The sequence below is a fragment of the Streptomyces sp. NPDC091376 genome (assembly GCF_044757085.1).
Classification (GTDB): domain Bacteria; phylum Actinomycetota; class Actinomycetes; order Streptomycetales; family Streptomycetaceae; genus Streptomyces; species Streptomyces pratisoli.
The window spans coordinates 285,850-401,192 of sequence record NZ_JBIVUF010000005.1; the positions used below are offsets into that span (position 1 = coordinate 285,850).

Annotated in this window: 94 protein-coding genes and 3 pseudogenes (2 of these 97 only partly in view); 28 read left to right on the plus strand and 69 right to left on the minus strand. The window is 71.3% G+C overall.

What is annotated here, in order from left to right; genetic code table 11:
- Positions 1–246, plus strand: partial view of a polysaccharide lyase family 8 super-sandwich domain-containing protein gene (locus ACIQMR_RS13520; protein WP_401385557.1) — the final stretch only. The gene continues 2,298 nt to the left of window position 1, outside the view; only the last 246 of its 2,544 coding nucleotides appear in the window; its start codon lies off the left edge, out of view; it ends in the stop codon at positions 244–246.
- A 91-nt stretch (positions 247–337) separates the two neighbouring features.
- On the opposite strand, the gene ACIQMR_RS13525 is transcribed toward ACIQMR_RS13520, so the two are convergent.
- A complete protein-coding gene (locus ACIQMR_RS13525; protein WP_401385558.1) occupies positions 338–1,078 on the minus strand; it encodes a class I SAM-dependent DNA methyltransferase in 741 nt (246 codons plus the stop codon).
- A 211-nt stretch (positions 1,079–1,289) separates the two neighbouring features.
- Between ACIQMR_RS13525 and ACIQMR_RS13530 the strand changes: the two genes are divergently transcribed.
- Positions 1,290–2,165, plus strand: a complete 876-nt coding sequence (locus tag ACIQMR_RS13530) for an endonuclease/exonuclease/phosphatase family protein (RefSeq protein WP_401385559.1) — start codon at positions 1,290–1,292, stop codon at positions 2,163–2,165.
- A gap of 213 nt (positions 2,166–2,378) precedes the next feature.
- Here the strand turns inward: ACIQMR_RS13530 and ACIQMR_RS13535 are convergent, their stop codons facing one another.
- The 3 genes from ACIQMR_RS13535 to ACIQMR_RS13545 all read right to left on the minus strand — a co-directional run bounded on the left by ACIQMR_RS13535 (position 2,379) and on the right by ACIQMR_RS13545 (position 5,722).
- Positions 2,379–3,968, minus strand: a complete 1,590-nt coding sequence (locus ACIQMR_RS13535; RefSeq protein ID WP_401385560.1) for a hypothetical protein — start codon at positions 3,966–3,968, stop codon at positions 2,379–2,381.
- Positions 3,969–4,182: 214 nt separating this feature from the next.
- Positions 4,183–4,998, minus strand: a complete 816-nt coding sequence (locus tag ACIQMR_RS13540; protein WP_401385561.1) for an alpha/beta fold hydrolase — start codon at positions 4,996–4,998, stop codon at positions 4,183–4,185.
- A 58-nt stretch (positions 4,999–5,056) separates the two neighbouring features.
- Entirely contained in the window at positions 5,057–5,722 is a 666-nt protein-coding gene (locus tag ACIQMR_RS13545; RefSeq protein WP_401385562.1) for a DUF4097 family beta strand repeat-containing protein, read from the minus strand.
- Between the two features lie 231 nt (positions 5,723–5,953).
- Here ACIQMR_RS13545 and ACIQMR_RS13550 point away from each other — a divergent pair, with 231 nt between their 5' ends.
- Entirely contained in the window at positions 5,954–6,709 is a 756-nt protein-coding gene (locus ACIQMR_RS13550) for a helix-turn-helix domain-containing protein (protein WP_401385563.1), read from the plus strand.
- A 99-nt stretch (positions 6,710–6,808) separates the two neighbouring features.
- Here the strand turns inward: ACIQMR_RS13550 and ACIQMR_RS13555 are convergent, their stop codons facing one another.
- The 8 genes from ACIQMR_RS13555 to ACIQMR_RS13590 form a co-directional block, all read right to left on the minus strand.
- Positions 6,809–9,370 (minus strand): alkaline phosphatase D family protein, encoded by a 2,562-nt coding sequence (locus tag ACIQMR_RS13555; RefSeq protein ID WP_401385564.1) that lies wholly within the window; start codon positions 9,368–9,370, stop codon positions 6,809–6,811.
- A 289-nt stretch (positions 9,371–9,659) separates the two neighbouring features.
- On the minus strand, positions 9,660–10,607 hold the full coding sequence (locus ACIQMR_RS13560) for a hypothetical protein (RefSeq protein ID WP_401385565.1): 948 nt from the start codon (positions 10,605–10,607) through the stop codon (positions 9,660–9,662).
- 91 nt (positions 10,608–10,698) lie between these two features.
- Complete coding sequence (locus ACIQMR_RS13565; protein ID WP_401385566.1) at positions 10,699–12,198, minus strand: APC family permease; 1,500 nt, start codon at positions 12,196–12,198, stop codon at positions 10,699–10,701.
- A 921-nt stretch (positions 12,199–13,119) separates the two neighbouring features.
- Positions 13,120–13,377, minus strand: coding sequence for an EF-hand domain-containing protein (locus ACIQMR_RS13570; RefSeq protein ID WP_401385567.1), 258 nt, complete (start codon positions 13,375–13,377; stop codon positions 13,120–13,122).
- A 468-nt stretch (positions 13,378–13,845) separates the two neighbouring features.
- Positions 13,846–14,340, minus strand: coding sequence for a GNAT family N-acetyltransferase (locus ACIQMR_RS13575; RefSeq protein ID WP_401385568.1), 495 nt, complete (start codon positions 14,338–14,340; stop codon positions 13,846–13,848).
- A 110-nt stretch (positions 14,341–14,450) separates the two neighbouring features.
- Positions 14,451–15,434 (minus strand): BtrH N-terminal domain-containing protein, encoded by a 984-nt coding sequence (locus ACIQMR_RS13580; protein WP_401385569.1) that lies wholly within the window; start codon positions 15,432–15,434, stop codon positions 14,451–14,453.
- 194 nt (positions 15,435–15,628) lie between these two features.
- Positions 15,629–16,159, minus strand: coding sequence for an SMI1/KNR4 family protein (locus tag ACIQMR_RS13585; protein ID WP_401385570.1), 531 nt, complete (start codon positions 16,157–16,159; stop codon positions 15,629–15,631).
- A gap of 202 nt (positions 16,160–16,361) precedes the next feature.
- A complete protein-coding gene (locus ACIQMR_RS13590) occupies positions 16,362–16,565 on the minus strand; it encodes a cold-shock protein (RefSeq protein WP_266384762.1) in 204 nt (67 codons plus the stop codon).
- A 597-nt stretch (positions 16,566–17,162) separates the two neighbouring features.
- Between ACIQMR_RS13590 and ACIQMR_RS13595 the strand changes: the two genes are divergently transcribed.
- From ACIQMR_RS13595 to ACIQMR_RS13605, 3 genes and pseudogenes are all read left to right on the plus strand, one after another.
- Positions 17,163–17,366, plus strand: coding sequence for a cold-shock protein (locus ACIQMR_RS13595; RefSeq protein WP_242331983.1), 204 nt, complete (start codon positions 17,163–17,165; stop codon positions 17,364–17,366).
- A gap of 355 nt (positions 17,367–17,721) precedes the next feature.
- Positions 17,722–17,978 (plus strand): annotated as a pseudogene (locus tag ACIQMR_RS13600) (hypothetical protein); the annotation flags it as partial.
- 467 nt (positions 17,979–18,445) lie between these two features.
- Complete coding sequence (locus tag ACIQMR_RS13605) at positions 18,446–19,216, plus strand: NPP1 family protein (protein WP_401385571.1); 771 nt, start codon at positions 18,446–18,448, stop codon at positions 19,214–19,216.
- A 220-nt stretch (positions 19,217–19,436) separates the two neighbouring features.
- On the opposite strand, the gene ACIQMR_RS13610 is transcribed toward ACIQMR_RS13605, so the two are convergent.
- Positions 19,437–19,970 (minus strand): hypothetical protein, encoded by a 534-nt coding sequence (locus tag ACIQMR_RS13610; protein ID WP_401385572.1) that lies wholly within the window; start codon positions 19,968–19,970, stop codon positions 19,437–19,439.
- A gap of 355 nt (positions 19,971–20,325) precedes the next feature.
- On the opposite strand from ACIQMR_RS13610, the gene ACIQMR_RS13615 reads away from it, so the two are divergent.
- Positions 20,326–22,110, plus strand: coding sequence for a SpoIIE family protein phosphatase (locus ACIQMR_RS13615; protein WP_401385573.1), 1,785 nt, complete (start codon positions 20,326–20,328; stop codon positions 22,108–22,110).
- 271 nt (positions 22,111–22,381) lie between these two features.
- Here the strand turns inward: ACIQMR_RS13615 and ACIQMR_RS13620 are convergent, their stop codons facing one another.
- A complete protein-coding gene (locus ACIQMR_RS13620; protein ID WP_401385574.1) occupies positions 22,382–22,816 on the minus strand; it encodes a VOC family protein in 435 nt (144 codons plus the stop codon).
- Between the two features lie 130 nt (positions 22,817–22,946).
- On the opposite strand from ACIQMR_RS13620, the gene ACIQMR_RS13625 reads away from it, so the two are divergent.
- The 4 genes from ACIQMR_RS13625 (at position 22,947) to ACIQMR_RS13640 (ending at position 29,161) form a co-directional block, all read left to right on the plus strand.
- Positions 22,947–23,294, plus strand: coding sequence for a hypothetical protein (locus tag ACIQMR_RS13625; protein WP_266384745.1), 348 nt, complete (start codon positions 22,947–22,949; stop codon positions 23,292–23,294).
- A 4-nt stretch (positions 23,295–23,298) separates the two neighbouring features.
- On the plus strand, positions 23,299–24,198 hold the full coding sequence (locus tag ACIQMR_RS13630) for a hypothetical protein (protein ID WP_401385575.1): 900 nt from the start codon (positions 23,299–23,301) through the stop codon (positions 24,196–24,198).
- Positions 24,198–28,211 (plus strand): CHAT domain-containing protein, encoded by a 4,014-nt coding sequence (locus ACIQMR_RS13635; RefSeq protein ID WP_401385576.1) that lies wholly within the window; start codon positions 24,198–24,200, stop codon positions 28,209–28,211. Before ACIQMR_RS13630 ends, ACIQMR_RS13635 begins: the two co-directional genes overlap by 1 nt.
- 224 nt (positions 28,212–28,435) lie before the next feature.
- Entirely contained in the window at positions 28,436–29,161 is a 726-nt protein-coding gene (locus tag ACIQMR_RS13640; RefSeq protein WP_401385577.1) for a class I SAM-dependent methyltransferase, read from the plus strand.
- Positions 29,162–29,344: 183 nt separating this feature from the next.
- Here ACIQMR_RS13640 and ACIQMR_RS13645 read toward each other — a convergent pair whose 3' ends face one another.
- The 11 genes from ACIQMR_RS13645 to ACIQMR_RS13695 form a co-directional block, all read right to left on the minus strand.
- The gene (locus ACIQMR_RS13645) at positions 29,345–30,649 is read right to left on the minus strand and encodes a cation:proton antiporter (protein ID WP_401385578.1); all 1,305 of its coding nucleotides are present in this window, start codon (positions 30,647–30,649) and stop codon (positions 29,345–29,347) included.
- A gap of 168 nt (positions 30,650–30,817) precedes the next feature.
- The gene (locus ACIQMR_RS13650; protein ID WP_401385579.1) at positions 30,818–31,129 is read right to left on the minus strand and encodes a DUF3040 domain-containing protein; all 312 of its coding nucleotides are present in this window, start codon (positions 31,127–31,129) and stop codon (positions 30,818–30,820) included.
- Between the two features lie 229 nt (positions 31,130–31,358).
- On the minus strand, positions 31,359–44,054 hold the full coding sequence (locus ACIQMR_RS13655; protein ID WP_401385580.1) for an amino acid adenylation domain-containing protein: 12,696 nt from the start codon (positions 44,052–44,054) through the stop codon (positions 31,359–31,361).
- A 385-nt stretch (positions 44,055–44,439) separates the two neighbouring features.
- Positions 44,440–44,763: a DUF427 domain-containing protein gene (locus tag ACIQMR_RS13660; protein ID WP_401385581.1), complete on the minus strand. Its 324-nt coding sequence runs from the start codon at positions 44,761–44,763 to the stop codon at positions 44,440–44,442.
- A 41-nt stretch (positions 44,764–44,804) separates the two neighbouring features.
- Positions 44,805–45,608 carry a thioesterase II family protein gene (locus tag ACIQMR_RS13665; RefSeq protein ID WP_401385582.1) on the minus strand — a complete coding sequence of 268 codons (804 nt, stop codon included), beginning with the start codon at positions 45,606–45,608 and terminating at the stop codon, positions 44,805–44,807.
- Positions 45,609–45,613: 5 nt separating this feature from the next.
- On the minus strand, positions 45,614–46,378 hold the full coding sequence (locus ACIQMR_RS13670) for a thioesterase II family protein (protein ID WP_401385583.1): 765 nt from the start codon (positions 46,376–46,378) through the stop codon (positions 45,614–45,616).
- A complete protein-coding gene (locus ACIQMR_RS13675; RefSeq protein ID WP_401385584.1) occupies positions 46,375–46,974 on the minus strand; it encodes a 4'-phosphopantetheinyl transferase family protein in 600 nt (199 codons plus the stop codon). Before ACIQMR_RS13675 ends, ACIQMR_RS13670 begins: the two co-directional genes overlap by 4 nt.
- Positions 46,975–47,027: 53 nt before the next feature.
- Positions 47,028–48,608 carry an amino acid adenylation domain-containing protein gene (locus ACIQMR_RS13680; RefSeq protein ID WP_401385585.1) on the minus strand — a complete coding sequence of 527 codons (1,581 nt, stop codon included), beginning with the start codon at positions 48,606–48,608 and terminating at the stop codon, positions 47,028–47,030.
- Positions 48,605–51,757 carry an amino acid adenylation domain-containing protein gene (locus ACIQMR_RS13685; protein ID WP_401385586.1) on the minus strand — a complete coding sequence of 1,051 codons (3,153 nt, stop codon included), beginning with the start codon at positions 51,755–51,757 and terminating at the stop codon, positions 48,605–48,607. The genes ACIQMR_RS13680 and ACIQMR_RS13685 overlap by 4 nt, the downstream gene beginning before the upstream one ends.
- Positions 51,758–51,769: 12 nt before the next feature.
- Positions 51,770–52,048 (minus strand): phosphopantetheine-binding protein, encoded by a 279-nt coding sequence (locus ACIQMR_RS13690; RefSeq protein ID WP_401385587.1) that lies wholly within the window; start codon positions 52,046–52,048, stop codon positions 51,770–51,772.
- 132 nt (positions 52,049–52,180) lie between these two features.
- Complete coding sequence (locus ACIQMR_RS13695; protein WP_401385588.1) at positions 52,181–53,098, minus strand: LysR family transcriptional regulator; 918 nt, start codon at positions 53,096–53,098, stop codon at positions 52,181–52,183.
- A 212-nt stretch (positions 53,099–53,310) separates the two neighbouring features.
- Between ACIQMR_RS13695 and ACIQMR_RS13700 the strand changes: the two genes are divergently transcribed.
- The gene (locus ACIQMR_RS13700) at positions 53,311–53,586 is read left to right on the plus strand and encodes a hypothetical protein (protein ID WP_401385589.1); all 276 of its coding nucleotides are present in this window, start codon (positions 53,311–53,313) and stop codon (positions 53,584–53,586) included.
- Here the strand turns inward: ACIQMR_RS13700 and ACIQMR_RS13705 are convergent.
- The 16 genes from ACIQMR_RS13705 to ACIQMR_RS13780 all read right to left on the minus strand — a co-directional run bounded on the left by ACIQMR_RS13705 (position 53,580) and on the right by ACIQMR_RS13780 (position 71,144).
- Positions 53,580–56,426, minus strand: a complete 2,847-nt coding sequence (locus tag ACIQMR_RS13705; protein ID WP_401385590.1) for an AfsR/SARP family transcriptional regulator — start codon at positions 56,424–56,426, stop codon at positions 53,580–53,582. The genes ACIQMR_RS13700 and ACIQMR_RS13705 overlap by 7 nt on opposite strands.
- Before the next feature lie 197 nt (positions 56,427–56,623).
- Positions 56,624–57,022: a nuclear transport factor 2 family protein gene (locus ACIQMR_RS13710; RefSeq protein WP_401385591.1), complete on the minus strand. Its 399-nt coding sequence runs from the start codon at positions 57,020–57,022 to the stop codon at positions 56,624–56,626.
- Between the two features lie 19 nt (positions 57,023–57,041).
- The gene (locus ACIQMR_RS13715) at positions 57,042–58,646 is read right to left on the minus strand and encodes an AMP-binding protein (protein WP_401385592.1); all 1,605 of its coding nucleotides are present in this window, start codon (positions 58,644–58,646) and stop codon (positions 57,042–57,044) included.
- A gap of 168 nt (positions 58,647–58,814) precedes the next feature.
- Positions 58,815–59,336 carry a flavin reductase family protein gene (locus tag ACIQMR_RS13720; RefSeq protein WP_401385593.1) on the minus strand — a complete coding sequence of 174 codons (522 nt, stop codon included), beginning with the start codon at positions 59,334–59,336 and terminating at the stop codon, positions 58,815–58,817.
- A 12-nt stretch (positions 59,337–59,348) separates the two neighbouring features.
- A complete protein-coding gene (locus tag ACIQMR_RS13725) occupies positions 59,349–60,920 on the minus strand; it encodes an amino acid adenylation domain-containing protein (protein ID WP_401385594.1) in 1,572 nt (523 codons plus the stop codon).
- On the minus strand, positions 60,920–61,963 hold the full coding sequence (locus ACIQMR_RS13730) for a hypothetical protein (protein ID WP_401385595.1): 1,044 nt from the start codon (positions 61,961–61,963) through the stop codon (positions 60,920–60,922). The genes ACIQMR_RS13725 and ACIQMR_RS13730 overlap by 1 nt, the downstream gene beginning before the upstream one ends.
- A complete protein-coding gene (locus tag ACIQMR_RS13735) occupies positions 61,960–62,562 on the minus strand; it encodes a 4'-phosphopantetheinyl transferase family protein (RefSeq protein WP_401385596.1) in 603 nt (200 codons plus the stop codon). Before ACIQMR_RS13735 ends, ACIQMR_RS13730 begins: the two co-directional genes overlap by 4 nt.
- Positions 62,559–63,725 carry an acyl-CoA dehydrogenase family protein gene (locus ACIQMR_RS13740; protein WP_401385597.1) on the minus strand — a complete coding sequence of 389 codons (1,167 nt, stop codon included), beginning with the start codon at positions 63,723–63,725 and terminating at the stop codon, positions 62,559–62,561. The genes ACIQMR_RS13735 and ACIQMR_RS13740 overlap by 4 nt, the downstream gene beginning before the upstream one ends.
- Positions 63,718–64,923 (minus strand): acyl-CoA dehydrogenase family protein, encoded by a 1,206-nt coding sequence (locus ACIQMR_RS13745; protein ID WP_401385598.1) that lies wholly within the window; start codon positions 64,921–64,923, stop codon positions 63,718–63,720. Before ACIQMR_RS13745 ends, ACIQMR_RS13740 begins: the two co-directional genes overlap by 8 nt.
- Positions 64,920–65,177 carry a phosphopantetheine-binding protein gene (locus ACIQMR_RS13750; RefSeq protein ID WP_401385599.1) on the minus strand — a complete coding sequence of 86 codons (258 nt, stop codon included), beginning with the start codon at positions 65,175–65,177 and terminating at the stop codon, positions 64,920–64,922. Before ACIQMR_RS13750 ends, ACIQMR_RS13745 begins: the two co-directional genes overlap by 4 nt.
- 74 nt (positions 65,178–65,251) lie before the next feature.
- Positions 65,252–66,367, minus strand: a complete 1,116-nt coding sequence (locus tag ACIQMR_RS13755; RefSeq protein WP_401385600.1) for an acyl carrier protein — start codon at positions 66,365–66,367, stop codon at positions 65,252–65,254.
- Complete coding sequence (locus tag ACIQMR_RS13760; protein WP_401385601.1) at positions 66,364–67,755, minus strand: TrpB-like pyridoxal phosphate-dependent enzyme; 1,392 nt, start codon at positions 67,753–67,755, stop codon at positions 66,364–66,366. The genes ACIQMR_RS13755 and ACIQMR_RS13760 overlap by 4 nt, the downstream gene beginning before the upstream one ends.
- Positions 67,752–68,036, minus strand: coding sequence for an acyl carrier protein (locus ACIQMR_RS13765; RefSeq protein WP_401385602.1), 285 nt, complete (start codon positions 68,034–68,036; stop codon positions 67,752–67,754). The genes ACIQMR_RS13760 and ACIQMR_RS13765 overlap by 4 nt, the downstream gene beginning before the upstream one ends.
- Positions 68,037–68,265: 229 nt before the next feature.
- Positions 68,266–69,570, minus strand: coding sequence for a glutamate-5-semialdehyde dehydrogenase (locus ACIQMR_RS13770; RefSeq protein WP_401385603.1), 1,305 nt, complete (start codon positions 69,568–69,570; stop codon positions 68,266–68,268).
- Positions 69,567–70,307 carry an SDR family NAD(P)-dependent oxidoreductase gene (locus tag ACIQMR_RS13775; RefSeq protein ID WP_401385604.1) on the minus strand — a complete coding sequence of 247 codons (741 nt, stop codon included), beginning with the start codon at positions 70,305–70,307 and terminating at the stop codon, positions 69,567–69,569. The genes ACIQMR_RS13770 and ACIQMR_RS13775 overlap by 4 nt, the downstream gene beginning before the upstream one ends.
- A 291-nt stretch (positions 70,308–70,598) precedes the next feature.
- On the minus strand, positions 70,599–71,144 hold the full coding sequence (locus tag ACIQMR_RS13780; RefSeq protein ID WP_401385605.1) for a CGNR zinc finger domain-containing protein: 546 nt from the start codon (positions 71,142–71,144) through the stop codon (positions 70,599–70,601).
- Positions 71,145–71,276: 132 nt separating this feature from the next.
- Between ACIQMR_RS13780 and ACIQMR_RS13785 the strand changes: the two genes are divergently transcribed.
- The 4 genes from ACIQMR_RS13785 to ACIQMR_RS13800 all read left to right on the plus strand — a co-directional run bounded on the left by ACIQMR_RS13785 (position 71,277) and on the right by ACIQMR_RS13800 (position 76,580).
- Positions 71,277–72,581 carry an MFS transporter gene (locus tag ACIQMR_RS13785; protein ID WP_401385606.1) on the plus strand — a complete coding sequence of 435 codons (1,305 nt, stop codon included), beginning with the start codon at positions 71,277–71,279 and terminating at the stop codon, positions 72,579–72,581.
- Positions 72,582–72,743: 162 nt separating this feature from the next.
- Positions 72,744–74,126, plus strand: coding sequence for a KamA family radical SAM protein (locus ACIQMR_RS13790; protein ID WP_401385607.1), 1,383 nt, complete (start codon positions 72,744–72,746; stop codon positions 74,124–74,126).
- Positions 74,119–75,384, plus strand: coding sequence for a pyridoxal phosphate-dependent aminotransferase (locus tag ACIQMR_RS13795; RefSeq protein ID WP_401385608.1), 1,266 nt, complete (start codon positions 74,119–74,121; stop codon positions 75,382–75,384). Before ACIQMR_RS13790 ends, ACIQMR_RS13795 begins: the two co-directional genes overlap by 8 nt.
- A 77-nt stretch (positions 75,385–75,461) precedes the next feature.
- Positions 75,462–76,580 carry a DUF1015 family protein gene (locus tag ACIQMR_RS13800; RefSeq protein WP_401385609.1) on the plus strand — a complete coding sequence of 373 codons (1,119 nt, stop codon included), beginning with the start codon at positions 75,462–75,464 and terminating at the stop codon, positions 76,578–76,580.
- Positions 76,581–76,687: 107 nt separating this feature from the next.
- Here the strand turns inward: ACIQMR_RS13800 and ACIQMR_RS13805 are convergent, their stop codons facing one another.
- The 6 genes from ACIQMR_RS13805 to ACIQMR_RS13830 form a co-directional block, all read right to left on the minus strand.
- On the minus strand, positions 76,688–78,634 hold the full coding sequence (locus ACIQMR_RS13805; protein ID WP_401385610.1) for an ABC transporter permease: 1,947 nt from the start codon (positions 78,632–78,634) through the stop codon (positions 76,688–76,690).
- An 89-nt stretch (positions 78,635–78,723) separates the two neighbouring features.
- A complete protein-coding gene (gene modA, locus ACIQMR_RS13810; RefSeq protein ID WP_401385611.1) occupies positions 78,724–79,524 on the minus strand; it encodes a molybdate ABC transporter substrate-binding protein in 801 nt (266 codons plus the stop codon).
- Between the two features lie 100 nt (positions 79,525–79,624).
- Entirely contained in the window at positions 79,625–80,020 is a 396-nt protein-coding gene (locus ACIQMR_RS13815; RefSeq protein WP_401385612.1) for a molybdopterin-binding protein, read from the minus strand.
- Between the two features lie 388 nt (positions 80,021–80,408).
- Positions 80,409–81,380 (minus strand): SDR family NAD(P)-dependent oxidoreductase, encoded by a 972-nt coding sequence (locus tag ACIQMR_RS13820; RefSeq protein WP_401385613.1) that lies wholly within the window; start codon positions 81,378–81,380, stop codon positions 80,409–80,411.
- A gap of 289 nt (positions 81,381–81,669) precedes the next feature.
- Positions 81,670–83,337 carry an amidohydrolase gene (locus ACIQMR_RS13825; protein ID WP_401385614.1) on the minus strand — a complete coding sequence of 556 codons (1,668 nt, stop codon included), beginning with the start codon at positions 83,335–83,337 and terminating at the stop codon, positions 81,670–81,672.
- On the minus strand, positions 83,334–84,842 hold the full coding sequence (locus ACIQMR_RS13830) for an APC family permease (RefSeq protein WP_401385615.1): 1,509 nt from the start codon (positions 84,840–84,842) through the stop codon (positions 83,334–83,336). Before ACIQMR_RS13830 ends, ACIQMR_RS13825 begins: the two co-directional genes overlap by 4 nt.
- A gap of 136 nt (positions 84,843–84,978) precedes the next feature.
- On the opposite strand from ACIQMR_RS13830, the gene ACIQMR_RS13835 reads away from it, so the two are divergent.
- Positions 84,979–85,683, plus strand: coding sequence for a TetR/AcrR family transcriptional regulator C-terminal domain-containing protein (locus tag ACIQMR_RS13835; RefSeq protein WP_401385616.1), 705 nt, complete (start codon positions 84,979–84,981; stop codon positions 85,681–85,683).
- Between the two features lie 218 nt (positions 85,684–85,901).
- Positions 85,902–86,420, plus strand: a complete 519-nt coding sequence (locus ACIQMR_RS13840; protein WP_401385617.1) for a DUF6328 family protein — start codon at positions 85,902–85,904, stop codon at positions 86,418–86,420.
- Positions 86,421–86,473: 53 nt separating this feature from the next.
- Here ACIQMR_RS13840 and ACIQMR_RS13845 read toward each other — a convergent pair whose 3' ends face one another.
- The 10 genes from ACIQMR_RS13845 to ACIQMR_RS13890 form a co-directional block, all read right to left on the minus strand.
- Entirely contained in the window at positions 86,474–87,046 is a 573-nt protein-coding gene (locus ACIQMR_RS13845; protein ID WP_401385618.1) for a hypothetical protein, read from the minus strand.
- Positions 87,043–87,570 carry a DUF6286 domain-containing protein gene (locus tag ACIQMR_RS13850; protein WP_401385619.1) on the minus strand — a complete coding sequence of 176 codons (528 nt, stop codon included), beginning with the start codon at positions 87,568–87,570 and terminating at the stop codon, positions 87,043–87,045. The genes ACIQMR_RS13845 and ACIQMR_RS13850 overlap by 4 nt, the downstream gene beginning before the upstream one ends.
- Entirely contained in the window at positions 87,567–88,001 is a 435-nt protein-coding gene (locus tag ACIQMR_RS13855; RefSeq protein WP_401385620.1) for an Asp23/Gls24 family envelope stress response protein, read from the minus strand. The genes ACIQMR_RS13850 and ACIQMR_RS13855 overlap by 4 nt, the downstream gene beginning before the upstream one ends.
- Positions 87,973–88,182, minus strand: coding sequence for a hypothetical protein (locus ACIQMR_RS13860; RefSeq protein ID WP_401385621.1), 210 nt, complete (start codon positions 88,180–88,182; stop codon positions 87,973–87,975). Before ACIQMR_RS13860 ends, ACIQMR_RS13855 begins: the two co-directional genes overlap by 29 nt.
- Before the next feature lie 81 nt (positions 88,183–88,263).
- Positions 88,264–88,761 (minus strand): Asp23/Gls24 family envelope stress response protein, encoded by a 498-nt coding sequence (locus ACIQMR_RS13865; RefSeq protein ID WP_401385622.1) that lies wholly within the window; start codon positions 88,759–88,761, stop codon positions 88,264–88,266.
- Between the two features lie 91 nt (positions 88,762–88,852).
- Entirely contained in the window at positions 88,853–89,167 is a 315-nt protein-coding gene (locus ACIQMR_RS13870) for a hypothetical protein (protein WP_401385623.1), read from the minus strand.
- Positions 89,168–89,181: 14 nt separating this feature from the next.
- A complete protein-coding gene (locus tag ACIQMR_RS13875; RefSeq protein ID WP_401385624.1) occupies positions 89,182–89,646 on the minus strand; it encodes an Asp23/Gls24 family envelope stress response protein in 465 nt (154 codons plus the stop codon).
- Between the two features lie 63 nt (positions 89,647–89,709).
- Positions 89,710–90,273: an Asp23/Gls24 family envelope stress response protein gene (locus ACIQMR_RS13880; RefSeq protein ID WP_401385625.1), complete on the minus strand. Its 564-nt coding sequence runs from the start codon at positions 90,271–90,273 to the stop codon at positions 89,710–89,712.
- Positions 90,264–90,854: an RNA polymerase sigma factor gene (locus ACIQMR_RS13885; protein WP_401385626.1), complete on the minus strand. Its 591-nt coding sequence runs from the start codon at positions 90,852–90,854 to the stop codon at positions 90,264–90,266. Before ACIQMR_RS13885 ends, ACIQMR_RS13880 begins: the two co-directional genes overlap by 10 nt.
- Positions 90,855–91,319: 465 nt before the next feature.
- On the minus strand, positions 91,320–92,192 hold the full coding sequence (locus ACIQMR_RS13890) for an endonuclease/exonuclease/phosphatase family protein (RefSeq protein ID WP_401385627.1): 873 nt from the start codon (positions 92,190–92,192) through the stop codon (positions 91,320–91,322).
- Positions 92,193–92,959: 767 nt separating this feature from the next.
- On the opposite strand from ACIQMR_RS13890, the gene ACIQMR_RS13895 reads away from it, so the two are divergent.
- The gene (locus ACIQMR_RS13895; RefSeq protein ID WP_401385628.1) at positions 92,960–93,793 is read left to right on the plus strand and encodes a hypothetical protein; all 834 of its coding nucleotides are present in this window, start codon (positions 92,960–92,962) and stop codon (positions 93,791–93,793) included.
- A 41-nt stretch (positions 93,794–93,834) separates the two neighbouring features.
- Here ACIQMR_RS13895 and pip read toward each other — a convergent pair whose 3' ends face one another.
- The 3 genes from pip to ACIQMR_RS13910 all read right to left on the minus strand — a co-directional run bounded on the left by pip (position 93,835) and on the right by ACIQMR_RS13910 (position 95,844).
- Positions 93,835–94,794 (minus strand): prolyl aminopeptidase, encoded by a 960-nt coding sequence (gene pip, locus ACIQMR_RS13900; RefSeq protein ID WP_401385629.1) that lies wholly within the window; start codon positions 94,792–94,794, stop codon positions 93,835–93,837.
- Positions 94,795–95,113: 319 nt separating this feature from the next.
- Positions 95,114–95,353 (minus strand): helix-turn-helix domain-containing protein, encoded by a 240-nt coding sequence (locus tag ACIQMR_RS13905; RefSeq protein ID WP_401385630.1) that lies wholly within the window; start codon positions 95,351–95,353, stop codon positions 95,114–95,116.
- A complete protein-coding gene (locus ACIQMR_RS13910) occupies positions 95,353–95,844 on the minus strand; it encodes a DUF2975 domain-containing protein (protein WP_401385631.1) in 492 nt (163 codons plus the stop codon). Before ACIQMR_RS13910 ends, ACIQMR_RS13905 begins: the two co-directional genes overlap by 1 nt.
- A gap of 260 nt (positions 95,845–96,104) precedes the next feature.
- Between ACIQMR_RS13910 and ACIQMR_RS13915 the strand changes: the two genes are divergently transcribed.
- Positions 96,105–96,416: a DUF4235 domain-containing protein gene (locus tag ACIQMR_RS13915; protein ID WP_401385632.1), complete on the plus strand. Its 312-nt coding sequence runs from the start codon at positions 96,105–96,107 to the stop codon at positions 96,414–96,416.
- A gap of 169 nt (positions 96,417–96,585) precedes the next feature.
- Here the strand turns inward: ACIQMR_RS13915 and ACIQMR_RS13920 are convergent, their stop codons facing one another.
- The 3 genes and pseudogenes from ACIQMR_RS13920 to ACIQMR_RS13930 form a co-directional block, all read right to left on the minus strand.
- Entirely contained in the window at positions 96,586–97,380 is a 795-nt protein-coding gene (locus ACIQMR_RS13920) for an alpha/beta hydrolase (RefSeq protein ID WP_401385633.1), read from the minus strand.
- 616 nt (positions 97,381–97,996) lie between these two features.
- Positions 97,997–98,189 (minus strand): annotated as a pseudogene (locus ACIQMR_RS13925) (MarR family transcriptional regulator); the annotation flags it as partial.
- 11 nt (positions 98,190–98,200) lie between these two features.
- Complete coding sequence (locus tag ACIQMR_RS13930; protein ID WP_401385634.1) at positions 98,201–98,707, minus strand: GNAT family N-acetyltransferase; 507 nt, start codon at positions 98,705–98,707, stop codon at positions 98,201–98,203.
- 1,035 nt (positions 98,708–99,742) lie between these two features.
- On the opposite strand from ACIQMR_RS13930, the gene ACIQMR_RS13935 reads away from it, so the two are divergent.
- From ACIQMR_RS13935 to ACIQMR_RS13950, 4 genes are all read left to right on the plus strand, one after another.
- A complete protein-coding gene (locus tag ACIQMR_RS13935; RefSeq protein ID WP_401385784.1) occupies positions 99,743–99,790 on the plus strand; it encodes a hypothetical protein in 48 nt (15 codons plus the stop codon).
- A 412-nt stretch (positions 99,791–100,202) separates the two neighbouring features.
- Positions 100,203–100,550: a glutamate synthase-related protein gene (locus ACIQMR_RS13940; protein ID WP_401385635.1), complete on the plus strand. Its 348-nt coding sequence runs from the start codon at positions 100,203–100,205 to the stop codon at positions 100,548–100,550.
- A 15-nt stretch (positions 100,551–100,565) separates the two neighbouring features.
- Complete coding sequence (locus tag ACIQMR_RS13945) at positions 100,566–102,329, plus strand: thiamine pyrophosphate-dependent enzyme (protein ID WP_401385636.1); 1,764 nt, start codon at positions 100,566–100,568, stop codon at positions 102,327–102,329.
- A gap of 6 nt (positions 102,330–102,335) precedes the next feature.
- Positions 102,336–102,821 carry a hypothetical protein gene (locus ACIQMR_RS13950; protein WP_401385637.1) on the plus strand — a complete coding sequence of 162 codons (486 nt, stop codon included), beginning with the start codon at positions 102,336–102,338 and terminating at the stop codon, positions 102,819–102,821.
- 10 nt (positions 102,822–102,831) lie between these two features.
- Here ACIQMR_RS13950 and ACIQMR_RS13955 read toward each other — a convergent pair whose 3' ends face one another.
- Positions 102,832–103,143, minus strand: a complete 312-nt coding sequence (locus ACIQMR_RS13955) for a hypothetical protein (RefSeq protein ID WP_401385638.1) — start codon at positions 103,141–103,143, stop codon at positions 102,832–102,834.
- A 331-nt stretch (positions 103,144–103,474) separates the two neighbouring features.
- Positions 103,475–103,675, minus strand: a complete 201-nt coding sequence (locus ACIQMR_RS13960) for a hypothetical protein (protein WP_401385639.1) — start codon at positions 103,673–103,675, stop codon at positions 103,475–103,477.
- Positions 103,676–103,875: 200 nt separating this feature from the next.
- Here ACIQMR_RS13960 and ACIQMR_RS13965 point away from each other — a divergent pair, with 200 nt between their 5' ends.
- On the plus strand, positions 103,876–104,757 hold the full coding sequence (locus ACIQMR_RS13965) for an MBL fold metallo-hydrolase (RefSeq protein WP_401385640.1): 882 nt from the start codon (positions 103,876–103,878) through the stop codon (positions 104,755–104,757).
- Between the two features lie 108 nt (positions 104,758–104,865).
- Here the strand turns inward: ACIQMR_RS13965 and ACIQMR_RS13970 are convergent, their stop codons facing one another.
- Positions 104,866–106,482: a phospholipase D family protein gene (locus ACIQMR_RS13970; protein WP_401385641.1), complete on the minus strand. Its 1,617-nt coding sequence runs from the start codon at positions 106,480–106,482 to the stop codon at positions 104,866–104,868.
- Between the two features lie 933 nt (positions 106,483–107,415).
- Between ACIQMR_RS13970 and ACIQMR_RS13975 the strand changes: the two genes are divergently transcribed.
- Together ACIQMR_RS13975 and ACIQMR_RS13980 are read left to right on the plus strand one after the other, a co-directional pair.
- Positions 107,416–108,225, plus strand: coding sequence for an acetoacetate decarboxylase family protein (locus tag ACIQMR_RS13975; RefSeq protein WP_401385642.1), 810 nt, complete (start codon positions 107,416–107,418; stop codon positions 108,223–108,225).
- A 194-nt stretch (positions 108,226–108,419) separates the two neighbouring features.
- Complete coding sequence (locus tag ACIQMR_RS13980) at positions 108,420–110,903, plus strand: SpoIIE family protein phosphatase (RefSeq protein ID WP_401385643.1); 2,484 nt, start codon at positions 108,420–108,422, stop codon at positions 110,901–110,903.
- A 444-nt stretch (positions 110,904–111,347) separates the two neighbouring features.
- On the opposite strand, the gene ACIQMR_RS13985 is transcribed toward ACIQMR_RS13980, so the two are convergent.
- A complete protein-coding gene (locus ACIQMR_RS13985) occupies positions 111,348–112,541 on the minus strand; it encodes a PucR family transcriptional regulator (protein ID WP_401385644.1) in 1,194 nt (397 codons plus the stop codon).
- A 171-nt stretch (positions 112,542–112,712) separates the two neighbouring features.
- On the opposite strand from ACIQMR_RS13985, the gene ACIQMR_RS13990 reads away from it, so the two are divergent.
- Entirely contained in the window at positions 112,713–113,324 is a 612-nt protein-coding gene (locus ACIQMR_RS13990) for a hypothetical protein (RefSeq protein ID WP_401385645.1), read from the plus strand.
- A gap of 258 nt (positions 113,325–113,582) precedes the next feature.
- Here ACIQMR_RS13990 and ACIQMR_RS13995 read toward each other — a convergent pair whose 3' ends face one another.
- Positions 113,583–114,806 carry a PP2C family protein-serine/threonine phosphatase gene (locus tag ACIQMR_RS13995; RefSeq protein ID WP_401385646.1) on the minus strand — a complete coding sequence of 408 codons (1,224 nt, stop codon included), beginning with the start codon at positions 114,804–114,806 and terminating at the stop codon, positions 113,583–113,585.
- A 384-nt stretch (positions 114,807–115,190) separates the two neighbouring features.
- Positions 115,191–115,343: pseudogene (locus ACIQMR_RS14000) on the minus strand (HAD family hydrolase); its annotated part runs 204 nt beyond the window's last position; the annotation flags it as partial.

A 115,343-nucleotide genomic window follows, 5' to 3' on the forward strand; every position in this document is an offset into this window, starting at 1 on the left:
GGGATGCGCATCGACGGTCCCGCCTCGGTGATCGTCCAACACCGCCGACGCGACCTGACCACCGTCGCCGTGTCCGACCCGACCATGGAACGGGACACCGTCACCGTCCTGCTCCGCGGTCGGCCCCTGCGCGAGTCGACGTCGGACGGCGGCGTTCGCGTCAGCCCCGTCCACGGCGGCACCCTCCTGGAGTTCGACACGCGGCACGTGTACGGCCAGAGCCTGACGGCCACCCTGCGCCCATAGACCGGGGTTCCTTGGAGCGGGCTCCGTTGAACCGGGGTTCCTTGGACCGGGCGCAAGCGCTACCCGGACGGGGACGGCTCGGCGGTCGGCCTCAGGTTGGCTTGCGCCACACGGAGATGTGCTTCGCGGAGTCCTGGGTGAACGGCGCCCCGTCCCAGTCGGCGACGCGACGTTCCAGCTCGAGCCCAGCGATCCGCGCCATCAGGTCGAGCTCCGCCGGCCAGGCGTACCGATGCCGGGAGCTGCCTCGGCGGAAGCGGCCGTCGTCGCCGTCGCGGGTGAAGTGGTGCGAGACGAGAATCTGCTCGACCAGGTCGAAGGTGTCGAAGCCGAGATGCTGCTCGGAGACGTCGAACGGCACCGCGACCTGGCCGGGCGGCAGGAACCGCAGCGGCGGCACGCCCAGCTCGATGACGAATCGGCCGCCGGGTCGCAGATGACGTGCGGCGTTGCGGAAGCACTCGACCTGCTCGTCCTGCGTGAGCAGGTTCGTGATGGTGTTGTAGACGAGGTAGACCAGGGTGAACTCGCCGGGGGCGACGCTGGTGGCCATGTCCCCGATGACGACCGGGAGCATGTCCTCGTCGATCTTGCGCCGCAGGACCGCTGCCATGTGCTCGGACAGTTCGATGCCCACCACCGGCACGCCGCTTTCCCGGAGCGGGACGCCCACCCGTCCGGTTCCGATGGCGAACTCCAGGGCCCGGCCGTCTCCGGCGAGCTCGGCCAGGAAGGCGAGAGTCGGTCCCAGAACGGCGGCCGAGGACATCTCGGTCTCTTCGGCGTCGTAGCGGTCGGCGGTCGCACGCGTCCACAGCTCACTGCTCGTCACGGGCGGACACTCTGCCGGGTGCCAGGGGCGCTGTCGACGCATTTACCTTCGACCGGCTCCGATCACGGGTTCGGGCGGGGCGGTACAGAGCTTGCAGGGCGGGACTTCACCGAGCGGACACCTTGCGACGCCTGCCCTCTGGGTGCGCGTCACCGTGAGCGGTTAACGTGCCCGACCGTCACCCGCCCTCATCCGCCGTCAGGAGCCATCCATGCGCCCCGCCCCGCTCACCGCCGTCCTCGCGTTGGTGGCGTCGCTCACCGTGCCACTCACCGCCGCGCCGTCTGCCTCGGCCCAGGACCACGCCCAAGCCCAGGACCACGCCCACAAGTCGGTCGGCCTGCGTGTCGCCTCGTACAACATCCACTACGGCGCCGACAGCGCAGGCGCTTTTGACCCCGCGCGCACCGCAGACGCCATCCGGGCCATGGACGCCGACATCGTGGGCCTGCAGGAGGTCGACGTCCGCTGGAGCGCCCGCTCCGAGTTCCGTGACGTGGCGACGGAGCTGGCGGACAACCTCAACATGCACGTCTCCTTCGCTCCCATCTACACGACGGCCGAGGGCGGCGGGTTCGGCGTCGCGATCCTGTCCCGCTTTCCGGTGCGCAGCGTCGAGAACCACGACCTGACGCGGCTGTCCACGCAGGAGCCCAACCCCGTGCCGAAGCCGATGCCGGGCTTCCTCGAAGTGGTGGTCAAGGTGAAGGGAACGCCGGTGCACGTCTACACGACGCATCTCGACTACCGCAGCGACCCCTCGGTGCGTGCGGCGCAGGTACGCGAGACCGTGGACATCATGGCGGACGACTGCTCGCCGCAGGGCAAGTGCCCGGCCCAGATCCTGACGGGCGACTTCAACGCGGGCCCCGACGCCGAAGAGCTGTCGCCCCTGTGGTCGGGCCTCACGGACGCGTGGACGTCGTCGACCCCCGGCTTCACGTACCCGGCGGTGACACCCGAGAAGCGCATCGACTTCGTGACCGTGTCCGACGCCTTCACCGTCCGCAACAGCACCGTCCCGGACACCCTGGCCTCGGACCACCGCCCGGTGCTGGCGGACGTGACGCTGCGCCGCCGCCACTAGGCTGCGCCGCCACAACGGGAGGGTGTGACCGGTACGGCCGGTGGCCTGGTCACCGTCAGGTGTGTCCACCCGCCGGCCGTCACCGTCTCCGGGCGGCCATCGGAGCCCGATGCGGCCGGCCCTCTCACCCTTCGCTCGGCCGTTGAAGCCTCTTGAGGAGACCTCCGCCGGCAGTTGGCACGTCGTGGTCGCGGGCGTTTTCTCCCGACCCGGTCAGTCCGGGACCGTGCAGTCCAGGATCCGCCCGTCCACCGTCCCCACGACCAGCCGCTGTTGCTCCGCCCGGTACGCGGCGGACACCGGCGTGACCGGGTGGCCGTGTGCGCGCAGGGTGTGCCGGGCTCGCACCTCGCCCGTCGCCGTGTCCAGGATCTCCACCTCGCCGGTGAGATACACGACGTACACCCTCCGCTCGTCGCCGTCGAGATCGGCGAGCGGCTTGTCGGTGACGTACACCCAGCGTGCCTCTCCGTCCGGCAGCCGGCGGCTCACGACGTACGTGCCCTCGCGGGTATCCGCATAGGTGGCGCCCCGTTCGTACGACCGGCCCGCGTGGACGAGGGAGTGTGTCAGCTCGACGGCGGGGCCGTACCAGGGCTGGAGCGCGGACGCCGGGTCCCAGCGCAAGGGGAAGAGGGCGCGCACGGTGGCGGGGCCGTGGGCGCCTGGAGGGTCGATCGCGTGGATCCATGGCGCGTCGTCGTCCGGGCCGGGGCCGTCCACGTACAGCAGACGGGCGCTGTGTCTGACGCGCAGCGCCGGGGAGTTGGAGCGGCTGGGGGCGAGGTCGACGCGTGCCACCTCCTGGTGCGTGGGGGCGAGCAGCAGCGCGGCGTGTGCGTCGCGCCCTTGCGGGCGCAGGGCGAGCCAGCCTTCGGCCGCGGCGCTCAGTGCGGGGACCGACGGCACGTCCACGCTGTCCACCGCACCGCCGTCGGCCGTCGTTATCCGCCGGACAGTGGTCGCGCGGTCAACCAGGCGACCCGTCACCTCGTCGCGCCGGTAGCCCCGGTAGGTCACCCACGCCGACTCGTCGTCAGGGGCCGCCTCGACCTGGACGCTCCCCTCCCCGTCCGCAGGAAGGGCCCACCTCAGCGCGCCCGACGGATCCCAGCATTCGAGGTCCGTGTGCCGGCCGGTGGCGAGCAACCGGCCGTCGGCCAGCACCGCCAGGTCCCGCACCTCCGCCCGCCGCCGCCACCCGCCGTCCGTCAGCCGCGCGAGGGTGTCCTCCACACGCGGGTCGTAAAGGAGCCCGCTCTCGACCATCGGATGGCGTGTGTCGTCGGGGTCGACCAGACCGGCCGGAGCGGACAGCCAGTCGTCGACCGCGACGGCCAGCTCGTAGCCCTTGCGGAAGCCGCCGTCCTTGTCCTCGGGGGAGAGCAGCATCGCGAGCCTGCCGTCCTCCAGCCAGCGCAGGTGGCGCACTTGGCGGGTCTTGCTCAGCAGGTTCGTCACGCGCCCGGTCTCCAGGTGCAGCAGGAGCAGCTGTCCCTGAAAGTCCCACGAGCCGTCGTAACGGCCGGTGCCGACGGCGACGAGTGGCAGCTCGGGGTGAGGCTCGATGGCACATACGGAGTAGCGGGAGGCGACGATGTGGCGCGGACGGAGGGTGCCGGCCTCGTACACACCGATCCGGTGGCCCAGCCAGTGGCCCGTACCGCGCCACATGACGTGCCCGAGGTCACCGGCCGCGATGACACAGCCGTGACGCTCGTCGGTCACCGCCCACTCGGGCCGGCCGATCTCGGCGAACGGCTGGTCCCCGAGTATCCGGCTGACGGCCAGCTCATCCGGCACGACATTCTCCCCCCAGGTGGCGCACAGTCTGCCAGGCCCGGCGCCTTCCTGCGGTCTTCCGAGGGAATCGGCTCATCCATGTACGTGATCGGGAACGGAATCACGACGCACGCATACCGGGGACGCCGCGGACGCGGGGGACGCCGACCCCGCGGGCCGCGTGGGCCCGTAGGGGTGGCATCCGCACGTTGTGCTCAGTCCGTCGGTCGGCGCTTCAGCGCCCTCCGCGGTCGAGGGCGGCGACGTCGCGTACGGCCTCGGCGACGGCCGGGAAGTCCTTCTTGAGGATCGACCCGTGGTTGCCGGCGACCTTCGCGCTGATCCGGATGTTCGGGTTGCGGACGGCCACCGCATCGAGGCCGGCACGTATCCGTTCCTGCTCATCACCGCGGCTTCCGAAGGACGTACCCGAAGCGACCACGTACCGCACCGGGACGGTGATGTTGTCCAGCACGGGGCCCAACTCGCGCTCGCGGGAGAGCCGGCCGAGCTCGATGTTGCTGTTCGCCTGCTGTTCGGCGGTCATCCGCGGGGCCAGCCCCGTCGGGCGCAGCAGCGGCAGGAACCAGCTCATGCGCCGGAAGAGCTTCCGGATCCGCTGTTCCATGGCCTCATCCAGCCAGTCGTACGGGAACGCGCCGTCGACCAGGACCGCGCCCAGCGCGCGCTCCGGGTTCCGGTCGGCCCAGTGCGCCGCGACCACCGCCCCGTAGGACCAGCCCACCAGCAGCGCACGGTCCACACCTCTGGCCGCGAGAACGGCATCGACGTCCCGGACGGCTGCTTCGAAGGAATAGTCCGCCGAACGCTTCGATGCGCCGCGGGCCCGCTCGTCGTAGGTGATGTGCCGCCACCCGGTCCCCAGTTCGGCGACGACCCGCCGCCAGTAACCCTGAGTGGCGAACTGGCCGTTGAGGTAGACCACAGGGACACCGGAGCCACCGGTGTCGGTGACGGCCAGGGCAGTGTCGTCGACCGGCACCATGCCGGTCCACGTCGAACTGGTCGAGGACGTGCTGTTGTTGGTCATACGTTCCCCTTGGTCGCGTCGTCGTCGCGTTGTCGCCACGTTCGGTCGCTTCTGTCGGTCAGAGGCTGCGGGCGGTGATGTCGCCGCGGGTGGTGGTGGCACGGATGTCGAGTTCGGTGGTGCCGTCGTTCTTGAGGGCGTTGTTCACGTTGCCGTATTCGGTTCCGGCGGCCAGCGCGGCCGAGACGCCTGCTGCGGCGGCGACCGAGATGTCGCCGGACTGGGTACGGAGCACGACCGTGCCGCGCACGGCCTCGTTGATCCGGATGTCGCCCCGTGCGGTGCTGATCTCCGCGGGGCCGGTCAGTCGGCCGACCTCGACGTCGCCGTCGATCGCGGTGAGGCGGACGTCGGCGGCTTCGTCGATCTTGATCTGGCGGTACGCGCCGTCGAAGACGACATTGCCGAGGCGTCCCACGCCACGGAGCTCGGCGCCGGCGGCCTTTGCCTCGACGTGGGAGCCGGCGGGCAGCTGGACGGTGACCGTGAGGGATCCGGAAGGGCCGAGGAACTGGTTGTCGGGCGCCGGGGTCGTGATCCGCAGGACGCCGTCGGCGTAGGCGACGGAGGTCTGCTCCGCGGTCTTGGTGTCGCGGTTCTTGGAGGGGTCGGCGGGCAGGACCTCGACGGTGGTGTCGGCGCGGTCTGCGGCGATGAACTGGACGCGTCCCGCAGGGATGTTCAGGACTGCCGAGATCGGGGCGGAGGTGTCGAACTTCTGCATCGTGCTCTCCTGTGCTCGTTGTTTCTGACACCAGAAACGCTACGTTGCTTTCCAGTGCGTGGCAACGTATCTGTTGCATAGAATCGACAACTATGCAGGTGAGAGCCAATACATTGTTGCAGTGAGCCTGTTGATAACGCAACGACCATTCTCCGGTCATTGCAATGAGTGGGAAGTGAACGCTATGGTGGGGATCAAGGACCGCCACGAAGGATCACCAAGGAGATCGCGATGCCGGGAGGCAGGCTCACCCATCAGGAACGCCGGCAGATCGCGTTGGGGCTGGCCGACAGCCTCCCCTACGCCGAGATCGCCCGACGCCTCGAGCGTCCGACGTCGACGATCACGCGTGAGGTGATGCGCAACGGCGGCCCCACCGCCTACCGCGCCGACCTGGCCCACCGCGCCACCGAACGCCGCGCCCACCGGCGCAGGACCGCCACCGCCCAAGGACCGGAGTCGGTCCCCCAGCCGCACGGACGCGACGCCGGGGCCGTGGCCGAGTACGAGGAGACGTTCACCACCGTCCTCATGGCCTCGGGCCTGACCAAGATGGCGGCCCGCGTGCTGACCTGCCTGTTCACCACCGACGCGGGCAGCCTCACCGCGTCCCAGCTCGCCCAGCGCCTGCAGGTCAGCCCGGCGTCCATCTCCAAAGCGATCGCCTTCCTGGAGGGCCAGAGCCTCGTCCGCCGAGAGCGCGACGACCGCCGTCGCGACCGCTACGTGGTCGACGACGAGCTCTTCTACCAGGCGACGATCGCCAGCGCGCGTGCCAACGACCAGCTCGTCGCAACCGCACGCCAAGGCGTGGCCGTCCTCGGCCCCCACACGCCCGCCGCCTCCCGCCTGGAGAACATCGCCCGCTTCCTCGACTTCATCAGCGAAAGCATCACGCGCGCCGCCGAACAGGCCCGCGAAGTCCTGCACACCAAGCCCGGAACCACCTCGAACGACACCGCCCGACCAGGCCCGGACCACGGATAGGCGGACCAAGCCCGTGCCCCGCGGCCCGACATCCTCAGCCCGACACCCGCGGGCCGGGTCCCGCGCGCCCGGTCGACGGGGGCGCGGGACCCGGTGTGGTCACAGTCCGCCGAGTACCGCGAAAGGATCGGCTGCGCCGCCGTTGTCGACGGCGGCGATCCGGCGCCGGAGCGTGAAGGCCGCTCCCGGTTCCAGGGTCACCTTCCGCTGGCTCATCGCCCAGATCCCGCAGGCGTACGCGGTGAACTGCGCGTCCTCGTAGAGGAGTCCGTACGTCTGGCCGTCGGAGCCCGTCATGCCGATCCACGGCGCGGCGGGCGCGAAGTCGGCGGGGGAGCCCGCGGTGATGGTGCCGTGTCCCGCGACACCGCTGCGCTGCCCCGCGCCGTCGTGGTCGAGGACGTCGCCGGTCCAGAAGGTGACCGCAGTGGCGGCGTTGTTGGTGAAGACGCTGTCGGCCCGCACCCACGGCTCGCCCTTGTGGATCGTGTAGGTGGTGGTGACGGCCAGCTCCGGCAGCTCGGTGCTGCGGCCCACCGCGCGCACCGACGCCTCGGCGCCGGTGGAGGAGACCACGTCGACGCTGTCCGACTTCACCGTGCGCTGCTGCCAGGCGTTGCCGCCGCGGGGCTGCGCCACCGAGGCGTAGGGCAGGTTGATCCAGTCGATCTGGTCGAGCCGGCCGACGGCCGCCAGGTCGAGCGGCTTGCCCAGGGTCACGCCAGACAGCTGCGGGTCCTCGGAACCGGCCGAAACGGCCAGCGCCACCAGATCGTTGGAGAGCACCAGGTCAGCGGAACCGGCCTGGGACTGCGGCCCCGGCACCGTACGGCCCGTCCCGGCGCGGGCGCCGGAACGCGTCAGGCCCAGGTCGACTGTGAGCCCGGCACCCTCGCGCAGGGTGACCTCCCGCTCGGCCGGGTCGTAGCCGACGCCGTTGGCGGCCAGGGTGTACGTGCCGGGCGGCGCGAACGCCAGGAACTCACCGGCCGCGTCGGTCGTGCTCGTCCCGATCCGCCGGCCTTCTGCGTCCGTCACCGTGACCTGGACGTTCGCCAGCGGCGCGCCGGTCGCCCCGTCGGTGATCCGGCCGGTGAGGCCGTCGCCCGCGCCCACGCGGCGCGCGCCCGGACGGCCGTCGCGCACCTCGTAGGTGGCGAGGGTGAAGGCGGGCGAGGCGGCGTCACCGGCGCTCAGTACGATCCGCAGTTCGGTGCGCCAGCGCTCGGGCGTGATGTCGCACAGGGTGTAGCCGCGGTACGTGCCGTTGTAGAACTTCACATGCGGGTTGGCGGGCAGGCCCGTGCGCACGTCGGCGTCCCAGCCGCCCGCACCCGAGGAGACGGAGGTGCCGACGAACTCGGTGGCGACGGTCCGCGAACGCGGGCCGCCGAAGTCCTTCTTCAGGTCGTTGACCCACGCCGAGTGCCAGTCACCGCTGAGCACCACCGGGTTGGCGGGCCGCTTGCGCTCGAAGAAGTCCAGGATGCGGGTGCGGGCCGCCGGATAGCCGTCCCACTGGTCGAGGTTGACGATCCTGCCCGGCCCCAGGTCGTAGTCGAAGGCCGCCATGATGGTCTGCTGGGCTATGACGTTCCACCGGGCCCGGGAACGGTCGAGGCCGTCGAGCAGCCAGCGCTCCTGCTCGATCCCGGTCATGGTGCGCGCCGGGTCGTACGCCTCGGCGCACGGCTCCTTGCGGCCGTCGCCGCACGGCTGGTCGCTGCGGTACTGACGGGTGTCCAGTACGGAGAACCCGGCCAGCCTGCCGAAGTCGAACCGGCGGTAGAGCAGGGCGTCGGGGCCGTCGGGGCGCTGTGCGGGCCGCAGCGGGAGGTGCTCGTAGTACGCCTGGTAGCCGTTCGCGCGCCGCTCCAGGAACGGGCGGCCGTCACCGGCGGCGCCCGCGATGTCCGCCGCGTAGTTGTTCTGCACCTCGTGGTCGTCCCAGGTGGTGAAGAACGGGAACCTGGCGTGCGCGGCGCGCAGGTCGGGCGAGGTCTTGTAGAGCTGGTGCAGGCGCCGGAACTCGGCGAGGCCGCCGCCCGCGGTCTCGTAGATGTAGTCGCCGAGGTGCAGGACGAAGTCGATGTCCTGCTCGGCCAGGTCGCGGTAGGCGGGGTACGCGCCGCCGGCCCACGACTGGCAGGAGACGAACGCGAAGCGGAGCCGCTCGGGCCGGTCGCCGGGGGCGGGGAGCGTACGGGTACGGCCGGTGCGGCTGTGGACCGTACCGCCCTCGGCCGCCGTGGAGAAGCGGTACCAGTACCAGCGGTCGGGTGCCAGGTCCTCGGCGACGATGTGCACGCTGTGCGCCGACTCGGGTCGGGCGGTCGCCGTACCGCGGCGGACGACGTGCCGGAAGCGCTCGTCGCGGGCCACTTCCCAGCGGACCTCGACGGGTTCGGCCGGCATGCCGCCGGTCTCGCCGTTCAGCGGATCGGGCGCGAGCCGCGTCCACAGCACCACGCTGTGGTGGTCGGGGTCACCGGAGGCCACACCGAGGGTGAACGGCGCGGTGTCCAGGTCGAGGGCCTCGGCCGATTCGGGCCATGCGAGTTGCCCGGCGGCCAGGGCACCGAACGCGGTGCCGCCGACGGCGGTGAGGAAACGGCGTCGGCCGAGCCGGGGGACGCGGGGTTCGGGGAGTAGGTCAGTCACGCGGGGACTCTCCCGGCGCCGACGGGCACGGCGGCCACCGCCGGGTGAACTCCGCCTTTACGGACGCCGACCGCTTGCCCGGCCGGCCGGCCACGCGCGGGCCCCGCCATCACGGTGCTCGCGCAGACGGCGATCAGCTTCTTCCGTGGGACTGCGCAGGTCCGCGTCCTACGGCGGAGACGCGAAGATCATCGATGACCTTGCGTCCTCCTCGGCCGTTCGTGCCGAGGGTACGTAGCGACACCACTGCATGTGCTGCCGGTGCTGCGGGTGTTGCCGGTGCGCAGGTTCAGGGGTGTGATGTCCTCGTCCGGGTTCGCCACTTCACGTAGCCGGCCTCGGGGTCACCGGTGAACGACCACGGAACGGTCGTCGCGCGGTTGTCCAGGAGCTCGAAGACCTCTCCGGCCCGGTCGGTCATTCCGGCGTGCACGAGTCCATGGGCAAGGTGATTGAGGTCGGCGACGTCCTGGGCTCCGGGGGTCGTGCGGTGCGTGATCCACCGGTCCAGGGCGGTCCGCAGGTCGTTGCGTACCCCGGCCTCGTCCCAATGCCTGTTGAGGAAGAGGGCGTTGTCGCCCTCTGTCTCGCTCCGGTGGCGGAAGTGCTCAGCGCGCGCGACCAAGGGCAGGACCGCGAGGGGCGAGCCGTCGGGTGCGTAGAGGGCACCGTCCCAGGCGAAGTTGAGCGCGGCACCGTGCGAGCCGTGCCAGCGGGCGGAGAGGTAGCGCAGCGCCTGGTGGTGGCCCTCGCGGTGCTGCGGGTCCCGGTTCTGCACCTCCTGCCACCAGTGCTTCATGTTCTGGTGACCCTCCGGGTAGAGGCGCCCGAGTGCCAGGAGTGACACCCACGGTGACGGGTCGTCCGGGGCGAGGTCCGCAGCCCGGTGGCACAGCCATGCCGTCCGGTCGAGAGTGGCCGCGTCGGGCATCGCGCTGCTGCGTGCGGCTGCGAACATGCGCATCACTTCGGTTTCCGCGCGCAGTACGGCCGCATCCGGCCGGCGCGGCTCGGATGCGGCCCACAAGTCCGCCGTACGCGAACCTGCTGCGGCGTCGGCGAGCAGTTTGATGCAATGGGCACGCCGGTCCCAGTCGCCGGCCGACTTCTCGAGCAGGTCCCGTGCTCCTGCCCAGCGGCCTATCAGGAGGTCCTGGCAGCTGTCGGCGAGTTCGTGGTCACCGAACGCCGGGTCGTAGTCAGGCCCCGCCGCACCCCGACGTAGCCAGGCAGACATGAAGAGTCCTCTCGGTCAGATCGAGGGATCGGGGGATCAAGGGATTGGAGGCACGGTCACAGGCTCGGCGGGGGGAGGCGCGGCCGTCGTCTCAGTAGTCGCTGAGCACGCCGTCCCTGCGCTTGGTCATGGCGCTGACCGGCTGGGCCGCGACCGTGCCCTGATTGCCTCCCGCGGCGATCTCCGCATGGTCGGGGTTCAAGGGGGAGGGGCGGAAGTAGGAAGAGGCCCCACTGCGCCACGAGATGAGGAGGGGAAGCAGACCGAGAGCCAGTGTGCCGAGGCCGATGGTGAGCTCGGAGCCCGACAGACCCGGCACGGAGGCGGCGAAGACCCAGATCATGAACGCGGCTCCGCCGAGCGGCCACAGTCCGAGGAAGATCAGTTTCCCTATCGACTGGAAGAGCATCCGCCGGTGGACGACCACCACGGAGATACCGGCCAGGGCGTAGTAGAACGCGATGAGCAGCCCGATTCCGGCGAGAGCGTCCGCCATCAGGTCCGCGCCCGCGTCCGTCGCCATGGTCGTGCCGGCCGCCGCCAGAACCACTGCCGCGACGACCACGGTGGCAACCCACGGTGTTCGGTACGCAGTGTGGACACGGCCGACGGCGGACGGCATGGTCCGGTCGCGGCCCATGGCGAAGAGGGTCCGGGTGGCTTGCAGGAGGGTCGTCTCCAACGTGGCGACCGTCGACAGCAGCACGGCGAGCACCAGCAGCCGGCCGCCGGGGCCCGGCCACAGGACGTCGCCCAGCGCCATCAGAAAGCCTCCGCCTTCGCCGGCCACCTTGTCGGGCCCGAGCGCGGCATTCGCTCCGACCGTGAGGACGAGGAACACGGCCGACGTCACGATGAGTCCGATGAGCCCGCCGATGCCTCCGCCGCCGCGTGTCTCCTCACTGAGGTTGGCCGTCACGTCCCAGCCCCAGAAACTGGCGCCCGCGATGAGAGCGCCCGCGGCGAACGTATGGGTGGCGTCGAAGTGGCTGAAACCGAACCAGGCCGCGGAAACCGGCGCAGCCGATTCGTCGACCAGCAGCGCGCTCAACGCGACGGCGACGAGTACCAGGACCTGGACGCCGACGATGACGGCCCGGGTTCCGGTACCAATGCGTGTTCCGTACGCCACCACCGCTGCCATGACGAGGAACCAGCCCATGCCGACCAGAGTGGTGGCGGTGCGGCTGTCGGACAGCTCGCTCCCGAGGAGAGAGAGGGTGACCTCGCCGGCCGGCTGGGTGGAGGAAATCATGAACACCACCGTCGAGACGACCAGTGCCCACCCGCTGAGGAACCCGAGCGCTGGGTGAAGTGATCGGGCCACCCAGGAGTAGGTGGCGCCCGAGTGGATGTCCAGACGGCTCAAGTACCGGAACGCCAGGGCGATTCCGATCATGGGAACGGCACAGTAGAGCAGCACCGCCGGAGCGGCGAGGCCCACTGTGGCGATGAGGGCCGGGATCATCGCCACGGCGGTGTAGGCAGGACCGCAACCCGCTACCGCCATGGTCACCGAGTCGAACGTGCCGATGGCTCCGGCCCGCAGGCCGGAGACATCGCCAACTGCCCTGCTGTGCTTGCCCTTCAAGGCTGCGCCTTCCCTCGTCGCGTTTCGCAGAGCCGGATTCTTACCCCGGGCGAGGGGGTAAAGCAAGTGGAAAGAGCGTGCCTTCCGTCGAGTCCTCGGAGCGTTCGGCAATTCTCCGGAAGGTGTGCGGATTTCGTTGTCGGCAAGCGTCAAGCGGCGGTTGATGTCCATGCTTTCCGCGGCATCCGAAGAAGGGCTCTCGCAACGCTTTCCGTTGCGGTCGTCCTCTCCCGTCGGGGAAGGGCACGGGATTTCTCTCGGCGCTGGCCTGGCCGGAGCGACACCGGTAGACGCGCGACGCGCTCCACCGCTCGAGCCGCGGCGAGCCGGGTTCCCGCGTGGCCCGCGGGTGCGCCCGGCGCGGACGGGCTCAGCGCCGAGGCAGTGCAAGGCGGTGCAATCACGAAGGTGCGGAGAACATGCGCAATGCAGTCATGGGGGACTGCATGCGAAATCGTCACCGTTCGGAGAAGTCTGTGCTACGGCACGATTCCATTCCGGGTATTGACTCGACCAGCCCCGACCATTCTCCAGTCAATTCCATTCGTTGGCGTTGAGGTACGGCCGACAGGTCGTGGAGCTGAGGGAACGTGCGGCACTCATGCCAGTAATGGGGTCTGTGGTGGTGAGTCCGTGCGGCACGGTCAAACAGCAGGTGGCGCGTCCGATGGCATTCCGAATGCGCGCGTTGAGGTCACAGTCGATGTACGGGCCAACCGACGCGTGTCGGCTTTCTCGCGGATGTCCCTGGACGTGACGAGACCCGGCCGCCGTGGCATCGGCGACCTGGAAGTCCGACTACGTACCCCAGAAGGTCTCGATTGCGCCCGGTGCCGTGGCGCACGAGCTACGCGGCGGGCGCAGGCTGCCTTATCCCCCCAGTTCACGGGTGCCCTCGCCTGCGTCGGCGGGGGACCGATGTCAGCGCCAGCCGAAACGGCGGTCCACCACCGCCGCGAACTCCTCCAGGGTCAGTACGGAATCCCCGTTCTGGTCGGCAGCGTCGAACAGTGCCGACGAGGCATCGGCGTCCCCGACGCCCCAGAACGGCAGATCCCCGGACGCGGCCAGCTGCGGGCCCTTCGTCCGCAGGGCAGTGATCACCTCTTCGCGGGTCAAGGTCCCGTTCTTGTCCAGGTCGAGCGCCTCGAACAGCTTGCCGGCCTTGTCACTCGTCACGTCGTGCTTGTCCCTTTCACCCCTGGGCGGGCCGTCCCACCCGCTCACGGGATGAAACGCTGCCCGTCCCGTCCGAGTTCCCTGTTCGCTGCCGTACGCCGCCGCGTCCCCGACCGCCCAGGCAGCGCCCCCCTTGCCTGAGTCGCGGGTGACCGTTGGAGCGCCAGAACCGGGTCGGTGGTGCGGAAGATCGGGTACGCGATGGGGCTGGACATGCGAGCACCTTGCCACAGACGACAGCGGGCGAAGATCCATTCTCTGTGGGAGCCTCAACAGGATCGCGCGCATCGAACTGTCACATGATCGCCCGGACAGGCCTTGTCCGTTTCATCAGGTCCTCGAACGCTTCCTGCCGGCGAGCAGGGTCCACACTGTGACCTGCGGCCATCGCAAGATCGTCAGGCTTCACGCATCGATGATCAGCGGTGGCCGCAGCCTTCGCGCAGCATCCATGAGCAGGATCAAGGTCTATGGCTGGAGTTCGCGCTGGTACCAGGTGCCTGACTTGCCGCCGAGATCGGCCGGGGTGGCAGGGCCGACCGGGACGAACCCGGCCTTGGCCAAGACTCTCCGGGACGCGGCGTTGTCGTGGGAGGTGGCCGCCCGCAGGGTGCGCAGGCCGTGCACCGCAGTCGCCGTCCGGCACAGCTCCCGGACGGTCTCGGTCGCCACGCCGCGGCCGGCGACTCGCTCCGCGACCCGGTAGCCGAGTGTGGCAGTGCCGTCCTCCAGGTCGTACAGGTTGAATCTGCCGAGTACCGAGCCGTCCTCGGCGACGAGCACGTAGAAGGCGCAGATGCCGGCCTCCTGCTCGGCCAGCAAGGCGTCGTACCGGTCGGTGAACTGGTCGAAGAAGCCGTCGCCGCGGTCGGAGATCGAGGTAGCGAAGTAGGCGCGGTTCGCCAGCTCGAAGGCCAGGACCGCCGGGGCGTGGCCGGCATGCAGCCGCTGCAGCTCGGGCATCGCCCGACTCTACCCAGATCGTGCACTGAGGCCACCTGAGTTTCCGCCAGTGGTCCGCCAGCGGCGGACAGCCTCAAGACCAGGGCGCGTAATGATCGACGGCTGGAGTATCAGAGCAGGCTGAGTGCCTGCATCGCATCGCGTTCGATGCGCGAGAGCTCGTGGAGGAGGGAGCCGGCCTGCACGAGGTGCTTCGCGTCGCCGGAATCGCCCGCTGTCGCGACGAGTGCGGCCACCTGGGTCCAGAGGATGGCGGCTTCGGTATAGAGAGTGTGGCCGGTGCGCAGGTGGCTGCTGTCGATCAACTGGGCGCACTCGGCGAGGAAGTCCCGGTAGAGATTGCGGAACAGGGCGCCGCCGGTGCCGGCCCTCTCCATGAGGACGGCGGTCCGTGACAGGTCTTCCCGCGGATCGTCGCTGCGCTGCAACCACTTCGGCACGTGCTTGCCGGCCTTCCCGATGCCCCGGTGGCCCAGGTTCTCGATGGGCGGGTTCAGGAAGGCGTCGGCGCAGGTCTTGATCGCGGGGATGATCCGGTCCTGTGGTGGCACCGGGCTGCTGGGCGCTGTGATGGTGAAGGAGCGGTGCCTGGCGGTCATGGGGCCGCGCTCGGCCCTGGCTCTGGCCAGGGCGGCGAGGCTGGTGGAGACGGCTCCGCCCTGCGGGTCGGTGTCCACCAGGTAGGCGTCCTGTTCGTCGTAGCCGTACATGGCCACGACGTGCCCGCCGAAGTGCACCTTGGTGGTGAAGTGGTCCAGGTGGTAGCTGTCGAGTTGCAGGCCGACCGGCTGGCCGGCGTCGATGGGTGCCGCGACGTTCTGCCATGCCTTGCGCGGGGAGGTGGTCTCCCCGATCCGCAGCTCGAGCCCGAGAGCGGCGGCCAGGTTCCTGGTGAGCTCGAACGGCTTGACCCGACCTCCCAGGAAGGGGAATCCCATGGCTTTGCTGTCCCAGTAGATGAAGGACAGTCCGGAGCCGAGCCCGAACAGCATGGGCTCGGACAAGTCGAGTCCCTCATGCCGCAGAAGCACGCCCAGCGCCGTCGTCTCGCAGTGCTGCATGCCGCGGACATCGATGCCTTGCACCATGGTCATGCCGCTCATCGTCCTCCCTCACCTGATGCATGAAGTACGACCACCGGACACGGGACTGCATGGCTCGACGGACAGCCGAGGGTATGTCCACCAAGGACATCACGCGGTCCCTCAAGAGGTTCGTCGCCCGCGTGGCTCACAGGCACCTCAGGAGCACGGGAATCCTGAACACGACAGGCTCGGCCGGAGCCAGATCATGACGCTGATCGGCTGCCCTCCGCGTCATCGAGGTCGAGCGACGCGGCCGCAGTCAGCCGCTCGACGAACGCCGTGAAGTCCGACGTCAGCGGGAGCTCCGTGTCGCCCTCCACGTCGAACCATGTGACGGACGGTTCATCCTGCTCTCCGCATGACCGGTAGTCGAGAGCGATCCAGCAGTGACCGTCACCGGAGAGCAGAACCAGAGGCGAGGGAAGACCCCACTCCTCGACCAAGTAGCCCGAGTCCAGCAGGGACAGCTGATCGTCGTGACGGCCGATGCCGAGCAGGTGGTCGAGCGGCACGTGGTTCTCGCTCCACGACGTGGGCACGTCCGTCGGGAGCGCGTTCCACACCGCTGCCACCTGGCCGCCGTTCTGGACCCGCAGGATCTCCAGCAACGAGGCCGGCAGGCGGACACCCAGCTCGCTTTCGGCATTCTGAACGTCCGCCTTGGTCAGCGGTGGCTGAACCCCGTACCGGCCCTCGCCCCAGAACGTCGCCTTGACCTCATCGAACCGAGCCACAAGCACATCCTAGGGACCCGGCATACCAGCTTGACGATCTACAGGAGCTTCACCGCGGCTCGGCCCAGGGCGCCACGCCACACGCACACGCCTCCGGAGTGGTTCCTCACCGCGACGTGAGCAGATCGGCCGCAACGCCCCCAGCAGACGCACCAGACCCCTGGAGCGAGCACTCCAGGGGTCTGGTCGCGTCCAACGCCGGTCAGGCGGGGGTGATGTTCTCCGCCTGGGGGCCCTTCTGGCCCTGGGTGATGTCGAAGGTGACGGCCTGGCCTTCCTGGAGCTCACGGAAGCCGGACGAGTTGATGTTGGAGTAGTGGGCGAAGACGTCGGGGCCGCCGCCGTCCTGCGCGATGAAGCCGAAGCCCTTTTCCGAGTTGAACCACTTGACAGTTCCGCTGGCCATGCCAGTGCCTCTCAGTCGACAGCGGGTCCGCACCGCGCGGACCCGGAGGTGATCGCCCTGGTTCTCAGGCACTGCACAGCAAAACGCCCACGCCGGAGCGCGGGCAGGTACTGCGAACCACGACATCTGTCAGCGACGCTACACGGCGAGACGGGCTATCACCAGAGAGCAATGGATCCGGTTCTGCGTCAAGCTCCTGGATGGTGGTCGGGAACGGGCGAACCGCGTCGTCGAGCAGTCGATGGAGGAGCGGGATCGGGTGTATCGGGGCTCACCCGAGGCGGGTCGAGCCGCGGTGCGGTCCCGCGACCGTTCCCGCGACCGGTCCGGCGGACAGGACCTGATCACGGGCCGGGTGCGGGTGGAGCCGGCTGCGGGGCGGTGGCGCGACACCCCGGCACACTGCGGAGGTGGCTTTCGTGGTGGTCGGGGCGGGGCTCGTGTAGCGTCATCTCCAGCTGTCGTGGTTCCGAAGTTCCTTCCGCCCGTGAGCACATGCACGGGCGGTTTTGCTGTTCAGCGTCGCTGAGGACCCGGCGATCACCTCCGGTCCCCGCATGGTGCGGGGGCCGACCTTGAGTCCTTTGGAGGACGTGCATGGCCAGCGGAACCGTGAAGTGGTTCAACTCGGAGAAGGGCTTCGGCTTCATCGAGCAGGACGGTGGAGGCCCCGACGTCTTCGCCCACTACTCCAACATCGCCAGCTCGGGCTTCCGTGAGCTGCAGGAGGGCCAGAAGGTGACGTTCGACGTCACCCAGGGCCAGAAGGGCCCCCAGGCGGAGAACATCACCCCCGCCTGATCCAAGGTCCCTGGTGCCCGCCCCCGGCTGTCTGACGGGGGCGGGCACTGACCTGTCCGGGCACGAGGACCTTGCCGGGCGGGATGTCGCGCTTCTCCAGAGGCACAAGCCGCTACGTCCGCGAGAACGGCTCCGCCGGCAGCGCCGCGACCGGGCCTGCCGCAGACGGAGCTCGGCCGGTCCGGGCGACGGCGCAGGGGCGGCCCGACGGCTGGAGGCGGCTGGTCACCAGGACGCCGGTCAGCGCGGCGCCGATGGATCCGCCGATGGATCCGCCGATGGTACGGACGGCGCTTCGGATCGGACACCGGGCTCACCGTGAACCCAGCCCGCTGCCGGGCCGGGTGCACACCGTCCGAACTCCAACCGGGCCGAGGGAAACCGGGTGTCTGTCGCGACGCTGCTGCGCGGCATCGTCGAGCGCGAACATCTCACGGTCCGCCACCTCGTCGACCTGATTGGCCGATCGCGCCACGGCGACCACGCTGTGGGACGGTACGACGATCCCGGACGGCCCGGTCACCCACATCGTGTCTGGAACGTCCGGACGGACTGCATCCGCAGTCCAGGGTCCTCACCCCGGAGAACCCGAGCGATGTGATTCCCGGCTGACCGCTGGCGTCGGCCCCGGCGAGGCCATGAACGGACTTCCTTCTCATCCTCTCTGAAACTAGTGAGTTCGCTTTCCTCGCCCTCGACATCGTGCCGGGGTGCCGAACGGCATCCCGGCATCGTCATCTCCAGGTCCATGCGACGACGTGTGCCGTGACCCACGAGCCATGACTCAGGAGCCGGAAGTGCCGGTCCGTGACGCGGCCCTGTACCAGCGGGTGATGGGCCGGCTCGCTGCCCGGGCGTACGGAAACGGTGCAGGCGCGCACGCGGCCGTAGCGGAGGCGCGGCTGCCGCCCAGGAGATGCGAGTGGGCGGGGCGGTCAGTGGGGCCGCGTCCCGCTCTTGGTCCACTCTTCAGCGCATAGTCACCTCACCCCTCTTGGTATTCCGCCGAACTACGTGAAGGCTGTGGCGGACATGTCAACGGATCGTGTACCCCACACCACGGTTTCCAGGAGGACTTGGTGCAGCAGAGCTCCAGAATCCGCAGGGCTTCGCTCATCCTCGCCGGCGCGTTCGCGCTGGTGCTCGCCGTTCCGAACACCGCTCTCGCCGCCGCGCCGCCGGCCGCCCTGCCGGCCAACGCGGACGCGCTGGATCAGACGTTCCAGCCGGCCTACGACTACGACACCGACGGCTGTTACGCGACGCCGGCCATCGGTCCCGACGGCACGATCAACCCCGGCCTGAAGCCCACCGGAGCCCTCAACGGCAACTGCCGGGACGCGTCGGACCTGGTCAACACCAACGGGTACTCCCGCGCCAAGTGCAACAACGGCTGGTGCGCCGTCATCTACGGTCTCTACTTCGAGAAGGACCAGGCCATCCCCGGTATCAGTCTCGGCGGCCACCGCCACGACTGGGAGCACGTTGTGGTCTGGGTGCAGAACAACCAGGCGCAGTACGTCGCCACCTCTGCCCACGGGGACTTCAACATCTACCCGCGCGACCAGATCCGCTGGGACGGTACACACCCGAAGGTCGTGTACCACAAGGACGGTGTGAGCACCCACTGCTTCCGACCCGCCAACTCCAACGACGAACCGCCGGAGAACCACCAGCGCACCTGGCAGTTCCCCACGCTCGTCGGCTGGAACGGCTACCCGGCGGGTCTGCGCGACAAGCTCAGCCAAGCCGACTTCGGCAGTGCCCACTTCGGCCTCAAGGACGGCAGCTTCGAGGGCCACCTCGCCGAAGCCAAGCCGGCCGGCATCCCGTTCGACCCTTATGCGTGACGGGTAGCCCAACTCAGCGCTTCACCGGCACCCCGACGGCAATGCTGCTCCGCGCCGTCGGGGAACGCCGTGACCCGGCCGGGCGACGAGCGGCGTACGCGCGCTGTCGCTCATGGCCGTGGTCGTCTCGGCCGTGTCGCTGGGATTCCGGGGGCGGTCGTCCCGGAGGCCTGCGGCCGAAGTTTCATCCGGGCCGGGGCTCGTGGTGTCGCAACGCTGTTCACGAGGCGTTGTCGACGATCTCCGCCAGTTCGCCGGCGGACTCGGGGGTCAGGCGGTAGAACCCCTGGAGGCTGATCGAGCGCTCGAGGCGGCCGTCCTCCACGTATTTCAGCACGCGGGTCTGGCCTCGGCGGTTGCGCCAAGTGAGCCGTGCCAGCAGGTCGCCGGGGATCGGTATGTCGAAGCGCACGGGTGTCGCGTCCACGTGCACTGCCGTGGCACCGCAGCCATCGGCGCCGAGCATGGACCAGTCGGCGTGTCCGGGAAAGGCCGGATCCTGCCATGCGGCAGGGGCGGTGCCGCAGCAGCCGCGCCGTCCCAGGTCGATCACCCGCATCCGGCTCACCACGAACACGACGCGCTGCTTGACGTGGAGCGCGTACACGTCGTCACCTGCACGGGCGCCCGACCATGCGGGCAGCGAGGAGTGGACGCCGCTGAAGGCGACCGGTGGCCGCTCGCCGGTGCGGCCCGTCCTGCGCAGCGCGCGGCAGGTGTCGTGGGTCCACAGGACCGTGAAGGCATCAGTCATGTCGTGATCGTAAGAACGAGGACTGACAACCGGCCGCGCACGCCGCTGCAGGCTCCCGAGGGCCTGCTGGTCTCACGCGCTGACACCAGGAGCCGGTTACCGCAGGCGGATCCGCAGGGCACGCATGCCGCCCTCGGGCCGACGAGCGGCGAGGTCAGCCCGGCGCGGATGCCTCGGGTCGCGGTTGAGCGTCGAGGTCGAGGTCGAGGCCGTCCGGCGGTGGCCGAGCACCGTGAGGCCCAGGCACCGGACGATGCACCGGCAGAGGCATCGTCCACCCGCCTGAGGACCGCAGGTACACGCCTGAGCACCGCAGGAAAGGCGCAACCCGGTCACCGAGCAGGAGAATCGAGACATGGCAGGAAAGAAGCCCGCACCGACAGACCTGGCCGGCATCCTGCAGCGAGCAGGCGACGTCGCCGGAACCGCGCTGGGATCCCTCCTCACCCGGTCCGCGCTCGGCTTCGCCATCTGGGGCACCGACCTGCGCTGCATCTGGGTGAACGACTCCATGGAGAAGTACGACGGAGTCTCCCGGGAGCAGCGGCTCGGGCGCCGGCCGGGCACGGCCCTGCCCGGCGACGCCGGAGTGCTGGAGTCCGCGATGCGGGAGGTGCTGGCGACCGGCATCTCGGACTTCGGCCGCGAGTACCGCGCCCCGATCATGGAACGGGCCGGAGGAAACCGTGCGTTCTCCGTCTGCGCCATCCGCCTGGACGACGAGGAAGGCCGGACGCTGGGGGTGTGCCAAGTGGTCCTGGAGGTCACCGGCAGACGGTGGGCCGAGGACCGCCTGGCCCTCGTCAGCGAGGCCGGCGCCCGTATCGGCACCACGCTGGACGTCATGCACACGGCGCAGGAGCTGGCCGACTACACGGTGCCGCTGCTCGCCGACTACGTGACCGTCGACCTGACCGAGGCCGTCCGACTCGGTGAGGAGCCCCTGGAGCGGCTGGGTCCCATGGGCGGACGCCTCCCGAAGTTCCGGCGCGCGGGCATGGCCTCGATCCACCCCGGCACCCCGGAGTCCCTGTGGCCGCGCGGCGAGGTGGTCTACGTTCCTCCCGCCTCGCCCTTCATCCGGGTGCTGTCCTCCGGGAAGTCCGTCCTGCAGCCGGTACTGGAAACCGCCCCCGGCACGTGGCTGGACGACGACCCGGCACGGGCCGGGAAGATCCGCGAGCTCGGCATGCACTCCTTGATGGTCGTTCCGGTCCACGCCCGCGGTGCGCTCCTGGGGGTGGCGGTGTTCGTACGGACGGACACCCCGGCCCCGTTCGACGAGGCCGACCTGCTGTTCGCCGAGGAGCTGGTGGCCAGGGCCGCGCTGAGCCTGGACAACGCCCGCCGGTACACGCGCGAGCGCGCGACCGCCCTGGCCCTCCAGCACAGCCTGCTCCCGCGCAGTGTGAGCGGCGGAGCCGCCGCGGACGTGGTGGCCCGCTATCTCCCCGCGGACACCGAGGGTGCCGAGGGCGGCGTAGGCGGCGTGGGTGGCGACTGGTACGACGTCTTCCCGCTGCCCGGCGGCCGGTTGGCGCTCGTCGTCGGCGATGTCGCCGGGCACGGCATCGGCGCCGCGGCCACGATGGGCCGACTGCGCACGGCCGTACGCACACTCGCCGATCTGGACCTGCCCCCGGCCGAACTGATGACCCGGCTCGATCGCACGGTCATGCACCTCGGCGACGAAGACACCGACACCTCCGGCCCCACTCTGGCCGCCACCTGTCTGTACGCCGTCTACGACCCCGCCACCCGGCGCTGCACCATGGCACGGGCCGGCCATCCGCCGCCGGCGGTCGTCCACCCCGACGGCCGCGTCGCCTTCCCCGAGATCCCGAGCGGCACGCCCCTCGGCCTCGGCATGGAGACGTACGAGGCCGCGGAGCTGCATCTGCCCGAGGGAAGCGTCATCGCCCTCTACAGCGACGGGCTGATCGAGGACCGCCACCAGGACATCGACACCGGCATGGAACGGATCCGCACCGCTCTCGCACAGCCCGGCCTCCGCCTGGACGACCTCAGCGCCGCGGTCATCGACACCCTGCCGTACACGACACCTCCCGACGACGTCACCCTGCTCCTCGCCCGCACCCGCGGCCGTGCCCCGGCGTCCCCCGACGACGCGAACCGCTGAGACCCGGCGCCCCATCCCGGCCGCACGCACCCACTACCGCGCGCACCCACTACCGCGCGCACCCACGGCGGTCGGCGCGCCCACCGAGCCCTCGCCGGGGCAGGGCCTCGACACCATCCCGCGCTGACGTCACCAGGACTCGCATGTGCGCGCCTCGCGTCAACTTGCGGGAGAGCGCCGGAGCCGAGCACTGCGATGACTCCTTTGACGGCAACGCTGTGTACGCGACGACAACAAGTGGGCCAGCGCCCTCGGTCGGTGACGCGGCTACTCAGTCGAGACAGAACTCGTTGCCCTCGATGTCCTGCATCACGATGCAGGACTCATTTTCTTCATCGGCAGGCAGCAGTCGCACGCGTACCGCGCCGAGCGCGACCAGGCGTGTGCACTCGGCCTCCAGCGTGGCCAAGCGCTCCTCACCCACGAGCCCGGTGCCGACCCGCACATCGAGATGGAGCCGGTTCTTGGCGACCTTGCCCTCGGGAACCCGCTGGAAGAACAGTCGCGGGCCCACTCCTGAGGGATCAGTGCAGGCGAACCATGAATCCCGCTGCTCAGGTGGCTGCGAGCACGTGTAGTCGTCCCAAGTGGCAAACCCCTGCGGTGGCGGCGGCACGACGTACCCCAGCACCTCGCACCAGAAACGAGCGACGCGCTCGGGTTCCGCGCAGTCGAAGGTGACTTGGAACTGCTTGATCGACGACATCGGCGCACCATAGCAGGGGGCTTTCGGTGGTGTCGGTGACCGCGAGGGCCGCGCCGTGGCATTTCCCGCTGGGAGCCCTCGCGGCCGGGCCGGTTCAATATGCTGGCGGTCAAGTCGTGGAGGGGGCCGGGTGGATCAGGACGAGCGCGACGTGCTCTCGATGGTGTGCGAGGAACTGCCCGCGCTGCGGGCCGAGATCTCGGCGCACTCCGAGGAGAAGGGTCGGCTGCTGGCGCGTATCGAGTCGGAGGCCGCCGCGCGGCGGCCGATCCTGCCGCTGCTCGCCGAGTTGTTGGGCACGACTCGTGACGAGACCCGACAGGCGCTCGGCGCCGGACTGCCGGGGGCCGGGGCAGGGCGTGCCGACGAGGAGTGGTTCGTCTGCCCCGATGGCGCCTGCGAGCGCGTCGCCACGACCGTGCCCGCCGGGCCCGTGCCGGTCTGCGCGGTGACCCGACGGACGATGAGGCGGCAGTAGCCCCATGGGCAGGTTCTTCGAGGAGCTCGCCAAGAAGCTCGCTGAGCGGTGGGTCGCGCTGCTCGTGCTGCCCGGCGCCCTGTTCGTGCTGCTCGCCGTGGTCGGCGTCCGGCTCGGGCATGCCGACCCGTTCGATGTCGGCGAGGTGGAGCGGACGATCTCCGAGGTCGCGGGCACCGGCTCCGGCCGGTTCGGGGCGCAGGTGCTGCTGCTTGTCGCGGTGCTGCTGGCCGCGACCGGCACCGGGCTCGCCGTACAGGCGCTGGCCGGTGTGACCCGCCTCGTGTGGCTGGGCCGGTGGCCGCGCCCGCTGTCACGGTGGGTGGTGCGCCGGCGCAGGGCGCGGTGGCATGCGCTGCTCGACCGCAGGCGTGCTCTGGTCAGGGACCACCCGGCGGTGACGCGGACCGCCGAGCGCCAGGAGGAGATCGACGACATGGCGGCGCGGATGACCCGCATCGCGCCCGCGGAGCCGGGTCGGCCGACCTGGATGGGTGACCGAATGTACGCCGTCGAGCAGGTGGCGCTGCACCGGAACGGGCTCGACCTCGCCTTCGGGTGGTCCCGGCTCTGGCTGGTGTTGCCGGAAACGGTGCGCACGGAGGTCGTCGCCGCCGAAGCCGCGTTCGCCGGCGCGGTCGCGTCCGGCACATGGGCGTGGCCCTACCTCGTGCTGGGTGTGCTGTGGTGGCCCGCCCTGCTGATCGGCGTCGGTATCGGTGTGGCGGGCTGGGCGCGCGCCCGCGCCGCGGTCGGGGACCTGGCCGCGTTGTCCGAGGCCGCGATCGACCTGCACGGCCGGACGCTGGCCGGCGCGCTCGGCGTCGGCAATGACGCCGCCACCGGTCCCCTGACCCTCGCCGAGGGCCAGGACATCACCGCCATCGTCAGAAAAGGGCGTTGATGCCGCCCTTCGAGTACTGGATCGACCGCGTCCGCCACGGGATCGACGCGGCCCAGGCACGTCCCGACCTCCTCCTCGGGCCGACGCTCAGCGAAGACGCGGCGAACCTCTGGCACGCCGCGCAACCGGCTGACCCGGACCGCCCCGCACCGTCGGAGACACACCGACTCGCGACCGCGGCCTGGTGGCTGGGCCTGCTGCACGGTCTGCGTCACGCGGCGATGCCCGAGGAGCCGGGCCGGGCCGAGCTGGCGAGAGCGATCCTCCTCGTCGCCCCGTGGGCGGGCGGACAGGGGTTCGTGCCCGAGCCACTGCGCCACTTGCTCGGTCCGGCGGCAAACCCTGACCTGCAGGCACAGCAGGCCGGACAGTTACTCATCCAGGCGCTGCGGACGGGTGAGCGCGACGTGCTCGACGCCAGCATCGTCCTGCACGAGGCCGTCCTTGCCTCGGGGTCTCCGATCGCCGGGACGACCGTCACCAACGCCGGAGCCGGGTACTGGGCGCGATACGGGCAGACCGGGAACACCGCCGACCTGGACAGGGCGATCGACCTCGGGAACCGCGCGGCAGCGTACTCCGACGATCCCAACTACCCGACGATCCTGTCCAACCTCGGCACCATCCACCTGGCGCGATACGAGCGGGCGGGTGACGCGACCGATCTGGACCGGGCGATCGAGATGCTCTCGCGAGCGCGGTCCACGATCTCGCCCACCGACCCGAACCGCCCGATGGCCCTGAGCAACCTCGCCGTCGCCCATCACACACGGCACGAACGGAGCGACGACCCCGACGACCTCGACCTGGCCATCGAGGTCGGGTACGTGCTCGCCGCGTCCGACCGGCCGCACCCGCAGTCCCTTGCCAACCTCGGCATGGCCCTGTTCGCCCGGTACGAACGCACCGGGGTCCCGGCCGATCTGGAGCGGGCGATCGAGGTCGGCCATCAGGCATGGTCCGCCGGCCCGGACCCCGTGCACCTGCCCACGGTCCTGTCCAACCTCGGGGCCTTCCACCACGCGCGGTTCGAGCGCGGAGGAGACGTCAACGACCTCGCTCGTGCCGTCGAGAACCACGAACAGGCCGTGGCCGCCACTGCGGACGACCATCCTGATCGCGGGGTCCGTCTCAACAATGTCGCCGCCGTCTACCAGGAGCGGTTCAACCGCGCCGCGGACCCGGCGGATCTCGACCGTTCAATCAGCGCAGGGGAGGACGCGGTCGCGGCGACACCGGCCGATCACCCGAAGTCGAGCACCTTCCTGTCCAACGTGGGCACGGCTCTCCACGGCCGTTTCCAACGTACGGGCAGCGTGCCGGACCTGCACCGCGCCATCGAGTACGGCGAACGAGCGGTGGCACGCGCCCCGGAGGGCCGAAGCGAACGGGGCAGACAGCTGTCGAACCTGGCACTGGCGTACCAGTCACGGTTCGAGCGCACCGGCGACCTGGCAGACCTGCACCGGGCGGTCGAGCGCGGCGAACAGGCGGTGGCGGCGATGCCCGACGGCCACCCGGACCGTGCGCTGTACCTCGGCAACCTCGCGTCGGTGTACAGCGCTCGGTTCAAGCACGCCGGGAGCCTCGACGACCTGGACCGTGCGATCGAGCACCGCGAGGCGGCGGTCGAGAAGACGCCGTCCGACCACCAGCTCCTGGCGGTACACCTGTCCAGCCTGTCAGGCGACCACCACGCGCGGTTTCGACGCACCGGCGACGTCGCGGACCTGGACCGTGCCATCGAGTCCGCAACCCGCGCGGTCGCCCGCACTCCGGCCGACCACCCCGATGTGGCGCGGCGGCTGAACAACCTCGGTATCGCTCTCGCCGCGCGGTACGCGCACGCCGGTGACACGGCCGACCTGAACCGGGCGATCGAACGGAAGGAGCGGGCGCTGGCCGCCACCCCTGTCGACCATCCGGAACGAGCCAGGTTCGCGACCAATCTCGGTCCCACCTACCAAGCCCGGTTCGCGCGTACCGGGGACCCAGCGGACCTGGACCGCGCTGTCGAAGTGTGCGAGCTGTCGGTCTCCGCCACCCCCGAGGACCATGCCGAACTGGCCCCTCGTCTCGGCATGCTGGCGAGCGTCCATCTGACGCGGCACCAGCACACCGGAAGCACGGTGGACCTGGCCCGGGCCGTCGCGCACAACGAGCGCACACTGTCCCTCATCCCAGAGGGCCACCCCGACCGCCCCCGCTGCCTGGCCAACCTCGGCGTAGCCCTCCAATCGCGGTTCAAGGCCGACGGCGACCCGGCGGACCTGGACCGTGCGGTCGACCTCAAGAGGGAGGCACTGGCCGCCACGCCGTCCGACGATCCCGTCCACTCCCAGCGCCTGTTCAACCTCGTCCTCAGCCTGGAGATGCAGGCCGGGGACGGCGCGGTCGATCCCGTCGACGTCGAGCGGCTGTCCGCGCTCGCGGCTGCGCCATGCCCGTCCCCGCCCGGCTATCAGGTGCGCGCCCGTTGGGTGACCGGCAGGATCGCGCACGCCGCGGGTGAGCACGGGACAGCGCGTCGCCTGCTGGACGCGGCGGTGGCCCTGCTGCCCTCGGTACCCGCCCGGCAGACGTCGTACGCGGACCAGGAGCACCGCCTCGACGGGTACCTCGGGCTGGTGGGCGAGGCGGTCGCCGTCCACTGCGCCCTCGACGACCCGGTCGGCGCCATTCAGGCGGGCGAGCAGGGGCGGGGCATCCTGCTGGCGTCGCAACTGGACGCGCGCACGGACCTGTCCGGCCTCCAGGGCGAACACCCGGAGCTCGCGCGGCGCTTCCAGCAGGTCCGCGATGCTCTCGGCGCGCCCGGTGGCGACGGCCACCGAACCCCCGACGCAGAAGGCCTCAGCGCGCCCCACGGTGAGGAACGCCGCCGCCCGTGGAGCGAGTACGACGCGCTGCTCGCGGAGATTCGCCGGCTGCAGGGCTGGGAGCGGTTCCTCCTGCCACCGACGTGGGACGAGCTGCGGGAAGCCACAGCAGGCGGAACCGTGGTGCTCGTCAACGCCGGAAGCCGGCGCAGCGACGCGATCATCGCCACCGCCGACGCCGCTCCGATGCTGGTGCCGCTGCCCGAGCTGACCCTTTCCGAGGTCGACGCGCGGACCACGGAACTCTCGCGGGCCATGGCCGCCACCGGTTCGCTGGTCGCTGAACTACGGCGCCGGCGGATCCTGTCCGACCTGCTCGGCTGGCTCTGGGACACCACCGTGAGCCCCGTACTGGACGCCCTGGACAGGTTCCCGCCCCGCGAGGGCCGGTTGCCGAGGGTCTGGTGGATGCCGACCGGGCTGCTCGGTCTGCTCCCGCTGCACGCGGCGGGCAGGCCGGGCGAGCCCGGCACCCTGGACCGCGTCGTGTCCTCGTACGCCCCGACCTTCCGTGCGCTGCTCGGGGCCCGGAGGCAGACCGCCGGGGCGCCCCGGCGGCAGCTCACCGTCGCGCTCGAACGCACGCCCGGCCACCCGGACCTGCCCGCGACCGCGGCCGAAGCGGCCGCTCTGCACGCGCACCTTCCCGATTCGATGCTCCTGATGAACGAGCAAGCCAAGGTCGACAGCGTTCTCGGCGCGCTTCCCGGCGCCGGCTGGGCCCACTTCGCCTGCCACGCCGATACGGATCTCCACGCGCCGTCGCAGGGCGGTCTCCACCTGCACGACGGCCGCCTGCCGATCGCGGAGATCAGTCGACTGCGCCTGCACAGCGCCGAGCTGGCCTACCTTTCGGCCTGTTCCACCGGGCATGTCGGCCGTCGCCACGCGAACGAGTCCACTCACCTCGCGTCGGCGTTCCAACTCGCCGGATTCCGGCATGTGATCGCGAGCCTGTGGCCGCTCAACGACGCCGTCGCCGCGACGGCCGCCGACCGCTTCTACCGCCTGCTATCGACGGTCGAGAACGCCGACCGGGCCGCCGACGCCTTGCACCGGGTGACCCGCGAACTCCGCGCCGAGCACCCCGAACGCCCGCACTTGTGGGCGTCCCTGATCCACACCGGTCCGTAGCCCCGAGAGGGCGTGGGCTCCGGCGCGATCCGTGGGGGGTCAGTGTCGGCCGGTAGCGTCTGCCGCGTGACCGACGACGACGTTGCGGCCTGGAACGGGCTCACCGCCTTGCTGCCGGACGCCGAGGCCCAGCAGGTCCGGGACTGCTGGGACATCGGGGAGCAGGAGGCGGGGCTTGGCAACTCAGTGGCTGTCCGAGCCCGTTCTGTATACGGTTCGGCGGCATGGCTGACGACTGCTTCGGGCATCCGCGGCTCGCCGCGATCTATGACCCGCTCGACCCCGACCGCGGCGATCTCGATGCCTACCTCTTGATGGCGGAAGAGTTCGGGGCGCGCCGAGTGCTGGACATCGGCTGCGGCACAGGTGTGTTCGCGCTCCTCCTGGCTGATCGCGGGATCGAGGTCGTCGGCGTCGATCCCGCTCTGGCGTCCGTCGATGTCGCCCGGGCCAAGCCGGGCAGTGAGCGAGTGCGCTGGATGTGCGGTGACGCGACGGACCTCCCGCAGCTGCAGGTCGACCTGGCGACGATGACGGCGAACGTTGCCCAGGCCATTGCTGATCCGCAGACGTGGCAGCAGACGCTGCGAGGAGCCTACGAAGCACTACGGCCCGGCGGGCATCTGGCGTTCGAGACCCGCGACCCGGCCAGACGCGCCTGGGAGGAGTGGACCCGCGAGAACTCCCACCGCGTCACGGAGATCCCAGGCGTCGGCTCCGTCGAGAGCTGGGTCCAGCTGATCGAGGTGAGCCGGCCCCTGGTGACGTTCCGCTCGACCTACGTGTTCGCTGCGGACGGGCAGGTGCTGACCTCGGATTCGACGCTGCGTTTCCGAGAGCGGGAAGAGGTCGAGAGGGACTTGGTCGCGCACGGATACGTGGTGGACGACGTTCGCGATGCGCCCGACCGCCCGGGAAGAGAGTTCGTGTTCCTGGCACGACGTCCGTGATCTCCAGTGAATGCGCGCCACTCGGACCGGACAGGTGTCCCGGCCACGGCGTGGCCGGGAGCTGAGCGAGCTGGTACCCGGCCGGCAGGACACCGACCGCCGCACCGCCGGCCCCCACGGAGGCGGCGGACAGCGGCAGTTCGTGCGGCGTGCTCGTGAAGCCGAGCAGGTCGACGAAGACGGTCAGGCAGACGGCGGCGTGGACCGGGCGGAAAGGGCGCTGTCGTCCGCGGTGTCTTCGTCATCGACCTCCGTACCCGCGCCGGCATCGGTGCCGGCATCCGCGTACGAGGCGGCGGAGCCGCGGCCGTCGGCGATGAGACTGCCCGCGGCCCTCAGAGCACGGGCCAGCAGATGGGCGCGCCCGGCCACGATCGGCCCCAGAACGGCGAGGACGAGGACGTACCCGGCGATGAACGGCGCGAGACGGCCGTCGAGCCCCGCGCCGGCAGCCATGGCGGCCAGGATCAGCGCGAACTCCCCGCGCGCCAGCAGCGTCGTGGCGATGTCGGCGGCGGGCTCGATGCCGTACCGGTACAGGCGCGCGACCAGCAGCCCCGCGGCCACGTTCATCACGACGGTCAGAGCCGTCGCGGCGGCGACCGGTCCGGCGACGGACGCGATGTCGGCGGGGTCGATGGCGAGCCCGAACGCGAAGAAGAAGATCGCCGCGAAGGCGTCGCGCAACGGATGGACCAGCCGGCGGATCCGCGGCCCCGAGGGGGTCCCGGCCAGGATCAGCCCGGCCATGAAGGCACCGATGGCGTCGGCTACCCCGAGGAGTTCGGAGACGCCGGCGACGAGGACGGCGATGCCGAGGAAGCTGATGACGAGCAGTTCGTTGTCGCGGACCTTGATGAGGCGGCTGATCAGCCGGGTGCCGTAGCGCGCTGTGGCGGCGAGCACCAGCAGGAACCCGAATGCTTTCGCAGCCTGGAGGACTGTCTCTGTGACGCCTTCGGCGCCGCTGATGACGGGTTGGAGTCCGGCGAGGTAGAGCGCCAGGAAGATGTCCTCCACCACGATGACGCCGAGGATCAGACGCGTCTCCGGGTGGGTGATGCGGCCGAGGTCGATCAGGATCTTGGTGACGATGGCGGAGGAGGAGATGCCGAGGACTCCGGCCAGCACCAGCGCCTCCCGGGCGCCCCAGCCCAGCGCGAAGCCGAAGCCCAGGCCCGCACCGACGTTCAGCACGAGATAGATGCCACCCGCGGTCAGCAGGCGTCTGCCGCCGCTTCTCAGATCGTCGAGGTGGAACTCCAGGCCCAGGTAGAACAGCAGGAGCACGAGGCCGAGCGCGGACAGCATCTCGAAATCGTGGGCGTCGTCGACCAGGACCAGCCCCGGCGTGTGAGGGCCGAGCAGGATGCCGGCGAGCATGAACAGCGGGATCGTGGGCAACCCGATCCGGCTACCGATCCGGGCGAGGAAGGCGGCGGCCAGGAAGGCGCCGCCCATGGCGAGCAAGGTGTCGGCGTGTCCCACGGGTCACCGCCTTCCGCAGGGCGGAGAGGCGGACTGGTTGAGCTGTGCGAGGCGGATACGTTTTCTCCCTCGGTGACGGTGACGGTGACGGTGACGGTGACGGTGACGGTGACGGTGACGGTGACGGTGACGGTGACAGCCGGCTGCCGCGCAGGGCGGCGTCCGTTGTCATGGCCGGTACGGGCGGTGCCGGTACCGGTGCCGGCTGCGCGGGTGCGCCCCACGCGGGCGCGGCGACGACCACAGCTGCGCCGCCAGACCCGCGAGGACCAGCCCCGCCGCGAGCAGGAGCCCCTGGGGCAGCGCCAGGCCGGCCACCAGCATCGCGAGTGCCACGGGCGGCAGCGCCCGGACGTACCCGCGCCGGTACTCTTTCGGACGGCACGGCCGCCCCGTACCCAGCCCGCGGGCGAAGCGTGGGTCGGTCCGCTCGGTCTGCTCCTGCAGAGCCTGAAGGCGTTCGTCTCGGGCCCGGGCCATGGCTCCTCCTCGCGCGGTCCGGGGTGGGGCGATATGCCTACGGTCACATGCCGCGCAGGGGCTCCGCATCGGGGCCGGCACCCATTTCCGCAGGCGAAGGCCTCACGGGCCCTCGCGCCCGGTGGCCCCGTGCTCACCTCTTCGACGGCGCAGGAGTGAGGTGAGCCCCTGACCGCTCCTGCGGTGTGACACCTCGAACTCCTGTGTCCGCAGCCCTGTGCCGGCCGGGCTAACGAGAGCCGGCGGACCGAGGCGGGAAGCCGTCGAGATCGCCGTCCTCGGCGGCGACGGCGTGTCCGAGCAGGTGAAGCGGACCCGCTTCGATGCCGACCGCTTCCACGCCCCGCCAATGCGCCAGCGCGAGCCGGGCGTCCACCAGGCCGTGGACCAGGGGGAGTTCCGGGTGCGCCGCGTGGAGCAGGGACTCCAGTCGGCACGAGGCGATCGTGCCGGGAAGCCATGACCGCGCCGCGTACCCCGCCGCGGCGGCCGGCGGCAGCCCCGGAGCCGTACGGCGCTCCACGGACCCGACGGACAGCAGGCCGCCGCCGACGATCAGGACGTCGCGCCGCTCCCGCATCCTGGCCAGGGCCCTCGTGGTGTCGAAGCAGTGCGGGAACGAGTCGTCGACGACGATCGCACCGGCACGGAGTCTCGACACGTCGAGCACCGCGCCGTCCCCGCTCACGGCAGTGACCAGGAGACCGGCCTCGTACACGGCGGCCGGCAGCGTCGGACCGGACTCGTGGACCTCCACGTTCCGCGCCAGACCGCGAGCGACCAGGTTCGCCGCCAGGTTTCGCAGCCGTGGCGCGCTGCCCGCCACGTCGCACAGGAGCAGCCGGGCGGGCGGCTCGGACGCGAGCGTCAGGAGCAGTTCCAGGGACGAGCTGCCGATGGAGCCCAGGCCGGCCACGGCGACGACGAGGTCGCCGAGTTCACGTTCCGTCCGGGCGAGCGCGGCGTGAACGGTCTTGACCACGGACACCGCTGTCGCCGCGTGCCCGGTCGTGAGGGCCGTCGGGGTGTCCGTCTCGCGCAGGACGCCGAAGCCGTACGCGGTGAGGGACGGGATCATGCCCGCGAGCGAGACGCAGCGCGCACCGAGCGACGACGCGTACTCGACGGCTCGGGCCGTGCGGGCATCGAGATCGGACGTCGACGCGAGCTCGTCGGCGAACAGCGGAAGGCAGACGAATCCGGACCGGCCCAGAGGCGTGCTGATCTCCTCCACGAGTCGCGGGCGCCCGTCGGGGAAGAGCAGTCGGCGGAGCTGTTCACGCGACGCCGCCTCGGCGGCCGGTCCATCGGGCGAGCCGGGCGGGGCGAGCGAGCCGAGCGGGGCGAGCGCGGCGAGCTGACCGGGCGGAGGGAGGTACCCGACGAGCGCGGAGTCCAGGACGCCGACGGCGGGTGTCGGGTCAGGCGCAACCGGCTTCGATCCCTTCTCGACCGCTGTGACGCGCGTGCGTGGCGCGGCGCTCGCGGCTTCCGCGCCGTCCGCGCCGTCTGCTCCGTCCGCTCCGTCCGCGCCGTCGGTCATGGCGCTCCTCAAAGCGCTGCTGAAAGAGGCGAAGGCCGACTCGTCGGGGAAGGCGGCGGCGGACGCGCGCAGCGTCACCCTCAGTTCCCCTTCGCCGACCGGCCGCACCGCCAGGAACGTGTCCGTGCCCACGGGAGGCGGCGCGAGGACGGCGTCACCGTCGTCCCACCTCACGCTCAGCGTGTCGCCGCTCAGCGGACCGAGGGCCGAGAAGTCCAGGAAGGTGAAGAAGAACTGGGCGGCCGGCGGCAGCCCGCCGTCCCTCGGGAGCGCGTGGACTCCTTGCGTACGGGCCGCCTCGACCTCGTCCACCACCGCACGCAGGTCCTCGGCGAACGTGCGGTCCACCTGCCCCTCACCGGGCGGCGGGCCCGGCCGCACCGGTACGGCTGCGGCGTACGGGCCGAACACCAGGTGGGCGTCGGGCTGTGCCTCGTCGCGACCGGAGACGGCGAGGCCGAGGATCAGATCCTCCTGACCTGTCCGGGCGGCCAGCGTGCGGTAGTACGCGGTGAGGACGGGTGCGAAGAGCGTCGTACCCGCTGAGGCGGCGATCCGGCGCAGCGTCGCGACCCGGCCCGCGTCCAGGGTGAACCCGGTGGAGTGGTACGGATGTGCCGTACGGTCCGTGTCGGGCGTCGCGGTCCCGGCGTGCGCCCCGAGGGCCGGGCGACGATAGGGCGCGTCGAGCCGGGCTCTGACGCTGCTGCCGGACGCCATGCGTTCCTGATGGGTCACGTGGTCCCGGAAGGTGCCGCGCAGCGGCGGGAGTTCGGCGGGCTCGCCCCGTACGACACGGTCGTAGACGGCGAGCAGCTCCCGGCCGAGCAGCGCCACGCTGTAGCCGTCGCCGATCAGGTGGTGGGCGTGGACGACGAGCGCGTGTTCGTCGGGAGCGAGGGTGAGCAGCCGCAGTCGCAGCAGCGGCCATGCCCAGGACTCGAAGCGGCGCGCTCGTTCCTCGGCGATCCGTGACGCGAGGAGGCCGGGTCCGGCGAGGGTCTCGAAGTCGACCGGGAGCCGCAGGGCGGGCGGAAGTTCCTGCTGGACCGGCGGGCGTGTGCCGGCGGGGAACACGGTCCGCAGCATCGGATGGCGTACGACGCAGGCGTCGACGGCCCGCTGGAACGCCTCGGGTCGCAGGGGTCCGTCGACCCGCAGACAGGCGAGCCATGCCGTGGGGGAGCCGGGTGCCATGGCCTCGGCGAGGAGGAAGCCGCGCTGGGAGGGGGCGAGGGGGAACGGGGAAGGGCTCTGTGTCCGTACGTCGTCCTGGGCAAGCCGGCCCTCGCTGCCGACGGATCCGTCGTCGAGTCGGTGGTCGAGTCGGTGGTCGAGTCGGTGGTCGAGTCGGTCGTCGGGTTCTTCGGCGGATCGGACGTCGGTTCGGACGTCGGTTCGGTCGACGGCGGCGGTGTCGACGGCGGTGCTGTCGATCGCGGCGGCGAGGGCGGCCAGTGTGCGATGGTCGTACACGACCGTGGGCCGGGGCAGGACCTGGATCTCCTCCCGCAGCCGCGCGAACACCTGGAGGACGAGCAGGGAGTCGCCACCCGACGCGAAGAAGTCGTCCTCGCGCCGGATCTCCTCCCTGTCGAGGAGCTCGGACCAGACACGGGCCAGCAGGACTTCGGTCGGCGTCACCGGGAGCGTCCCCGGCGCCGTGGCGCCCGCGGGCTCCTCAGGGTCGGTGGCGGACGCGGACGCGGACACGGACACGGACGGGGAAGCGGAGGCAGGCACGGACGGGGACGCCGACGCGGGCAGGGACACGGGCACGGGTGCCGTCAGCCGGGCGCGGTCGATCTTCCCGGTCCCCGTGAGGGGGAGCTCGTCGACGAGGTGGATCCGGGCCGGAAGCATGTACTCCGGCAGCGTCCGCGCCAGATGGGCGCGCAGCGCCGTGGAATCCTGCGTCGCGACGCCCGGCCGGCACTGGACGAAGGCACTCAGCCGCTCGTCACGGTGCACCACGGCGGCACGGGCGACCGCCGGATGCGTCAGCAGCACCGACTCGATCTCGCCCGGTTCCACCCGGTGCCCGCGGACCTTCACCTGGTCGTCGAGCCGTCCGAGGAACTCCAGCACACCGTCTCCGTCGCGCCGGACCCGGTCGCCGCTGCGATACCAGCGGCGCCCGTCGCGCTCGGTGAACGCGGCGGACGTCAGCTCCGGTTCGTGCAGATAGCCGGGTGTGAGCCCCACGCCGGCGATGAGCAGCTCGCCTGGCTCACCCGGTGCGCAGTGCCGCCCGTCGGCCGCCACCACGTCGACCTCCGTGCCGGTGAGAGGCGTGCCGATGGGCAGCATCCGTACGTCGTCGGCGGGGCGGCCGTCGATGATGTGGAACGTGGCGTTGATGGTGGCCTCGGTGGGCCCGTACAGATTGGCGATCCGGTGTCCGGGCCCGAACAGGTCGTACCAGCGGCGCACATGGGCGGGCGGGAGCGCCTCGCCGCCGACGTGGATCCAGCGCAGGGCCGACAGGTCCGGCGCCGGCCCGCCGTCCCGTACCCGGGTCTCGGCGGCCTCGAGGAGCCGGGACCACAGGCTCGGGACCGAACTCCACACCGATATCCGGGCCTGCTCGACCCGGTCGAGCAGTGCTTCGGGATCCCGGAGCAGCTGCCGGGGCAGGGTGACCACCGTGGCCCCGACCAGCAGCGGCGCGAGGAGCTGTCGTACCGACGCGTCGAAGCACGGCGATGCCGTCTGAGCGAGCCGGTCACCCTCGCCGTACTCGAACGTGGCCAGCGCCCAGTCGAGGTAGTTGGTCATCGAGCGACGGGTGATCGGTACCGCCTTCGGGCGCCCGGTGGAGCCGGAGGTGAAGATCACGTACGCCAGGGAGTCGGGGCTGGAAGCCGCCGGAGGCTCCGCACTGTCGGACCATGCTGCGCACGGCGCGGCAGGAGCGGCAGGAGCGGACGGCGGGCGGTCCACCGGCTCGTCGACCGGGACGAGCGTGATGCCCGCGGCCGCGGCGAGTTCCGTCGCCGCCGCGCCGGTCGGCGCATGGCAGACGAGAGCGCGGGTACGGGACCGCTCCAGCTGGTCGGTCAGGCGCGCCGCGGGATGGGCGGCGTCCAGCGGCACCCAGCCCGCACCGGCGCGCAGGATGCCGACCACACCCGCCACGGTGTCGCCGCCAGGCTCGGTCAGAAGCCCCACCAGGTCACCCGGGGCGACGCCGCGGGCGCGCAGCCGGGAGGCGAGGGCGCCGGATGCCCGGTCCAGTTCGGCGTAGGTCAGGACGCCCCCGTCGCCGGTGTCGACGGCCACCGCGTCCGGCGTGGTCCGGAACTGCGCGCTGAGGCGGGCGACGATGTCCGGGCGCACGCCCGACGGCTGATCCGCGAGGGTGTGGGCGGGAGTGGGGGAGGCCGGAACAGGTGGTGCGATCGCCTGCGCGACGTCAGTGAGTTCGGCGACGTGTTCGCGGGCCAGCCGCGCGATCGTGGTCCGGTCGAACAGCCTGGCCGGGAAGTTCCACGAGAAGGACAGCGCCCCGTCGGACTCCCAGCACAGCAGGCTGAGCCGGGTGGCGGCGGAGGCCGTTCCGGCTGAGGTCGGGCGGACCTCGACCGGGCAGTCGGGGTCGAGGGAGACAGGGAAGCGCGCGAAGCTGAACGACGCGGGTCCTGCCGTACGCGGTCCCGCCCCGTCCGCCGGCAGGAGCCGGGCGAGATCCAGACTTGTGAGCCGGCCGTGCCGCTCGGCCTCGGGCCACGCGTCGCGCAGCCGTGCCGCGAGCGCGTGCAGCGAGTCGTCCGGGCCGACGCGGACAGGGACCGGAAGGGTGTCGGCCAGCGGCCCGACGAGCCGGTCGATTCCGGGCAGCCTGGTCTCGCGGCGGGCCCGCGCGACGTTGACGGACACGTCCTCCCGGTCGCCGCCCCACCGGGACAGGCAGCGCGCGTAGGCCGCGAGCAGCAGGTGGAACAGGGACACGTCGTGTGCGGCGGCCACCTCGCGCAGCGCGGCCGACAGTTCGGGGCCGGGGGCCACCTGGTGGGCGAGGAGCGGGGGTTCGGGGAGTCCGAGCGGATCGCCGTCGTACGGCAGCGCGAGCGGTTCGCCCCTGCGGGCGAGCACGTCATGCCAGTACGCCCGGTCCTCGGCGAGGGCGGCCTCCGACCGTTCCGCCTGTTCGTGCGCGGCGTAGGCGGCGAAGTGCGTGGTGAGCGGGGGGAGTTCCGGTGAGCGCCCCTGCGACAAGGCCGTGTAGAGCGCCCAGAGTTCCTCGCCGAGGATGTTCAGGCTGAAGCCGTCGGCGGCGGCGTGATGCACCACGAGCACGAGACGGGCCGAGCAGGCGGCCCGGGTACGGGCGAGCACCGCGCGGATCGGGGCCTCGGCCGTGAGGTCGAACGGCCGGTTGCACAGGTCCTCTTCGAGCCGCGCCACCTCCTCTTCGACAGGGTGGGAGCCGGGCAGATCACGGACCTCGTACCAGTCGGGCGTTCGACTGTCGTGGCCGTACGCCGGGGTGGCCTGCGTGGGCGCCGCCTGCCCGGGGAGGACCCGGACGCGGAGCATCGGGTGACGGTCGGCGAGCAGGCCCAGCGCCACGCCGAGCAGATCGGGGTCGAGCGGGCCGCGGACGTCCTGTGTCACGTAGCCGTAGGCGGCGACATCGGGGTAGAGCCCGCCCTGGGTGTGGAAGGCGAGCTGGACCGGTGTCAGGGAGAAGGGGACGCCGTCGTCGGCCGCCTCCCTCGCCGCCGGCGCCACGTGATCCTGGGCGGGGGAGCGGTCCTCGGAGTCGAGTTGGCGGGCGAGTTCCCCGAGGGTGCGGTGCTCGAAGAACAACGTGATGGGCAGGGAGCGGTCCAGCTCCTTCTCCAGCCGCTTGACGAGATCGACGGCCATGAGCGAGTCCAGTCCCAGGCCGAGGAGCGGTACGTCGTCACCGAGGTCGTCCGGGGGCACGTGGAGCGCCTCGGACAGCAGCTTTCGCAGGACGCCCGACAGACCGGTCCCGTTCTCGGGGCGAACTCCGCCCGTCTCTTGCGTGTTCGCACGCCCGGTGCCGTCCGCGCCGTCCGCCCCGTTCGAGCCGTCCGCGCGGGCCAAGGGCGGGCTGGGCGTCGTGGGGCCGGGCTGGGCGCTTGGGTACGGGGATACGACGGCGTCGGCCGGGGTCCGTTGCGCGCGGGTACCCGGGTGGCCCAGGTCGGCGACCATCAGCTGGGCGCTGTCGGTGCCGCAGGCGGCGCGCAAGGCCTCCAGCGCCTCGCCGGTGGCCAGCGGCGCGGGCCCTCGTGCGGCACCGGCGTCCAGGGCGGACGTGCCCGTCGCGAGGGGTCCCGTACCGGCGACGGGTCCCGCACCGGCAAGGAGCCCCGTACCAACGACGGGTCCCGTACCGGCGAGGAGCCCCATATCGGCGAACGCCGCGAAGTTGACCGCCTGCCACGGCCGTCCGGCGCTGCGCTCGGCGGCGGCGAAGGCGTCGAGGTAGGCGTTGGCGGCGGCGTAGTCGCCGATCGCCCCCGCCAGGCCCGGCAGCACCGAGGCGACCGAGGAGAACGCCACGCACAGGGCGGGGCGCAGGTCGTGCTCGCGGAGTCCGCGCGCGAGCAGTGCCGTGCCGCGCGTCTTGGCGGCCAGGCCCTCGGCGACCTCCTCGGGCGTCTTGGCCCGCAGCGTGCCGGGCCGGACCACCCCTGCTGCGTGGACCAGCACGTCGAGACGCGGCAGAGCGGCAAGCAGCGCGTCGACGTCGGCCTCGCGGGAGACATCGGCGGCGCGGTAGTCCACGGTGGCGCCGAGCGCCCGGAGTTCGGCGAGCAGCCCGGCGGGCGGCACGCTCGAGCGGCCGGTCAGCACCAGGGTCGGCCGGCCCCGTCCCGCGAGATCACGGGCCAGCGCGCCACCGACCCCTCCGGCGCCCCCGGTGATCAGATACACGCCGTCGGCCGGCAGTACTGCCGGCCGCGACACTGGTTCCGTGGCGACCGGCTCGGCGGTCCGGACCAGGCGTCGCCCGGCCCGCCAGGCGATCGCGGGCGCCGGCCGGCCCTCAGCGCCGCCCGGCGTCGCCGGACGGGCGGCGAGTTCGAGGTCGAGCGCGTCCAGCCGCGCCTCGACCCGGTCCAGGGAGGACAGGTCGATGCTGTGGGCCGCGACACCGGGCAACTCCTCGGGCAGCGCCAGGGTCAGCCCGGTCAGGATCCCCTGCGCGGGGCGCGGGCGTTCCGGCCCGGCACCGGTGACATGGACGTCCTCGGTGACGACGAGCACGCGCGGGGCGTGGCGCGCGAGGTGCGGCAGCAGGTCCTGGAGCCCGGTCACCATGGCGCGGTGCGCCGCGTCGAGCGCGGTGGCGGAGTCCGGCTCCACGGCCGGACCTGCGATGAGCACGGCTGCCGTAGGGGCGGGCGCACCGTCGGGCAGCGGGTCCCCGGCCCCGTCCCCGGCCCGGCGAACCGTGACACCCCGCCCCGTGAGCCGGTCCGCGAACGCGCGGATGAGCGGCGAGTCCGGGCCGGCCAGGAGGACGGTACGCGGCCCGGGGCCGACGGTCAGCGGGGCGTCGTCCCACACGAACCGGTGCAGCAGCGGCCGGGGCTCGGGAGCGGTGGCCGGCCAGTAGCGACGCCGCTGGAAGGGATACGTCGGTACGGAGATCCGGGCCCGGCCGGCGTCCATGGCCGTACGGTCCAGCGGCACGCCCCGCTCCCAGAGCCGGCCCACGGTCTCCAGCAGCCCCCGCGCACCGTCCCGGTTCCCGGCCTCCAGCACGAGCGCCCCGGCTCCGCGCGGGTGCGCCGCCGCGACGGCCTTGACGGGACCGCCCAGGGAGCCGGCGCCGAGCTCGACGAACGTGTCGTAGCCATCGTCGAGGAGGCGGTCCACGGCCGCGCCGAAACGGACCGGCTGCCGGGCGTGGTTCCGCAGATGCGCCGGGTCAGGGACCGGTTGCCACGCGGCGGTGACCGTACTCATCAGCGGCGTCACCGACGGCCGGAGCGCGAGGGCTCCGGCGGCCTCGGCGAGCGGGCCGAGTGCCGGATCCATCAGGGGCGAGTGGAAGGCCCGTGACACCCGGAGCCGGCGTGCCGCGACTCCACGGGCGGACAGCTCGGCGACCGCGCGCTCGACAGCGGCCTCCGTGCCGGCCAGGACGACCTGGTCGGGACCGTTGACCGCGGCCACACTCAGCGCGCCCCGCGCGTCCGCCACCAGGGCGGTCGCCGTCTCCTCGTCGCAGCGCACTGCCGCCATGGCGCCGGGGGCGCACAACTGCGCCATCAGCCGGCCGCGTTCGGCGGCGAACCGTACGGCGTCGGCGAGCGAGAGGGTTCCGGCGACGCACGCGGCGGCGATCTCGCCGACGCTGTGCCCGGCGACCGCGTCCGGCGCGATCCCCCACGCCCGCACCTGGCGGGCGAGCGCGACTCCGTAGGCGACGAGGAGCGGCTGGGCGATGTCGGTTGCGTCGAGCGCGTCGGGTGCCACGTCGGGATCGAGGCACCAGGCGGCGAGACTGCGACCGTTGATCAAACCGGCGTGGTCGGACGCCTCGACGAGCGCTTCCCGGAAGGCGGGTGCGTCCGCGTACAGGTCGCGGGCCTGACCGTGCGGGCGTATGCCCTGTCCCGGCAGGAGGAGGACGAGGCGTGCCCGGGAACGTACGGCGGCGCCGACCGGTATCTCCCCGTCGCGTGCGGCGTCGAGGCGGCCGGCGAGATCGCCGTCGGTGACGACGGCGAGACGATCGGGTCCTTCGTCACGGGCAGAGGCGACCGCGCCGCAGACATCGCCCTCGTCGAGACCGGGGTGCTCGCGCAGGTGGTCGGCGAGACCGGCAGCGGCGGCGCGCAGCCCGTCCACCCCGTGCGCCGACAGGGTGAGCAGCCGTGGACCACTGGACGGCAGTCGGTCCTTCCCGGGCCGGGCGGGTGCCTCCTCCAGTACGGCATGGGCGTTGGTGCCGCCGAAGCCGAACGCGTTGACTCCCGCGACCAGCGGTCCGGGCCCCTCCCAGTCCCGTGCCTCCTCCACGAGGGCGAACCCGGAACCGGCCAGGCCCGGCGCGGTCTCCGCCTGGAGCGGGGACGGCGCCAGGCGCCGATGGCCGAGCGCGAGGACCACCTTCACCAGGCTCGGCATGCCGGCGGCGTTGAGCAGATGCCCGATGTTGGTCTTGACCGAGCCGAGCAACCGGAGCCGCCCGTCGGCGCGCGGCGGAAAGGCGTGCGCCAGCGAGCGCAGCTCCACGGGGTCGCCGATGGGCGTTCCCGTGCCGTGCGCCTCCACGTACGACACGTTCTCGGGGTCGATGCCCGCGTCGCGGTACGCCTGCGTGATGACTTCACGCTGCGTCAGGGGATTGGGCGCCATCAGGCTCAGCGAGCGGCCGTCGTTGTTCACGGCGGTGCCGCGGAGGACCGCGAGGACCGGATCACCGGCTTGTTCCCCTTCGTCGAGACGGGTCAGGACGAGCGCCGCGCCGCCCTCCCCGGGGACGAAACCGTCGGCCGCCGCGCCGAACGCGTGACAGCGGCCGGTCGGGGACAGCGCCTGCGCCTTCTCGAGGAGCGCGTACCCGCTCGGCGTCAGATTGAGGTGTACGCCGCCGACGACCGCGACGTCGCACTCACCGGCCTGGAGGCTGCGGCGCGCCAGGTGCAGCGCGACCAGCGCCGAGGAGCACGCGGTGTCGACCGCGAGCGCGGGACCGGTCAGGTCCAGGCAGTGCGCGACGCGGGCGGCGAGCATGTTGGGGAGGTTCCCGGTCAGCGCGGCGGCAGGCAACTCCGTCTCGCCGCAGGCCTGTTCGAGGACCTTCCGGTAGCCGCTCTCACCGGCCGCGACGAACACCCCCACTCGGCGGCCGTGCCGGCGGGGGCCCGCGTAACCGGCTCGCTCCAGAGCCTCGTGCGCAAGCTCCAGGAGGATCCGCGCCTGGGGATCGCTCGCCACGGCCTCCTCCTCGCCGATGCCGAAGAACCCCGCGTCAAAACCGGCCGGCTCGTCGAGGAACGCGCCCCACCGGGCCTCGCCGTCCGACGGGTCTGCCCAGCGCCCGTCCGGTACGCCGGTGACGGCGTCGTAGCCTTCGACGAGCCTGTCCCAGAACGCCTCCGGCGTGCCGGCACCGGGGAAGCGGCAGGCGAGGCCGGAGACGGCGACCAGAGGGTCGGTGTCACGGTCCGGTTCCGGCCGGGGAGCGCGGGGGCGGGCTTCGTCCCTCCGCGCGCCGTGCGACGGGGAGCCGCCCGCCCATGGGCCGTGCGACGGCCGCCCGTCCGAACTCAGGCTGTCGGAGCCGTCGGAGCTGCCGGAGTTGTCCGAGTCGAGGATCAGCCCGGCGAGCGCGGACACCGTGGCATGGTCGCGTATGTCGGACGGACGCAGCGGTACGCCGAACTCGTCCTCCAGGGCGGCCAGTACCTCCATGGCCTTGACCGACGAGCCCCCGAGTGCGCGGAAGTCGTCGTTCAGCGCGATTTCCCGCACCGGCAGCCCGAGTGCCCGGGCCCAGACACGGAGCACGACCGCCTCGACGTCCCGGCGGGACCGGGGCGCGGGCGACGGTGACGTACCGTCCCGCAGCGCGTGGCTGTCGCCGGGCGCACCGAGGGCCCGCGACCCGCCGTCGCGGCCGGGGTCGGCGGCTTCCGCGCTGTCCGAGTCCGCTGCTGCCGGAGACCCGACCCGCTGTCCCGGCAGGGAGGCAGCCGGTGCCCCCGACAGGGATCGGCCGCCCGCCACCCCTGCGGCCCCCCGCCCCGCGATCTCCGGAAACCCCCCGCCCTCGAAGCGCTCGCGCAGCACCCCGCGCCGGATCTTGCCGCTGGTCGTCCGCGGGAACGCCCGTACGGGCATGGCCAGCACGCGTACGTCGTCGTGCCCCAGGGCCTCGCGGACCCGCCCCGCGACCGCGCGCAGGAGCTCGGAGGGCACGGCGGCAAGGGGTGGCGCGGGCGCCAGGAAGACGACCACCCGCTCGCCGCCGTCCGCCGGATCGGTGGAGCCCACGACCGCGACCGGGCACCGGCCGAGACCCTGGGTGCCCGCGGCCACCTCTTCGAGATCCGCCGCGTGGAACGTACGCCCGTCGACGAAGACGACGTCCTTGGACCGACCGGTCACACAGAGCCGTCCCTCGCGCAGGAACCCCACGTCGCCGGTGCGCAGCCATCCGTCGACGAACGCGCCCGCCGTCGCTTCCGGAGCACGGTGATAACCACGCGCCACCTGCGGGCCCTTGACCTCGATGTGGCCGACCCGACGGTCCTCGACGGCCTCGCCCCCGTCGTCGGTGATCCGCACGGCGCACCCGGGCACGGGGCTGCCCACGTCCATCAGCTCGACCGCGTCCGGGCCGGCCGCGGTGTCCACGGCCCGCCCGCGGCTGAGCGCGGCGCGGTCCAGGGCGAGCGGTCGGGCGACCTCGCCGGGCGGCGGGAAGGTCACGGCCAGCGTGGCCTCGGCGAGGCCGTACACGGGCTGCGGGGCGCCCGCCGCGAGCCCCGTGGGCCGCATCCGCCCGACGAAGGCCCGCCACACGGCCGGGGAGATCGGCTCCGCGCCGACCAGGATCATCCGTACACGCGTCAGGTCGAGACGGGCGAGCGTGTCCTGCGCTACGCGTCGTTCGACGAGGGCCAGGGCGAAGTTGGCGGCCGAGAGCAGGGTCGCCCGGTGGCGGGCTGCCGCCTCCAGCCACCGCGCGGGCCGCTTGGCGAACGTCAGGGGTTCGAGCCGGACTTGCTTGATCCGTGCCGACAGTGGGACGAGGTGGGTGCCGATCAGCCCCATGTCGTGGAAGTACGGCATCCAGGTGGCCACCACGTCCTCGGAGGTGATGCCGGCGGCGGCGCGGATCTGCGCCAGATTGGCCAGCACGGCCGCATGCGTCAGTTCGACCCCCTTGGGCGCCCCCGTACTGCCCGAGGAGAACTGGAGGAACGCCACGTCGTCGGGCGCCCGTTCCGGCAGCAGTCGTGGAGCGGGGTGCTCCCGCAGCCCGTCGAGTGTCAGGGAGCGTACGGGGTGGGGCAGGGCGTCGAGCAGCGGAGCGGTGGCCTCGCCGAAGGCCACCGGCGGCCGGCCGAGGAACTCCCAGACGGGCAGCACCCGCCGTATGTCCGGGGCGAGCGGCACCGGGACGAGTCCGGCGGCGACGGCGCCCCAGAAAAGCGGCAGGAACTCCTCACTCCGATCGGCCGGCAGCACCACATGGCTCCCCGGCGCGAGGCCCGCGGCGAGGAACCCTCCCGCGACACACAGTGAATCGGACAGCAGCGCGCGATGGGTGACGACCCGTTCGCCGCCGTCCCCGTGCACGTGGACGATCCCCTGTCCAGGTGCGGCCTCGGCCGCACCGGACAGCACATCCAGCAACGCTCTTTCGCCGTTTCCCCGCATCGATGCCCCGTGGTCTGCCTGCGGCAGGCCCTCCCACAGCCCGCGAGAGCGACCGCCCGCGGTTCGGTCTGGTCTGCCGCAATGATGACTGATCTTCATCCCGCAGTGCGGCGGGGGGCGGCGGTCACGGCGAAGCGGGCGCGGTGACCTGGGCGATGCGTGCCACAGGTCGCCGGCCCGGTCCCTCGCCCTGCGGAGGGGCTTCCCCGGCGTCAGTTCTTTCGGCCGAGGGCGGCGAGTGCCGGCGCCGAGAGGCGCTCGATCCGGATGGTGAGGCCCCGAGAACGTCGTTCTCGGGGCCGTGGACGGTGCGGATGCCGGCGAGCTGCCGGGCCACGTTCGTGCGGAACGTCACCCGGCGGGCGCCATCGGTCACGAGCCTCTACTAGGAGACTTCCACCTCGTAGAAGCAGAGGTGATCCTTGATCTGTGCGACGGAGTCCTTAGGCTCCGGGTACGCCCACACGAGGTCGGGGGCGTCCGGCAGGGACCAGTAGGACGCCGTCCCCTTGAAGGGGCAGTACGTGTGGGTGTCCGAGGGTGCGAGGAGGTCCAGTCGCACGTCCTCGGGTGGGATGTAGTACCGCACCGGGGAGCCGGTCTCACGCAGCACCAGCGGGCGGTCCGTCTCGGCGAGCACCTGGTCCCCGTGCAGCACGCGCACGCGCCGCTCGCCCTGTTCGATCGTGATCGTGTGTCCATCGGCCATACCCGAACAGCACTCGCCGGGCTCGTCTTGTTCCCGCTCGTTCACGCGCGGGCGGGCCGCATCCCCCGCGGCCGCGAATCCGGCGATCTGCGGGTGAGGGGCATGAGGAGGTCCCGGAGGCAGGTCAGGAAGCGGGCCTCGTGCTCGCGGAGATAGAAGTGGCCGCCGGGGAACATCCTGACGGTGAGAGGTTCCAGGGTGTGGTCCTGCCAGGCGGTGAGGGCCCGCGCGGTCACGCGGTCCGCGGTGCCGGCGAGGACGGTGGTCGGGACCGGCAGAGGTGGGGCCGGGCGGTGGCGGTAGCCGGCGACCAGGCGGAGGTCGGCGCGCAGGGGGCGGGCCACCATGGCGCGCAGCAGACGGGAGTCGATGATCTCCGGGGGGATTCCGCCGTGGCGGTCGGCCACCGCGCGCAGGAGTTCGGCGTCGGAGAGCTGGTCGGGGTCCGTGGTGGTGTGCGGCAGGTGAGGCGCCGGGTAGGCGGACACGACGAGTTCTTCCGGGAGGCGGCGGCCGGTGTCGCGCAACGCCCGGGTCGTTTCGTAGGCGAGCAGGGCGCCGAAGCTGTGGCCGAAGAACGCGTAGGGGCGCCGCGGTACGCCGAATGCGGTCTCGGCGAGCAGAGCGGAGACCAGGCTGTCGATGTCGTCGCCGTCCGGCTCGTGGTGGCGGGGGCCGCGGCCTGGCAGCTGGACCACGTGGAGCTCGACGGACGGCAGCAGATCGGCCCAGCGCATGTACTCGGCCGGGTTTCCGCCGGCGTGCGGGAAGCAGTACAGCTGCGGGGCGCCGGGGCGAGGCGGGCCGGAGAGCAGCCAGGGGCGATGCCGGCTCTTGGTGGCCAAGGCGCTCAGCTCCTTCCGGGCGCGGCCAGGAGACGCTGCGAGAGGTGGGAGAGAAGTTCCTCGGCGCGCTTCTGGAGATAGAAGTGGCCGCCGGGGAGCGGAAGCAGCTCGGCGGTGTTCGACGAGTGGCGGGCCCATTCGCCGGCCGGGCCGGCGGCGTCCTCGTCGTCGGTGCCGTAGGCCACGATCAGCGGTATGTCGAGGGGCTCCGCGGGAGCCGGGCGGTAGGTCTCGATGAGGGTGTAGTCGGCGCGGAGGGCAGGCAGGAGGAGCTCCCGCAGTTCCGGATCTGCGAGCACGGCGCTGTCGGCCGCGCCCATGTCCAGTACGTCGGCGATGATCGCGTCGTCGCCTCGGACGTGGATCGCGTCGCCCGCGAGGAGGCGGTGCGGGGGCGGGGAACCGCTCACGACCAGGCCGGCCGGCCGTACTCCATGGACGTCGGTCAGTACGCGGACGCTCTCGTAGGCGATGGCCGCGCCCATGCTGTGGCCGAAGAGCCACAGAGGGCGGTCCGCGAGGGGAGCGAGAGCGCCCGCGACCTCCCGCGCCATGTCCGCCATGGTGGTGACGACGGGATCGGCGAAGCGTTCGTGGCGGCCGGGGTAGCAGATGGCGAGGGCTTCGATGCGTGAGTCCAGGTGCCGTGGCCAGTCACGGAAGGAGGAGGGGGAGCCTCCGGCGTGGGGCAGGCACACCAGTCGGGCGAGCGGGTCGCGGCCGCGCGGCTCGGCGGCCGCGAGCGGGTGCAGCCAACGCTGGTCGGTCACTGAGGTGTTCCTCTCTCGGTACTGCTGAAGGCGCAGGTCAGGGGTATCGGTGACGCGTTTCGCAGGCTCACCCAGCGGTAGTCGCCCCAGCGGCCGGCCTGCCCGCCGAGAGGCACGTCGAGGCTGAACGCGGGGCCCGCCAAGCCGGTTCCGGCGGCTTTGCCGCACGCTTCCTTCACGGTCCACATCCAGGTGAACTCGCGCGCCCGGTCGGCCGGTGGCAGTGCCGCGAGCTCGTCCCGGCGGGCGGGCACGGACCAGCCGAGCACCTGCTCGGAGACGTCCTGCGGCGGAGTCTGGACGTCGACGCCGACGGCACGGTCGTAGGCCGCGCCGACGGCGCAGGCGTCGGCGACGTGGCTGACACTGATGCACAGCCGTGGGTGTCCGAGGAGGACCGGCCGTCCGAAGGGCGTGTAGCCGATGTCGGCGGCGGCCGCGGCGGGGAAGCGGTCCCGGAGCAGGGCCCGCAGCAGGCCGCGGGTGCGCAGCCGGTCCGTCCGCCTGCGCGGGGGCAGTTGCCGGGCGGCGTCGCGGTCGGCGGCGGTCGTCAACCCGGTGAGCGGGGTGTCCTCGGGGGGTTGGGCCAGGGTCACCCACACACCGGGCCCCACCTCCGTGCGAGGTGGGACCCCGGCGGGCGGCGGTGTCACCGGCTGATGCCCGCCTCGGCCAGCACCCTGGCCCGGTCGACCTTGCCGGTGACGCCCAACGGGAGGTCGGCGTGCAGGCGGATCTCGGACGGGACCATGTAGTCGGGCAGGGTCCGCAGGAGGGAGCCGCGCAGCGCGGAGCGGAAGACGACCGGGTCGTCGCGGTCGGCCGGGTCCAGCGGGACGACGTCCGCGACGAGCCGGTCGCCGCCGTCGGCACGCTGTTCGACACCGACGATGGCGCTGCGGACACCTTCGACGGCCTGGAGGGCCGCCTCGACCTCCTCCAGCTCGATACGGAATCCGCGGAGCTTGACCTGCCGGTCGGCGCGGCCGAGGAACAGCAGCTCCGGGCCCTGAACGGTGACCAGGTCACCGGTGCGGTAGTAGGTGCCCTCCCGGCCGGGGAGGGAGACGAACCGCTCGCCGGTCAGGTCGGGCCGGCCGAGGTAGCCCTCGGCGACGCAGGGGCCACCCAGGTAGAGCTCTCCCGATTCGCCGTCGCCGGCTTCCTGGCCGGCCGTGTCCAGGACGACGGAGACGTGGCCGGGAAGACAGTGCCCGATCGGGACCCGATCGCCCTGCCAGCCCTGGCCGATCCAGAACAGGGTGGCGGTGACGACGGTCTCGGTGGGGCCGTACGTGTTGCAGACGGGGACCGACCCGAGGGGGCCGTTGGCCCAGTGGCGGACCACCGCGGGGTTGGCCGCCTCCCCGCCGAAGATGATCCCGCGCAGCGAACCGAGGCAGTCGACGTCGTCCTGCGACAGCTCCTCGCCGAAGAAGGCCTCGAAGTAGGCGGTGGTGCAGGAGATGTACGTGACCCGGTGGGCGCGCACGCGTTCGAAGAGCTGGCGGCCGGTCCACAGCGCCGCGCCGCGCAGGAGCACCGTCGAGCCGCCTGCCAGGGGAGCCCACATCTCCTCGACGGCCGCGTCGAAGCTGGGTGACGCGAAGGACAGCAGGATGTCCTCGGCGGTCATGCCGTAGCCCTCCAGGGCGCCGAGGAGGTGGACGGCGAGCCCGTGGTGGCCGACGGCGACGCCCTTGGGCCGGCCGGTGGAGCCGGAGGTGTAGATGAGGTAGGCGCGGTCGTCGGCCGTGGCGCGGTGCGGGCGGATCCGCTCGACCCGGTCGTCGTCCTTGTCGGTGGCGGCGGGAACCGTGACCCGTTCGGTGCGCAGACCGGTCGCGGTGGTGCCTTCCGCGGTGGCGAGGACGACGCGCGCGCCGGTGTCGTCGAGGACGTACCGGAGACGCTCCTCGGGCAGCCGCGGGTCGATCGGCACCCAGGAGGCACCGACGAGCCAGGCGCCGAGGGCGGCGGCCGTGAACGCGGGGTTGCCGGGGCCCACCAGGGCGACGGTGTCCCCGCGGGAGCAGCCGTGCGCCAGGAGCCGCTCCGCGGCCTCGTGGGCCGAGTCCCACAACAGGCCGTAGGAGATCTGGTCCTGGCCGCAGAGTACGGCCGTCTTGTCGGGGTGGCGGCGGACGTGGGACTCGATCAGGTCGATGATCGTGCCGCCGGCGGGGGCCGTGGAGGCGGCCTCGGCTGTGGACGGGCGGGGGGCGGTCATGTCGTCGCTCCGCGGTCGTGGGTGAGGTGGGCGGCCAAGGCCCGGATGGTGGGGTTGCGGAAGAACTCGACCACCGGGACGCGTGTTCCGGTGCGCTCCGCGACGGTGTTCAGGAGGCGCAGGACGTCGAAGGAGTTGCCGCCGAGCAGGAAGAACGACTCGTCGGCGCTGGAGGGTTCGTTGCCGAGCAGCTGGGTCCAGACGTCCCGGACCAGGGCCTCGGCCGGGCTCGGTGTCCAGCCCTCGGCCGGCTTGTCGACGCCGGCCTCGGCGAACTCGCCGAGGGAGAAGCGGTGCAGCAGCGTCTTGCGGTCGACCTTGCCGTTGTCGGTCAGCGGCATGACGTCCAGAGCCAGAATGTGCCGCGGGACCATGTACGGGGGCAGTTCGGCCCGGAGAGCGTCGCGCAGCGCCCGCGCGTCGACGTCGTCGCCGGGCCCCGGCAGGACGAACAGGCACAGGGCCGCCCCTTCACCCGTGCCGTGCACCGCGCCGGCGGCGGCCCTGACGGACGGCAGCTTCTCGGCAGCGACCTCCAGCTCGCCGAGTTCGATGCGGTGTCCGCGCAGTTTGACCTGGGAATCGCGGCGGCCGAGGAACACCAGGGTGCCGTCCTCCGCGAGGACGGCCAGGTCGCCGGTGCGGTAGACGCGGCCGGTGCCGTCCGGGGCGGGCATGAAGGCCGCTGTGGTGCGCTCGGGGTCGTGGAGGTAGCCCTCTGCCGGGCAGACGCCGCCGAAGTACAGCTCGCCCACGGCCCCCGGCGGCACCGGACGGCCGGCCGGGTCGAGGAGGTGGGTGTCGACGCCGGGAAGGGTGTGCCCGATCGGCACGTGGGAGGGCCGGTCGGGGTCGGGACCGCCGGTCAGCACGTGGGCGGTGACGGCGTGCGTCTCGGTGGGCCCGTAGAGGTTGACCAGGGTGAGGCGCTCGTGATGGTCGAGTAGCCGTTGGGAGCGGCCGTCCAGGTGGAGCTGCTCGCCGGAGACACAGATGTGCCGCACGCTCGCGAGCGAGTGCCCGCCGTCGCGGACGGCGTCGGCGAACGCGCCGAGGACGGCGACCGGCAGATAGACGTGGGTCAGCTGCTCCTGCTCGGTCAGCGCGGCGACCCCGGCGAGGTCGCGCCGGTCGACGGGGCCGAGCCCGTGGACCGTGCCGCCGGCCGCCAGGGTCGGGAAGATCTCCTGGTAGGAGACGTCGAACCCGAGCGGAGCGAACTGGAGGAAGCGGGTCAGGGGACCCATCTGCAGGGCGTCGATCTGCCAGTGCAGCAGATTGACCAGGGCCGGCTGGCCCATCAGCACGCCCTTGGGGCGGCCGGTGGAGCCGGAGGTGAACATGACGTAGACAGGGTCGGTCCCGTCCGCGGCATCCGGTGCCTCGGCCCCGGCGCCCGTGGTCCCGAGCTCGGCGACGGTCGTCCGCTCGGGCCCGTCGGACACCACCTCCCGGGAGCCGATGACGAGCGAGCACCGCGAATGGCTGATCATGTAGGCCAGCCGGTCCGCGGGCAGGGTGGTGTCGACGGGGAGGTACGCGGCCCCGCACCACAGGACCGCCAGCATCGCCACGACGGTGTCCGCGAGGCTCTCGGGGACGACGGCGACGACGTCCCCGCGCCGCACCCCGCGCCGGTGCAGGCCGGCGGCCGCGCGTGCGGTGCGCTCCAGCAGCTGCGTGTACGTGAGGCCGGTGCCGTGCGGATCGGTGACCGCGAGCCGCTCGGGGTGCCGGTGGGCGGCCTCCCGGACCAGCCCGACCAGTCCGCCCGGGCCTTCGGTACGCCCCTCGGCCGCACGGCGGAACCCGGGCACCGTGCGGGTGGCCAGGCCGGCGGTCAACCGCGGCAGCGGGGTGCGCGGGTCCGTGCCCGCCCGGAACAGCACCTGCCGGTATTCGGCGAGGAACCGCTCGGCGTAAGCGGCGGGGAAGACGTCCTTGTCGTACTCGACCTCGATCAGCAGTCCGTCCTCGACCGGGGTGGCGCCGAGCCAGAAGTCGAAGCGGGCGGCCTGCTGCGACACGAACTGCACCGTGCCCCGCAACCCGCCGGCGAACTCCCACCGGGTGCGGAGCTCGTCCTGCATGGCGAACATGCACTGGAACAGCGGGTTGCGGTTGGTGCTTCGCTCGGGCTCGGCCTGCGCCACCAGGGCGTCGAAGGGCACTGCCTGGAAGCGCTTCGCCTCACGCACCACCTTGGTGACGGCCGCCACGTGCTCGTCGAACGGCACGTCGCGGGCCGGCAGGACGAGCGGCAAGGTGTTGACGAAGTACCCGGCGAGGTCGTGCGAGGCGATGGTGCGACGGGTGGAGAACGGGCTGCCGACGACGACCTGTTCCTGGCCCGCGTACTCGCCCAGCAGAGCCGCGTAGCAGGCGAGCAGCACGGCGAAGGGAGTGGTGGCAAGCTCGCGTGCGGTGCGCTCGACGAGCGCCCGCTCCTCGGCGCCGAGCAGCAGGTTCAGGTCCGCGCCGGCGAAGTCCGTGTTCACCGGTCGGGTGGGCAGCGGGTAGAGGGTGGTCGGCGGTACGTGGTCCAGCCCGGCGGCGAGCCGCTTGACCTCGCCGGCCTCGATGGCGGCATCGGTCGCCCGTACCTGGGCGGCGAGTTCGGCAGCGAGCAGGCGTTCGCGCTCGGCGGGGTCCGCGCCGGCCGCACCGGGCGCGCCGGTGGCGAGGCGGTAGCCCTCGGACAGTTCGTCGAGCAGGGCGGCCATGGAGACGCCGTCGCTGACGGAGTGGTGGACGTTGCACAGCAGGGCGCTGCGGCCCGGTGCGGTGAGCAGCTTGAAGCGGCACAGCGGTGCCGTCCGCAGGTCGACCGCGAGGCGGGCGAAGGCGGCGCTCGCCTCGTCCAGCAGGTGTTGCCATTCGGCGCCGGTGGCCGCGCTGGTGCTCACCTCCAGCGGGACGGAGCCGGCCTGCGTGATGCGGGCGCGGGCCTCGCCGCCGTCGAGGGCGAACTCGGTGCGCAGGGTGGGCTGGAGGTCCAGCAGTCGGCGCAGGGCGGCGCGCAGCGCGTCCGCGTCCGCCTCGCCGTCGAACGTGATGCGGAAGCTGATGTTGTAGAGGTCCTTGCGCTCCATGGCCTCCTGGATGAACAGCAGGCCGCGTTGGGAGGCGGTGACGGGGATCTTGCTCATGTGCCGCTCCGTTCAGTTCCAGGACGCGACGAAGGCCACGAGGTCCGCGACCGTGACGACGTCGGCGAGCTGGTACGGGTCGATCTCCTGGGTGGGGTCGACGGCGAGGTCGCCGAGGATGCGGAGCAGCAGGAGGGAGTCGATGCCGAGGGCAGCGAGCTCGGTGTCGGGAGTCAGCGGCTGCTCGCCGAGGCGCCGGGTGATCGCGGCGTGCACTCGGTCGCTGACGGCCGGCAGGGCCGCGTGGCCGGCGGGGTGGAGGAGGGGCTGCGGCGTGGAGGAGCCGGTCATGGTCAAGGGCCTTCCTTGGTGCGGGTGTTGGAGGGAGCGGTGGTGCAGGTCCCGGACGGCGGCGTGGGGACCGCCCTGGGCTGTCGGCCGGCCGGGACGGCCGGGTCGTCGGTCGGCAGGCAGGCGCGACGGTCAGCTCGCGGCGAGCACGGGTTCGTCGTCGAGGTGCTCGGCGGCCACATCCACGGCGGCGGCCACCAGAGCGTCCAGTGCGCTGTTGGGAGTCCTGGTCCGCCGTCGGACGACCTGGGTCCACGTCTCGAACGGCGGCGCCCAGTCGACGGCGGCCAGGGTCCCTTCGGCGAGCTCCCGTTTCACGGAGACGAGGGGGATGAACGCCATGCCGATGCCCAGGGCGACGCTGCGCTTGGCCGCGTCGATCGAGTCGAGGTCGAACACGCGGGCGCGGTCCGCACCGTCGCGCAGCCCGAGGGTCTGCTCGAACTGGAGTTGGTAGCCGGCCCGGGTATCGGCACGGATGATCGGCGTGGCGCGCAGCACGTCCATGGCGACCGGGCCGCGTGCCGCGTGCCAACCCGGGCTGCTCACCAGCACCATGGGCTCGGGGCACAGGACCTGCGTCTCCAGTCCCTCGTGCTCCTGGGGGGAGCCGACGACGAAGGCGCAGTCCAGGCGGCCCTCCCGGACGGCCGCCACGGCGTCCGGGCCGGCGCCCGCGTGCAGGGCGACCTGGACGTCGGGATAGCGGCGGTAGAGATACTCGACCATCGGCAGCAACCGGTAGCTGGTCAGGCTCTCCACCGTGCCGACGTCGACCCGGCCGTGCGGCCTGCCGTCGGCGACGATGGCCTGCCGGGCCCGGCCGGTGAGTGAGATGATCTCGCGAGCGTAGGGGAGGAGCTGACTGCCGGCGGCGGTGGGTCTCACTCCGCTCGGCAGGCGCTCGAGGAGCGTGGTCCCGAGCCCCTGCTCCAGCGACTTGACCCGGCTGGTGACCGTCGGCTGGGACAGGTTCAGCCGGGCGGCCGCTCTGGTGAAGCTTCCGATATCGACCACGGCCACGAAGGCGTGGAGTTGAGGAGTGTCCACAGTCCGAATCTCCTCTGCAGAACTGGACTGCTGTGCGGAGCTCCATGCTGTGGCGGTGGCCTATCGGTCCCCTACTGGTCCGGTACCGGCCGGGAGATCACCGGGAGGAGCGGGGTGGTGCGGGATCGATAGCCGTTGAGTGGCGGAGGTCCATACCTTCCTGAACAGCCGGCAACCCGGCACGTTCCGCATCACACACGGGGAGACTCACCATGCGTACCGCCCGCCTCACGACCTTCATCGCCCCCTTCCTGCTCACGGCCACGGCCGCGGTCGCAGCCGTCGAGGGATCCGTCGTCGGTGGTGCCGCCGCCACCGTCACCGAGGTACGGGCGACCGCGACCGACGACACCCCGTGGCCGCGCCTCTCCCTCCGCCCCGCCGCGGTGGCCTCGGACGGGGACACCCCGTGGCCGCGTCTTTCCTCGAGCCCTGCCGCGGTGGCCTCGGACGGGGACACCCCGTGGCCCGTCGGCGGGGGTCAGTGACGTAGCGGGGTCCGGCCGTGCGGCTCGAATCCGATGTCGGCCGACAGGCCCGAGTGGTCCGCCTCCAGCTGCGCCAGCTCGAGGCGGACCGCTGCTGCGCCCACCCGGTCCATCGTCCGTGCGCGGATCGCGACCACCTCGCGCAGCAGCCGCTGTGCTTCGGCAGAGCGCCCGAGCCGGGCGTTGACCGATCCCAGCCGGTGCAGGATCCGCGACTCGCCGGCGATGTCACCGCGTGAGCGCACCTGGTCGAGGACGCCGCGCAGCAACTGTTCGGCCTCCGGATACCGTTCGCGGCGCTGCATGAGGTCGCTCATCACGAACCTCACCTGCCCCTCCATGCGCGTGTTGCGGGTGTGGCGGCAGATGTCCATCGCCTGGTCGAGCAGTTCCTCGGCGTCGTCGAGGCGGCCCTGGTCGAGGGCGAGCCGGGCCAGGTGGGCGAGGGTGTTGGTCTGTCCCACGTGGTCGCCGACCGCCTGGAAGTCCGCCACCGCCTGCCGGTGCAGCACGAGGGCGGACCGTTCGTCGCCCTGGCGCTGGGACAGCATGGCCAGGTTGCGACGGACCAGCGCGAGGCCCAGGGTGTCGCCCAGTGCCTCGAACGCGTCCTGGGCCGGTTCCAGGGCGCCGCGTGCAGGGGTCAGTTGGGAACGGGTGAGGTACAGCGAGCTCATCGAGAGCATGACGGCCGCCCGGCCCCGGAGCAGCCCCGTCTCGGAGGCTGCCGCGAGGGCCTTCTCGTGTGTGCGCTGCCAGTCGTCGAAATAGCAGCGGGACTCGAACATCGTCACCAAGGTGACGGCCAGGTCCCAGCACGCCTCCGCCCGTCCGGTCTCCGCCGCCAGGTCCACGACGTGGCAGAGGTTGGCCCGTTCGGTCTCCAGCCAGGCCAGCGGGTCCCGCAGCAGCTGGTCCACCTGTGCCTCGGGCAGCTGCCAGCGTGGTGCGTCGCCGTGCAGGATGGTGAAGTCGCCTCCGTACAGTCGCCGGTGGGCTTCGTCCGCCAGGGCCAGCCAGCCGCCGACGAGCCGCGTCAGGGCGTCCTCGGCCCCGTCGTCGGCCGCGTGCCGCTCCCGTTCCTCGCGGGCGAAGAGACGGACCAGGGAGTGCAGCCGGTAGTGGGGCTCGCCGGGGAGGGCGGTGCTGTCGACCTCCAGCATCTGCGCGTCCACCAGCGATTCCAGCAGGTCTCCGGCGTGAAACAGGTCCGTGTCCAGCAGTGCCGCCGCCACCCAGGTGGGGAGCGAGCCGCAGTCCTCGAGGCTGAGCAGCCGTAACAGCCGGCGGCCGGTCCCGGTCAGCCCGTCGTAGGTGAGGGCGATGCTGGAGCGGATGGCCAGCTCGCCGTGGGACAGCTCGTCCAGCCGGTGTCTCTCGTCGGAGAGCCGGTCGCGCATCCACATCAGCGACCAGTTGGGGCGTGCGGCCAGCCGGGCGGCGACGATGCGCAGGGCCAGGGGAAGCCGCCCGACCATCCGGACCAGGTCCGCGGCCACCTCCGGCTCCGCGGCCACGCGGGCCGGGCCGATGACCGCGGCCAGCATGTCGATCGCCTCCTGCTGGCTGCACACGTCCACGTACAGGAACCGGGCACCGGGCAGCCCGGTGATCCCGGACTGTCCGGTGACGATGACGGAGGACGCGCCGTGGCCGGGCAGCAGGAGGCGGACCTGCTGGGTCGCGGAGGCGTTGTCGAGCACGATCAGCATGCGCTTTCCCGCGAGCAGGCTGCGGTACATCTCGGCCCGCTCGTCTATCGGTCCGGGTATCTGCGCGCCCGGGATGCCCAGGGCGCGCAGGAACCGGCCCAGCGCGTCGAGCGCGGTCGCCGACGAGGGCTCGGTGCCGGCCAGGTCGCAGTAGAGCTGCCCGTCGGGGAAGTCCCGGACCAGCCGGTGCCCCAGGTGAACGGCGATCGTGCTCTTGCCCACGCCGGAGGGCCCGGACAGCACCGCCACGGGCGTGGGCCGCCCGTCCCCGCCGGCCAGCAGCAGCTCCTGGGCCGCCTCGACGATCTGGGTGCGGCCGGAGAAGTCTGCGTTGTCGAGGGGGAGTTGGAAGGGCGCGCCGCTGCCGGGCCGGGTCGGCGGCAGGGCGGGCCCGGAGACTGCGGCCGGGGCGGGGGAGGGTGCCTCGGCCACGGAGGCGACGTCCTGCTCGGTGCCGGGCAGGCGCAGGTCCGGGTCGCCCGCCAGGATCGCCGACTCCAGCTCCCGCAGATGGTCTCCCGGCTCGATGCCCAGCTGCTCGACGAGGATGGTGCGCCCCTCCCGGAAGACCTCCAGGGCCTCGGCCTGCCGGCCCGACCGGTACAGGGCCAGCATCAGCCGGCCGCGCAGTGCCTCCCGCAGCGGGTAGGCGGCCACCAGGGAGGAGAGTTCGGGGACGATCTGTACGTGCCGGCCGAGGCGCAGCTCCATGTCGGCGTACGTCTCCAGGTTGATCAGCCGGTACTCGTCGAGCTGCGCGGCCATGGACTGGAGCTTGTCACTGCGGCTCCCGCTGAGCGCGGGGCCGCGCCACAGGTCGGCCGCGCGCCGGGTGAGCGCGGCTGCCTCTTGCAGGCGACCGGCCTGTGCGGCGTCGTGGGCTTCCTTCCGGTACCGGGCGAAGAGCGCCGCGTCGAGCCGGTCGCCCGAGACCTCCAGGACGTACCCGGGTTCCCTGGTGACCAGCCGCGCGCCTTCCCCGATCACGGCGAGACTGGTCCGCAGGGCGGATATGCAGGTCTGTACCTGCGTACGGGCGGTTACCGGGGGCTCTTCGCCCCAGATCGCGTCGATGAGGCTTTCCGTACTGACCACCCGGTTGGCCTCGAGGAGAAGGGCTCCGAGCACCACTTGCTGCCGCCCGCGGGGAATGCGACACTCCTCGCCCGACGCTCCCGTTACCTCCAGCGGTCCGAGGACGCGGTAAATGGGTTTGTCGGCCGTCGTCGGCATATCGGTGTGGCTCCGTCTTCTCCCGAGCACCAGGACCAAATGCCAAATTAGCATGTGTGCACTGGTCAGTTGGGTGCCTGTGGCTCCATGGATCACGTCTCTTTCCTCGCGCCTCCCCGAGCCTCCTCATCAGCGGATACCGGTGCGACGTACGTGCGGCAGGAGGAAATCAGGCCACATTTCGAAAGGTTGAAGATGGCCGCGAAATCCACCGCCGGGCAGGTGTCTTCCGGACATCGGCGAATGCCCGTAACCACCATCCTTTCGGCCGAACCCCAGAGGTCCTCGATCACATAGGTGAAGCGCCGGCTCTCTTCCGCTGCCGTCACCGCCGCGCGTCCGAAAGCCGCCGTCCCGTCAGGCCCTCGGAGGGTGACGTCCTCGTCGAGGAGCGAGGCGAACGCGTCGTAGTCGCGGGCGTTGAGATAGGCGTAGCTAAGGTACACGTGCTCGACGGACACCCTTTTCGGCCATGGCTCCGACGGGTTCATCTGCCCCTCCCCGACGGTCTCAGCGGGTCCCGGCGAGCTGCGTCGCCAGGACCCGGCGGTCCGCCTTGCCGTTCGCGGAGACCGGTATCGCGTCGAGGACATGGACCTCGTCGGGGATCATGTAGGGCTGGAGCGACTGCGAGCAGAACGCGATCAGACGGTCGTCGTCCGGCGAGTCGGCCCTGTCCTGCGCCACGACGCAAGCCACGAGCCGGGGTTCGTCCGCCGCACGCTCGACCAGGAGGACCACGGCCTCGGCGACCTGGGGATGCTCCCGGAGCCGTCGTTCGATCTCGCCGAGTTCGACGCGGTTGCCGCGGATCTGCACCTGGGAGTCCACGCGTCCACAGAAGTACAGCTCGCCGTGCGGCCCCCGGTACGCCAAGTCACCGGTACGCAGGACGAGTTGGCCCGAACGCGGCTCGGCCGGGTCGGGCACCCGCGCGGCGGCCGACGCGGCCGGATCGTCCCAGTAGGCGGTGAACAGGGCAGGGGTCCGCAGGTGGATCTCGCCCAGTGCGCCGGGCTCGTCGATCAGCCGGCCGGACTCGTCGACCAGGAGCATCTCGGCGCCCGGGTGGGCGTAGCCGATGGACAGCTTCTCCAGGTCCGCGGGCAGCGGCCGCGGCACGTCGGTGAAGGAACAGGCCATCGACTCGGTCGCGCCGTAGCAGTTGATCAGCCGGGCCTGCGGCAGCAGCCGTTGGAGCTCGCGCAGCTCGGGAAGTGGGAAGTCCTCCCCGCAGAACAGCACGCCGCGGATCCCGGTGAGGCCGGCCAGCCGTTCGGGCAGGTGCCGCAGGGTCTGCCGCCAGATCGACGGCACGCCGTTGACCTGGGTGGCGCCGGTGTCGGCGAGGACCCGAAGGAAGCGGCTGGGCCAGCGCAGCAGGTCGCGCGGCACGGGTACCACGGCGGCGCCGCTGCCCAGGGCGAGGCCGATGTCGAGGAGCGAGAAGTCGAACTGGAGGGGCGAGGTGGTCGCGACCCGGTCCTGGGGGCCCACGATGCCCTGCGACAGCATGCCCCGGTAGAACGAGACGACCGCCCGGTGGCTCATCACCACGCCTTTGGGGCGTCCGGTGCTGCCGGAGGTGAAGATCATGTACGCGGTGTCGGTCGGGCAGAGTTCTGTCCTGCGGCGAGTCCGCGCCCGCGGCTGCCGCTCCACGCGCAGACGGCCGGACCCGAACCGGGCCGTCCCCGCCTGTCGCGGAAGGTGCTCCCGCGTTCCGTCCTCGGTCTGGATGTGCATGGCGGCCCCGGTGGCCTCCATGACGGTCCGCAGCCGCTCGTCGGGGGTCTCCGGGCTGACCGGTACGAACGGCAGGCCCGCCATCGAGCAGGCGAGGAACAGGGCGACGGCGTGGGCCGAGGTGTGGGACTCGAGGACGACGCGGTCCCCGATGTCGAGGCCGAGGGCGTCGAGGTCGGCGGCGTACGCCCGGGCGAGGTCGCGGAGTTCGCCGTATGTCGTGGTCCGCACGGTGTCATTGGCGACGAACTCGGTGACAGCCGGGCTGTCGGGGGCCGTGTCCGCCGCGGACAGCAGGAAGGAGTGCAGCAATGCGGGTCGGCCGGCGAGGGGACCTGCGGTGGTCCGGGTGGACGGTGACGTGGTCACGGGGTGGGTCTCCTGGGTGTGTGGTGGATGCTCCTCTGGACGACAAGCCGCTGGAGCATGGCCGGTTCTGGGTGATGCGGTCTGCTGGTGTGCCGGTCGGAGCGCGGTGGATCTCGCGGCCGAAGAACCGGTCGAGGTGGTGGCGGCCGGTGCGGCGCATGGTCGCTGTCAGAGGGACGGGAACTCCGCGGGCGGGAGCCGGTGTGCCTGGCCGTCCAGCAGGACCATCGGCGTGTCCGGGGTGCAGTCGGCGTACTCGGCGGTGCCGATCAGCAGGGTGTGGTCGATTGCCTCGACGGTGTCGCGGAGCCGGCAGACGACGGTGGCCGCGCAGCCGTCGAGCACCGGGACGCCGTCCGACCAGGAGTGGGCGACCCCGTCGAAGCGCCGGGCCGGGTCGCCGGTGGCGAAGCGCTGGGCGAGGGCCCGCTGCTCCCAGGACAGGGTGTTGACCGCGAAGGCGCCGCGGTCGCGGATCTCGCGGAGCGTCCGGCTCTCGCTGCGCAGCGACACGAGGATGCTCGCCGGGGAGAGCGAGAGCGACAGGACGGCGTTGGCCGTGCACCCGGCGGGTCCGGTGTCCGTGGCCGTGGTGATCACCGTCACGAAGGTCGGGAAGCGTCCCATGACGCGCCGGAAGGTCCCCTGGTCCAGCAGGGATGCGGTGTGAAGGGTGGTCTCGATGGTCATGGTGGGTGCCTCTCAGGCCGCTTCCGGTCGGGACATGGAGGTGACCAGGGCGACCCGGTCGACCTTTCCGTTGGCGTTCAGCGGCAGCGCCGGGGTGAACTCCACGGTGGCCGGCACCATGTAGGCGGGCAGCTTCGCGCGCAGAGCGCCGAGCAGTGCGGCCGGATCCGCCGGACCGCCGGTGCACATGGCGTGCAGCACCGGCTCGCCCTTGCGGCCGGGTACGGCCAGGACGACGGCGTCGGTGACGCCGGGCTGCCGCATCAGCAGGTTCTCGATCTCGCCGAGTTCGACCCGGTAGCCGTGGATCTTCAGCTGGTGGTCGAGCCGGCCCAGGTGCACCAGCGTCCCGTCGACCTGCCTGACCCGGTCGCCGGTGCGGTACCAGTGGTCCGCGGTGACCGGCCCGCAGCCGTCGTACACAGTGGCCCGCCGGCCGTCGAAGGAACAGAAGCGGCCGGTGTTGTCCTGCGGTGCGAGGTAGCCGGGGAACCGCTGGCTGCCGCGTGCGCACAACTCGCCCTCGTCGGCCGGGTGTCCGTCCTCGTCGAGAACCAGATACTCCTGGCCGGGGTACGAGGTGCCGATCGGCACGGTGGCGTTGCCGGTGTCCGGCCAGTCGGCGGGGTCCGCCGGCAGCCGGTACTCGGTCCAGGTGACGGTCATCTCGGTCGGGCCGTAGATGTTCTCCAGCGTGCTGTTCGGGGCGGCGGCCGCCCAGGCCTCGGCGTGTGCCGTCTTGAGGGCTTCGCCGCAGAACAGGCTCCATCGGAGAGAGGGCATGGCGCCGGGTTTCAGGGCGCGCAGCCGCATCGCGATGGCTGCGACCGAGGGGACGGAGTTCCAGTGCGTGATCTGCCGCTCGTTGACGTAGCGCACCGGCGAGAGCACGTCGTTGCGGGTGGGCACGACGAGGGTGGCGCCCGACCCCCAGGCGGCGAACATGTCGTACACCGACGGGTCGAAGGTGAGGTCGAAGGTCTGTGACACCCGGGCGCCGGGGCCGAGTCCGTACCGGGGAATGACGTGGCTCAGGTAGGCGGCGACGTTGTCGTGGGTGACGGGGACACCCTTGGGGCGGCCGGTGGAGCCGGAGGTGAACAGGATGTACGCGAGGTCGCTGCCGCAGACTGCGTACTCGGGCAGCTCCGTAGCGGTCGCGGCGGACCGGTCGAGAAGGTCCCGGTCGGTGAGCCGGATCACCGGGACGGGCAGCTCGTCCAGACCGGGCAGGCCGGCCTCGGTGACCACCAGATCGAGTCCGGCCTCCCGCGCCACGTCGCTGCTGCGGCCGATGGGGAAGGCCGGGTTGAGCGGCACCACCGTCGCGCCGATCCGGGTGATCCCCAGATAGCCGGCGTACGCGAGGACGGAGCGCGAGGCGAGCAGTCCCACCCGGGCCGGCGGGCCGCCGTGCCCGGTGAGGACCGCCTCGGCGACGGATGCGGCGAGAGCGTCGAGGGCGGCGTAGGTGAGGTGGTGGCCGTCGACCTCCAGGGCGGTCAGACCGTCACCGTGGCGGTGCGCGGACCGCGCGAACCATTCGCCGAGCCGCGGTCGCGGCGCGTCGTGTTGGGCGGACATCAGCGCTGTTCCTCCCTCTGTACGCGGGTCGTGGTCCCGATGAGGTCGTCGAAGGCCTTCGCGACGACTCCGGGGCGCGGGCGGCCCCGCTCGGCCGAGGTGACGGCGAAGCGGAGGGAGCGGGGGAGCTCCCCCCAGCTCGCCGCGGCGGCGTCCGCGGCCGCACGGGACACCGCGCCGGTGCGCGCCAGGAACTCCAGGCGGTGGCGCTGGTGCCGGGAGGCGGCCCACAGGTCGTCGGCGTGGGCCGCGAGCAGGTCCGGGTCCGCGCCCAGCCGCGCGGCGAGGAACGCGAGCGACTCCTGCGCGTGGAGCCACCGGCCCACCGGCGGGGCGGTCGGCGCCGAGGAGTGCCGTTCCAGCCAGCGGTACTGCTCCGGGCCGGGCAGTTCCACGGCGGCGCCGAGGGCGTGGACGTCCCGCAGCGTGTACTGCGGGGCGAGGGTGCCCAGCGGGGTGAGGAGCGCGCGCAGGGCGGTGTCGTCGACGACGCCGGTGTGGGGGCGCTGCTCGCCTTCGGGGAGGAGGGCCGCGAACCGGTCGGTGACCTGCCAGGCGCCGGCTTGGCCGGGTGCGGGTTCCAGCAGGACCCAGTGCGCCGCGGTGGACCTCTCGTACGCCGGGGACCAGGGCACGGTACGTGTGTTGGCGACGGCGAGGACACGGCCGTTGCGGCGGGCCTCCGCGCGCAGGGCGGCGAGTGCCTCGGACCAGTGGTCGGCGCCCCCGTAGACAAGCCGGCCGCAGGTGCCCTCGCCGTCGATGCGGGAGTGGTGGGAGAACGCGAGGCGGCCGCTGGGGTGGTCGGTGCGGACCGAGAGCCGGACGGCCCGGGCGAGCCGGTCGCCCACGTCGGGGAGTTCAGGTTCCAGGTAGGCCACCAGGGCGGCGGTGTAGCAACTCAGTTCCGGCGTCCGCGCCGGGTCGGCGGGCCCTGCGGCCGCGCCGCGGGCTTCGGGGACGGCGGCCGGGGCGGAGTCCGCGCGGTTCGTGCCGTCGTTCGCGGCGCCGTGCGTCACGTCGTTCATCAGGGCGTTCGTCATGCCGCCTCCCATGCGCAGCTCAGGGGTGTCTCGAATGTGTCGCGCAGGCTGCGCCATATGAAGCCCTTCCAAGTGCCGGTGGTCTGGCCGGGGCTGACGTCGACGGTCCACGGGCCGCCGGCGAGGCCGCTCCCCTCGGCCTTCACACAGGCCTCCTGAGCGGTCCATATCCAGGCGAACTCCCGCGATCGCTCGGCAGGTGGAAGGGCGTTGACCGCCTCGTGCCCGGCGCGGACGCAGCGGCGGACGACGCCGGGGGCGAGGTGTTCGGCCGGCTGCTGCACGTCGATACCGACGGCCCGGCCCACGCCGACGCAGGCGGCGAAGTGGCCCTCGTCGTGGGCGATGCTGATGGCGAGGTCGGGCCGGTCGGGCAGGGCGGGCTTTCCGTTCGCTCCGGGGACGACCCGCAGGCTCTCGGCCCCGGACGTGACCTCGGCCAGCAGCCGGCGCAGCAGGGCGCGACCGGCGAGGAACTCCTCGGCCCGCCAGGCGGCCATGCCGGCGGCGGCCGCGAGGTCGTGCGGGTGACCGCCCGGAGGTGCGGTGACGCGTCCCGACACCGCCCACACCTGAGGGACGATCTCGAAGACGTTCATGAGGGCAGCTCCGCGAGGAGCGAGTCGGCGGAACCGGCCACCGCGGACAGCACGATCTCCGTGGTGCCGCCGCCGATGCCCCACAGCGCCGCCTGGGCCCGGGTCCACTGGGCGCCGCCGGCGGCGAAGCCTTCGGCGCCCTGGAGTTGGGCGCATTCGGCCAGGACGGAGGTGACCGTCCGGGCCGCGCTCGCCTTGAGCAGGGCCGCCGCGGCGGTGTCGTGGCGGCCTGCGACGCGCTCGCCCAGGCGGTCCACGAGGGCGGCGAGCTCGTGGGCGGTGAGCAGGACGGCGGCGAACCGCTGCCGGATGCTCTCCAGTTGCCACAGCGTGCCGTCGCCGTACGCACGTCCCTGGAGATACTCCTTGGTCCGGCGCAGCGTGCGTGCGCACAGGGCCACACCCCACAGAGTGCCGGTGAGCCGCTCTACGGCGATGTGCGTCGCGAAGGACGTCATGCCTCGTCCGACCCGTCCGACGAGGTGCTCGCGGGGCAGACGCACCTCGTCGAGGCGGATGTGTCCGGTGCCGGAGCCGTCGAACAGCGGGGTGTCGGCCGGTTCGACGGTCACGCCGGGTGCGCCGGCGGGGACCAGGACCCAGGTGAAGCTGGTGAAGTGGCGCCCTTCCCGGTGGCGGGCGAGTACGAGCAGGTGGTCGGCGTAGAGGGCGCCCGTGATCCAGCGTTTGGTGCCGGTCACGGTGACGACGTCGTCGTCGACGGCCACCGTGGTGCCGAGGCCGGCGAGGTCGGCTCCGGAGCCTTCGTCGGACGCGGCCAGGGCGACGACGGCGTTGCCGGCGAGGGCGTCCCGCAGCGCGCGCCCGGCCGGATCGCCGCCGAGGGCGAGCAGCGGCAGGGCGGTGGATATCTGGACGCACACCGAGAGGGTGGCGCCGATGCCGAAGCGGGCGTCGACGTCGGTCATGAGCCGGCCGAGGGTGGCGGGGAGGACACCGGAGGCCGGGTCGCCGCCGCGGTAGACGGCGGCCAGCCGGCCGGAGTCGCCGAGGGCGGCCCAGATCCGGCGGCCGTCCGCCTCCGGTGGCAGCGCGTCGAGCCCGGTGGCGGTGACGCCCGCGGCCTTGCCCACCCCGGCCCCGGGCGGCGCCGATCCGGCCGCACCTGCCGGTGCGAGCCGGAGCACGGCCTGGTCAGACAAGACGCACCTCCGGGTCGAGCAGTGCGAGCCGGCCGTCGGCCTGGTGAAGACGGTCGTTGCTGTAGTTCAGGGGCGCCGAGCGCAGGTCGCGCAGCGCCGCTTCGAGACCGGTGGCGGAGTCCTTGAGGTAGCCGTCACGCAGCCCCACGGCGGCGACCAGGTCGTCGACCGCCGCGTGGCACTGCTCCGATGCGGTGATCTTCAGGGCGTTGAGCAGCAGCTGGATCCGGGGCTGGGACAGATCCGCGGCGGCGCCCACCGCCTGCTCGGTGTGGCGGAGCAGGGCGTTGACGGTGTCGATCTTCTGGCGGGCTGCCGAGAGCCGGCCGAGCAGCAGTTCGGAGCCGAGGTCGAAGCGGCGCCGGCCGGCGGTGCTGCGCAGCATGCGGACGACTCGGGAGAGGGCGCCGGCGGCGGTGCCCAGCCAGGCGGCCGACCACGCGAGGTGGGCCAGGGGCCCGAACACCTCGCTCGCGATGACGGAGAACGAGCCGTGCTCGCCCACCACTTGGTGGGCGGGAACCGTTCCGGTCAGCCGGAGCGCGACACTGTGGCTGGCCCGCATGCCCATCGGGTTCCACTCTCCGCTCGGCTCGACGGTCAGCTGAGCGCGGTCGGCGTACACGAGGGAGACCTCGCTCGGCGAGGCCGCGCCGGGGGCTCGTACGGTGATCAGGAAGCCGTCGGCGTGGGCGCCGCCGGTGACGATCGGTGCGAACCGGTCGATGACGAGGCCGCGATCGTCGCCGCGGGCCTCGGATTCGGCGGTCAGCAGGTGGCCGCCCTTGCCGGCCTCGGTGGTGACGGAGGCCAGATAGAGCTCGCTGGCGCCGATCCTGGACAGCAGGTCGTCGCGCAGCCGTGGTGCCGCGTGCCGAGTGACGGCCGCGACCTGCTGGCAGTGCATGCCGAGGATCATGGCGACGGACATGTCGGCGCGCCCGAGTTCGGTGCAGACGTCGAGCAGGTCGGTCAGGGTGCCGCCGAGTCCGCCGTGGTCGGCGGGGACGGTCAGGCCGAGCAGACCGGACTCGCGCAGCGCGGCGAGCGCCTCGACGGGGAAGTCGGCGTCGCGGTCGTGGCGGCGGGCGTGCTCGGCGGCTGTTCGTGCGACGTGGCGGGCGCGTTCCAGGGGAGTGCGTAGGGTGGCCGCGCCGCCGCCCGGGTCCTCGGGAGCGATGGCGGGTGCGGTGCTCATGCGGCGTCCACCAGACCCTCGTCGCCGCCGGCCGCCGCGATGGCTTTCCAGAGCGTGCCGGCGGTGGCGAACGTGGCGTCGTTGAGGTCCTCGTCGGGCAGGGAGACGTCGAAAGTGTCCTCGATGGCGAAGAGCAGCTCGATGGACTGCATCGAGTCCAGGCCGAGCTTGCGCAGGTCGGAGGCTTCGGTGAGTTCCTGGTCGCCGAGGTACTTGAGGAACGGGGCGAGCAGGTCGGTGAAGCGTGTGTCCACGGTGCTACTCCTGTGGTGGGTTGTTAGCTCCGGCGTCGGCAGGGGCGCATGCCGGAAGGGTCGGGACGACGACGTCAGCGGGCCTGGGCGCTCTGCACGAGCCGGCACAGGTCGTCGATGCGGTGGAGGTTCTCCGGCAGGAGGTCCTCGGCGGCGAACTCGATGCCGAGCCGCTCCTCCAGGGCCTCGACGATCGCGACGACCTGGAAGGAGCTGAAGCCGGGGACGGCCGTGAGGGAGGGCGCGGCGAGGACCGCCGCGGTGTCGATGCCGAGGATGTCGGCGACGGTCTCGGTCACCGTCTCGCGCAGCGGGTTCCGCGGCGCGTCGAACAGCGCGCGGTCGGCATGCAGCGCGTCGGTGAGGTCGGCCGTCAGCCGGGCCGGCTCGGGGCGGCCCCGCTGCACCCGGCGCATGGCGAGGAACGCCTGCTCGGCGAGCCGGTCCAGCCGCTTCAGATGGTCGTCGGTCCCCGGGGCGGGGGTCCGGCCGGTGGCGGCCAGGAACTCGGCGTGCAGTCGCCGGGAGCGGGCCAGCAGCCAGGTCTCGGTGGTCAGTTGGTCGAGGGCGGCGAACCGGTCCGGGTGGTTCGCGTACGCGGCGGCGTACGCGTCGACGTCGTCGTACTCGCCGACCGGACCGATGTCCGGTGCCCCGCCCGGGGCTCGTTCGAGAACCAGCACCAGGGAGGACTGCGGCAGTTCGGCCCAGTCCAGGACCCACTCGCCCGGGGAGGCGAGGCCCCAGGGGGTGTGGCTGTGGTAGGCGTCGCAGACGAGGGCGCGGTCGCCCTCGGCCGCCACCAGGTAGCTGTGCTGCATGTGCCGCTGCCGGTGGTAGGGCAGCCACGGCATGTCGTAGGTGTCGGCCATGACGTACAGGGGGCCGTGCGCCGCGGCCAGTGCGGCCAGTTCCGTGGGTGGTACGTCGTGGCGGCGCAGCCGCTCGACCAGACCGATGTCGGCGACGGCGGCCAGCTGGTGCCCGGCCTCCGGCTCGACGGTGGGCAGCCCGTGGGGTCCGGGTCGCGGTGCGAACCGGAGGGTGGCGCCGAGGGCCAGGTGGGTGTCCGGTCCGTGGAAGCGGTCGGCGAGCACGGCGAGGCTGGACTGGACGCAGTCGAGCAGCTCGGCGCGGACGGTTCCCGCCGTCGCGCCTCGCGGTGCGGCCGTCCCGGCGGTCATCGTCATCGCGGGCCTCCGAGCGGGCCGCCGGCGGACAACAGGCTGCCGCCGGGCGGGGAGGAGCCGTCCTGTCCGACCGGGGTGAGTCCGGAGACGGCGCTCATCAGGGCCTGCTCGCTGGGTGCCTCGTCGCCCAGTTCGTCGTTGAGCAGCTGCTCGTACGCGGCGAGGTCGAGGTAGCCGTGGCCGCTGACGCAGACGAGGACGCCGTCGCGGGCGCGCATGCCGTCCGCGCCGGAGGTGGCGAGCTTGGCGGCCGCGGCGAGCGCGTGGCCCGACTCGGGGGCGGGCAGCACGCATTCGTTGCGGGTGAGCAGCCGGCCCGCGTCGAGGGCCTCCTGCTGGGTGACGGCGGTGGCGGCGATGTCGCCGCTGTGCCGCATCGCCGAGATGATCTTGGCGGCGCCGTGGAAGCGCAGGCCGGCCGAGTGGGCGTCCGGGATCGGGTAGTCGCTGCCGATGGTGTACATCGCCTCCATGGGGCCGGTACCGGTGGCGTCCGTCTTGTCGTACGCGTACACGCCGCGGGTGAGTTTGGGCGCGGTGGCGGACTCGGCCGCGACCAGGGTGGGGCCCTCGGTGCCCGTGGCCCGGGCCCCGGCGTGGAAGGGCAGGGCGATGCCGCCGAAGTTGGAGCCGGCGCCGACCGCGCCGACGACCATGTCCACCCTTGCGTCCAGGGAGGCGAGCTGGTCCTGCGCCTCCATGCCGATGACCGACTGGTGCAGGATGCTGTAGGTCTCGCCGCTGCCGATGCAGAAGGCGACGCCGTCGTGGGTGGAGGCGTATTCGACGGCCTCGCCGATCGCCAGCGCGAGGCTGTTGCCGATGCCTTCGCCGCGCCGGTCGGCGACGCCGGTCAGCCCGCTGGGGCTCGAGTGGATCTCGGCGCCGAGCATGCGCATCAGCACCCCGCGGTACGGTTTGCGGCGCAGACTGGAATCGACCATGAAGACCCGGCAGCGCAGGCCGAACAGCGCGCAGGCGGCGGCCAACGCGGTGCCCCACTGACCTGCGCCGGTGCCGGTGACCAGTTCCTTCACGCCGGCCTGCTGGTAGTAGTGGGCCTGGGCGAGCGCGGTGTTCAGCTTGTGGCTGCCGGAGATGTTGCCGCCCTCGTACTTCATGTAGACGGGCACCCGGGAGCCGATGGCCCGCTCGAAGCCGGTCGCCCGCCACAGCGGGGTGGGCCGGAACTGGCGGTAGGCGGCGAGGACCTCCTTCGGGATGTCCCAGTACTCGCGTTCCAGCACGCTCTGCCGGACCAGCTCCATGGGCAGGTTGACACCGACACCGGTGCCCGCGGCGGCCGTCGCGGGGGTCAGGTCCGGGGGCATCGGGGTGGTGAGGTGGGGGAGGGCGCTGCGCCAGCGGGTGGGGAGTGCGATGGTCATCGGGCGTTCCCCGTGCCGGAGATGACGACGTCTATGAGGTCGCCGACGGTCCGGAAGCTGCGCCCGACGAACAGGTCGTCGGGCAGGGTGGTGCCCAGCTCGTCCTCGATGCGGACCAGCATGCCGACGAATCCGAGCGAGTTGACGCGCAGCAGGTCGCCGACGAGGGGCTCGCTGTCGGAGATGGTGCCGGGGTCGATGGACAGCCGGGACTCGGCGATGACGACGCGCTTGACGATGTCGCCGACCGCGGTCCGGTCGATGTGCGGAACGGTGGTCATGGGTGCCTCTCACTAGGACGTACGGGTGGATGGCTGGAGGGAGGAGGAGGTCGGCCGAGGGCGCCGGCGCGGGAACCGGTGCGGGCGGGGCCGGCCGCGGGCGGTGACCGCGACGCGTGGGCGGTCGCCACACCGGGTGGGATGTGGTCACGACGCGTGGGCGGTTGCCACGCCGGGTGGGATGTGGTCACGACGCGCCGGACGCGCAGGAGGTCAGCGGCGCAGGAGGTCAGCCGCGCAGCTCGCCGTTGGCCTCGATCACCCAGGTGGTGGTCACCAGCGCGCCGAGGGTCACCGGGCCGCGGACGTGCAGGCGACCCGTGGCGATGGAGATCTCCGAACCGAGGCCGAGCTTGGGGCCGTCGTGCAGGCGCAGCGATCCGTTGACGACGATCATGGCGGCGTCCACCAGCCGGGCGAACTGCGCGGCCGTCGCGGGGTCCTGGGCGAGAACGCCTTCCGTGTGGCGGGAGCCGTAGGCCCGGATGTGCTCCGCGGCGGCGGCCAGCCCCGGGATCGGCCGGAGACCGATCACCGGGTCGAGGAACTCCCGTCCCAGATCGTGCGGTTCGAGGGGTTCGGTGCGCCAGGGCATGCCGTCGCGGGCTGCCGGACCGGCGATGGAGGAGTCCAGGCGGATGGTCAGCGGGGCGTTCTGGCGCTCGCACTCGGCGAGCACGGCGGCCAGGTAGTCGGGCGCTATCTCCTGATCGACCAGGACCATCTCGACCGAGGTGCAGCCGGCCGGCTCGGGCACTTTGCTGTTCAGGGTGACGCGCGCGGCCAGCGCCAAGTCGGCCGACCTGTGCACGTACAGGTGGTTGACGCCGCCTCCGCTGGCGATGAGAGGGATGGAGCTCGCCGTACGGCAGTACTCGATCAGGGAGGGGCTGCCGCGCGGGATGAGGACGTCCACCTGGTCGGGGCGTGCCAGGACGGCCTTCATCAACGAGCGGTCGGGGTCTTCCAGGACGGTGACGAGTCCGGCCGGGAGACCCGCGGACGTCAGCGCCTCCTCCACCGCCGCGGCCAGGGCCGCGTCGGTCCTGGCGCTCTCCTTGCCGCCGCGCAGCAGGACCGCGTTGCCGACGGCGACCGGCAGCAGTGCGCCGTCCACGGTCACGGTGGGCCGTGCCTCGTAGATCATGAGGGCCACGCCGAGCGGCTTGGGGACGCTGCGCAGGACACCCCAGTCGCCGGCGGGGATACCCGGGGTGTCGGCGAGGACCGTACCCAGCTCCCGCTCGACGGCACAGGTCAGTTCCACCATGCGCTCGAGATGCGCGTCGGTGAGGCGGAGGCGTTCGACGAGCGTCGGGGGCAGGCCGCGCATCTCGGCGCGGGCGATGTCGGCCCGGTTGGCGTCCTGGATGTCGGGCCAGCGCTCCTTGAGCCGGACGGCCAGTTCGCGGCAGTAGCGGGCGTAGGCGGCGTCGCCGAGCGGCGGGGCGGCGTCGAAGGCGGCGCGGGCCCGGCGCAGGACGGCGTCAGCGGTGTCCTGCGGGCTCACGGCCGCCGTCTGGGTTGCGGTCACCACATGAACTGCCCTCCGTCGATGATGACCTTCTGGCCGTTGAGGTAGGTGGCGGCAGGGCCGACCATGAACTCCAGGGCGTCGGCGATGTCCTCGGTGGTGCCGATGCGGCGGACGGGGATCTCGTCCAGGGTCTGCGCCATCCGCTCGGGGTCGTCGAGGCGCCAGCGGGTGCGCAGCTCCTCGGTGTCGATCATGCCGGGGATCAGGCAGTTGACCCGGATCGCGGGAGCCAGCTCCAGGGCGAGGCACTTGGTGAGCTGGAGCAGACCGGCCTTGCTCGCGCAGTAGTTGGCGCCGTCGACACGCGGCCGGATGCCGGTGGTCGCCCCGACGTTGACGACGGAGCCGCCGCCGGCGGCGATCATCGCGGGGGCGAGGGCCCGGATCAGCCAGAAGGGACCGGACAGGTTGGTGTCCAGGACCTGGCGCCAGTCCTCGTCGGTGAGTTCGAGGAACGGGCGGTCGCGGTTGAGACCTGCGTTGTTCACGAGGACCGCGGGGGCGCCGTACGTGTGCAGCACCGTGGCCGCGGCGTCGGCCACCTGCCGCGGGTCGGAGAGGTCGGCCCGGATCGCCGTGAGGGATCCGGCGTTGTCCCGCTCTGCCTTCTCGGCCGCCTCTCGGTCGGACCCGTAGAAGGCGACGACGTGATGTCCCATGCGGATCAGGCGGCGGCTCAGTGCCAGCCCTATTCCCCGGGTCCCACCGGTGACAACGGCAATTCTGTCCGTCATTACGGACTCCTCGTCATGGCGTGGGTTGGAATTCATTCGGGATATCGAATGGAATGCCGCCATGCTAAGGAAGGGCCGCAGGGTGGGGTCAAGAATTCACGGCAGGCGGCCCATAGGGATGTCGGATGAGGTTATCGCCAGGCCCTCGAAAAGGAGGCGTCGACTGCGGGTATTCAGTTCACCCATGACCCAATGCGCATTTCCACGGCGACGCTTCTCCGCTGCCCGGCCGCGGGGCGTAGAGTGCGCGCGCACCGCGCGCGGGCGCTTTCGGTGACAGCGTCCGTGCGGTCAGCCGGCCAGGTCGCGCTGTCGCGTCGCGTACCGCCGGGACTTGGTGCGGTTGCCGCACACGCGCATCGAGCACCAGCGGCGGCTGTGGTTCTTCGAGGAGTCCCAGAACACCCAGCCGCAGGTGTGCTCGGCGCACCGCTTGAGCCGGTGGACGTGGCCGGTCAGAACGACCTCGGCCCAGGCGACTGCGAGCCGGGCGAGGGCGGTCCGGGCGGGCGGACCGCCGAGGGCGGGTACCAGCGGCGCGCCGGGGGTGGTGAGGGTGACGAGGAGCGGCACGTCGGCGAGCACCTCCTCGGCGAGGGCGAGCCGTTGCGGATCCACCGGGTCGTCGGTGTCGAGGGCCTCGCGGATGCCGGCGCGCAGCGTGAGGAAGGCCTGGTGCTCGTCCTGGGTGAGTCCCGGTGGGGTGTGCGCCAGGTTCCTGTCCGTCAGCCAGGCCGCCAGCTCGGCGGGAGTGGCGACGTCGTCGTCGCCGCTCTCCAGGTCGACGGTGTTGGTGAAGGCCTCGATCAGTTCAGCGGCGGGGGACGGGTCGAGCACGGACGCGCCGCCTTTCCGATGGGAGTTCGCGATGAGGCCATCGAACGACGTGATGGCCGATGGCCGGATTGGTACGGCACGCCCACCATACCGCTGCCATACTGACCATCAAAGGCTCTTAGGAGGTTAGTTATGGAGAGTTCGACGGACCAGCGGTCGCCGGCGACGAAAGCCCGGCCCCTGACCCGGACACCGCAGGAGGCACCACCGCGCGACGTCAGCAACCGCAACACCACGGTCCTGGTGACCTTCACGGCGATCACGAACCTGGCCGACGGTGTCACCAAGGTCGTGCTGCCGCTCATGGCCACGCGGCTCACCGACTCCCCGGCCCAGGTGGCCGGCGTGGGCCTCACCCTCACGCTCCCCTGGCTGCTCGTCGCCCTGCACGTGGGCGTGCTGGTCGACCGCTTCGACCGGCGTCTGCTGCTGTGGATCGCGGACATCGCCCGCATGCTCGTCGTCGCGGCCCTGCTGTTCCTCTCGCTGCAGGACGCCGTGACGATCCTCGCGCTGTACACCGGCGGCCTCGTGCTGGGCGTCGCCGAGGTGGTCGCGCTGACCTCCGCCGCCACTCTCGTCCCGTCCGCCGTGGCACCGGCCGGCCAGGAACGGGCGAACGCCTGGGTGGCCGGCGCCGAGACCGCCTGCAACGAGTTCTGCGGGCCGTTCGTCGGCGGTCTCCTCGTGGCCGCCGGCGCGAGCGTGGCACTGGGCTGGACCGGAGCGGGCTACCTGATCGGCACCCTGATCCTGGTCCTGCTCGTGGGCCGGTTCAAGCCGAAGGCGGACGACACCCGCCCGGCGGGCACCGTCAACCAGCGCATCGGCGAAGGCATCCGCTTCCTGTGGCAGCAGCGCCTGCTGCGGCTGATGGCCCTCGCCCTGACCGTGCTCTCCGCCTGCTGGGGCGCCTGGCTCGCGCTGATGCCGCTGGTCGCCACCTCGCTGATGGACCTCGACGCCCGTGAGTACGGCATGCTGCTGAGCGCCCTCGGCGCCGGTGGCCTCGTCGGCGCGCTCACCGTCACCACCGTCAACCGCGTACTGGGGCGCCGCTGGTCGATGTTCGCCGACCTCGTCGGCACCGCGGCCATGGTCGCCACCCCCGTCATCTCCACCAACCTCTGGGTCGTGGCCGCCGGTGCGTTCCTCGGCGGCATGGGCGGCATCCTGTGGACGGTCAACTCCCGCACCATCAGCCAGCGACTCGTCCCCGACGCCATGTTCGGCCGCTACAACGCCGCGGCTCGGCTCTTCAGCTGGGGCGCGATGCCGCTGGGTGCCGGCCTGGTCGGCGTCCTGGCGGAATGGCTCGGCATCCGCACCGCGTTCGCGGTGTTCACCGTCGCCACCCTCCTGATCATCGTCCCCTTCCTGCGGACCGTGACCCCGCAGGCGCTCGCGGAGGCCGACGCGGCGCCCGTCCGCGGCTGATCCCGCGCCACACCGCGCCCGCACGGGGGGATTTGTTTATCCAGGCATGCGAAAGACCTATCGGCCGGCCGTCGAACCAACTGGTTCCGGTCGGCCCGGTCGTCCTACGATCAAGGAAATTGCTCGGGTCAGCTTTGAACCGTTCGAACCGGAGGAACTCGCATGCCCTCTCTTTCTCCCGCCGTTATGGAAACGGAAAGGTTCCGGGCCTACGGCGCCCGCCATGTGGACGAGCTGCGCGACAGGTTCGGAATACCGGACCACCTCGCCCGCTCCATAAAATCGCTCGCCGCGGTACTCCCGTTCCGCGTGAACGAATACGTCCTCGCGAACCTGGTCGACTGGGACAACCTCCCGGACGACCCGATCTTCCAGATGGTCTTCCCGCAGAGCGGGATGCTCCGTGAGGAGGACGAGCGTCGGCTCGCGGCCCTGGTGGACGACCCCGACGCGAAGAAGGAGCTCCGCCTCACCGTCCAGCAGATCCGGGGGAGCCTCAACCCCCACCCCTCCGGGCAGAAGCAGCTCAATGTCCCGACCGTGGACGGCAACGAGGTGCCCGGCATCCAGCACAAGTACCGCGAGACGGTGCTGTACTTCCCGGGCCAGGGCCAGACCTGCCACTCGTACTGCACCTACTGCTTCCGCTGGGCCCAGTTCGTGGGAGACGCCGACCTGCGCTTCGCCGTGCCGGAGCCCAGCCGCCTGGTGGAGTACCTGAGCCACCATCCCGAGATCGACGACGTGCTCGTCACTGGCGGCGACCCGATGATCATGTCGACCGACCGGCTGCGCAGCCACCTCCAACCGATCCTGGACGTACCCACTGTCCGGACCATCCGCATCGGCACCAAGTCGGTCGCCTACTGGCCGCAGCGGTTCGTGACAGACAACGACGCCGACGACGTACTGCGCCTGTTCGAGGAGATCGTCGCCTCCGGCCGCAACCTCGCGGTGATGATGCACTTCACCCACCCGCGCGAGCTGGAATCCGACCTGGCTCGCCGGGCCGTCGCCCGCATCCGCTCCACCGGCGCCCTCGCCTACTGCCAGGCCCCCCTGGTGGCCCGCGTCAACGACGACGCGGAGACCTGGAGTGCCCTGTGGCGTGCCGAACTCGCTGCCGGGGCCGTGCCGTACTACATGTTCGTCGAGCGGGACACCGGCCCGTACGAGTACTTCAAGGTGCCGCTCGCCCGCGCCCACGAGATCTTCCGGTCCGCCTACCTGACCCTGCCGGGTTTGGCCCGCACCGTCCGGGGGCCGGTCATGTCGGCCACCCCCGGCAAGGTGATCGTCGACGGCGTCACCGAGAGCGCGGAGGGACGCTTCTTCCAACTGCGCATGCTCCAGGCCCGCGACCCGCGGCTGGTCGGACGCCCGTTCCGGGCCCACTACTCGGAGACCGCCGCATGGCTGGACGAGCTCAGGCCGGCCGACGACGCGCCCGCCGACATCGCCGCCGCGATCCGCGGCCCGCTGCCGCAGGTCACGGACGACATCGACTCGTCCGCCTGGCTCCGCAAGGAGCTCGCCCATGCCTGAGGCCACGCTCTGGCGGACGTCCCCCAACCTCGCGCTGAACCAACTGGTCGCAGAGCGCCGCGCGACCGGTGACGACGTGGTGCACCTGGCCTTCGGCGAGTCACGGCTCCCCGCCTTCGGCCCGCTCGCCGAACGGCTGGCCCGCGGCGCCGACCGCAACGCCTACGGGCCAGTGGCCGGCCGGGAGCCGGTACGCCGGGCGGCGGCCGGATACTTCAGCCGCCGCAACATGCCCACCGGACCGGACCAGATCGTCGTCGGCCCGGGCAGCAAGCCCCTGCTGATGGCACTTCAGCACGTGCTTCCCGGCGACGTCCTGATCCCACGGCCGGCCTGGAACTCCTATGTGCCGCAGGCGCGTCTGGCCGGCAAGACGGCATTCGAGGTGCCCATCCCGACCGAGTGCGGCGGCATCCCGGACCCGGCCGCCCTGCGAGACGTGGTACGTCAGGCCCGTGCCGCCGGCGCCGACCCGCGCATCGTCGTGCTGACCCTGCCGGACAACCCGACCGGTACGCTCGCGCCGCCCGCCCTGGTCCGCGAGATCTGCGCGGCTGCCGAGGAACTCGACCTCGTCATCATCTCCGACGAGATCTACCGCGACATCGTCCACGATCCGGCCACCCCGTTCCTCAGCCCCGCCGAGGTCGCGCCCGAGCGCACCATCGTCACCAACGGCCTGTCGAAGACACTGGCGCTGGGCGGCTGGCGCATCGGTGTGTGCCGGTTCCCGGACACCGCCTGGGGCTTGGGGATCCGTGACGGGGTGACCTCGGTGGCCAGCGAGGTCTGGTCCACCCTGGCGGGCCCCATGCAGGAGGTCGCGGCCTACGCCTTCGCCGAACCGGAGGAGATCCGGCAGCGGTTGTCGGCAAGCGCCCGACTGCACGGAGCAGTGGCCCGAGCGGTGTACGAGATCGTGGTGGACGCCGGCGCCTCCTGCCGTCCCCCCACCGGCGGCTTCTACGTGTACCCGGACTTCGAGCCGCTGCGCGCGCACCTCGCCCGGCGCGGCGTCACCGACTCGGCAGGCCTGCAGCGCCACCTGCTCGACACCTACGACGTCCTGGTGCTGGGCGGCCACCACCTCGGCGACGACACGGGCGCGCTCCGCTTCAAGGCGGCGACCAGCATGCTCTACGGCGAGACCGCCGAGGAGCAGGAGCAGTCCCTGGCGGCGGCCGACCCGCTGGCCCTGCCCCACGTCGAGCGCGTCCTGTCCCGACTCGAGGAAACCTTCACCAAGCTGAGCCGCTGAGCCGCACCCCGGCCGGATCCCTCACACCGGGCCGCTGGGGACGGTCCAGGCCGACGAGGAAGCAGCGAGCACCTGGGATGCCTACGATCGCACAGACCCTGCGAACGGACACACTCCCCGCCCGGGGAACCAGGGCCGGACTGGCCCTGCACCCCTTCCTGGGAATCCGCCGGACCCGGCACTCCTTCGCGCGCGACCGCACGCCCGCCTTCTACGTGCTGGAGCAGCGCCGCGGTGCGCAACTGCTCCAGCGGGGCGTGATCGGCGCACTCGACCTGGGCACGGCGGAGCGGGCCGTCCACCCGCACGAGCACGTGCTCCCGCACAAGGTGGCCGTTCAGCGAAGCATCCTCCGCGCCGTCGGCGGCAGCCCTGAGCCGGTGCTGCTCGCCTGCCGGGGCGCCACCGGCGTGGACACGGTGCTCGGCCTGGTCACGGCGGGCCCGCCGGACACGGAGCTTTCCCAGCCGGACGGCATCCGTCACCTCCTGTGGCGGTGCACCGACCCGGACCAGCAGGCGGCGGTGGCCGCCGGCCTCGCCGAGCGCCCCGCCCTGCTGGCCGACGGCCACCACCGCTTCGCGGCAGCGCTGGAACACCGCCGGACCTTCGGCGACCGGCCCGGCCCCTGGGACCGGTTGCCGGCACTCGTCGTGGACACCGCGAGCCACCCGCTCGGCCTGCGGGCCATCCACCGCCACCTGCCGGGCCTCCCGGCCGAGGAGGCCGCGGCCCGGGCCTCCGCCGTGGCCACTGTCGAAGAGGTCACCCGGCCCGGGCCGTCCCCCGTACCGCGCCCGGGAGAGTTCATCCTGACCGGTGCCGGCGTGCGCTACTGGTCGGTCCGCGATGTCTCCGCCGACCACGTACGGTCCGCGCTTCGCGGCCGTCCCCCGTCCTGGGCCTGCCTGGACACGGCCGTACTTCACGACCTGTTCATCGACCGAGTTTGGCGGGGCGCCCTGAGCAGCCCTCAGATCTCGTACCTCCACGGAACGCCTGGGGGACCGGAAGCCGTCCCGGCCGCAGGCACCCTCGTCCTGCTCGCCCCACCGACGGAGGCGGACGTCCACGACCTGGCGGGCAACGGCGTCCTGATGCCCCAGAAGTCGACGGCCTTCGGACCCAAACCCCTTCCCTGGCTGGTCACTTATCACCACATCCACCAGTCCCGGACGCGCGCTGGAAGGCACTGACGCACTCCATTGCCTGATCAAGCACTCCGCCTCCGCGCGCCGTGCCCGGTGTGGCCGCGGTGGCCACACCTGTGGCTCGGGGCGCGTTCGCGGCCGGGGGGACCGGTTCAGAGGGCCACTACGGTCGGTTCGGTCGCTTTGAGGCTGGTCCAGACGGGACTTCCGTCGGTGAGGCCGAGTTCGGCGGCGGCCTGCGGGGTGATCTCGGCGACGAGGTCCGGTGCCTGATCGGAGGCGATCAGGATCCGGAGTCGGCTGCCGCTGGTAGTGATCTCCCGTACCGTGCCGGGCCATACGTTGCGGGGGCTGCCGGTGGGCTTGTCGCGGTGGACGGCGACGGCTTCCGGCGCGATGATCGCGAGCGCGTCGGTGCCGGCGGGGAGCTGGTCCGCGACGACGAGCGTGCCGCCGCCGGTGAGCTGGATTCCCTCCGCGGTGACGGTGCCCGGCCAGGCGTTGCGGCCGAGCATGCGGGCCACCCAGGGGGAACGCGGGTGACGGGTGACATCGGTCGGCGGGGCGTCCTGGAGGGCGCGTCCTTCGTCGAGGACGAGGACCCGGTCGGCGAGAGCGACGGCTTCGACGGGGTCGTGCGTGACGATCAGGCACACGCCGCCGAAGCCGTCGAGATGGCTGCGCAGGGTGTGCCGGACGTGGGCGCGCGTGGTCTGGTCGAGGGCGGCGAGGGGCTCGTCGAGCAGGAGGAGTCTGGGGTGGGCGGCCAAAGCGCGGGCCAGCGCGATCCGCTGGGCCTGACCGCCGGAGACCTGTGCCGGCTTACGGTGGGCGAGATGGCCGACGCCGAGCCGGTCGAGCCACTCCTGGGCGCTGCGGCGGGCCTCTGCGCGCCGGACGCCGTGGGCGCGCAGGCCGTAAGCCGTGTTGGCGAGGGCGCTCAGGTGGGGGAAGAGGGCGCCGTCCTGCGGGACCCAGGCAACACCCCTGCGGTGCGGGGGGAGCGCGGTGACGTCGGTGTCGCCGAGCCGGAGTTCGGCGTGGGCGCGCGGGGTGAGGCCCAGGAGGGCGCGCAGGAGCGTGGTCTTGCCGGCGCCGTTGGGGCCGACGACGGCGATCGTGGTGCCCGGTTCGGCGTCCAGCGTGAGCCGGTTGAAGCCGGTGACCTCGGCATGCAGGGACCAGAGTTCCTGGGGAGCCTCGCGCTGCTTGTCGACGGGCCGGGGAACGGGGGCGGGGTCCACACGCGGTTCGGCGTCGTCCACCGCGGGCACGGGTGCGGGCATGCGATCGGAGGGCGTGCCGGTCCAGCGGCCGCGCAGAGCGACGAGGACGAGCATGGCGATGGCGAGCAGCAGGAGAGAGACCGAGGTCGCCGCTTCGGGCGCGTCCTGGAGGAGCAGATAGACCTGCAGGGGCAGCGTCTGGGTGGTGCCGGGCAGATTGCCGGCGAACGTGATGGTCGCGCCGAACTCGCCCAGCGCCCGGGCCCAGGTGAGCGCGGCTCCGGCGATGAGGCCGGGGGCGACCATGGGCATCGTGACGGTGAAGAACACCCGCACCGGTGAGGCACCGAGCGAGGCCGCGGTCTCCTCGTAGCGGGGACGGAGTCCGCCGAGGGCTCCTTCGAGGCTGATGACGAGGAACGGCATGGCCACGAACGTCGCGGCGAAGACGGCCCCGGAGGTGTGGAACGGCAGGGTGATGCCGAACGTGTCCTCCAGCCAGGGGCCGAGGAGCCCGCGCCGGCCGAAGGCGAGCAGCAGTGCGACACCGCCGACGGTCGGCGGCAGCACCATCGGCAGCAGGACCAGGGAGCGTACGAACGCCTTGCCGGGGAAGGGGACCCGGGCCAGCAGCCATGCCAGCGGTACGCCCAGGACCAGCGAGAGCCCGAGCGCCCAGAACGAGACCAGCAGGGAGAGCCGCAGCGCCTCGATGGTTCCGGGGCTCGTGAGATGGTCACCGAGTTCGGCCCACTGCGTCCGTGCGAGGATCCCGACCAGCGGCAGCAACAGGAACGCGACGGCCAGCAGCGCGGGGATCGCGAGAGTGACCGGGGTGCGGGGGCCCGGTGCGCGACTGCGGATGCGTTTCATCGGAGATCCCTGGGACTCGCGGTGATGGAGAGGAGGGAAGGAGGCTGCCCTCCCTCCGAACGGGCAGCCCTTCACGGCAGTCGCCGGGACTACGGCTGCTGGAAGCCCGCGTCCTGGAGGACCTTCTGTGCCTCGGGTGAGGACAGCCAGGCGACGAACGCTGCGGCCGCCTTCGCGTTCTTGGACTGCTTCAGCGCGGCGGCCGGGTATTCGGCTATGGCGTTCTGTGCGTCCGGGATGTCGACGGCGTCGACCTTGTCCGGGGCCGATGCGGCGTCGGTCTTGTAGACGAGTCCGGCGTCGGCCTCGCCGAGTTCGACCTTGCTCAGCACGGCCCGGACGTTCGGCTCCTGCGAGACCGGCTTCACCGTGATCTTCTGGGCGTCGAGGATCTTCCGGCTGTACTTGCCGGCCGGCACCTCGGGAGCGGCGAGGACGACCTTCAGCTTCGTGTCCGCGAGGTCCTTGAGATCGTCGATCTTGTGCGGGTTGCCCTCGGTGGTGGCGATGACGAGCCGGTTCCTGGCGATGATCGCCGGGGTGGCGGTGTCCGCCTTCACACTGTCCATGCTCTTGGTGTCTGCGGTGACCAGCGCATCGGCCGGAGCGCCCTGCTTGACCTGTGCGACCAGTTCCTGGGACCCGGCGAAGGAGAACCTGATGTGCGTGCCCGGGTTCTTCTTCTCGTACGCGGCGCCGGCGGTCTTGAACACATCGGTCAGTGAAGCGGCTGCCAGCACCGTCAAGTTGGCCGAGGGGGGACCGCCGATGGACGCGGTGGGTGTCGGGTCCTTCTTGGAGTCGTTGCCGCCGCAGGCGGCAAGGGGTACCAGGAGGGTCGCGGTCAGTACGGCAGCGGCGGCGCGGCGTCCGGTGAACGTGCGAGACATGAGGCGGGACTCCTTGGGGACGTGGTCGGCTTGGTGCCGTCCGTTGCGGTGGTGGTGAGCCGCGCCGGTGACGGGCGACGCCGCTTGGTCGTGCAAGGGGTCAGGTGCGGTCGATGTGCACGCTGGTCGACTTCACGCGGGCGGTGGCCTGCATGCCGACTTCGAGTCCCAGTTCCTCGACGGCCTCCCGGGTCAGCAGGGACACCAGCCGGTGCGGGCCTGCCTGGATGTCGACCTGGGCCGCGACGTCGCCGAGTTTGACGGCGGTGACGATGCCGGGGAAGGCGTTGCGGGCGGAGGTGTAGGAGACGTCGTCCTCTCCACCGCCGCTCTGAGCGACCTCGATGGAGAAGGCGGCCAGATCGCGGCCGTCGATGAGACGCCGACCATTGTCGTCGCGATGGGTCGCGACCCGGCCGGCATCCGCCCAGCGGCGCGCGGTATCGGGACTGACGCCCAGCAACCGTGCCGCCTGTCCGATGGTGTAGGACTGCATAAGCCATACGCTAGAGCCATCTATCTGGCATCTGCAAGTGCTGATGCGATTATCCATTGCAGATGCCAGTCGAGTGGGAGGAAGGTCCCAGAAGCTGTGACCGGCCGCTCTCAGGCGACTCGATGCGCGCCCGTGCAAGTGCCGGGCGGGCGGTAGAGGCACCGCGGGCCCGCACCGACGGCGCGGCGCGAGGCGATGAGTGACGGCACCGACAGCCGGATCACCCCTGCGCCCGTCCAGGGCGCGCACGGGACCCCTGTCCGGCCTGGACGGCGCGGCACGGGTGGGGCCGGGGCGTCGGAGCGGCACGGGTCCAGGGGTGGCGGGGCGTCCGCGAAGAGGAGGGCGGTCGGGGGAGCGCTGGGGGCCGTATCTGTGACGGCGCCTCTCAGGTGGCGAACGCGTCCACGCCGGTCAGTTCTGCGGACAGTGCCCATAGGCGGGCGGCCTGTACCGGATCCGTGGCCCACTCCTTGACGCCGACCCGGGTGCCGTCCGCCGGGGCGGGCTCGGCGATGTCGCAGTCCTCCAGGTAGACGCCGCCCATGCCGTTCAGTTGAGGGGAGGTCGCTGCCCACACCTGCGTGGCCGCACCCTGCTGCGGTGTCTTGAACGCCTCGGGGTGGAGTGGGTTGCCTTCCTCGTCGATCCAGCCGCGCTCGACCATTTCCTGCTTCTGCAGATGCCGCTGAAGGGGAGTCAGGATGCCGCCGGGGTGCACCGAGAAGGCCCGCACACCCCGCTCCCGGCCGAGGCGGTCGAGTTGCACGGCGAACAGCGCGTTCGCCGTCTTGGCCTGTCCGTATGCCTCCCACTTGTCGTAGCCGTGGCGCCAGTGGACGTCGTCCCAGCGCACGGGGGAGGAATGGTGTCCGGTGGAGGAGACCGAGACGACGCGGGCACCGCCCGGCTCGATCGCCGGCCACAGGCGGTTGACGAGGGCGAAGTGGCCGAGATGATTGGTGGCGAACTGGGCCTCCCAGCCCGGCCCGACCCGGGTCTCGGGGCAGGCCATGATCGCCGCGCTGTCGATGACGATGTCCAGCGTGCGGCCCGAGGCGAGGAACCGCTCGGCGAAGGCGCGCACGCTGTCCAGGTCGCCGAGGTCCAGTTCGTCCACCTCGACGCCGTCGATCCCGGCCAGATTCTCCTGTGCCGCGCCGACTCGGCGGGCCGGGACCACGACACGGGCGCCAGCCTTCGTCAGTGCGCGTGTGGTCTCGACTCCGATGCCCGAGTAGCCGCCCGTCACCAGGGCGAGCCGACCGGTGAGGTCGATACCCGCGAGGACATCGTCGGCGGTGCTCCGGGCACCGAAACCCGAACCGGTCTTGTGCTGCGGTGTGATGCTGTTGCTCATGACGGCACGCTACGAATTCGAGTGCGCTCGAAGTCAAGCGGGCCCGCGGCTGTGGTCCGAGCAGCCCGCGAACGAGGACGCAGCCGCGACCGGACGGGCGAATCGTGCCGCGACGCACGAGGCCGCTGCACGAGTCATCCCGCCCAGGAGACGCCGAGCGAAGGGTGGAGCTGCCGGCGGACCGGCTCGCCATGGTCCGACACATCGTCCGGGTGGGCGTCACCCGGGCTCTTCTGCTCGGCCGACCGGCTTCAGGGGCCGCCCCCCGGACGGTCCCTGAAGCCGGACGCTAGTCCGCGACGTGCACCGGGGCGCCGCCCACGTACGTCCGTACGCACCGGATGCCGTGCAGATCCTCGGGTGCGACGGCGAACGGCTCCCGGTCCAGCACCGCGATGTCCGCGAGCCGCCCGGGGGCGAGGACGCCGGCCTCGTCCTGGTGGTTCACCCAGGCCGAACCTGCCGTGTACGCGGCGAGCGCGTCGGTGAGGGTGAGGCGCTGGTGCGGCAGGAACGGGGGACGTGGTTCGGGCTCGCCCAGCTCCTCCGGCCAGACCTGGCGGTTCACGGCGACGTGGATGCCGTGCATCGGGTCGGGACTGGAGACGAACCAGTCACTGCCGGCCGCGAGCGTCGCGCCCGCCGCGTGGAGTGCGCCGAAGGGATATTGGAGGGCACCGCGCTCCGCGCCCAGGAAGGGCAGCGTGAGGTCGTCCATGGCGGGTTCGTGGGCGGCCCACAGCGGCTGGATGTTGGCGGTGGCGCGCAGGGTGCGAAAGCGCGGGATGTCGTCGGGGTGGACGACCTGGAGGTGGGCCAGGTGGTGCCGGTTGCCGGTGTGGCCGTTGGCCGTGACGGCGGCTTCCAGGGAGTCCAGGGCCTCGCGGACGGCGCGGTCGCCGAGGGCGTGGAAGTGGATCTGGAAGCCTTCGGCGTCGAGGCGGACCGCGGCTTCCCGGAGCAGCGCCGGATCGACCATGGACAGCCCGAGACTGTCTCCGGGGCAGCCGCAGGAGTCCAGGTAGGGCTCCAGCATGGCGGCGGAGAAGTTCTCCACCACGCCGTCCTGCATGATCTTCACGCTGCCCGCGGTGAACCGCCGCCCGCCCTGCGCGGCCGCCTTCGCCCGGCGCGCGAGCAGAGACTCGATCTGCTCCAGGCCGGCTTCGCGGTCCCACCAGAGGGCGCCGCGGACACGTGCGGTGAGCGAGCCGTCCGCGTCGGCGGCCAGGTAGGTGTCGAGCGGATCGGAGTTGCCGCCGTACGCGCCGACCAGCGCGTCCTGCCAGCCGGTGATGCCGAGGGAGTGGAGGTGCGCCTGGGCGGCGAGGAGTCCTGCCCGAGCCCGTGCGGCGGAGACCGGCGGGGTACGGTCGCCGACCAGCCCCATGGCGCCCTCGTGCAGCACACCGGTCGGCTCGCCGTCCGGGCCGCGTTCGATACGTCCGTCCACCGGGTCCGGGGTGTCGCGGTCGACGCCGGCCAGGGCGAGCGCGCGGGCGTTGGCCCACGCGGAGTGCCCGTCCCGCACCGGGAAGTACGCGGGCCGGTCGGGCACCAGCGCGTCCAGCAGCCCGCGGGGCGGCAGCCCGCCCGGGAACGCGTCGAACGACCAGCCGCTGCCGACGATCCACTCCTCCTCCGGATGCGCGGCCGCGTAAGCCTGGATGATCCTGCGGTACGCGTCCACGTCCCGCGCACCGGACAGGTCGCACCCGAGCATCCCGATGCCCGCGAACACCGGGTGCACATGCGCGTCGGTGAACCCGGGGAGTACGAACCGCCCGTCCAGATCGACGACTTCGGTACGGGGCCCGGTCAGCTCACGGATCTCGCGGTCACTGCCGACCGCGATGATCCGGTCGCCGGCGACAGCGAGCGCCGAGGCGCGGGCGCGGGCAGGTCCGGCGGTCCAGACGGTGCCGTTGAGGAGGACGAGATCGGGGGCGGTGCTCACGCGGAGACTCCAGTGGACGAGGAAGCGGACATGGGTGAGGCTGCGGATACAGGAGCGGGTGCGGGTGGGAGCGGGGACGCGGGCTGGGTGAAGTAGGCGGCCTTGCGTCGGTAGCGGGTCCAGAAGGCGGCGGGGACGCCGAGGAGGACGGCGCCGAGCGGGAGGGCGGTGAGGAAGCGCCCGTTCTCCGGGTCGAAGGCCATGTGGTCGACGGAGGTCCACTGCAGGTACGCGACCAGACCGCCGAGGACGAGCAGCGCCGTTCCGCCGAGCGCGGGCAGGACGCCCACGGCGAGGATGTCGCGGAGTCGTCCGCCACGCAGCTCGTGCCGGAAGGTGATCACGCACGCCCAGCCTCCGATGCCGTACATCAACGACACCAGGATGCCGACCGAGTTGACGACCGCGAGCACGACCTCGGAGAGTTCGCCGACGGCGAGCCCGGCCACGGAGAGCGCGACCGCGAGCCCGGCGGTGCGCAGGGTGGAGGTGACCGGCGTCCGGCGGGACGGGTGCAGCCGGGCCCAGCTGGAGCCGAGCACTCCGTCGCGGCCCATCGCCAGGGTGAGCCGGGAACCGGCGATCACCGAGGACTGCATGCAGGCGACGGTGGCGGCGAGCATCGCGGCGATCCCGGCGATCGCGCCGCCGGTTCCGTAGAAGGTGCGGGAGAGTTCGGTGATCCCGGCGAGTGGGTCGGTCAGCTGCCCGGGCGTGAGCGCGTGCAGGAAGCCGGCGGCGCCGATCAGGAACAGCACCAGCGTGACCACGATCGCGATCAGTCCGGCCCGGCCCGAGGACCGCGCCTCGGCGTTCTCCTCGACGACGCTGAAGGCGCTCTCCCAGCCCCAGAACATGTACGCGGCCAGCACCGTGGCGCTGAGCAGGGTGAGTGTGTCGGGGAAGGCGAACGGCGAGAACCACGACACCTGCACCGGAGCGGCGTCCCCGCGTACGAAGGCGGTGACGACGACGGTCAGGACGACCACGGCGGACAGGCCGAGCAGCACCGACTGCACGGCGGTCGCGTCCTTCACGCCGCGCACCGCCCCGATCACGATCAGGCCCGTCCACAGCAGACCGGTGAGCGTGACCGCGAGTGTCGACTGCGTGCTGAACAGTCCTGTCTCGTGGGCGAGTTGAAGGGTGAACTGACCGGTCAGCTGGCCCGCGTAGGAGAGGAACATGATGTTGGTGGCGACCGAGGTCCAGCCGGTGAGATAGCCGGTCCACGGACCCAGTGCGCGGCGGACCCAGATGTACGCGGTGCCGCAGTTGGGGTCGCGGGCGGCGAGGCGGGCGTAGCCGCCGGACACGGCGAGGATCGGGAGCGCCGCCAGCAGGAACGCGGCGGGGAGCGAGGTCCCGGCGACGGCGGCGAGGAAGCCGAGCCCGATGCCGATGGAGACGGTGGGGCTGATGTTGGCGAGCGCGATGATCACGCCGTGGCGGGTGCGGAGGGTCTTGCGGAACTCGTCGTGACGGGGGTTCTGGCCGTCGTCCATGCGCGGTCCTCCTCGTTCCGGGGTGAGGGAAGGAAAGCGCCCGCCGACCGATTAAGTCAACAGTGTGGGAAAAATATTCTCCCGGGTGGAACCACGGGCTTGCCGGGAGGTGTCGTGGCCTGGTCTCATCGGGTGCATGGGATCGGAAGGCACGGTGGTACGGGGCAGGGGGCGGCCCCCCAAGGTGGTCCTGGACGCGCCGATCATCGTGGACGCGGCACTGGCGCTGTGCGACGAACACGGCGCTGAGGCGCTGACCGTGAGGAAGCTGGCGGCCCGGCTCGGCGTGGACCCGTCGGCGCTGTACCGCCATGTCGCGGACAAGGACGAGCTGCACCTGCTCCTCGCGGACCGGCTCTTCGAGGAGATCCTGGAAACCTTCGCGCCGGCCCCCGGCGACTGGCGGACGACCCTGCGCGATCTGGCGGTCGCCTCTCGCGAGACCGCCCTGCGGCATCCGGCGGCCGCGGTCGTCGCCACGTACCGGACGACGCGGCGGCCCGCGGAGATGCGGATCGTCGAGCACATCCTGACCGCCTTCGCCGAAGCGGGCTGCGATCCCGAGCAGTCCGCCCTCCTGCACCGCGTCTACGGCGACTTCACCCTCGCCTGGTCCGGCATGGACGCTGCCTTCGCGACCCTCGACCCGGCGGCACAGGCGGGTGACGAGGCGGCCTGGACCCGCGAGTACGTGGCGGCCGACCCGTCCCGCTACCCGTCGATCGCGCGCAGCTCGGCCCACATGGCGACGATGACGGGGGAGGGCGTCTTCCGGGCGGCGCTGGAGGTGCTGCTGGACGGGCTGGCGGTGCGGATCGGGCGCGACGGGCCGGCTGGTTGATCAACCCTCGGCGGGTGCGGGTGCGGGTGCGGGTGCGGGGTGCGGGGGTCGAGTACGGACGGCCGTGACCTCGGTCCATGACGGGACGCGATGGGTGAGGCCCGCGCCGCCGGTTCGACGACTGCCCCCTGAAGGATGGTCATACTCGTAGGACTTAATCGGCCTGGCTTCCTTCGCGCGGGGTACAAGGGTGCGACCTGCGTGGTGGAGGAGGCGTCATGGACAGAGAAATTGCATCCGCTGAGGCTCGTCGGAGCGACAGTCGGGAGGAGACGGAGGACGAGCGGGCCGACCGTCGCTGGCAAGAACTCGTCCAAGAGATACGGGTCACGCAGACCGGTGTGCAGATCCTGTTCGGCTTTCTGCTCACCGTCGTGTTCACGCCCGCCTTCCAGAAGCTGGGCCAAACCGACAGGACCATCTACATCGTGACGGTCGTCCTGGGGGCTCTGGCCACGGGAGCCCTCATCGGCCCTGTGGCGTTTCATCGCATCGTTTCAGGGCGGCGTATCAAGCCGCTGGTGGTCGCATGGGCGTCGCGACTCACATTCCTCGGTTTGGTGCTGCTGCTCGCCACTCTGATCTCGGCGCTGTTCCTCATCCTGCGCACGGCGACGCACGACGGCTTTGTGCCCTACCTCGTTGCCGGCGTCTTCGCCTGGTACCTCGCCTGCTGGTTCGTCCTCCCGCTCTGGGCCCGCGTTCGCTACACCTCGGCCGACTCCTCGGACACGTAGTAACAGCGTTGCGAGTCGAGTTGGGCAGAGCACAGAGTCTCCGACTCAGGTGACTAGCGTGCGCGGGTGCTGGCGTGGGTGGTGAAGCGGTATTCGACGGTGAAGGGGAGGGCGTCGAGGTCGAGTGCTCGTCGCAGCCGGGGCAGCCCGTGGGTGTTGAGGCGGTGGTTGATGGTGGTCGGATCACCGCCTTGTTCGGTGCTGATCACTATGGCAAGGGTGGGATTCCGGCGGGTTCCGGTGAGGGTGGCGCGGGCGTGGTGGACGCCTGGGTAGGTGGTGACTTCGGTGAGGAAGGGGGCGGTGGCAGTGTTGGCGGCCAGTTCGGTGATGCCCTCTTCGGGGTTGTGCTCGAGATGCCACGTGCGGGTTCTGGGGCGGCGGGCAAGTTGTGCGGCGAGCCAGCGCAGGATGAGCAGTCCCAGAATGACGGCGGTGGCGGCGGTCACCCACAGCGTCCAGGTGGGCGGGTCGGCGGTGGCGGGAATGAGTGGGACGCCTGAATCGAGGAAGCCGAGTCGGCCGAAGTGAGCCGCCACGGCGAAGAAGCCCGAGCCGAGCAGGAGGAGGCCGAAGACGGCCAGCAGGGCGCGGTTGAGGCGGGCCGGGCGGTTGAGGCTGGTCATGGCGCGCTCCTGGTGGCACGGAGCTTGATCTTCGTTGCCGGACGGGTGAGTGGGGTGACCTCGTCGAGGCGCTGGTCGAGTGCGCCGCGGACAGCATGCGTGAGTCCCGCGGTGTTGGTCCGGTCGGTGCGAATGCGGGCGGTGATCGTACGGCGTCCCAGTTTCAGCTTTGCTCTGGTGACCCCGTCGACACTTGCCGCGGTGTTCTGCAGGGCGCGGCGCAGGCTTCGCCTGGTGACGCCGGCGTCCACGTCACCGGTGAGCGGCAGGACGGTCGGTTTCCCCGGCAGCAACGCCGCGAGCAGCAGCACGAAACCGAGGAGGACAGCTGCGGCACCCGCGCCGAGGACGGCGGTGTCGTTCCAGTGGAGGCTGTGCAGGGTGTCGGTGACCGAGCGGTAGCTGACGAGGGGCTGCCGGCCGATGATCAGCTGAATGGCGACGATTGCGGTCAGGACGCACGCGGTGAGCAGGACCAGCGCGGTGAGAGTGGCGGGAATGGTGCGGCGGGGTCGGCGTTTCACAGGACTCTCCTGGTGGAGGAGTCGGGGGGACGCGGCGCGGTGACGGTGATGTCCACGCGGGTCACGGTCAGGCCGGTGAGGTCCGCAACCCGGCGCACCAGGTGTGCGCGGGCGTCCTCGGTGGCGTGGGCGACGGATTCCGGATAGACGACGGACAGGCGGACGTCGAGCGCCACGTCCGCCGAGTCGTCACTGACTTTCGCGGTGACGCGGGCAGGGTCTTCCGGGCGTTGCCCAGGGACCGATATGCCGAGCACCCGGCCGACGGTTCCGCCGATGTGCTCGACTTCGGTCAACACCCGGGCGGCGATGCGTTCGACGGTGCGGTCGGAGACGGTTGTGCGGCCGCGTCGCGCCGTTCCGGTCTCGGCCTCGACCGATGTGGCCGCGAGGGTCCCGGACTCAGCCGATGTGGCGGTCGCGGTGTCCATGGAAGTCGTCCCTGTCGCGGCCGGTGAGCTGGGCGAGGTCGAGTTTGCCGTCGAGGTAACGCCCCACCAGCAGCCCGACCGTTCCGAGAACGAGGACGATGAGGAAAGCGTCGAAACCACCGAACGCGGCGGCGAGGCCGAGTACGAGACCTGTCAGCAGCCCCATCTGAGTGGACGTCATGTCGGATTCTCCTTGGTGCCGGGCGGTGCCGGGCGGTGCCGTGCCCTGCCGTGCGGCTGTGAGCCGGTCCGTGTCCGGCGGTTACTGCACGCGGTCGCCAGTCCCCTGGTCGCCATCACCGTCTTCACTGGGAATGTGGACATCATTGACATTGATGTTGACCTCGACGACTTCCAGGCCGGTCATCTGCTCAACGGCGTCGATGACGTTGTTCCGGACCTCCTGGGCCAGATCGGGGATGGACACGCCGTACTCGACCAGCATCTGCAGGTCGACTGCCGCCTGCTTCTGACCGACCTCGACGGAGACACCCTGTCCCGCGCTGGCGGAGGCTCCGGGGATACGTCCCTTGACCGCGCCGAACGCACGCGCCGCTCCGCCGCCCAGCTCGTACACGCCGGGCACCTCGCGGGCGGCGATCCCGGAGATCTTCTGGACGACGACGTCGGCGATGGCAGTGCTGCCCTGCCCGGATGCTTGTGCAGTGGAGGCCTCTGGTGCGCCGGCGGCGCTCTTGGCCGAGTCACCTGCGGCGAAAGCGGAGTGCTCGGCGCTGTTCGCGGTGGCGGGATTCGTCATGGCGCTCTCCTCGGTTCCCTGGTCCGGACGAGGCAGCTCCGCGCTCGTCACACCTGAAGGACCCGTGCCAAGGGAGAACGTCATGGCTCTCTCAGGTATCGGCCTCGCCGGCGGGATCGAAAGGCGTGAAGGCGGCGGCATCGATGTCGGTGACGACCAGGCGCAGCCGGGCGTCCTTCCACGGGGTGCCCCTGACGGCCATGTGTACGGCGGCCTCGGCTTCGCGAAGGACGGGAGGCAGCGGGAGGGTCAGGGCGACGACTCGGATCTCAATGAATCCGTGGTTGATGGCCACGGCCAAGGAGTCGAGGTTCCACGGCACGCGCGAGCCGATGTGGGTGGTTGAGGGCGTTGCCGGGCGCAAGCCGGGGACCTTGCCCAGGGCGGACAGGAGCGAGCGGGTCATCTCTGTTCGCGGTGTCACCACACACCGGTCCCGTCCGTGTCCATGCCTGTGTCTGTGTCTGTGTCAGTGTCCACGTCCATGATCGACACCATGACGGCCTGCGGGGTGAGACCGGTGGCATCGGCGACAGCACGCGTGACCTCACGCTGAACGGCTCGTGCCACCGCCGCAGCCTGGTGCCCACCGGCGGTGACCAGGTCGACGGACACGCGCGATATCGATGGCACGATCGATGGCATGACTGAGCGGCGCTCGGCCGTGACTCTCACGCCCTCGGTCGCGGCCGGGGCAAGGCCCTTGATCTTCTGGCGTGTTGATCGGCCCACGTGGGAGGCGAGCCCGGTCAAGCCGGGTTCGAGGCGCACGACCCCCGGGACACCGACGGCGGCTCGAGCGGCGACGGCGGCGATCACGGGCTCGGCGATGACCCACTGGAAGCGGGGAGCCCGGGCCCTGTCGTCCGGCACGGTCGTTGTCATGGCGAGCACCGTGTCCTTGTGCTGCAGTCTCTCTCAACGGTCTGCTGCCCGATCGCGGCGGTGTCATGCGTCGTAGTCGTAGAGGTCCTCCACGGTCAGATCCAGACGCACCAGGGTGATCCCGAACCGCGCCGCAGCGGCTGCCCGTACCCGCTCGCGCACCTCGTCGACAGCGTTGACGGAGAACCTGCCGTAAGCCACCGCGAGGCTCATCGCCACCTCCATCGCGCCGCCGGTCTCGGTGACGGCGATCCGGCAGCGGCGAGCGCGTACACCGTCGACGGAATCGGCGGCGCGTCGCAGCACCGCAGCGACCACTTGCTCGCTGATGCGCACGCCGCCCGGCTCCGTGCTGGGCAGCGGGAGCATGTGGTGACGGCGGACCTCCGCGCGTACCGCGGACATGATGCGGCCGGTCAGGCCCAGCGGAGGCCCGGTCTCCTGCGATGCCAGCTCGCCGGTCACCGCCCGAAGCACCATCAGGCTCTCCCGAGTCGCAGAGCAGTACTCGCAGGTGAGCTGATGGTCGTCAGCCACGTCGCCATCCGTCGGACCGAGCCGCTCCCACACCGTCTCGACATCGCGGCCGCACGGCAGCACGTGGCTCCGGGCGTCGCTCATCTCCATGGGGACATCGCCTCCGCCAACTGCGCTCGAGCGCGCGCTATGCGTCCGCGCACCGCCGTCTGAGTCGTGCCTGTGGCCCCGGCGATGTCTTCGTAGGAGAGCCCGTGTACCTCGCGCAACAGCCAGCAGGCACGCTGTTCGGGCGTCAGCCGGGCGAGCGCCTCTGCGAGCGCGATCAACTGTTCGCTGACCTGCGCCGCCCGCTCGGGCGAGCCCGCTGCATCGATGGATTCGCGACGGTCCAGGTCAGCTTCCGTGACAGGCCTGCGTGCCCGGATGACGTTCAGACACCGATTGGTCGTCGTCCGGTAGAGCCAGCTCACGAAAGCTGTGCCGTCCCGCAACTGCCCCAGGCGTCGCCAGGCGATCAGGAACACCTCCTGCACCACGTCCTCGGCGTCGCCCCGGCTCGCGAGCATATGCAGTGCCAAGCGGTACATCGGCCCCTGGTAGCGGCGCACCAGCACCTCGAAGGCCCGTACGTCGCCGTCGCGGGCCCGGACCACCAAAGTGGCATCGTCCAGTGCCACCTCCGGGGCGGGGGAGGCGGGATGGGAACCGACACCGGCAGGCGATGTCACCTGCACAACCTTCCTGCGCCGGGCATGCTCTCGGGCCTTTCTCCCGGATCAGCTGGAACACCGGTCTCCCGGATCTGCTGCAACACCGGCCGAACCGCACCGGGCAGTAGTAGGACACGACTGCCGCGTCATCGTCATGACACTCGGCAGCGGACGCGGATCGGTGGGGCCGTTCACAGCGTGACGGAGCGGCACCGGGCCGTGACGCTGACCGCTGTGCGGGGGAGGTGACGCCGACGCACCCTGCCGACTGCCCTGACGGCCCTCTCTTCTCGCAGGTCCCCGCCCTTCCGCGGGGCAAACCCGGGCCTCGCTCCGACCAGGCCGTGAGCCCTCAGGGCCGGGCTCGTCCTCGGAGTGCTCGCTGCGGCACTCCGAGGACGACGCGGCCGACCGTACGAGGCGGTGAGGCGGTGTACTGAAGCTTTCGCCGCCGCGGTGCTCGGTGATCGCCCCGGCTCTGCCTCAGAGGTTGAACGTCGCTACCACTGCCAGATGATCCGAGGGCCAGTTGCTTCCGCCGCCCCAGGTGCGCGCGCTCGTCGCGTCGAGGGACCCGCCGCGGTAGAGGATGAAGTCGATCCGGTCCTGCGGTTCGGGCCGGCCCTGGTTCGACTTCACCACGGGGGACCAGGTGTTGCCGGGCACCGCCGCCTCGTCGGGATTGACCTCGCGGTACGCGTCCCAGTACCCGGCGTCCGCGAAGAGCTTGGTGGCCGGCCACTGCACCACGGAGTTGCAGTGCACGGACTTGGTGTCCGCCGTCCAGTCGAGGTGTGAGGGGGTGTTGAGATCACCGGCGACGATGGCGGGACTGGAACCGGCCCAGCTGAGGATCTCCTGGGCCTGCTTCTTGCGGTTGGCCTCGTCGGCGTAGATCGTCTCGTAGCTGTCGTTGTCGAAACAGGCGTTGTACGGGCCGTACTTCGTGTAGTCGAGATGTGCCGAGTAGATCCAGATGCCCTTGATCTTGACGGCGACGGTGCCGTTGCCGCTCGACGTCCAGTCCTCTCCCTCGAAGGGCAGGCGGCTGATGATGTCGACGTGGGTCCCGGTGTCCGTGGCGTACCAGCCGAGTTTCGCGGCGATCTGCCGAGTGGAGTCGCCCGAGTACTCCTGCAGCGAGACGACGTCCGCCCCGGCCCTGGTGATCTCGCCGGCGATCTTGTTGACGCCGTCGGTGACCTGGGTGCCACCGTGCCAGGTGTTGAAGCTCATCACGGTCAGGGTGTCGGCTGCGAGTGCGGTGGGTGTGGCGGGTGCGGGGCCGGCGACACCGAGGGTGAGTGCGGCGGCAAGGGCGAGTCCGGCCGCGCGGCGGCGTAATTTCATGTCCATGCCACGGTGGTACCCGGCTGCGGTGTGGTGCAGGAAGCGTCGCGGTGAAGATCCAAAGCGCACACGTTCATCGGGCCTGCACGACTCCGATCGCGCGGTGGAGGGCCCGCGTCGCAGATGCGCCCTCACCCGGGCGAGCAGCGTCTGCCGCCAGGCGAAACGTCGGCCGACTGGTGTGGCCGGCGAGCGAGGGTGGGGTCTACGCACTCGCCCCGCGAGTGACCTGTCCGCGGGTGCGCGCGTATGGGGTCGAAGTGGCGTGTTCGCTGCGTTTGCCGCTATGTGGCGATGCTCGATGCCGTGTGCGGAGGCACGTGCTCCGGTGTGGTGCGGCCGCGTCGCGGCGTACTTTCGTCCGGATCCCGCTGTGCGCAGAGGTGCCTGCGCGAGCCGGGCGACCTGGCGCACCGGCACCGGCGCTTCGCAATCCGACGAGCTGAAGTCACGCCGACCGCAGTCACGGCGACCGCCTGTTGAACCCGCAGTTCGGGCGCGGCCTCGTGACGGTCCCGGCCTCGTGACGGTCCCGGCCTCGTCATGGTCCCGGCCCAAGGCTGAACCGCAATCAGCCGGCCCGGCTGCGCGCCCGGCGTCACGACCCATGGGCCTCGGCCGCGAATGCGCGACAGCTCAGCATGCGGGCCTGCCGGTCGCGACGCTGAGGACCGGCTTCCTCACGTGCCCTGGTTTGTGCCGATATCATGCGGAAGGTCGCACATGACTACCGGTGTGGCCTTGGGACGCTCTGGCCCCACGGGGGGTGTGCTGTGGGATCTCCGACCGATCGCTGGCCGGGACTGATCGATACCGACGGCGAAGCCGTCGGCTGGCAGTTCCAGCAGCCCGGCCTGGCATCGAGGGCTGTTCCGTTCGCGGCGGTCGCCGTGGTGGCCACGGTCAGTGTGCTGGTGCCGGACGCCGGCTTCCCGTCCTGGCTGGAGTACATGGTGAGCGTCGCACTTCTGCTCGGGTGCGCCGGAGCCTTTCTTCTGCCGTGGCCGCGCCTGCCGGTGTGGACCCCGGTTCTGGTGCCGCTGCTCTACACCGGTTCCGTCCTGGCGCTGATCCTGGCATCAGGCGTGTCCTCCGGCGTGGGACTTGTGCTGCTGGTCCCGCTGCTCTGGTCCGTGCTCTTCCACCACTGGTGGGAGTCGGCTTGCGTGGTGGTGGCGGTGGTGGCCGCCCAGACGGTGTCGTCCGTCCTTCAGGCGGCGCCCGGTGCCGTGGTCGCCAGGCGCATGGTGCTCTGGAGCGCCCTCAGCGTGCTGATCGCAGTGGCCGTTCATGGCCTGCGGGACCGTATCAAAGGCTCGATGGTGGCCAACGCGGCGCTGCAGGCCGAGGTTTCTCAGGCCCGGGACAGGGACCGTATCGCCGCAGATCTCCGCGAGAGCGTGGTGCGGAAGATCTTCGACGCCGGGCTGGCCCTGCACGGCGCCGCGGCGATGATCGGCGAGGGGCCCGCGCAGAAGCGACTGATGCACGGCGTGGCCGAACTCGACGAGGCGATCCGGGCGATGCGTGAGAGCGTGTTCGCTCTGGGGCGCAACGCCGACTCCGGCGTCGACACCGCCGAGAAGCCCGAACCTCACGAACACTGACGACCCTGTCAGGGAGTTCGTGCCGGACTCTCCGGTCGGACTCAGCCACACGCGAACCGCTCGAACGCGCCGTACAGGGCCGCGCTCATGGCTGGGCTGCCCTTGTGTCCTGAGTCGTCGACGAGCACGAGCTCCGCACCGGGCCAGGCCTTGGAGAGTTCCCAGGCCGTGTCGGGCGGCCCGCTCATGTCCAGCCGGCCGTGGATCAGGATGCCGGGGATGCCGGCCAGACGCTTGGCGTCGCGGATCAAGCGGCCCTCCTCCAGCCAGCCCGCGTGGGCGAAGTAGTGCGAGCAGATACGCACGAATGCCAGCATGTCCCGGGACGGCCTGTCCCCGTACGGGTTCGGCTTGCCGTACGGCTCTGCCGACAGGACCGCGTCCTCCCAGGCGCACCAGTCGGCCGCAGCCTTGGCGCGGACATCCGGGTCCGGGTTCTCCATCAGCCGCGCGTACGCCCTAACGAGGTCGCCGTCGCGGTCCGCCGCGGGTACTCCGTCGCGGAATCGCTCCCATGCCTCGGGGAAGAACCGGGCCACGCCCCGGTAGAGCCAGTCGATTTCGTAGCGCCGGGTACTGGTGACGTCGACGAGAACGATCTCGGATACGCGCTCCGGATACCGCTCGGCGTACGCGAGGCTGAGCGTGGAACCCCATGAGCCGCCGAAGAGGAGCCACCGTTCGACGCCGAGGTGGTCGCGCAGCTGCTCCATGTCGGCGATCAGGTGCTCCGTGGTGTTGAGCTCCATGTCGGTGGCAGGGTCGCTCGCGTGGGGCGTGCTACGGCCGCATCCGCGCTGGTCGAAGAGGATGATCCGGTAGCGCTCCGGGTCGAAGGACTTGCGCGGCCCCGCCGAGCAGCCCGAACCGGGACCGCCGTGGACGACGAGGGCGGGTTTGCCGTCCGGGTTGCCGCAGGTCTCCCAGTAGACGAGGTTTCCATCGCCGGTGTCGAGCATTCCGTGGTCGTAGGGTTCGATCGGCGGGTACGGGGCGGCCAAGGTCTGACTCTCCTTCGTCGAATCGACAAGCTGCACACCCTACGCGCCGTCACGACAGGCTGCTTGGCTTTCGACCGCATCCGGGATCAATCCCTATGGAGCCGGCGGGCATCTTTGACGCGTCGGAACTGCGCGGTGAGCGACTCCCAGTGGGACAACGGCGTTGCCGCTGACCTGGCGCCCCGACGCCCCGAATAGACGGCGCCGGTTCAGATCCGCCCTCGGCTACGAGGAAATCGGCCCGTCGCAGGCACTGCGGCGGGCCGCGCCGGGCCCGGGCCGGAAGGCCCAGATCCATCAACGGACGGCCAGGGGCGTGTCATCCGCCCGCGACCTCCTCGACCTCCTCGACCTCCTCGACCTCCCAGCGCAGCAGGTCGCCCGGCTGGCATTCGAGCACCTCGCAGAGCGCGGCGAGCGTCGCGAATCGCACCGCCTTGGCACGGCCGTTCTTGAGCACCGCCAGGTTGGCGGGCGTGATCCCGACGCGGTCTGCGAGCTCGCCCACGGACATCTTCCGCCTGGCCAGCATCACGTCGATGTCGACGGTGATCGGCATCAGATCACCTCGTCCAACTCGGCCTGCATCTTCGACGCTTCGGCGTCGCGAGCGACGGCCTGGGCGAGCAGCATCCGCAGCACGAGCACCATGAGCGCGACCCCCAGGATGGCCACGCCGACCCCACCCATGATGACGGTGACGCCCGGGTCGTCCCGCTGGCCCGGAGCGTTGATGGCGGTGACCGTGAACCACACGAGGGCAGCCGCCACGATCGCGCCGATCACGATGTCCACGTACCGGAACGCGGTGTGGGAGAACACGGTTCCGCGTCGCACCATCGTCACCAGCCGCCATACGCAGACCAGGGCGACCTGGACCGTCACCATGCCCAGGATCGTGATCACGCGTAGCGGGGTCAGCGGGAGCGATCCGTCCTCCGGGTCGTTCCCGCTGACCAGCGCCCACATCATCCCTGCCTGTACGAACACGGTGCCGGCGAGCACCACCACGAGCACGGCGCGCAGCGCACCCACTGTCAGCTTTCCCACGGTCCGTCCTTCCATCGATTCACGATGGGAATCTATCGAATATCGATATGCCAAGCAAGTGCTGAGACGGAGGATGAGCGGCGGTTTCGCGCCGTGGCGGGACGCCGCCCCACGACAGTCGGCGCCACCACTGCATGTGTACGGGGTGCCATGGGGGGCACGCGCAAACTCGTGCCCCGCCCGCGGGTGATGTGTCCCGCAGCGCGTCGCTCAAGGGAAAGACGGGGCATGGACGTTACGGAAACGGTGAAGGGGGACGCATGAGCAAGATGAAGTTGAAGAGGCAGGGGAAGGTACCGCTCGTCTACAAGCCGGTCGGTTTCGCCCTGAGCTGGGGCGGTGGCACGCTCGCCGGGATCGCGTTCCAGAAGGCGTGGAAGGTACTGCGGAACGAGGACAACGCGCCCGACGCGTTGGACAGGGACAGGGGCTGGGCCGAGATCCTGCTGGCGGCCGCCGCGCAGGGCGCCGTATTCGCCGTCGTCCGCAGCGTGGTGGACCGGTCCGGGGCCGTCGTTGTGCATCGTGCGACGGGTGTGTGGCCCAGCGGAGACAACACCGGCAGGGACTGAGCCGGGCTCCGCCTCGTCGGCCCGCTGACCTGGCGGCGTCGCCTGCCCGCATGACCCGCCGGATTCCTTCACCTGCTGGGTGCGCCGGGCCGCGCGCGGTGGTGGAGCTCCCGTGCCGTTCGGATCCGAGGGGCTCTCTTTCGGCGTTTCGGATGGATGAAGGGACGGCTCAGGAGTGGGCGAGCGCCCAGTCAAGGGCGTAGTCGGCGATCTCCTGCCAGCCGTCCTGGACGGGCATCAGGTGGGAGCGGCCGGGAAACGCCTTGACCTCGGTCGTGGTGCTCTCCGCCTTGTAGAGCTTGGCGTTGGACTTCTGGACCTTGGGTGGCATGAGGTGGTCGTGCTCACCGGAGAGGAACAGCAGGGGCGCTCGGTCGGCGTTGCGGAAGTCCACGTACGTGTCAGTGCGGCCGGGGCGAAGGTTGGCCTGCGCGCTGCTCCAGACGATGCTGCCCGGTGCGGGGATGTGGTAGCGCTCATACGTGGCGCGGGCCTGGTCCTCGGGGAACGTGTTCGCGAAGGCGTAGCGCCATTGGCCGAGGTCCAGCCCGACGGCGCGGTGCCGGTTTGCCGGGTTCTTGAGCACGGGGAAGAGGGACCGGATCTGGGACAGCGGTACGGCCAGCACGCCCTCGGCGGGCGCGGAATTGATCACCACTCCGGCGGCGCCGAGGCCGCGATCCAGGAGGATCTGGGTGAAGACGCCGCCGGCGGAGTGTCCCATCACTATGGGCGGCTGGTTCAGTCCCGTGATCAGCTTCTCGAGGCTGGAGATGATCGCCGGAACGGTCACGGTCTCGATCGGGGCCGGGTCGGCGTGGAGGGCCTCGACCTCCACCTCGAATCCGGGGTACGACGGCGCGATGACACGGAAGCCCCTGCTCTCGTAGTGGGCGATCCAGCCCTCCCAGGCGCGCGGCGTCACCCAGAAGCCGTGGACGAGGACGATGGTGTCGGGTTGCATCGGTGTGCTCCTTGGTAGGGGGCCGTTGGTCGGTCATGTGCGTCGAAGGACGAGGCCAGGCACGACGTCATCGCCGGGTGCGACGGGTGCGCCGGCGGGGAGAGGTTGTCCGCAGCTGGGATGACCTACCTAAAGGGCGGCTCTTCCGCACGCCCCACTTCTGAGGCCGGTCACCCTCTCGACTCCGCCGAAGGGTGGCGGCGGCCATTGGTCGAAGCCAGGCAAGGCAGGCAGGGCAGGCCAACGAAGGACACGTCGCCGGCATTCGGCGGCTGGACGGATTCGTCGACGTTGTGCCGCCGAGGCCGGTCCGCCTCGGCCGTAGCCGGTGCGGAAGGGGCCTGGCCTGATCTCCTTGCCGGGTCTGCCGTGAGTCTCCACCACCTCTCTGGCCCGGCGTTTCGATCTCGACTGTTAGACCGAGAAGATTCGGGGATTGTGACACCCGGGCCAAGAGATTGCCTCTGAGGCAAACTGTGCCGGCCCCGGTCGGAGACCCCGGCCGGAGACCCCGGCCGCCGACCTGGACCCAGCTGTGGCACGTGGCATGTGGTCGAGGCGGCCGGCTTGAGCGTGCAGCCGGTCGGGGTGGACGCTGCCGTGCTCGCCCCACCGGTCAGCGCATGGCGAGCCGCTCCAGCAGGGCAGCGCTCCGGCGCCGGCAACGCCCGCTCCTCATCTGTGAGTTCGGCCTCGATGGCCTGCGCGAGCCAACCGCCCCTTCGGCCGCACTCCGCTTCGAGCGCGGTCCGGCCGGCGTCCGACAGCTCGACCACCGACTTGCGGCAGTCCGTGGGGTGGCGCGGCCGACACCGCTGTGTCACAGTTCCCGGCGCATGCAGGCCCGCGACCACCGCTCCAGGCCGTGTGCCGCTTCGCGCCGACGGATCTCCCGCAGACCAGGGGTGTGCCTGCTGTCGTCCAGGAGCCGGAATCCCAAGCGCGCGTAGTAGGGAGCGTTCCACGGGACCTCAGTGAACGTGGTGAGCGTCAGCGCGGGCACTCTCTCGCTCCTGGCCTCGGTGGCCAGATGGTCCAGCAGCAACCGTCCGATGCCGCGGCGAGCGCTGTCCGGGTGCACCGATACCTGCTCGACGTGGAGGTTGCCGTCGACGCGGTCGGCGATCAGGTAGGCGACCGGAGTGTCGGCGTCGTCGGCCGCGACCCAGGCCAGCCCGGCGTGGTGGTAGCTGGCGAGCTCGCCGAGCGTGAGTGGCTCGTCGTCGGCGATCTCCGGCATGCCGATGTCTCGGAAGCACTGCCCGGCGGCCCTCTCGATGTCCTGGAGGGCAGGCAGTTCATCGATGTGCACGGATCGGATACGCATGGATGCATTGTCCAAGTCCAGCCCGATGTCGCCACCGAGTTAAGTGTCCCGTGACGGCGGTCCGCTGACGGTGGCGTGCTCCCTGCGTACCTGCATCGGGCGGGTGGCCCCACGCGGTGTTGACGCCAGATGCCACTTGCAGCCCGCACGGCGTTCCCGGTCCAGCCCGGAAAGTCTGGTTCCTGCTGCCCGCTGGGCTCTTGAAAGTAACTTGACGAAGCGGTGGACATGATGAGGGGCTGCTGGGCAACGAGCGTGATGTGATACGCATCGGGCTGGTCGCCTTCACCCTGCTTGCGGCCTTCATGGCGGGCGTCGCCTCCGTGGGCATCTCGCCCTGGTGGTGGATCGCCGCTGTACCGTTCGCAGCGCTGGGCGCGCTGGGTGCGTGGGACCTGCTGCAGCGCCGGCACTCGGTGCTGCGCAACTATCCCGTCATCGGACACGCCCGCTTCCTTCTGGAGAAGATCCGTCCTGAGCTCCAGCAGTACTTCGTCGAGCGGAACTTCGACGGCCGCCCCTTCGACCGGGACGTGCGCAGCATCGTCTACGAGCGGGCGAAGGGCACCGATGCCGAACAGCCGTACGGCACGGAGCGGGACGTCTACCAGCCCGGCTACGAGTTCCTGGTGCCGTCGATGGCGCCCTGCGCCGTTCCCGCGTCACAGCCCAGGGTGCGGATCGGCGGCCCTGACTGCACCCGTCCGTACGACATGGCGCTGCTGAACGTGTCGGCGATGAGCTTCGGGTCACTGTCGGCGAACGCGATCCTCGCCCTCAACGGGGGAGCCGCCGCCGGGAGGTTCGCCCATGACACCGGCGAGGGTGGCCTGTCGGAGTACCACCTCAAGCCCGGCGGTGACCTGGTCTGGGAGATCGGCACAGGGTACTTCGGCTGCCGGACCGAGGAGGGTGGCTTTGACGCCGGTGAATTCGCTGCCAAGGCCGCGCACGAGCACGTGAAGTGCGTGAACCTGAAACTCTCGCAGGGCGCGAAGCCGGGCATGGGCGGAGTACTGCCGGGAGCGAAGGTCAATGCCGAGATCGCCCGCGTGCGGGACGTGCCCGTGGGTCGGACGGTGATCTCACCGCCGTACCACCGCGTGTTCTCCACGCCCCGCGAACTCGTCCGCTTCATCGCCCGGCTACGGGAACTGTCCGGCGGCAAGCCGACCGGCTTCAAACTGTGCGTGGGTTCACGCCGTCAGTTCCTCGCCGTGTGCAAGGCAATGCTGGAGGAGGGGACGGGACCCGACTTCGTGGTCGTGGACGGAGCCGAGGGCGGGACCGGGGCGGCGCCCCTGGAGTTCGCCGATCACGTGGGCGCCCCGCTCACCGAGGGGTTGCTCACCGTGCACAACGCTCTCGTCGGTGCGGGTCTGCGGGACCGCGTCGGGTGGGCGCGAGCGGCAAGATCGCCACCGGCACCGACCTGGTCAAATGCATGGTTCAGGGCGCCGACTACGCGAACGCCGCGCGGGCGATGATGTTCGCCGTGGGTTGCATTCAGGCCCAGCGGTGTCATACCAACACCTGCCCGACCGGTGTCACCACGCAGGACCCCCGGCGTGCCCGGGCGCTCGACGTCGGCGACAAGACGGTGCGCGTGCGGCGCCTGCAGGAGGCGACGGTGGCGAGCGCTCTGCAGATCATGGCGTCCATGGGGGGCACTGATCCCGCACGGTTGCGTCCCCACATGCTCCACCGGCGCATCGACCCCTACACCGAGCGCTCCTGCGCAGAGCTCTACGAGTGGCTGCTGCCCGGGCAGTTGCTCGCTGAGCCGCCCGTCTCCTGGGCGGCCGACTGGAACGCCGCCGACCCCGACCGCTTCACCGTGTGACCCCTGGAGGATCCCGTGGCCCGTACTGTTGCCCGCGTCATCGTGGACGCGTTGAGCGAGCTTGGCGTGCGCCAGGTCTTCGGCGTTGTCGGCGACGCCCTCAACCCGCTGACCGACGCCATCCGCACCACCGAGGACGTGGAGTGGGTGGGCTGCCGGCACGAGGAGACGGCGGCGTTCGCCGCGAGCGCCCAGTCACAGCTCAGCGGGAAGCTCGGCGTGTGCATGGGCACCGTCGGACCCGGCTCGGTGCACCTGCTCAACGGGTTGTACGACGCGGCCAAGAGCCGTACGCCGGTGCTGGCGATCGCCGGGCAGGTTCCGCTGGCCGAACTGGGCAGCGACTACTTCCAGGAGATCGACAACGACGCCCTCTTCAGCGATGTGGCCGTCTTCCGCGCGACCATCACGTCTCCCGACCAGCTGCCGCAGCTGTTGGAGACGGCAGTGCGCAATGCGCTGGGTCGCAACGGCGTCGCCGTCCTGACCCTGCCGGGTGATCTCGGGGACCGGGAGCCGAACGTGGACCGCCCGGCCCGGTTCTCACTCAACGCCCCGGTCAGCCGGCCGGACGAGTCGGCGGTCAGGCGCGCCGCAGAGCTGCTCGACGGCGCGGAGCGGGTCACGCTGCTCGTCGGACGTGGTGCCCGAGACGCGCGGAAGGACGTACTGGCCCTGGCCGACCGCTTGGCCGCGCCGATGGTGCTGACGTTGAAGGCCAAGGAGGGTTTCGAGGGTGATGCCAACCCCTTCCAGGTCGGCCAGACGGGGTTGATCGGCAACCCCGCTGCCGCGTCGGCCCTTCAGGACGCGGACACCCTCCTGCTGCTGGGCACCGACTTCCCTTACCGGGACTGGTATCCGCAGGACCGTACCGTCATCCAGGTGGACACGGAGGCTGCCCACATCGGACGGCGGGTCCCGGTGGACGTCGGGCTCGTCGGCGACACGGGCGCGACTGTCCGCGACCTGCTCAGCCGCCTCGGCCCCGAGCCCACCGCGACCGACAGCGTGCGCGACCGCTCCCACCTGGAGAACTCCCGCTCGCGGTTCGATGAGTGGCGCGAGGGCCAGGCGCGGCTCGCCGACCCTGCCCACGACAAAGGACTGGTGGGACGGCTTCGTTCCGTGCTGGACAACCGTGCCCACGACATCCGCCCGGAAGCGCTGGCCGCGGTGGTGGACCGCGTCGCCGCCGACGACGCCGTCATCACCTCCGACACGGGCATGGCCACCGTGTGGCTCTCGCGCTTCGTCGAGATGCGGGGCGACCGGCGGCTGATCGGCTCGTACAACCTGGGCTCGATGGCGAATGCGATGCCGCAGGCCCTCGGCGCACAGTGCCTGGACCGGCAGCGCCAGGTCGTGGCCTTCTGCGGCGACGGGGGACTGAGCATGCTCCTCGGGGACCTCATGACACTGAAGACGAGCCGGCTGCCGGTGAAGCTCGTCGTCTTCGACAACCGCCGGCTCGGCATGGTCAAGCTGGAACAGGAGCAGGGCGGGCTGCCCGAGTTCGGCACGGTGCTGGACAACCCCGACTTCGCGGCCGTCGCCACGGCCATGGGCATCACCGGCATCCGCGTCACCGACCCGGCCGACCTGGAGGAGTCCGTACGCCGCGCGTTCAGCACCCCCGGGCCGGTCCTGCTCGACGTTCTGACGAATCCCGACGAGATCGCCGTCCCGGCCAAGCCGACCGTCGAGCAGGGCTGGGGCTTCGCCGTGGCCAAGGTGAAGGAAGCCGTACGCAGCCACCATGACGGAAAGGCGCACTGATGCCGGGTGGCGACCACCCGAGACTGCGTCACGGTGGTGACGGGCCACCAACTGGCTATTGCGCTGCACTGGTGCCGCAAGGCTGAAGGCATGGCAAATCTGTGTGTATCGGAGGATGGACCCGCCTCCGGACCACGGGAGCAGAACCATCGGGGCCACGGTCTGCTGCGGGATCGGGTCAGCCTGGTCACTGGCGGCGACTCGGGCATCGGCCGGGCGGTCGCGCCGGCCTTCGCCCGTGCGGGCGCGGACAGTGGCGTTCACGTACCTGCCCGAGGAGTGGGGGAGGTGGATCGCACGGTGGCGCTGGTCGAGGCCGCCGACCGTATCGCAGCGCCCGTCGAGTGCGACACGTATGACGTCCGGTTCAATGAGGATGAGTGCCGTACCGCCGTCAGCGACGAGTGCTCGACATGGATCGCGATCGTACTGGTCATCCGAGATCGGGTTTCGGGCGGGCGACGGCCAGTGGGAGAGCGGGTGGGTCGCTGACCTGCGCAGACTAGGCGAAGCGACGTCGGAACCATCGACGCAGCAGCCAGAGCACTACCCAGAGACCGAGCTTCCAGCTACGGGCGAACAGCCAGAACAGTACGGGCCTGGCGACGGCGGCCGGAATCAGACCGGGGAGTGGGACGGCAAGCAACCACGCGGCGTCGGCCGCATGGCTCGGGCGGCGTGTCCTCGCGGCTGCCTCAACCAGAAACCGCTCGCTCCGCATGGGGCAGAGTCCGCGATGCGGGTCCTCGCCCGCCGCGCGTTCGAAGTGCGCGAAGGGCTGCCGCTCTTTCCTGGAGAACCGGGTCTCGTCCATGGAGAGCACCTCCTCCCTCGCCCTACCTGGGCAGAGGTCGGGCGAGGCTGGCATGGGAGCGCCTGCCCACGCCGGGGTGGCGTACACGCGATCGCCCCTCCGGGAACCGCAGAGACGAGGGGGCTCCTGGATGAAAGAGTCGCGAACTGCCACGGGGCGCCGCTGGGCCGGAGCTCCCTCCTCACAGGGTTTGGGCCGCGCGGGCTTTGGCCTGCGGGGCGCCCCGGCGGGGCGAGGGCGTTGATGAGTTGGTCGCGGCTCATGGACGGCCGGCCTTTGATGCCGGCAGCGGCCTCGGCATCGGTAGCGCGCTGACACCGCTCTGCCTTCGTCAGGTCGTGAAGATCGGTTTCGTCGGCGTCTTCCTGGGCGAGGCACGCTCCCGGTCGACCCGTTCGGCGCCCGCCGCATCGTCAACACCGCCCTCGTGGTGCTCGCCATCGATTTCGCGCTGGTGCCATGGCAGTGCGCACATTGGCACAGCCGTCGTCGCACTGATCGTGTGGAGCCTGTTCGGCTGGGGATTCAGCACGCCGCAGGGTCCTGACACCGGACGGCGCCACATGGCGGATGCGCAGCGTGCGCAGCCTGGATACACGGTGCACACCGGTGGAGCCATCACGTGCCACCACAGACTTGGCGACAGGAGGCGGTCGCCGACCCCTGGGGACATTTTGGGTATTCCCGGCAAGGGTGAGAACGAAGCATCGAAGATACAGAAGGCAGACAGCCATGACTCTCGACTACGACGTCCTCGTCACCCTTCCTCCCCGGGCGGTCCTGCCCGATGGTTCCTCCGTCCGGCCACTGCCGGCCTGGTCCCCGATGTCGGCGACCCTCATCTACGGGGAGCGGGACGCCATCCTGATCGACGCACCGCACCTGGAAGAGCAGTCCCGGCAGGTGGCCGATTGGATACGGGCCTCGGGCAAGAACCTCGTGGCGATGTACGCCACACATGGCCACGGCGACCACTGGTTCGGATTCTCCGAGGTCGCCAAGAACTTTCCCCACGCGCGGATGATCGCCACCGAGGGCACCGTGGCCCTGGCGAAGTTCAACGCCGGAAAGCGTATGGCGTTCTGGAACGGCCAGTTCCCCGGCCAGATCGTCAAGGACATCGTGCTGCCCGAGGTGATCGACGACTACACCTTTCTCCTGGAGGGCGACGAGGTCCGTTTTGTCGAGGCCGGCGACAGCGACGGACCGGACACCACGTTCGTGCACGTGCCGTCCATTGGCCTCGTCGTCGCGGGCGACATCGTCTACAACGGCGTCCACCTCTACCTCGCCGGCAGCGAGAAGGCCCGGCCGCTGCCCGAGCGGCGCGGGGACTGGATCGCCGCCATCGACAAGATCGCTGCGGTCCACCCTCGCGCCGTCGTCGCCGGACACAAGAACCCCGCCAAAGACGACGACCCCCGCCACCTGGACGAGACCCGCAAGTACCTCCAGGACACCGAGGAAGTGGCCGACGTCGCCCGCCACGCCAAGGAGTTCGCCGATCTGATGCTGCTGCGCCACCTGGACCGCATCAATCCCACCATCCTGGCCCTGACGGCCGAACACCTCTACCCCGGAACGACCGTCGACGGACGCGGCATCGAGTGGTGACACACCACCCCCGCGGCCACCGGAGCAACAGCTCGACGGATGCGGCATACAGGCGGCGAACCGCGAATCCGCCCGTCAAAGCCACCGCCCACCCGGCCCGACGGCTTCTCAGAACGCGTTGCGCAGCCGCAGTGGCAACGGGCGGCCGTCCGGATCGACGATCGCACGGTACAGCGGCGTGGCGAGCAGCCGCTGCACTCGCGAGAGCTCCGGTGGCCGGTAGGCGCGCAGACGACCGGGCGGCCGGGGGCCGCAACGGCCGCCCTCGTGCCACGAGTCCAGAGCGGCTGCTGCTGTCGCGAAGGCCTCGAAGGCGCCTACCGGATCGCACAGGACGTCGGGGCCCGGCGGGTCCCCGGGTTCCTCCCGGTCCAGGTGCTCGCGCGCGAGCGCCAGCCGGAGGTTCCTGGCGAAACGGCGCGCGCCGTCTCCGAGGCCGGCGGGGTCCTGCGGTTCTCGGAGGTCCGCCTCCTCGTCCAGCACGGCGCAGCTGAGTTCGGAGTCGTGCGTCCAGGAGCGCAGGTTGATGTTGTCGGAGCCGGCCGCGGCCCACACGTCGTCGATCACGCAGACCTTGGCGTGCACGTACACCGGCCTCCCGGCATGGTTCTCGAGCCCGTACACCGCGACGCGCCCCCCGCCTGCCCTCCGCAGGGTCTCCAGGGCGGTGATGCGGCCGATCAGGTTCATCGGCAGCGTGAGCCGGCCGTCCTGCTCGGGGACGGAGGGGATGACAGCGATGAGGCGCAGTCCGGGGTTCGCACGGAGCGCCTGGGCGAAGTACTTCACCACCTGCGGGGACCACAGGTACTGGTCCTCCAGATAGATGAGTGCCCGCGCCCGCCGCAGCGCCTTCAGGTAGGCACGCGCGATGCTGCGCTCGCCGTCGGGGGCGAAGTCGTAGCCCCGCAGCAGCCGGTTGGGGTACGTGCGCAGCACCTGCACCGTGTGCGTGCCGCAGGGCGCGGGATCGGGCAGCTGAGGGGGCAGGGGGTCCGCGTGGGTGTCCTCGCGGTGCAGCCGTTCCCGCAGCCGGGACAGCGGGCTGCGGCTGAGGGGTGCCGGGTCCGTCCAGCGTTCCCGGAAGACGCTCTCGATGTCGCCGACTGCCGGGCCCCGGATCGCGAGCTGGATGTCGTGCCAGGGCGGGTGCGGTCCGTATGCGTCGGCGATGGGCTGGGAGCGGTCGTCGCCGCCATGGTCGATGTCGTCGTTGCGGTTGTGGGACAGGTCGATGCCCCCGATGTACGCGATGTCGAGCTCCGGACGGCCGGGATGGCGCAGGACGACGCACTTCTGGTGGTGCGAGCCGCCGGGACGGACCCGCATGTCCAACAGGTACTCGCCGCCGCCCGCCCGGACCTCCTTGCCGAGGTGACGGTTCTCCTCCTCGCTGAACTGGAAACTGTCCAGGTGGGACCGCCACACCAGACCCTTGACGACGACACCGCGGCCGGCCGTATCCCGCAGCACGGTGCCGATCTCGGTCCCGGGGCCCGCGAGCCGCTCGTCGGGGTCGCCGCGCCAGTCGGTGAACAGCAGGAGGTCTTCTGCCCGCAGAGCGCGGACGGCCGCGAGCAGCTCGCCGAAGTACGTCGCGCCGTGAATCAAGGGGCGCACTTCGTTCCCGCCCGACCATGCCGTCCCGTCGGGGTGCCGACGGTCCAGGCAGGTCGCGGGATTGCCGCGTTCACTCGCCGTCAGCAGCCAGCCGGTGGATTCCACGGAACGGCACCTCCGACCTACGACCGCGAGGACCACGCACGCTTCCGGCGGTCTGCTCGTACCCATCTCGAGCCGATCCCGTGGACAGCACAACGACGCCACCCCGCAGCAGGCCCTCGTGTCTCACCGTAACGCCCGCCGGCTGCTGAACTCTCGCTTCGCCGTGCTGGGGGCATTCTCACGAGGCGTTCTTCGTCGTCTGCCGCGCGCCCAGGTGGGGCCGCCCCTCGCGTGCACGAGCGTCCAGGAGTCCGGCAGGGGCCCGTCTCCGGTTGTGCGCGAAGCGTTCGCCCGTTCGTCCGCCCAGTTCCTGGCCGGACTCCGTCCCGGCCGGCGGGAGGCTCGCGCGAAGACGCATCTCTGCAGACACACCAGCGCGGGGACGTGGGGGAGTTGGCAATGGTGCAGTGGTGGTGGAGGCGCCGTCCGCCGCCCGGGGCGCGCCGTTCACACTGGCACCGCGCGCTCGCAGAGCTGCGGGCACTGGGCCTGCGGGCACACGGCCGCTCCGGGCCGACATTCCGGGAAGCGCTGCCCGGTTTCGCCGGGCTCGGCGTCGCGATCGGGCTGCCGCTCGGCTCCTGCCGCTCGGATTCCTCGCCTGGATGTACCGGCAGCGCGGAAGCCTCGGCCGTGCGCTGGGCGTCGCACCCCTCGCGGGGTCGGCGGTCCTGGTCACTCGCCGTCGCCGAGTCGCACCGAGCGCACCGAGCGCACCGAGCGCACCGAGCGCACCGAGCGCACCGAGTGCACCGAGCGCACCGAGTGCACCGAGCGCACCGAGTGCACCGATCAAGATCAGGTTCGTGGATTCCACGAACCAGAGACCCCCATTTCCGGCTTTTCGCCGTAGCTTCGTGAGTGTCGTAGTGAAAACCTCGAAGTGTCGGACAAACGGAGTGTTTGTCCCACTTCTCACAAGGAGCTGTTGTCATGAAGGGCTACACCCTTCCCCTGTCTCCCCGCGGCACAGCGAACCTGGCTCCGACGCCGCCATGGCACTACGCCGGCACCGTGATCGGCGCCGAGTTCTTCACCGACCCGGACGCCGTCGCGGCGACGCTGCCGGACGGCCTGACCCCCGATCCGCAGTCCGCCGGGCGCGGCGTGGCGATGTTCATCGATTGGCAGTACTCCTCGACCGGTCAGGAGTACCTGGACCCTGCGCGTTCGCAGTACCGGGAGTTCTTCGTCACTCTGGACGCCCACTTCCACGGCACCCCGGTCGCCTGGTGCCCCTACATCTACGTCGACAACGACGCCGCGATGGCTCGCGGCTGGGTGCAGGGCTTCCCCAAGAAGCTCGGCGCGGTCCACCAGACCCGTGCCTTCTCCGTCGGCGGCCCGGCTACCCCGGTGCTGGGCCTGGGCGGCCGGTACGGTGCCACGGCCTCCGCCGCCGGACAGCGCCTCGCCGAGGCTCGGATCACGCTGGAGCAGCCGGTCGCCGACCCCGCCACCCTGATGAACCGCCCCCTGGTCAACCTCCGTCACTTCCCTCGCCTGGCCGCCGGGCAACACGACAGGCCCGCCGTCCACGAACTGGTCATGGCGGTACTGGACGACGCCACCGTCAGTGACGCATGGGTCGGCACCTCCGAACTCGCCTTCCTGCCCGCCCGAGGAGAGGAACTCGCCGACCTGCCCGTCCGGCGCTCCGGGAGGGGATTCCGTTTGGACCTCGCCTACTCGGTGACCGACCTCAAGACCCTCGTCGACCACACCGACCACACCGACCACTGAGAGTTCCGGCTCAAGATGACGCCTGCGGGGGCGGGGGTGGTACGAATCCGGCCCCGGTGACGAAGCCGTCGAGCCGGCCGGGCTGGTACCGCATCCGTTTCAGGCGTGCGCGGAGAAGGAGAGCCGGGTCGCCGTGGAAACGGTCTCCACGCGTGCCGCCGGTCCTGCATGGGGGGGCACTGAAGGGATGACCGATGAACACTTTGACACCGGGTTCGGCCCGGTCGGGTTTCGAGGCGGTCGGCGGGGCGATCGTCCTGCTGGACACAGAGGGGACGGTGGTCGGATGGACGCAGGCCGCTCAGCGGCTTGTCGGCTATTCGGCCGCGGAGGTGGTGGGTCGGCCCGCGGCGGTCCTGCTGGCGTCCGGGGCAGACCCGATGACATCGTCGGAGTTCTCGGAACCCGGCGGTGCTCCCCATCGCTGGCCCGACTCCACCAAGGTCCGTCACCGCGATGGCCACGGGATCGATGTGCGCCTGAGGGTACAGGCGCTGGTCGGACAGGACGACCGCGCTCGATGGATCGTAGCGGCGATCGACGCCGCCGCACTTTCCTCTTGGACAGCGGGCGGATCGGTGATGGAGCCGTGTCCGCTCGACCTGCGCCTCCCGAGCACCCTGCCGATCGGTGTCGTGATACGCGACACCCGGCTGCGCTGCACCTGGGTCAACGACACCCAGGGATCCAGGGACGGTATCGCCGTTGACCAGCGGCTGGGGCGCACGCTGAGTGAGGCGGCGCCAGGCACGGAGGCCGAAACGCTCGAGGCGTTGATGTACCAGGTGCTGGAGAGCGGTGTCCCGGTGCTCAACGCGGAGTACGGCCCCTTCGCGCCGATGCAGGTGCGCGAGGTCCGCGCGCTGGCGGCCTCCTTCTTCCGCCTTGACGACGCGGAGGGCGTTGCGCTGGGCGTGTGCGCCGTGAGCGTGGATGTCACCGAAGGACGACGAGCCCGGGAGCGTCTGGCGATCCTCGGCGGGGCCAGCAAGCGGATCGGAACCACCCTGGATGTCATGCGGACCGGACAGGAACTGGCCGACCTGGCGGTGCCGTTCGCGGACTTCGTCACCGTCGACTTGGCGGATTCGGCCTTCTCGCTCGGCGAGGAGCCCCTGGCCCTTCCCGGCTCGCAGGACGTAGGCGTCCTCCCCGCGCTCCGCCGCGCGGGTCTGGCCTCGATCCATCAGGAAGTCCCGGAGTCCCTGACGGCACGGGGAGAGCCGGTCTTCGTCTCGCCGGCCTCGCCCTTCAGTTCCGTCCTGCGCTCCGGGAAGTCGCACTTCGAGCCGACGCCGGACACTTCCCCGCCGGACACCGTCCCGGGCACCCGGATGGACAGGCAACTCCCGGCTTGGGCGCGGAAGATCCACGACCGGCGAAAGCACTCCTCCATGGTCGTCCCGATCCGCGCGCGGGGAGCGGTGCTGGGTGTGGCGGCGTTCGTACGTACGGGAGACTCCCCGCCGTTCGAGGAGGACGACTTGCTCTTGGCCGAGGAACTCGCCGGCTGGGCCGCGCTCTGCTTGGACAACGCCCGCCAGTATGCGCGCGAACGCGCCGCCGCCCTGGCGCTGCAGCGTCATCTGCTGCCCCACCGTGCCCCGGGCGGGTCCGCGGCCGACCTGGCCTGGCGCTACCTGCCTGCCGACGACCACCATGGCGTCGGCGGTGACTGGTTCGACGCGATCCAACTGTCCGGCGCCAGGGTTGCCCTGGTCGTCGGCGACGTGGTCGGGCACGGCATCAACGCAGCTGCGGCCATGGGCCGACTCCGCACAGCCGTCCGTACGCTGGCCGAGATGGACATGCCGCCGGACGAGTTGCTGGCTCATCTGGACGAGCTGGTCATCCGCCACCTGGCCGAGGCAGATGAGAACACCCTGGACCCGGCGACCGCGACGATGGCTGCCACATGCCTGTACGCCGTCTACGATCCGGTCACCCGGAGGTGCACCATGGCACTGGCGGGCCACCCCCCGCCCGCGATCATCGATCCGCACGGCGGCGTCACCTTCCCCGACCTTCCCACCGGAGCCCCGCTCGGCGTCGGGCTCGTCCCGTTCGAGTCCGTGGAGCTGGAGCTGCCCGAGTCGAGCGTGCTCGCCCTCTACACCGATGGCCTGATCGAGGCCCGCGGCCACGACATCGGCGCCGGCATGGAGCGCCTGCGCACCGCCCTGGCACGACCCGGCCTCCCGCTCGAGGAGCTCTGCTCGTCCGTGGTCGACACGCTGCCGTCCGAGGCCTCACGTGACGACGTCACTCTGCTCCTCGCACGGACCCGCGCGCTCGACCCGGGACAGGTCGCCTCCTGCGAGTTCCCGGCCGAGCCGTACGTCGTCAGCAGCGCGCGCTCCCTCGCCACCGCCCAGTTGACCTGGTGGGGTCTGGAGGAGCAGACCGCGGCCACCGAGCTGATCGTCAGCGAACTGGTCACCAATGCCATCCGCCACGGCACCGGCCCGATCCAACTGCGTCTGATCCTCGATGATGTCCTGACCTGCGAGGTGCACGACACCAGCCACTGCGCCCCGAGCCGGCGCCGTCCTCTTACTACCGACGAGAACGGCCGCGGCCTGCTCCTGGTCGACCGCCTCAGCGGCAGGTGGGGCACCCGATGCACACCGGACGGCAAACTCGTGTGGTCCGAACAGGAGTTGGCACCCGCTTCGTGAGGCCGGTCGCCCCGATTCACGCCACGCGCCGGCGCCGGCTTCGACTCTCTGCGCGGTCCGACGCGCGTGCTCCCGGCGATATCGCCACTGCGGCGGCACCGGGGGCGGTTGCGGTGTGGTCCGCCGGCAGCCCGTGCACGGGGCCCGGGTCCCGGGGTCGGCTGCGCTGTGGTGTGCCGGCCGCGTACCCACGGTGCGCTGCGCAACGGCCTTGCGCAAGCAGCGGAGCTTTGACCGTCGACGCCGTCCATGACGGCGCGCCTGCGCGCGGATGGCCGGCGAGCAGGCCGCCGCTCCCGGGATACCGGCTCGACTGATGATCACATCCGCGGTGCTTGAGAGCTTCTCGGTGGCCGACCTCGGCTGCCAAGGGGCTCGTCCGCGCGGGCGGTGCGTCTGACGGGCCGTATCGCGTCCGGGCTGAGGCGCGGAAAGCACCTGCCGTCAGGTTGTGGGATAGAGGCGGAGCGCCACCAGGGACGCGACGAGCCCGTCGCCACTGCGTGGATCGAATCCGGTGAGCTCGGACCACCGGTTGAGCCGGTAGGCCAGGGAGTTCGGGTGCAGGTGCAGCGCGCGGGCCGCCGCGGCCACCGAAAGGCCGTTGTCGGCGAATGCGGCCACCGCCTCGGCCAGGTGGGAATCCGTGCGTGCGGTGGCGGCGGCCTTGGTGAAGAGCGGGGCGAGGCGGGTGGCCTGCCCGCCGAGGCCGGCGGCCAGCCAGGCGTCGGCGAAGCGTACGACGTGTCGCTGATCGCCCGTCTGGGACAACGCCTGTGTCGCGTCGGTCACGCTGTCCACCGCTCCGGTCAGGCCGGGCCGCAGAAGGCCGACGCCGACCGCGACGCCGGGTTCCGGCGAGATCGCCGTGGCGGCCGCGGCAACGGTGTCCGGGTCGTGCCGCTGGCCCAGGACCAGGAGCCGGGTGCCGGCCGTGGCGCAGTGGAGTTCGCCGGGCAGGGCGGTCAGCTGCTGCCGGAGCTTCTCGGTGCGGTCGTCCGGCCAGTCCTCCGCCGGCAGGCACAGCGCCTGGAACTCTCCGTCCGGTTGGTAGCCGAGCGCCTGGGCCAGAGTGGCCGCTTGCTCCAATTGGAACGGGTCGGCGGTGAGGGCGGCGAACAGCCGGTGGGCGAGCGTGGCCCGGGTGACCTGGGCGCGCCGGATCTCCTCGCCGTAGGCGTCGGACGCGTTGCCGGTGAGGTCCCGGATCCAGGTCCAGATCAGGGTGACCAGATACGCCAGGTCGCCGACGTGCTCGGGGTGGTCGGCCGCCGCCTTTCGCAGGATCAGATTCCAGGCCTCGCGGAAGGCGATGTGGTAGGCCCCGAGCATGAGTTCGATCGGCAGGCCCTGCTCGGCGCGCCGCCGACCGAGTTCCCGGGCGTACTCGATCTGCTCGTCCCCCGGCGGGCTCTGCTCGGCGATGCCGGCCAGCAACATGCGCCCCTGAAGCAAGACGAACTGTCGGTGTTCCTCCACAGGTACGAAGGCGTAGTCGGGGATCTCGGCCCGGATTCGCCGGACCACCTCGTAACTGGCCGCAGGCAGTTCCTCGGCGATCTGTGCGCAGATCCGGGCGACGGCCTGCCGGGCCGCATCCGAGAGCGGCACTGGCAGATCAGTGTTCGTGGATTCCACGAAACCAAGCTTAGCATTTCGGGCTATTGCCGTAGATCCGCGAGATGACGCAGTGAAAAACTCAAAGAGTCGGAACAAGCGGAGTGCGACAGCCGCACCCGCCGGGAATCGAGATCGGTCCCGTTTCCAAGGGTCGGCGTGCGTCGCACCGTCGCCAGGAGAGGAATTCACATGGATCTGAAAATCGAAAGGCTTGTGCGCTTCGGCGCGGTCTGCAGCGTGCTCTTCGGCCTGTCCCTGGGCGTGCCTGGAGCCATCGAAGCGTTCACCGGCGAGACCGCCGTGACCAGCTTCGCCATTGGACTCGGCGCGACATTCGGGGTGCCGGCGCTCGTCGCGTTCCACCTCAGCCAGGCGGATGTCTCCGGGCGTTTCGGAGCCGTCGCCGCGGGGGTGAACATCCTCGGCCTCGGTCTCTTCGCGGGAGGACTGTTCGCGTTCAATCTGGTGCTCTACTTCGTCCCGCCGAGTGTCACCGAGGCGGTACTGGAGGGACCGACTCGATGGGCGTTCCTCGTCAGTGGGATGATCTTCATCGCCGGGACCATCCTCTTCGGGGTGTCCATGCTGCGTTCCCGCGTCCTGCCGAGGCTCGCTGTCGTGGGGTACATCGTCGGACTGACGGCGCTCGCGCTGCAGGCCGCGTGGCCCGAGTCGCTGCTCAGCAGTGCGATCCACGTGGCGGCCTGTGTGTCGCTGATAGCCCTCGCCCGCTCCGTGTGGCCCCGCTCGGTCGATGCCGTGAGGCCCGAGCGTCATCCGCTCGGTGTCTCCAGTCCGTGAGTTGGGCGTCGGAAGCCGGGCCTTCGCCGGATGGACGAGCGGGCCGTTACCCGATGAACGAGACGGGAATGCCTCCGGCAGCCGGCACCGACGACCGCGCCACCTCGGCCGGCTTCTCACGGCCCGGGATGCCGACGCCCCCGACCTCGCCGCCGTCCTGGGCCTGGACCGCCCGGAGTTCAGAGGTGGCTGAGGTCCGGGCCGTTGTCCGTAGGCCGGCGTTGGCCGGTGCGGACTTGGTCGATGTCGAAGGGGGGTTCAGTCAAGGACGGCCAGGTGGTCGGCGGCGCCTCCGCGCCACTCGACCATGAAGAGGGTGGCGTCGTCGCTGGTGCGCCCGCCCCGTTCCCTCTTCAGCGTGTGGGAGAGTCGGCGCAGATCTGCCCGCACCCCATCTGATGGCCCATCCCCCTGACGGTTGACGCAGTCGATGAGGCGTTCCTCGCCGAACGGCTGCCCGCCGGCGACATGCTCCTCAATGATGCCGTCGGTGTAGCACAGCACCCGGTCGCCCTGCCGGAGGAGGTGCTCTCTGATCCGGGGCTGCTCGCCTCCGAAGCCGACGGGCAACGTCGTGGCGCTCTCCAACTGCCGTACGACCTTGCCATCTCGGATCAGCAGCGGCGCGGGATGACCTGCGTTGACCAGTTCCAGCTCGCCGGTGGTGATGTTGATGTGCATGAGCTGCGCTGTGACTAAGTGGTCGGGCCCGAACTGCTGGGAGATGGCGTCGTCCATGAACGCGTACTTCTCGGGCAGACTGATGAATACGCGGCGGGCGTGGCGGTAGGCGCCGATGGCGATGGTCGCCATCGCTGCGGCGTCCAATCCGTGGCCCATCGCGTCGATCACGGCCATGTGCAGAATGTTGTCGTTGAGGGCGTAATCGAAGCTGTCGCCGGCGACGCGGTAGGCAGGCTCCAGGGTGCCGGCCACCTCGACCTGCGGCACGGACATTGTCAGCGGCGGCAGCAGGCTCCACTGGATCTCCGCGGATACGCTCATCGGCTCGCGACGCCGGGCCTGGAAGAACTGGTCGGTGTAGGCGTTCTTGGTGACCAGGATGTCGGCGACGAGGCTGGCGAGCCTGCCGAGCAGGCGCCGGTCGTCGTCGCCGAGGACGTCCATGGTGACAGCCATCACGCCCACCTGGTCGCTGCCGTCCAGCAGCGGCAGGTAGATCCGGACGCCGCGGGCCTCCGGCACTTCGACGGCCTCCGCGCGCAGGAAGGCCCGGCCGGCGGGGGAGTCGAACACCGGCTCCGGCTGGCTGACATGCAGCTTCCTGCCCGGCAGCGGCACGAGCAGCTCCTGTGCGTAGTCCTGGAGCAGGATGGAGACGTCACGACCTCCGATCCTCGCAACCTCCTCCGCGACCAGCGGTGCGACGAGCTGCGGCGGCAGCAGCCGCGCCCTGTCCAGCAGGACGCCGAGCAGTCGCTCGCCGAAGCCCTCCGACCGATCCACGATCGCCTCACCCATGGCCCGGTTCGCTGCCTCCCTCCTGCCACTCAGTCAGTCACTGCCTGTGCACAACGTGACTTGGGAGTCCGCCGGAATGGCTCATTACGCCATGCGCGGCATGTTGAGCCGCGCCGTTCGTTTCCAGGAGAGCGTGCTGCGTGTTGGAGAAGACGGCAGTGCCGGTGCTGAGGCCGACGACGGTGGCCAGGTGCAGCGGGCTGGCCGACGGTAGGCGTTGGTGCGCGACTGGCCGAGCGTGACGAAAGACGAACAGGCCCGCTACCTGCGCCGGCAGTTGGACGTTCCCTTCGTCGGTGCCGCTTGGCCGACGTGTGGGGGCTCGATCGCGGGCCCCGAAGCTGAGGAGCCTGCCGGCTGTCAAACGGATTCGGGTCGAATCACTCAGGCCAATGGGCTGCTGTTCAGGGCACGTATCAGCTCCGCCGGGTCCGAGTAGAGAGCCTTCGCGCCCGCGCGTTCCAGGTCGTCACCGGGTACGCCCCCGCAGAGCAGGCCGACGCAGGTGACGCCGGTGCGGGCGCCGGCCCTGCATGT

Bases quoted from the DNA above. Each gene is read 5' to 3' on its own strand.
- ACIQMR_RS13530 (WP_401385559.1), top strand. From the start codon at position 1,290: ATGCGCCCCGCCCCGCTCACCGCCGTCCTCGCGTTGGTGGCGTCGCTC.
- ACIQMR_RS13540 (WP_401385561.1), bottom strand. From the start codon at position 4,998: ATGACCAACAACAGCACGTCCTCGACCAGTTCGACGTGGACCGGCATG.
- ACIQMR_RS13545 (WP_401385562.1), bottom strand. From the start codon at position 5,722: ATGCAGAAGTTCGACACCTCCGCCCCGATCTCGGCAGTCCTGAACATC.
- ACIQMR_RS13550 (WP_401385563.1), top strand. From the start codon at position 5,954: ATGCCGGGAGGCAGGCTCACCCATCAGGAACGCCGGCAGATCGCGTTG.
- ACIQMR_RS13560 (WP_401385565.1), bottom strand. From the start codon at position 10,607: ATGTCTGCCTGGCTACGTCGGGGTGCGGCGGGGCCTGACTACGACCCG.
- ACIQMR_RS13575 (WP_401385568.1), bottom strand. From the start codon at position 14,340: ATGCCCGAGCTGCAGCGGCTGCATGCCGGCCACGCCCCGGCGGTCCTG.
- ACIQMR_RS13580 (WP_401385569.1), bottom strand. From the start codon at position 15,434: ATGACCATGGTGCAAGGCATCGATGTCCGCGGCATGCAGCACTGCGAG.
- ACIQMR_RS13590 (WP_266384762.1), bottom strand. From the start codon at position 16,565: ATGGCCAGCGGAACTGTCAAGTGGTTCAACTCGGAAAAGGGCTTCGGC.
- ACIQMR_RS13595 (WP_242331983.1), top strand. From the start codon at position 17,163: ATGGCCAGCGGAACCGTGAAGTGGTTCAACTCGGAGAAGGGCTTCGGC.
- ACIQMR_RS13610 (WP_401385572.1), bottom strand. From the start codon at position 19,970: ATGACTGATGCCTTCACGGTCCTGTGGACCCACGACACCTGCCGCGCG.
- ACIQMR_RS13615 (WP_401385573.1), top strand. From the start codon at position 20,326: ATGGCAGGAAAGAAGCCCGCACCGACAGACCTGGCCGGCATCCTGCAG.
- ACIQMR_RS13620 (WP_401385574.1), bottom strand. From the start codon at position 22,816: ATGTCGTCGATCAAGCAGTTCCAAGTCACCTTCGACTGCGCGGAACCC.
- ACIQMR_RS13630 (WP_401385575.1), top strand. From the start codon at position 23,299: ATGGGCAGGTTCTTCGAGGAGCTCGCCAAGAAGCTCGCTGAGCGGTGG.
- ACIQMR_RS13635 (WP_401385576.1), top strand. From the start codon at position 24,198: ATGCCGCCCTTCGAGTACTGGATCGACCGCGTCCGCCACGGGATCGAC.
- ACIQMR_RS13640 (WP_401385577.1), top strand. From the start codon at position 28,436: ATGGCTGACGACTGCTTCGGGCATCCGCGGCTCGCCGCGATCTATGAC.
- ACIQMR_RS13650 (WP_401385579.1), bottom strand. From the start codon at position 31,129: ATGGCCCGGGCCCGAGACGAACGCCTTCAGGCTCTGCAGGAGCAGACC.
- ACIQMR_RS13655 (WP_401385580.1), bottom strand. From the start codon at position 44,054: ATGCGGGGAAACGGCGAAAGAGCGTTGCTGGATGTGCTGTCCGGTGCG.
- ACIQMR_RS13660 (WP_401385581.1), bottom strand. From the start codon at position 44,763: ATGGCCGATGGACACACGATCACGATCGAACAGGGCGAGCGGCGCGTG.
- ACIQMR_RS13680 (WP_401385585.1), bottom strand. From the start codon at position 48,608: ATGACCGCCCCCCGCCCGTCCACAGCCGAGGCCGCCTCCACGGCCCCC.
- ACIQMR_RS13685 (WP_401385586.1), bottom strand. From the start codon at position 51,757: ATGAGCAAGATCCCCGTCACCGCCTCCCAACGCGGCCTGCTGTTCATC.
- ACIQMR_RS13690 (WP_401385587.1), bottom strand. From the start codon at position 52,048: ATGACCGGCTCCTCCACGCCGCAGCCCCTCCTCCACCCCGCCGGCCAC.
- ACIQMR_RS13700 (WP_401385589.1), top strand. From the start codon at position 53,311: ATGCGTACCGCCCGCCTCACGACCTTCATCGCCCCCTTCCTGCTCACG.
- ACIQMR_RS13710 (WP_401385591.1), bottom strand. From the start codon at position 57,022: ATGAACCCGTCGGAGCCATGGCCGAAAAGGGTGTCCGTCGAGCACGTG.
- ACIQMR_RS13720 (WP_401385593.1), bottom strand. From the start codon at position 59,336: ATGACCATCGAGACCACCCTTCACACCGCATCCCTGCTGGACCAGGGG.
- ACIQMR_RS13725 (WP_401385594.1), bottom strand. From the start codon at position 60,920: ATGTCCGCCCAACACGACGCGCCGCGACCGCGGCTCGGCGAATGGTTC.
- ACIQMR_RS13730 (WP_401385595.1), bottom strand. From the start codon at position 61,963: ATGACGAACGCCCTGATGAACGACGTGACGCACGGCGCCGCGAACGAC.
- ACIQMR_RS13735 (WP_401385596.1), bottom strand. From the start codon at position 62,562: ATGAACGTCTTCGAGATCGTCCCTCAGGTGTGGGCGGTGTCGGGACGC.
- ACIQMR_RS13745 (WP_401385598.1), bottom strand. From the start codon at position 64,923: ATGAGCACCGCACCCGCCATCGCTCCCGAGGACCCGGGCGGCGGCGCG.
- ACIQMR_RS13755 (WP_401385600.1), bottom strand. From the start codon at position 66,367: ATGACGATGACCGCCGGGACGGCCGCACCGCGAGGCGCGACGGCGGGA.
- ACIQMR_RS13760 (WP_401385601.1), bottom strand. From the start codon at position 67,755: ATGACCATCGCACTCCCCACCCGCTGGCGCAGCGCCCTCCCCCACCTC.
- ACIQMR_RS13765 (WP_401385602.1), bottom strand. From the start codon at position 68,036: ATGACCACCGTTCCGCACATCGACCGGACCGCGGTCGGCGACATCGTC.
- ACIQMR_RS13775 (WP_401385604.1), bottom strand. From the start codon at position 70,307: ATGACGGACAGAATTGCCGTTGTCACCGGTGGGACCCGGGGAATAGGG.
- ACIQMR_RS13785 (WP_401385606.1), top strand. From the start codon at position 71,277: ATGGAGAGTTCGACGGACCAGCGGTCGCCGGCGACGAAAGCCCGGCCC.
- ACIQMR_RS13790 (WP_401385607.1), top strand. From the start codon at position 72,744: ATGCCCTCTCTTTCTCCCGCCGTTATGGAAACGGAAAGGTTCCGGGCC.
- ACIQMR_RS13795 (WP_401385608.1), top strand. From the start codon at position 74,119: ATGCCTGAGGCCACGCTCTGGCGGACGTCCCCCAACCTCGCGCTGAAC.
- ACIQMR_RS13800 (WP_401385609.1), top strand. From the start codon at position 75,462: ATGCCTACGATCGCACAGACCCTGCGAACGGACACACTCCCCGCCCGG.
- ACIQMR_RS13805 (WP_401385610.1), bottom strand. From the start codon at position 78,634: ATGAAACGCATCCGCAGTCGCGCACCGGGCCCCCGCACCCCGGTCACT.
- modA (WP_401385611.1), bottom strand. From the start codon at position 79,524: ATGTCTCGCACGTTCACCGGACGCCGCGCCGCCGCTGCCGTACTGACC.
- ACIQMR_RS13815 (WP_401385612.1), bottom strand. From the start codon at position 80,020: ATGCAGTCCTACACCATCGGACAGGCGGCACGGTTGCTGGGCGTCAGT.
- ACIQMR_RS13820 (WP_401385613.1), bottom strand. From the start codon at position 81,380: ATGAGCAACAGCATCACACCGCAGCACAAGACCGGTTCGGGTTTCGGT.
- ACIQMR_RS13830 (WP_401385615.1), bottom strand. From the start codon at position 84,842: ATGGACGACGGCCAGAACCCCCGTCACGACGAGTTCCGCAAGACCCTC.
- ACIQMR_RS13835 (WP_401385616.1), top strand. From the start codon at position 84,979: ATGGGATCGGAAGGCACGGTGGTACGGGGCAGGGGGCGGCCCCCCAAG.
- ACIQMR_RS13840 (WP_401385617.1), top strand. From the start codon at position 85,902: ATGGACAGAGAAATTGCATCCGCTGAGGCTCGTCGGAGCGACAGTCGG.
- ACIQMR_RS13845 (WP_401385618.1), bottom strand. From the start codon at position 87,046: ATGACCAGCCTCAACCGCCCGGCCCGCCTCAACCGCGCCCTGCTGGCC.
- ACIQMR_RS13855 (WP_401385620.1), bottom strand. From the start codon at position 88,001: ATGGACACCGCGACCGCCACATCGGCTGAGTCCGGGACCCTCGCGGCC.
- ACIQMR_RS13860 (WP_401385621.1), bottom strand. From the start codon at position 88,182: ATGACGTCCACTCAGATGGGGCTGCTGACAGGTCTCGTACTCGGCCTC.
- ACIQMR_RS13865 (WP_401385622.1), bottom strand. From the start codon at position 88,761: ATGACGAATCCCGCCACCGCGAACAGCGCCGAGCACTCCGCTTTCGCC.
- ACIQMR_RS13870 (WP_401385623.1), bottom strand. From the start codon at position 89,167: ATGACCCGCTCGCTCCTGTCCGCCCTGGGCAAGGTCCCCGGCTTGCGC.
- ACIQMR_RS13875 (WP_401385624.1), bottom strand. From the start codon at position 89,646: ATGACAACGACCGTGCCGGACGACAGGGCCCGGGCTCCCCGCTTCCAG.
- ACIQMR_RS13880 (WP_401385625.1), bottom strand. From the start codon at position 90,273: ATGGAGATGAGCGACGCCCGGAGCCACGTGCTGCCGTGCGGCCGCGAT.
- ACIQMR_RS13890 (WP_401385627.1), bottom strand. From the start codon at position 92,192: ATGGACATGAAATTACGCCGCCGCGCGGCCGGACTCGCCCTTGCCGCC.
- ACIQMR_RS13905 (WP_401385630.1), bottom strand. From the start codon at position 95,353: ATGCCGATCACCGTCGACATCGACGTGATGCTGGCCAGGCGGAAGATG.
- ACIQMR_RS13915 (WP_401385632.1), top strand. From the start codon at position 96,105: ATGAGCAAGATGAAGTTGAAGAGGCAGGGGAAGGTACCGCTCGTCTAC.
- ACIQMR_RS13920 (WP_401385633.1), bottom strand. From the start codon at position 97,380: ATGCAACCCGACACCATCGTCCTCGTCCACGGCTTCTGGGTGACGCCG.
- ACIQMR_RS13930 (WP_401385634.1), bottom strand. From the start codon at position 98,707: ATGCGTATCCGATCCGTGCACATCGATGAACTGCCTGCCCTCCAGGAC.
- ACIQMR_RS13955 (WP_401385638.1), bottom strand. From the start codon at position 103,143: ATGGACGAGACCCGGTTCTCCAGGAAAGAGCGGCAGCCCTTCGCGCAC.
- ACIQMR_RS13965 (WP_401385640.1), top strand. From the start codon at position 103,876: ATGACTCTCGACTACGACGTCCTCGTCACCCTTCCTCCCCGGGCGGTC.
- ACIQMR_RS13975 (WP_401385642.1), top strand. From the start codon at position 107,416: ATGAAGGGCTACACCCTTCCCCTGTCTCCCCGCGGCACAGCGAACCTG.
- ACIQMR_RS13980 (WP_401385643.1), top strand. From the start codon at position 108,420: ATGAACACTTTGACACCGGGTTCGGCCCGGTCGGGTTTCGAGGCGGTC.
- ACIQMR_RS13990 (WP_401385645.1), top strand. From the start codon at position 112,713: ATGGATCTGAAAATCGAAAGGCTTGTGCGCTTCGGCGCGGTCTGCAGC.
- ACIQMR_RS13995 (WP_401385646.1), bottom strand. From the start codon at position 114,806: ATGGGTGAGGCGATCGTGGATCGGTCGGAGGGCTTCGGCGAGCGACTG.